Source organism: Dyella agri (assembly GCF_044904705.1).
Classification (GTDB): Bacteria; Pseudomonadota; Gammaproteobacteria; order Xanthomonadales; family Rhodanobacteraceae; genus Rhodanobacter_A; species Rhodanobacter_A agri.
Genome location: NZ_JADIKL010000010.1, coordinates 1 through 94,859, shown reverse-complemented (window position 1 = coordinate 94,859; position 94,859 = coordinate 1). Strand labels below are relative to the sequence as shown.

Sequence of the window (94,859 nt, the reverse complement as noted above, 5' to 3'; positions counted from 1 at the left end):
GGGCGTACCGTCCTCGGCTTGCTTGAGCACGGCGATGATCTGGCTATCGCTGAATCGGGACTTCTTCATGGAACCTCCTCGGGAAAGATTACGAGAAAATTCCACTTTCAGCGTCTGCTAATTTACGGGGGGATTACCCCAGCCCATCGCGCTGGCGGTGGCGTTCGATGGGGACGGCGTGCCGCGGGTGCAGGCGGCGCGCGAGGATGACGTCTGAAGCGGGTTCAGTCGTCGAGGCGGGCCAGGGCGATGCCTTGCGCCGCCAGCGCGGCGCGGGTGGGGTCGTCGCCGGCCGGTGTCACCGGGCGGCTCAGCTCCCACAGCAGGCCGGCTTTGAAGCCCGCGACCACGGCATCCTGCGCGGTCCACAGCACGCAGACGTTGCGTGCCAGGCCGCATACCAGCACGTCCTCCACCCCGCGTTCACGCAGCCAGCCGGCGAGGCCGGTGGCAGGACGGGTACCGCGCGGGCCGTGGTTCTCGCGGAAGCCGCTGTAGGAGTCCACCTGCGGATCGCTGCCCTTGCGCAGGATCAGGTCGGCCGCCGACCAGTCGATGCCGGGATGCAGCGCCGCGCCCGGCGTGCCCTGCACGCAGTGGTCCGGCCACAGTGTCTGCGGCTGGCCGTGCAGCGTGATCTGCTGGAACGGCTGCGTACCGGGATGCGCGCTGGCGAAGGAGGCGTGGCCTGGCGGATGCCAGTCCTGGGTGGCGACCACGTGGCGGAAACGGCGCATGCGCAGCAGGCGGTCGATACCGGGCACGATGGCGTCGCCCTCGTGGCAGGCCAGCGCGCCGCCGGGCATGAAATCCGGTTGCACGTCGACCACGATCAGGGCCGTGCGTTCACTGATGGCGGAAGACATGGCGGGCCTGCGCGCGATGGGAGGGCAGAAGTCTAGCGTGGGGGCATAATGCAGGTGGGTACGCGTGGAACAGGGTGCGATGAACTACGACCAATCGTGGATGGGCTATGGCTGGATCGGCGGCTTGGAGGCCGGTGCGATCAGTCTTGCGGTCGGCTTCGTGCTGTACCTGCTGTTCCACCGGCTGGGCCGCCGCAACGGCTGGAGCGACGCACGGCAGATGGGTTGGGCGTACTTCCTCGCGCTGGTGCTGACCGGGCGTGTCGACGTCGGGAACCTGTTCTATTTCAACTACGCGCAGCTGCAGTCGTTGCAGCTGCTGCAGGCCAAGCTGGCCGAGGTGCACGATCCCGACGGCATCGGCACCCGCGTGATGTGCGAGCTGCTTGGCGCGGCGGTCGGCGTGTTCCTGGCCTGGCTGCTGTGCGGCGTGCATTGGCGCAGGGATTGAACCGGCGGCGCGCCGTGCGGCCGTTCACTTGCGGTCGTGCCGGTGCCGGTGGTGAATGTCGGGAAAGTGCGGGTGGCTGTGGGTCAACGGTTCGTGTGTGTGCTCGTGCGTGTGCGGCTCGCTGCCGTCCCAGTCGAAATCGTGCGTGTGCTGGTGGTGCGCGTCATGCACGTGCCGGTGCGTGTGAGTGATCGCCTCGTGCGTATGCAGGTGGTCGTGGCGCTCGGTGAGGTGCAGCCACACGCCCGCGCCCATCAGGAGCGCCGCCAGCCAGAACACCGGGCCGGCATGTTCGCCTAGCGCGAGTATCGCGATCGCCGCGCCCATGAACGGCGCCGTCGAGAAATACGCGCCGGTGCGCGCCGAGCCCAGACCGCGCAGGGCGACGACGAACAGCACCAGGCTGAGTCCGTAGCCGAGCAGACCCACCGTCATCGCACCTGCCACGATGCCGGCGGCCGGCAGGCGCATGCCCAGCAGCAGCGCGATGCCGGTGTTGACGATGCCGGCCACGATGCCCTTGAGCCCCGCGACGAACAGCGCATCCGAGGCCGACACCTTGCGGGTGAAGTTGTTGTCCAGCGCCCAGCACAGGCAGGCGAGCGCGATCAGGGCGGCACCCCAGCCCAACCCGCCGGTGGCGCCGCCCGGCCAGGCCAGCAGCGCCGCGCCGGCCACGATCAGCGCCATGCCCAGCACCACGCGGTGGTCCGCGTTCTCGCGGAACACCAGCCATGCCAGCAACGCGGTCAGCACGGCTTCGAGGTTCAGCAGCAGAGAGGCCGAGGCGGCCGTCGCATGCGCCAGGCCCAGCATCAGCAGCACCGGCGCGAGCACGCCGCCGCAGGCGATGGCGAGCAGGTACCAGCCCCATTCGGCGCGCGTCATGGCGGGCACGCGCCAGCCGCGGTCGCGTGCCAGGCGCAGCAGGCCCAGGCCCAGTCCGCTGCCCAGATACAGCAGGCCCGCCAGCATGACCGGCGCGCTGCCGCCCAGCAGTTGCTTGGCGACCGGCGTGCTGGCGCCGAACAGCAGCGCCGCCAGCAACGCGCAGGCAATCGGGCGTGACCAGGTGGCGGGCAGGGCAGGCATGGGACGGTTGGCGGGATGGTATGCGGTGGCGCCGATGGGTGGCGCTTACAGCAAGGGGTCGAACAGGCGCGCCACGTGCATCGCCACGCGGCGCAGGTAGGGTGCGTCGAGGTATTCGCGTTCGTCCACTTCGCGGGCGCGGCCGAAGTCGTTTTGCAACATGGCGTCCACCTCGGCGGCGAAGCCGCGGTCCAGCACCAGCGCGCTGGCCTCGAAGTTGAGCCGGAACGACCGGCTGTCGAGGTTGATGCTGCCCACCGCGGCGCAGTCGTCGTCGACCAGCACCACCTTCTGGTGCACGAAGCCGGGCTGGTAGCGGAATAGGCGCACGCCGGCGCGCAGGGCGTGGTAGGCGTGCAGCGTGGAGGCGAGGAACACGGTGTGATGGTCCGGCCGCGACGGGATCAATACGCGCACGTCCACGCCACGCAGCACGGCCAGGCGCAGCGCAGCGCGTACCGCGCTGTCGGGCACGAAATACGGCGTGGTGAGCCAGATGCGCCGGCGCGCCGCGTTGATCGCGGTCACGAAGAACAGCGAGCCGGTTTCCTGCGCATCGGCCGGGCCGCTGGCGATGGCCAGCACGTGGGCCTCGCCGTCGGCGGCGGGCGCCGGATGCAGCGGCGGCGGCGCGCCGGTGATCCATTGCCAGTCGTTGGCGAACAGCTGTTGCAGGTCGGCCACCGCGGGGCCGCGGATTTCCAGGTGGGTATCGCGCCATGGCGCCAGCGGCGGTTTCAGGCCCAGGTATTCGTCGCCCACGTTGAGGCCGCCGATATAGGCGCGCTCGCCGTCCACCACCATGATTTTGCGGTGGTTGCGGAAGTTGAGCTGGAAGCGGTTGCGCCAGCGATGGGTGGCGAAGGGGTGAATCGCCACGCCGCCCGCGCGCAGCGTCTCCACGTAGTGGCGCGGCAAGTCGTGGCTGCCCACGCCGTCGTACAGCACGCATACGCGCACGCCGGCCGCCGCGCGTTCCAGCAAGGCCTGCTGCATGCGCCGGCCGAGGCCGTCGTCCTTGAAGATGAAGAACTGCACCAGCAAGGTGTGCCGCGCTTCGGCGATCGCGGCGAAGATGGCCTCGAAGGTGGCGTCGCCGTTGATCAGCAGGCGCAGCCGGTGACCGGCGCGGAACGGCCGGCCCTGCATCGCCACCAGTGCGGCGTAGCGCTCTTCGCCCGTGTTCGCCGATGCGGGATGCTGGCGCGGCGGCGCCCGATGGCGGATGTGGAGGTAGCCGCGAAAGCGGCTGGCGCCGAGGAACAGATAAGGCAGCAAGGTGAGCTCGGGCAGCATCAGCAGGCCCAGCACCCAGGCGATCGTGCCTTGTGGTGTGCGTGTGTGCATCAGCGCGTGCGCGGCGGCGAGGACGCCGAGCACGTGCAGCAGCAGGATGACGGAGCCGATCAGGCTGAGGGTCATGAAGGCCCGTTGTGCGCGCTTATTCCGCCAGCAACTGGTCGGCCACGACGCGCGCCTGCTGGCGGATTTCCGGCATCGCGGTGGATTCCCACAGCGTACCGCGCAACAGGCTGCCGATGGCGAACAGCCGCGACCAGGTGCCGCCCCCGTGCAGCAACCGCCCTTGCGGGGTGGCCTGGCAACCCAGGCCCAGCGGATCGGGCAGCACGTGCCGGTTGACCACCAGCTGGCGCATCAGCGGATGCGGCGTGCGCGCCACGTCGAAGTCCATGCCGACCGACTGCACCACCAGCCCGGCCTGCAGCCGCTGCGGCGCGCCGCCGCCGTGCGGGCGCAGTTCGAGGCGCAGGCCGCCTGCATCGACGTCGACGCCTTGCAGGTGGCCTCGCAGGCGATGCAGACGGCCTTCGCGTTCCAGCGCGGCAAGGCCTTCGTGCACCGGCGGCGGCATGCGGTGGCGCGCGCGTTCCCAGGCCCAGCGTGCATGGCGATGGAAGCGTGCGCGCTGCTCGATGGACAGCGCAGCCCATAGCGCCGGGGTGTGCGGACGCAAGCTGTCGATCACGCTGCGCCAGTCGTCTTCCTGCGCGATCGCCTCGCGCAGCAGGTGCAGCCAGCGGCGTATTTCGGGTGCGTCCTGCATCGCCTCGATCAGTTCCGCGCTGTCGCCGTTGGGCAGCGCCGCGGCGTGCAGATGCGGTTCGGGCAGCAGGCCGTGGCGCGAGATCGCGGTGAAGCGGGCGTCGGGCCAGCGTGCGGCCAGCTCCAGCAGTACGTCGGCGGCGGTGAGGCCCAGGCCGATCACGGCCACATGCTCGGGTGTCGTGGTGGGCGGCGTGGCCAGCAGCGGCCAGGGATCGACCACGTAGCGGCCGCTGGCCAGCGCGGCCGCGCTGATTCCGGCCATCGGCTGCGGCGGCAAGGCGCCAATCGCCAGTACCGCGGCGTCTACCCGGCGGGTTTCCTCGCCGCGGAACACGGTGACGCCGCCGGCTTCGGGCACCACGGCATCCGCGGCGAACGGCACGACCTGCACGTCGTGGCCCTGGGCTTTGCCCAGCGCCAGCGCGCGCGAGACCTCGGCCTCGAGGTAGTCGCCATAGCGGCGGCGCGGTAGGAAATCGGTACCGGCGACGGTGGGGTCCTGGCGTTGCACGAAATCGAGGAAACCCTGCGGCTTGCCGGCGAACATGCCCATCGAGGCCGCGCGCACGTTAAGCAGGTGGCGGTCGGAGCGGGTGGCGTAGGCGACGCCCCGCGCGGGCGCGGTGCCACCGGTGTACCAGTCCAGGTGCAAGGCCTGCGGCGGCTGGCGTTCCAGCAATTCGCCGAGCAGCGCGGCGGCCGCGGCGCCGCCGCCGATGATGGCGACACGTCGATGCATGCGTTGCTCCGAAACGGAATCAGGGCGTCAGCTGGCCGGCGAATGCGAGGCGCCGCGTCTGCGCGACCCAGGCGGACTCATCCTCGCATGGTTCGCTGGCGCGGTGCTGCGGCAGTTCGCCGCCATAGACGTGCAGCGTGTAAGCGATGTCGTGCCGCGACAGGTTGCGGCAACGGTGCGCCAGGTTCGCGTCGCGCTCGAACCAGCTGGCGTCGCCCGGCCCCAGCCAGTTGCGGCCCAGCGCATCCAGTTCGCCGTTGTGCGGATCGCGGCGGTAGGACTGCCATTCCAGCGCGCCTTGCAGGGGCAGCTCCAGCCCCCAGCGGTCGGTGTGGTCGAGCAGCGGCATGCGCTGACCGGGCGGCCACGCCCGCACCAGCACGTGCAGCGCTGGCTGCCGGCGCTCGGCCAGCAGCCAGCGCTCGCCATGGCGCCGGCGGCGGTGCATCGAGGCCAGCCGGGCGGGCAGCGCGGATGCGTCCTGATGCACCACGCGGCCGAGTTCGCGCGCCATCGAAGCCAGGTCGGGATGCTCGACGCGACCGTATTCGAGTGCGATGTCGCGCAGGGTCTTCAAGCTGTGCGCGTACTTGCCCATGCGTAGCTCGGCGTTTGGAACGGCGGCCAAGTGGAGCATGCACACCGTTAAACGTCCGTAAGGTTTTGGCATGACTTCCGCACCATGCGTGCCATGCCTGTACTTGCGAAGCTGTGGACTCGCCATGCTGCGCACGTTTGCCGTGGAAGGGCCCGGTCGACACCTGTGTCGCCGGGCCTTCCGCACCGCACCAGGCCTTTCGTTACAGGTTCTGCAGCACGAAATTCACCGGTACCCGTGCCCACGCGCGCACTGCGTGACCATTCACCATCGCGGGCTGGAAGCGCCAATGTGCGAGTACCTGCTCGCGCGCGCTGCGGTCGAGCACCACGTGGCCGCTGCCTTGCTCGATGTCCACCTGCACCGGCTTGCCGGTCTCGTCCACCAGCACGCGCAGCAGCACGGTGCCCTGCAAGTGTTGGCGCATTGCCTGCATGGGAAACTGCAGCGGCGCCGAGCGATAGGCGAGGGTGGCTTCGACCGGTGCTGAGGTATCGGCGTCGCTAGGTGCCGCAGTGGGCGGCGCCTGCGGCGGCATGGGCTGGGTGCCTTCGATGCTGGGCGTCGCCGGCGGCAGTACGACGTCGGGTCGGGGATGCACGTGCACTGGTGCGGGTGGCGGATGCGGCAGCGGTTTCAGGTTGATGGGCGGTGGCTGCGGCACGGGCGGCGGCGGTTCGATGAACACCACGTGCGTGGACGTGTCCAGCTTCTCCACCAGCGCCAATGCCTGTGGCGCCAGGGGACGGGTGAGTATGAGCAGGGCCGCGAGGTTGAGCGCGATGGCCGCACTGAGCGCGGCGACGCGCGCGGCATCGGGGTGGGGACGAGCAGCAACAGCCAGGCTAGCGGACGACATGAGCGACCTCCTGCTGACGGTTTTCAGGTTGTGGCGCCGGCGACGCTGCACGCGGTGCAGTGGGGACCGCCGCGGACGCGACTGCAGCGTATGCCTGCCTCTTCGCCTGCGCAAGTGGGGTGGTTGGACGTCTATTTGCGCGGCCCGGGGCCGGTGGCGCGGTGGTCGGGGAGGCGACTGCCGGGAAGGCGATCATAAAAAAAGCCCCGCGGGGAGGCGGGGCGGAACGCGGATGACAGGGGGATGGGAGGCATCCGCCCGTGCAGTCTCGGCGTATCGGCATGGAGGCGGCGTGCAGGCTCGGTGAAGGGCGGATTCACGCCGCGCCGGTCCGCCATGGGCGGATCGCGCCTGCGTGCTGCGGTAGGCAAGCGCCGGCGCGACCGCTATGGTGCGTAGTCGGTGTTCCCCCGCTTGCCGGAGCCGTCATGACCGCCGTCACCGTTGCCTTGCCGCGCTACCGCCGCGGCGACGAGTTCGCCAGCTGCCTGTTGCACGGTGTCGGCATCGTGCTGAGCATCGGCGGCCTCGCCATCCTGGTGGCGTTCGCGGCCCAGCGGGGCGATGCGCGCGCGGTGACGGCGAGCGCGGTATATGGCGTTACCTTGATCCTGCTGTACACCGCGTCCACGCTGTATCACGCGGTGCCCGCGCCTGCGGCCAAGCCGCTGTTGCGCACGCTGGACCACATCGCGATCTATTTGCTGATCGCGGGCACCTATACGCCGTTCACCCTGATCGCGCTGCCGGGCAGCTGGGGTTGGAGCCTGTTTGGCGCGGTGTGGGCGCTGGCGTTGCTGGGCAGCGTGCTGGAGCTGGGTTGGTTCCGCCGCTACCGCAAGCTCGCCGTGCTGCTGTACGTGGGCATGGGCTGGATCGGCATGCTCGCCTTCAAACCGCTGGCCGCGCACTTGCAGGCAGGCGGCATGGCGCTGCTGATCGGCGGTGGCGTGGCTTACACGCTGGGCGTGCCGTTCTACCTGTGGCGCAAGCTGCCGTACCAGCACACGCTGTGGCACGCCTTCGTACTCGCCGGCAGCGTGCTGCACTACTTCGCGGTGCTGCTGTACGTATTGCCCGTGGCCCGATAAGGCAGGCAGCGTCAGCGCACAAAACCCGCTTCGCGCTGGGCACGCAACGCCAGCACGAACACGGTATCGATGCGTTCCACGTAGCGGTACAGCGCGATGTAGCCATGCGAGCCGCGACCGATCACAAGCTCACGCTTGTCATTGATGGCCGGACGCCCGATCAGCGGGTTGGAGGCGAGCACGCCAATCGCTTCGATGATCTCCATCAGCCGGTCGGCGGCATGAGCGACTTCGTGCGATGCGAGGTGGTCGAGGATGCGTTCGAAGTCTTCGCCGACTTCGGGTGCCAGTTCGATCCGGCTCACCGCGGCTTTGCCAGCTTGCGCGGCGCAGGGCGCCGCGCAGTCCTGCCGGCGATCCGGTCTTCCAGATAGCTGCGCATCTTTTCCCACGGAATGGTCTCGCCCGTTTCGACAATTCGGGCGTAGCGCTGCTCGGCCACGGTATCGAATTCGGTACGGCGTTCGGCCAATTCGGCTTTTTCGGCAATCGCCTCAAGGATGAAGCCATGTGCCGTCGTGCCGGCGCGCTTCGCTGCGGCGGCGACGCGGTTCTTGAGTGCGTCGGGCAGGCGGATGGTAGTGGTGCTCATGGCGGGTCCTGCAAGAGTGCGTGCCTTCACTGTAGCACAATGGTGCTACCTGACCTGAAGTCAGCCGAGCAGCATCGCCAGGCCAAACAGGCCGACCATCACCAGCGAGATCACCAGCTTCACCAGCGTGCCGAACAGCAGGCCTAGCCAGGTGCCGATGCCCACGTGGGCCGATCGCAGCACGCTGGTGCCGGACGACAGTTCGCCGATCAATGCCCCCACGAACGGGCCGAGCAGGATGCCGGGGATGCTGAAGAACATGCCGATGAGAGTACCCAGCGACGCTCCCCACAGTGCACGCTTGCTGGCGCCCACGCGCTTCGCGCCCAGCGTGCCGGCGACGAAATCCACGATCACGCCCAGCGCGCCGAGTACACCGATCAGCAGCAGCCACCACAGGCCGAGGTGGCGGTAGTTGTCCACCGCGGCGACCAGCCAGATACCACCGAAGATCATCGGGATGCCGGGCAGGTTGGGCAGGATCGCGCCGACCAGGCCGCCCACGATCAGCACGGCGCCCAAGGTGCAGAACACGATATCGAACCACATGGTACTGGCCTCAGCCGCGCAGGCGTTGGGTGAGGCCGCGCAGGAAATGCCGCAGCAACTGGTCGCCGCAGGGGCGGTAGTTGGGGTGCTCGGGCTTGCGGAATAGCGCGGTGAGTTCCGATTTGGACAACGGGAAACCGGCGGCGGCGAGGATCGCGTGCAGATCGTCGTCGCGCAGCTCGAAGGCGACGCGCAGCTTTTTCAGCACCAGGTTGTTGCTGACGCGTTTCGCCACCGGCGGCATCGGTCGGCTCTCGTCGCGCCCGCGCAGGTGCAACACCAGGCCGTCGAGGAAATGCGCCATCACCTTGTCGGGGCAGTCGCGGTAGCAGGCCTCGTCGTCCTTCTTCAGGAACGCGTCGATATCGGCAGGCGCCACCTCCAGCCCGGCCAGCGCCACGATGGACGGAAGCCTGCCGTCGGGCAGGTCCAGCATGTAGCGCACGCTGCGCAGTACGTCGTTGTTGATCATGCGGGCATTCTATCGGGTGGCTGTGGGCACCGTTTGCGTCAAGTGACGATCCTTGCTCCTCCACGCGCTGGCGGCGGAGGGGCTTTTGCTTCTACGTGTTCGCAAGATTCAAAGCGGTTTCGTCCACCTGTCGGCGGCCGAGTTACTTTTCTCTTGCGTGGCCAAGAGAAAAGTAACCAAAAGAGAAGGCCACCCCGGTTGGCGCTTGCCGGGCGTCCTGCCCGGCAAGTCCGTGAGGCGTGGCCGGGCTTTTCGAGCGGGCTCCTGCCCGCGCGAAAAGGCGAGTCCATCCATGGCCTCGCCCGCTGCGCGGCCTTCTCGTCCCCGCCTCACCGCCGCCCAGGGGCCCCGGAAAAGCAGCGCGCTCCTGCGCGCAGAAGCAACGGCCAGAGCAAAGCGGGGCGCCGCAAGGCTTTTTCCTCGACTCCCGGATACGGTGCGGCATGGCCGTACCGTGTATCGCGTAGGCGGGAGTGGCTCCCCAGTCCTCGAAACATCCCTGCTTGTAATCCCGGCGTATTGAACCCGGCCATTTCTCTTGGTTACTTCTCTTCACTCCGGGCATCCTGCCCTCCGCCCTTCGGGCCAGCTTCGCTGTTCGCCGTCGCTCCTGCGGCGGCGTGGCCAGCAAAGAGAAGTGACTCGGGCGCCGGCAGGCGTCCGAAACCACTCTGCCCCTGTGAAAGCACACAAGCAAAAAAACGGAAGGCCAGAGGCACTCATCAACGGTCGCGCAAAAAAAAACGGAGCGCCTACGGGCGCTCCGTTTTCATGCCGCTGTGACGCGACTCAGTTCGGCATCGCCAGATCGTCCAGCAGCGCCTTGAGGAAGCGTGCGGCCTCGCCACCGGTGGCGGCGCGGTGGTCGAAGGTCAGCGAGATCGGCATGCGGCGATGCACCTCGATGCCGCCCATCACCGCCACCACGTCGTGGCACAGCTTGCCGGCGCCAATGATGGCGACGGTCGGCGGCACCACCACCGGCGTGGCGTAGCGGCCGGCGAACATGCCGAAGTTGGACAGGCTGATGGTGTAGCCCGAGAGCTCCGACGCCGGGATGGAACGGTCTTCCACCGAGGTGCGCAGGCGCTTGATCGCGGCGCGGATGCCGGCGCCGTCGAGTACGTCGGCGTTGCGCAGAGCCGGCACGAACAAGCCGTCCTCGGTATCCACGGCAATGCCGATGTCCACGTGCGGATGCAGGGTGCGGGTGAGGTTCTTGCCGTCGAACCAGGCGTTGAGCGCCGGCACGGCCTTGCAGGCGGCGACGATGGAGCGGATCAGGCGGGCGGTGATGTCCTGCTTGCCGATCCAGGCGTGCAGGTCGGCGTCGTCCACCAGGGTGGTCGGCACCACGTTGGCGTGGGCTTCGGCCATGACGCGCGCCATGTTGCGGCGCACGCCCTTGAGCTGCTCGGGCTGGCCGCTGGCCTGCACCGACGGCGGCGCAGTGCGCACCGCCTTGCCGGCCTGCGACACCGGCGTGCGCGAAGGCGCCGCACCGGGTTCGGGCAGTTCGGGGGCGAGGTGGCGGCCGGCGGAGGCCGGCACGGCGCGGGCCGGGGCGGCGCCCAGCGCGGCGCTGCCATTGGCGGCAGCGTCCTTCACGTCCTGCATGGTGACCACGCCGTCGGTGCCGGTGCCGCGCACGCGCGTGATGTCCACCTTGAGCTTCTTGGCGAGCGCGCGCACGGCGGGCACGGCCTTGACGCCGCCCACGCTGGAGGCCTGCTCCACGTGCACGTGGCTGCCGCTGACCATCGCGCCTACCACGGTGCCTTCGTCTTCGCGGTCGGCGGTGGCGGCCTTGGCCGCAGGTGCGGGGGCCGGTGCCGGAGCGGGCGCCTCGGCCTTCTTCGGGCCGTGGTGGTGGCCGGTGGCCTCGGCCTCGGCACGCTGTTTGGCGTTGGGATCGGGCTCGAAGTCGGCCAGCGCGGCGCCGGTCTCGATGATGTCGCCGGGGGCGCCGTGGAGCTTCTTCACGGTGCCGGTGTAGGGCGAGGGCACATCGACCACCGCCTTGGCGGTTTCCATCGAGCACAGCGGTGCGTCGAGCTTGATGTAGTCGCCTTCCTTCACGTGCCACTCGACGATGGTGGCGTCGGGCAGGCCTTCGCCGAGGTCGGGCAGGTGGAATGTCTTGATGTCGGCCATGGGTCGGTTTCCGTGCAAGGGTTAGCTGGCGGCAAGCGTGCGCTTGGCGGCGTCGACGATGCGTTCCACGCTGGGCAGGTACTTCATTTCCAGGCGGAACAGCGGAATGTGCGTGTCGGGGCCGGTGACGCGCTCGACCGGGGCGAGCAGGTCGTACAGGCACTCCTCGGCCACGCGTGCGGCGATCTCGGCGCCGAAGCCGGCGGTCTTCGGGGCTTCGTGCACGATCACGCAGCGGCCGGTCTTCTGCACCGACTCGGCGATGGTGTCGAAGTCCAGCGGGGTGAGCGTGGCGACGTCGATGACTTCGGCGCTGATGCCTTGCTTGGCGAGCTCGTCGGCGGCTTCCAGCGATTCCTTCACCTGTGCGCCCCAGGTCACCAGGGTCACGTCGGTGCCGTCGCGCAGCACGAAGCACACGTCCAGCGGCAGCGCTTCGCCGTCGTCCGGCACTTCTTCCTTGTACTGGCGGTAGATGCGCTTGGGTTCGAGGAAGATCACCGGATCGGGATCGCGGATCGCGGCCAGCAGCAGGCCGTAGGCGCGCGCGGGCGAGGAGGGCAGCACCACGCGCAGGCCCGGGATGTTGGTGAACAGGTGCTCGTTCGCTTCGGAGTGGTGCTCCGGCGCGCGGATACCGCCGCCCCAGGGCGCACGCCACACGGCCGGCACGGTGAGGCGGCCGCGGGTGCGGTTGCGCATGCGCGCGGCGTGGCAGGCGATCTGCTCCATCATCGGGTAGATAAAGCCTTCGAACTGCGCCTCGGCCACCGGCTTCATGCCTTGCACGGCCAGGCCCACGGTGACGCCGGCGATGGTGGTTTCGTCCAGCGGCGTGTCGAGCACGCGCAGTTCGCCGAACTTTTCCTGCAGACCCTGGGTAGCGCGGAACACGCCGCCGTTGACGCCGACGTCCTCGCCCAGCACCACGACGCTGTCGTCATGCTTCATCTCGTAGGCGAGCGCCTGGGTGACGGCTTCGATGAGTGTGATCTGTGCCATGACTCAGTGACCCTTGGTTTCGAGCGAAAGGACGTAATCACGCTGCTTGGCGAGATCGGCGGGGACTTCGGCGAAGGTGTAGTCGAACATCGCCGTCACCGGCTGCGTCTTGGTCTCGAGGTAGGCGTTCACCTCGTTGTCCATCCACTCGTCGCACTCGGCCTTCCAGGCTTCTTCCTTGGCGTCGTCCCACACACCCTTGTCCACCAGCCAGTTGCGCAGGCGCTTCATCGGCTCCTTCGCCCAGGCGTCCTTCACTTCCTGCTCGCCGCGGTAGCGGCGGGCGTCGTCGGCGGTGGTGTGGTCGCCGAGGCGGTAGGTGACCAGCTCCAGCACGCTGCCGCCCTCGCCGTTGCGGGCACGCTCCAGCGCGTCTTCCATCGCCTTGCGTACGGCGATGATGTCGTTGCCGTCGACCTGGATGCAGTACAGGCCCGCGGCGATGCCCTTCTGCGCCAGCGTGGGCGCGCCGGACTGGATCTTGCGCGGCACCGAGATGGCCCACTGGTTGTTCACGATCACCGCCACCAGCGGCAGGTTCTGCGCGCCGGCGATGTTGATGGCGCCGTAGAAGTCGCCCTTGGACGAACCGCCGTCGCCGATCGTGCACACGGCCACGCGCTTCTCGCCGCGGATCTTGAACGCCAGCGCGGAACCGGCTGCGTGCAGGCACTGCGTGGCGATCGGCACCGACCACGCGAAGTCGTGGCGCGCCGGCTCTTTCTGGTAGTCGTTGCCGCGCTCGTCGCCGCCCCAGTACATGTACACCTCGCGCGGCTGCACGCCGCGGTACAGCTGCGCGCCGTATTCGCGGTAGCTGGGGGCGAACACGTCCTCGGGCTTCATCGCGCTGCCGATGCCGACGTGGGCGGCCTCGTGGCCGAGGCAGCTGGCGTAGGTGCCGAGCTTGCCGGTACGCTGCAGCGCCACCGACTTGGCGTCGAACACGCGGGTCGACAACATCAGCTTGTACAGCTCGACCATGTGGTCGAGGTCCTTGGCGAAGGCGGGCAGATCCTTGCGAACCTGTTTGCCCTCGGCATCGAGGTATTGCAGGTATTCGATTTCGAACTTGGCGGCGATGGACACGACTCGCTCCCGTTTGGACGAATGGGGAAGTGGGGGCGGCGGCCCATCCAGTGGGGCCTGACGCGCTGGAGATCCCTGGCCGGGCGACCGCCGAGGCGATCAAAACGGCTGGGGAAAGCCGTACATAGATAGCAGGCGGGCATGTTGCGTCGCAAGGTACGCCGCAGCATGCGGGCGGGTACGGCGCGCCGCAAAAAATGACGCTATGGCGCCTCCTGTAGGCCGAACGTCATCAGCGGTTAACATGCTCGCTTTCGGCAGCCGCGATCGACCATGACGGACAACCAGCGCGAGCTCGAGGCGGGCATCGAGCGCGACCTTTCCGGACGCATGACCTACGCGGGCTACCTGCGCCTGGATACCTTGCTGTCCGCGCAGCGGCCCGTGTCCGACCCGCCGTACCACGACGAGATGCTGTTCATCGTGCAGCACCACGTGTCCGAGCTGTGGCTGAAGCTGATGATCCATGAGCTGCACGCTGCGATGGAGCTCATCCGTGGCGAGCGCATGGGCCCCGCGCTCAAGGTGCTGGCGCGGGTGAAGCAGATCCAGCGCCAGCTGTTCGAGCAGTGGGCGGTGCTGGAGACGATGACGCCACACGAATACCTGGCCTTCCGCGATGCGCTGGGGCCTTCGTCCGGCTTCCAGTCGGCGCAGTACCGCACGGTGGAGTTCCTGCTCGGCAACAAGAACGCCGACATGTTGGCGGTGTTTGCGCACGACGCGGCGATACAGGCAGGCCTGCGCGCCACGCTGGAGGCGCCGGGCCTGTACGACGAGGCGTTGCGCTGGCTGGCGCGGCATGGCCACGCGGTGCCGCAGGCATTGCTCGAGCGCGACGTGACGCAGCCGTGGCAGTTCTCCGAGGCCTTGCTGCCGGTGTTCCGGCGCATCTACGAGGCGCCGGAGAACTTCTGGACCGAGTTCCACCTGTGCGAGACGCTGGTGGACATCGAGGAGAGCTTCCAGCTCTGGCGTTTCCGCCACATGAAGGCGGTGGAGCGCATCATCGGCCACCGCCGCGGCACCGGCGGCTCCTCCGGCGTGGGCTTCCTCAAGAAAGCGCTGGACCTGACCTTCTTCCCCGAACTGCTCGACGTGCGCACGGTGCTGGGCACGTGAGGGCTCGACCTTTGCGATCATCCCTGATCGCGAGGATCAAACGGGCGGCCTCCACGGCCGCACAGCTTAAGCTTTTGCGATCATCCCTGATCACGAAGATCAAACGGGCGGCCTCCACGGCCGCACAGCTTAAGCTTTTGCGATCATCCCTGATCACGAAGATCAAACGGGCGGCCTCCACGGCCGCACAGCTTAAGCTTTTGCGATCATTCCTGATCGCGAAGATCAAACGGGCGGCCATCCATGGCCGCACTTTTCATTTCATCCACTCACGCGCCACTGACCACTGGGGAACGTCATGAGCCAGACCATCGAGGCCGGCACCGGCGCCGCGCCGGACTATCCACAGCTGCTCGGCCATCCGCGTCCGCTGTGGATGCTGTTCATGACCGAGTTCTGGGAGCGCTTCGCGTTCTACAGCGTGAGCTGGGCAGTGGCGCTGTACGTGGTGGCGCAGTTCTACCACGGCGATCCGTCGGGGCAGGGCTGGGCCGGGGCGATCTTCGGCACCTACACGGCGCTGATCTTCGGTACCGGCATCTTCGGCGGCTACGTGGCCGACAAGCTGATCGGCTACCAGCGCGCGATCCTGATCGGCGCGCTGGTGATGGCGGCGGGCTTGTTCACCCTGATCGTAGCCAGCAAGACGGTCTTCCTGCTGGGCTTGTCGATGGTCATCGTGGGCGACGGTTTGTTCAAGCCAAACATCTCTTCCATGGTGGGCCAGCTCTACGGCCGCGACGATCCGCGCCGAGATCGCGGCTTCACGCTGTTCTACATGGGCATCAACGCGGGTGCCTTCGTGGCGCCGCTGCTGACCGGCTGGCTGGCGGCGACCTTCACCGATACGCCGCTGCAGCAGAACTACAAACTGGTGTTCATCGCCGCCGGCGTGGGCATGGTGCTGAGCTTCCTCTGGTTCTGGTTCGGCCGCCGCCAGCTGCGCGGCGTGGGCCGGCCGTTGCCCGGCATGGAAGGGCGTGGGCGCTCGCTGCTGGTGCTGGTGGGGGCGCTGGTGGCGGTACCGCTGGTGTACCTGCTGCTGTCGCGCGTCGGCACCATCGGCCTGCAGTGGCTGATCGGCCTGCTGGCGGTGGGGGTGTCGGCGCTGCTGATCAACGAAGCGATGCGCCACGACCGCGTCCAGCTGGACCGCGTGTGGGCGATGCTGATCATCTTTGGCTTCAACGTGCTGTTCTGGATGTTCTATTACCAGCTCGGCAGCTCGTTCAACTTCCTCGCCGAAAACCTGGTCGACCGCAAGATGTTTGACTGGGTGTTCCCGGTGAGCTGGTTCCAGTCGGTCAGTCCGCTCACCATCATCGTGCTGGCGCCGGTGGTCAGCCTGGCCTGGGGCTTGCTGGGCAAGCGGCGGATGGAGCCTTCGATTCCGCGCAAGTTCGGTTTCGGCCTGATCTTCAACGGCCTGGGCTTCCTGGTGCTGATGTACGCGCTGCGCCACCTGATCGATCCGCAGGGCCTGATCCCGTTCTGGCCGCTGGCGGCCTGCTACGCGCTGCAGACCCTGGGCGAGCTGTGCCTGTCGCCGATCGGCTTGTCGATGGTGACCAAGCTGGCGCCGCCGCGCCTGGTCGGCCTGGCGATGGGCGGCTGGTTCCTCTCCACGGCTGCCGGCGGCAACCTGTCGGGCCTGCTGGCCAGCTACATCGCGGGCGAGCACGGCATGACCGCCGCCTCGGCGCTGTCCGGCTTCACCTTTGGTTTCTGGCTGCTGGCCATCTCCGGCGCCGTGCTGTTGCTGATCGCGCCGCTGATCAACCGCCTGATGCACGGCGTGAAATAAACCGGCCGTGGCTGGTCCGTCGTCGGGCGCGTGCGCCCGACGGAGCCCCGATCAGGCTGTGCCTGGTCGGGGCGAGTCCCGGCGGGCGAGAGCCCCGTTCGGGACATCGATAACGGCTCTCAGAGCCTGGAACAGGCTCTCAGCTCTCGTGCCCGTCCTGCGGCATCAGCTTGTCCAGTATCCGCCGCAGCCACGCCTGCTCATCCGGCCCCAACCGCGCCAGCAACTCCCTTTCCCGCTGCCGCGCCATCGGCGCCACTTCGTCGTGGATCTTCCAACCGGCCGCGGTAAGGCCCAGCACCGAGCGGCGCTTGTCGCTGGCATGGGTGTGGCGGCGCACGCGGCCGGCGGCGACCAGGCGCGCCAATGCACGGCTTACCGCCACCTTGTCCATCGCGGTGCGTTCGGCCACCTCGCGCGCGGAGAGGCCGTCGAAACGGGCCAGCACCGCCATTACGCGCCATTCGGTGACGCCCAGGTCGTGGCGCGCCTGATAGTCGTCGGCGATCGCCTGGCTGACCGTGTTCGACACGATCGATAACTGGTAGGGCAGGAAGCGCTCCAGTTCCAGCGGGGCGTGGTCGGGGGGATGGCGTCCAGCGGGCATGCTGCGGTGTTCCTTGCAAATGGTTTCAGATGAAACCATGATTAGTGCGGCTTGGTTTGTGCGGTCATCCGTGACCGCGAGAATCAAACGGGCGGCCATCCATGGCCGCACTTTTCACCAAGAGCAGGCATCAATTTAGCGCGCGGTATGCGAAAGCAAGCATGGCAGCGCGGTTTGCCACCATCGTAGCCCGTCGGAGAGATCCCATGAACGCCCAGCCCAACCTCGGCATGCAGGTCACCACCTTCGAGAACCCGATGGGGATCAACGGCTTCGAATTCGTCGAATTCGCCGCACCGGCCGGCCGTGCCGGCGAGCTGCACGCGCTGTTCAAGAGCATGGGCTTCAGCGCCGTGCTCAAGCACAAGAGCCGTCCGATCACCGTGTACCGCCAGGGCGAGGTGAACCTGCTGGTCAACGAGGATCCGGACTCGTACGCCGCCGAGTTCGCCCAGACACACGGCCCCTGCGCCGCCGGCTTCGCCATCCGCTTCCGCAAGCCCGCCGGTGAAGTGCGCACCACCGTGCTCGGCAATGGCGGCGAGGCGGTGAGCGAACTGGCCGAGCGCTCCAAAGCGGTCGACGCGCCGGCGGTGAAGGGCATCGGCGACTGCACGCTGTACCTAGTCGACCGCTATGGCGACAAGGGCAGCATCTACGGCGACGACTATGCGCCGATCCCGGGCGCCGACCAGCATCCGAAGGGTTTCGGCCTCACCTTCATCGACCACCTCACCCACAATCTCTACTTCGGCAACATGCAGAAGTGGTCGGACTACTACGAGCGCCTGTTCAACTTCCGCGAGATCCGCTACTTCGACATCAAGGGCGCCAAGACCGGCCTGGTGTCGAAGGCGATGACCGCGCCGGACGGCATCGTGCGCATTCCGCTCAACGAATCGAGCGATCCGAAGTCGCAGATCAACGAGTATCTCGACGCCTATCATGGCGAGGGCATCCAGCACATCGCGATGTTCACCGACAACATCTACGACACGGTAGAGGCGATGCGTGCGCAAGGCGTGGAGTTCCTCGATACGCCGGCTACGTATTTCGAAGTGATCGACCTGCGCATCCCGAACCACGGCGAAGACGTGCCGCGCCTGGCGAAGAACAAGATCCTGATCGACGCCGACGCCGAGACCAAGCAGCGCCTGCTGCTGCAGATCTTCACGCAGAACAACATCGGCCCGATTTTCTTCGAGATCATCCAGCGCAAGGGCAACGAGGGTTTCGGCGAAGGCAACTTCCAGGCGCTGTTCGAGTCGATCGAGCGCGACCAGATGAAGCGCGGCGTGCTTTGAGGCTTTGAAGCCCCTCCCCCTTCGGGGGAGGGGTTGGGGAGAGGGTACGGAAATGCCGGAACGCATCAATCCGCCACTGCCGACACGAACTCGCGAGCAGTCGCGTGGGTTGCGCAAGTCGGGTACGGATGCGGAACAAAAGCTCTGGTTCCACCTGCGTGCCGGCCGATTAAATGGCCTCAAGTTCCGTCGCCAACATCCCGTGCCGCCCTACATTGTGGATTTCTATTGCGAAGCGAAGAAACTGGTCGTGGAGCTGGACGGTTCACAGCATGATGAAGCCGTCGACCAGGCACGCACGAAGTTTCTGGAGTCCCGCAGATTGAAGGTCTTGCGATACTGGGACAACGAAGTTCTGCAACAGATGGAGGCGGTGCTCGAAGCGATCCTTCACGCCGCGGAAAACCGAACCCTCACCCCAACCCCTCTCCCGGAGGGAGAGGGGCTCTGAAAGCGGAAGGCATGCACATGTCTGTCGGCACCAACTACCAATCCGGCTTCGCCAACGAATTCGCCACCGAGGCCGTCCCCGGCGTGCTGCCGGAAGGGCAGAACTCGCCGCAGCGGGCGGCGCACGGCCTGTACGCCGAGCAGCTGTCGGGCACCGCGTTCACCGCGCCACGCCACAGCAACCGGCGCAGCTGGTTGTACCGCATCCGCCCGGCGGCGATGCACCAGCCGTTCGAGGCGATGGCGCCCGGTCGTTTCCACAATCGCTTCGACGAGGTGCCGGCCAGCCCCAACCAGCTGCGCTGGGATCCGCTGCCGCTGCCGACGGCGCCCACCGATTTCGTCGATGGCATCGTCACCATGGCCGGCAACGGCGGTGCGGCAGAGCAGTCGGGCATTGGCATCCACGTGTATGCGGCCAATCGCTCGATGCAGGGTCGCTTTTTCTATGATGCCGATGGCGAGTTGCTGATCGTGCCGCAGCAGGGGTGTCTGCGCCTGGCCACCGAGTTCGGCGTGATCGAGCTGGAGCCGCTGGAGATCGCGGTGATCCCGCGCGGCGTGCGCTTCCGGGTGGAGCTGCTGGACGACGTCGCCCGCGGCTATATCGCTGAGAACTTCGGTGCGCTGCTGCGCTTGCCGGACCTTGGCCCGATCGGCAGCAACGGCCTGGCCAATCCGCGCGATTTCCTTACCCCGGTGGCGGCCTACGAAGACGTCGAGGGCGACTTCGAGCTGGTGGCCAAGTTCCAAGGCAACCTGTGGCGCGCGGGTATCGACCATTCGCCGTTGGACGTGGTCGGCTGGCACGGCAACTATGCGCCGTACAAGTACGACCTGCGCCGCTTCAACACGATCGGCTCGATCAGTTACGACCACCCGGACCCGAGCATCTTCCTGGTGCTGCACTCGCCCAGCGACACCGCGGGCGTGAGCAACATGGATTTCGTGATCTTCCCGCCGCGCTGGCTGGTGGCGCAGCACACCTTCCGTCCGCCGTGGTTCCACCGCAATATCGCCAGCGAGTTCATGGGCCTGGTCACCGGCGCCTATGACGCCAAGGCCGAGGGCTTCGTGCCGGGCGGTGCCTCGTTGCACAATTGCATGAGCGGCCACGGTCCGGACGCGGCGACCTACGAGAAGGCTTCGACGCGCGACCTGTCGCAGCCCGACGTGATCACCGGCACCATGGCCTTCATGTTCGAAGCGCGCCGCGTGCTCCATCCGACCCGGCAGGCGCTGGAGTCGAAGGAGCTGCAGGGCAATTACCACGAGTGCTGGCAGGGCATCCGGAAGCATTTCGCCGGCAACAAGGAGCCTGTCGGACTTTGATTGGCCGGTCTGCGAATCCGGCTGTGTGGCCCATATTTCCGCCATTTCTTGCCCCATAGAACCACTATGGGGCGGCGAATTGTCGAAAATCTGTCCTCACACAGCCTGATTCTCGCCTTGACCATCAAAGCCCGACAGGCTCCTAGGCGCCGGGCATCGCATCAACCGAGAACGAAGGGACCGGCGCTATCGTCCGGGTCCGTGGAGCGAAACATGAAACTGGGTTCCCTGAAGGAAGGCGGCCGTGACGGCACGCTGATCGTGGTCAGCCGAGACCTCGGCATCGCGGTGAAGGCCACCGGCATCGCCGCCACCATGCAGGCTGCGCTGGACGACTGGTCGAACGTGGCGCCACGCCTCAACGCCTTGTCCGACGCGTTGAATGCGGGCAAGGCCGCCGGCGCGTTCGCGCTGGACATGACGGCGTTGGCTTCGCCCCTGCCGCGCGCGTATGAATTCGTCGACGGCAGCGCCTACCTGCCGCACGTGGAGCGCGTGCGCAAAGCGCGTGGCGCCGAAGTGCCGGCCTCGTTCTACACCGATCCACTCATGTATCAGGCCACCAGCGCCGGTTTCCTGGGCCCGCGCGACGCGGTGGTGGTGCCCAGCGAGGACTACGGCATCGATCTGGAAGCCGAAGTCGTGGTGGTCACCGACGATGTGCCGATGGCCGCCTCACCGGCCGATGCGGCCGGACACATCCAGCTGGTCGGCCTGGTCAACGACGTTTCGCTGCGCGGGCTGATCCCCGGCGAACTAGCCAAAGGCTTCGGCTTCCTGCAGAGCAAGCCGCGTTCCGCGCTGTCGCCGGTGCTGGTGACGCCCGACGAGCTGGGCGGGGCCTGGCAGGACGAGAAGCTCCATCTGCCGATGCGTACCTGGCTCAATGGCCAGTGGTTCGGCGAGGCCGAATGCGGCGTGGACATGCAGTTCAGCTTCGCCCAGCTGGTGGCGCACGCGGCGAAGACGCGCCCGCTTGCCGCCGGCACCATCGTCGGCTCCGGCACCATCGCCAACCAGGACACCTCCAAGGGTGCCTCCTGCCTCGCCGAGCAGCGCACGGTGGAGACGCTGCGCGACGGCGCGCCCAGCACGCCGTTCCTGAAGTACGGCGACACGCTGCGCATCGAGATCACCGACGCCGCCGGCGCCTCGATCTTCGGCGCGATCGAGCAGCGCATCGCACCGCTGGCGCGCTGATCGCAGCGACAGGTGCGCTGGCTCGCATGCCGGCGCACACTGGACACTCCGCCCCGCCGCGAGGTGCTCCATGCATCACAGCCGCCTGTGTGCCTTGGTATTGGACTGCAAGGTCGACGATCTGGGCGATGCCGCGAGGTTCTGGAGCGCGGCGCTGGGCAAGCCGATCGCCGCGCTCGACCAGGATGGCGACGGCCGCTACGCCGAACTGCGCACGGCCGACGACGAACCGCTGATCCTGCTGCAGAAAGTCGAGCACGAGAGCCGCGTGCATCTGGATATCGAGACCGACGACCTCGAAGCGGAGGCTGCGCGGCTGGAACGCCTGGGTGCGAAGCGCATCGCCTTCGTGCGGCAGCGCTGGTGGGTGATGGAGGCGCCCAGCGGCCAGCGCTTCTGCGTCGTGCGCAAGCAGCGCGACGCCTTCGGCCCGCACCTCAATCGTTGGGACTGAGCAGGCTCAGATCCCGAAACGGTAATCCAGCTTCACCAGCAGCTGCTCTTCGTCGCGCAGTGCGAAGCTGTTGTCGAACTGCGAGGTCACGTCGCGGCGGAAATCGTCCAGCGCGTAGCCGCCACGGCCGTACACCACGTACAGGTAGGACAGCGGCGCCAGCTCGTAGCGGTAGCGGATCTGCAGGCCGAGATTGCGTACGCCGAAACTGCTGATCGGCTCGTCGCTGGCCACTGCGCGGCCGTTGGCGGCCACCACGTAGCCGCTGCGCAGGTGTGCGTCGAGCCCGATCGCCTGCAGCTTCAGGCGCAACTCCTGGCGTCCGTCGATGCTCCAGTCGAAGCCGCTGTCCAGTTCCAGCGTGCGCTGGTTGTAACGTCCGACCAGGTTGTCGTGCTGCCACACCAGCCAGTCCGGCACGCGCTGGATGTACGGGCCGGCGTACACGCTGAAGCGGTCGCTGACGTAGTAGGTGGGCAGGAACTTGATGTCCCAGCCCACACTGCGGTTGCCGCCGAGGCCGCCACTGACGACCTCGACCGGCAGCTTGTACGACCAGTCGCCGTGGCGCGGGCTGTCGTGCTCGAACATGAGGTCGAAGGTGGGCGGCAGGTACAGTGCGCCATGGCCGCGGGTCAGCAGGTCGTCCCAAGCGGCGCTGTTGATGTTGAGTTCCACATCCTCGGTGGCGCCGTTGTGCAAGGTGCTGATCCGCTCGATGCGCAGCTGGCGGCGCAGTTCCAGACCATGCGTGTTGTCCAGAGCGTCGACGCGCACGCGCCAGTCGTGCGAGCTGTAGAGCGAGTCGTCGGGCAGGTCGGCGTTGCGCTTGCGCACCTCCCAGTGCGCGTAGTTCAGGTCGTTGCGCTCCAGGTAGCCGAAGTCGTTCACCTGCAGCCGGCCGCCGAAGTGCATGCCCGCCCATTCCTGGCGCCAGCCGTCGTCCATGTCGTAATCGACCAGAGTGGTCGCGCCCTCGCCCTGGCTGCGTGTGCCGTGCTGCAGGATGTCGCTGCCCAGCACGTTGGTCGCGATGGTCAACTGCGGCGTCGGATGCCAGTGATGGTCGACGCCGAACACAGTGGCGTCGCGGTCCAGCCACGGGCGGTCCACGCGGGTCAGCATCAGGCCCAGGCTCTGCGTGCCAAAGTCATGCACGATGCGCGCGGCGCCGAAGAAGCGGCCGGCTTCGCCGCCCTCGTCGGCGGCGAGCACGCCGTAGCTGGTGTTGCCGACGCTGCCGTTGAGTTTCACCGCTGCGTCGATCGGGCTGGCGCCATGGCCGTCATCGGCTGGGCCGCCTACGCGGCGCGTGTAGACCAGCTGGCTGTTGTCGTCGAGCAGGCTGAAGTCGAAGATGCCCTGGTTTTCGGTGAAGAACGGTCGCTTGTCGCTGATATAGGTTTCGGTGGCGCTGAAGTTCACGACCAGGTCGTCGCTCTCCACCTGGCCGAAGTCGGGGTTCAGCGCCGCGGTGAGCTGGAACTGGCCGTTCGGCTTCCAGAAGATGTCGGCGCCTTCGCTGAGGTGGCTGCGGCCGCGCACGTTGTCGTACAGGCCCGACACGTAGGGTGTGACGGCAAGCAGCGCCTGGCTGTACTGCGGCACCTCGATGCGCCGGAAATCGGAGAGGAAGCGGGCTTGCTGGAAGCTGGCCAACGGCCAGGAGTCGCGCTCGCCGCTGGCGGCCACCACGCGGTCCAGGTAGAGGCCGATGATGCGCTTGCCGCCGTCGGCGCGATGCATCGGCGCGGTGTACCAGGGCACCAGGATCTCCACCGTCCAGCCCTGCGCGTCGTGGCTTACCGCGGACTGCCAGATGCCGTCCCAGTCCTTGTTGAAGTTGCTCTCGTTGGTGACCACCGCGTCGTAGACACCGCCGCTGTAGCTCACCGTGAAGTTGTAGCCGGTACGGCCGTCGCCGTTGAAGTCGACGATCAGGTTCACCCGGTCCACCTGATCCTCGAAATCGCGCTGCACCTGCTGGGTGCTGCGCGGCACGCCCGGCGGCTGGGTGCAGCGGAACGCCACCGCCAGCCCCTGTGGCGTAGCCAGCACCCAGGCCTCGGTGGGCAGCGTGGCCGGCTTGCCGTTGAGCGGCTGGACCTGGCGGAAGTCGCTGACGTGCAGCGCACCTTGCCACTCTTCCGGGTGGATACGGCCATCCATCGTCACCGCGAAAACCGGCGGCGACAGCATGGCGAGGACGATCAGCAGCAGGCATGCCAGGCGCATGTCGGGGGGAGTCCGCATCGGTCGGGGCACGCCGGGGAATGCGTGCGCCGGGCAAGGGATTCGCCCGGCGATCAGATGCGCAGCTTGCGCCAGGGGTTTGGACGTCCGCGACAGCCGGAAGTCATGTTCCCGGCTGTTATGCCGGCGGCGGGCGGCGCCACAGCCACGCCCGCAGCGGCAGGGCCAGCACCAGCACCCCAGCGAAGGCGCCGTAGCCGCACAGCGCCGGCAGCACCTGCTGCCAGATCGCGCCACTGGCGCGCCGGCCGGTTTCGTCCGGCATGGGCAGTTGCACCATGTCGAAGCCGAGCAGCCCGGCATACACCGCGGCGGCAAACGCGAGCAGCAGCGCCAGCACGTCGAACAGCCGGCGCGCCGGCGTGCGCGGCAGCGACTTCGGGTAGCACGCATAGGCCCAGCCGAGGATCAGCAGCCAGGGCGCGAGCAGCAGCAGGGCGAGGTAGCGCATCGGCGGCTCCGGCGCGTGGCCGCTCAGTCCTGCGCGGCCAGCTGTTCCAGCGCGTCGCGCAGGCGGGCCAGCAGTTCGTCGTCGGACTGCGGGGTGCGGGCGACGGCCTCGCCGTCCAGCTCAAGCACCAGCACATCGCCGTCCTCGCGCAATACGGCAGCCTGACCCAGCTGGCGGATGCGCTGCTGCAGCGTGCCGGCGGCCTTGGGATCGGCGAACGGCATCGACAGCAGCAGCTCCTCGCCATCCGCAGCGAACAGGCGGAAACGGAAACCGGCATCGCCGTCGCGGAAGCTGGCGAAACGCGGCGCCTTGCCTGCCTTTGCGGCAGCCGGCTTGTCCGCCTTCGCCGCCGGTGCCACGCCCATCGCGCGCAGGCCGATCGCCTCGCGGATCGTGGCGAGCTTGGGCGTGGCGACCGCACGGGCTTTCGCCGCGCCCGCGCGCAGGATTTCCTCGATGGCGGCGGGCTTGGCGATCAGTGCGTCGTAACGCTCGCGCATCGGCGCCAGCTCGGCCTCGATGCGCTCGAACAGCCGCTGCTTGGCCTCACCCCAGCCGATGCCGTCGACCAGCGCCTGGCGGTAGGCGGCGCTTTCAGCGTCGTCGGCGAAGGCGCGGAAGATCGTGTACAGCGCGGAGCTGTCCGGGTCTTTCGGTTCGCCCGGCGCGCGCGAATCGGTGACGATGCGCATGATCGCCTCGCGCAGCCCCTTCGCGCCGCCCTCGAACAACGGAATGGTGTTGTCGTAGCTCTTCGACATCTTGCGGCCATCCAGCCCCGGCAAGGTAGCTACGTCCTCTTCGATGGCCACCTCGGGCAGCACGAAGAAATCCTGGCCGTACAGGTGGCTGAAGCGCTGCCCGATGTCGCGCGCCATCTCGATGTGCTGGATCTGGTCGCGCCCCACCGGCACCTTGTGCGCGTCGAAGGCGAGGATGTCCGCGGCCATCAGCACCGGGTACATGTACAGGCCCGCGGTGACGCCGGCGTCCGGGTCTTCACCGGTCTCGTTGTTGCGGTCGACCGCGGCCTTGTAGGCGTGTGCGCGGTTGAGCAGGCCTTTGGCGGTGACGCAGGTGAGGAACCAGGTCAGCTCAGGAATCTCCGGGATGTCCGACTGCCGGTAGAAGGTGACGCGCGCGGGATCGAGCCCCGCGGCCAGCCAGGTCGCCGCGATCTCCAGCCGCGAGCGCTCCACCCGCGCGGCATCGCCGCACTTGATCAGCGCGTGGTAGTCGGCAAGGAAGAAGAACGCATCCACGTCGGCGCGCCGGCTGGCCCCTATCGCCGGGCGGATCGCGCCCACGTAGTTGCCCAGGTGCGGGGTGCCGCTGGTGGTGATGCCGGTGAGGACTCGGGTCTGCATGTCGGGTGTGCTTGTGTCGTGGGCGCGCGGATCAGCGCAGCAGAGTGGACTTGCCGAACAGGCTTTCGACCAGGTCCACCGCCAGTTTCGCGGTCTGGTTGCGCTTGTCGAACGCGGGGTTCAGCTCGACGATGTCGAGCGAGCCGAGCCGGCCGCTGTCAGCGATCATTTCCATGCACAGCTGCGCTTCGCGGTAGTTCGGGCCGCCGCGCACCGTGGTGCCCACGCCGGGCGCGATGGCGGGGTCGAGGAAGTCCACGTCGAAGCTCACGTGCAGGTGGGTGTCGTCGTCCATGTCGGCCAGCGCCTCCTCCATGGCCCGGCGCATGCCCACCTCGTCGATGTGGCGCATGTCATGGACGGCCATCTTCGCCTCGCGCACCAGCTGCTTCTCGCCCTCGTCCACCGAGCGGATGCCGATCTGGCGGAACACGTCGGGCGTGGTCGCCGGAGTGGTCTCGCCGATCTCCACCAGCTCGGCCGGGCCATTGCCGCACAGGCAGGCCACCGGCATGCCGTGGATGTTGCCCGAGGGGGTGATCGCCGCGGTGTTGAAGTCGGCGTGCGCGTCCAGCCACAGCACACGCAGCTTTTTGTTCCGTTCGCGGCAGTGCCGCGCCACCGCGCTGATCGAGCCGATCGCCAGGCAGTGGTCGCCGCCCAGCATGATCGGCAGGCGGCCGGCTTGCAGCTCATGATGGATCGCGCCGTGCACCGCGGTATTCCACGCCACCACCTCGCCGAGGTGGCGGTAGCCATTCACCGGGGGCAGCCACGGGTTGTGCGGGCCGTGCAGGTTGCCGCGGTCGATCACGTCGAGCCCGCGCGCGCGCAGTTTCTCGGCGATCTGCGCCACGCGCAGCGCCTCCGGTCCCATCGAGGCGCCGCGATGCCCGGCGCCAATGTCGGTGGGCACGCCCACCAGGGCGATCGTCTGCTTGCTCATGTTGCTGGTGTCCACGTCGATTCCGGCAGCTTTCAAGTGTAGCGGGTCGGCTGCAACGTGGCCGCAACGGGCAGGCCGCGACCATGGGGATCGCGGCGGGCGGCGGGGAGGTGGTGCCGGCAGCAGGAATCGAACCCGCGACCTACTGATTACAAATCAGTTGCTCTACCAACTGAGCTATGCCGGCGTGGGGCGGGATTCTAGCAGGGGCAGCCTCAAAAACAGCTGGTGGTATGCGAGCCCACGTCGCCGCCGTGGACGCGGCTGCGCCAGTCGAAGCCGGCGCGGTCGGCCACCAGGTCGAGCCAGTATTGCGGCACGCTCTCGGTGCGTTCGGTGACGTGGGCGGGGAAGCCGGCTGCGGTCACGTCGGCGCGGCGCTTGCGCGCGTTGTCCTGGTCCTTGAACAGACCTAGCGAGATCGTGTTGGGCTGGTCACCGCCGCCGACCACGAAGTAGTCCTTGATGCCGCGGGCGGCGAGCTGGCGCGTCAGCGCCAGCGCCTGCGCGCGGCTGCCGGGCGCGGGCAGGTAGACCCACCAGCTGCGCGACTGGGAAACCTGTTCCTGGCGCGAGCGCATGCGCAGGGTCACCGGCGTCAAGGCACTGCGGGCCTGCTGCAGGTCGTGCGGCGTGGCGAATGGGCCGAGCGTGAGACAGCGGTAGTCGGCGGGCGTGTCCGCCGTCGCGGGCGAGGGCGAAGGGGCAGAGGCGGGTGGAGCGACGCTGGCTGCAGGTGTCGCCGTGGTTGCCTGCGCCGGCAACTCGGAGAGCAGGCGCAGCTCCGGCACGCCGGGGTCGGTGGCCGGCGGCACGTGGGCGTAGGGCTGGCCGAGCAGCAGCCAGGCGGCGGCCACGATGTTGAGCATGACCAGCAGCACGAACAGCAATCGCAGGAACATCGATCCCCCGTCATCCACGTCCGCGGCCGACGACATGTCGCGCCGCGCTTGTGTCTATTGTGCCGCGGCCCACACCGCCAGTCCGTGCAGCACGCTGTCGTGCGCGAACTGCGCCGGCAGGCCGAGCAGGGGCAGTAGCGCCTCTGCGTCGCCACCGCCGAGGCGCAGCGTGGGCGTGCCGCCCAGCGCGGGTGCCATGTGCGTGACGAAGCGTTCGATCAGCGCCGTCGCCGACAGCCAGCAGCCGGAGGCCACCGCATCGGCAGTGTTGTCCGCCGCCTCGACGATCGTGCCTGCCTGCGCGGGCCGCACCTGCGCGGTGGCGCCAAGCAGGGACTGCTGCATCAGTCGCGGCCCCGGCGCGATCAGTCCGCCGAGATGGCGGCCGTCGGCGGCCAGTGCGTCCAGCGTGAGCGCGGTGCCCACGCCGGCCAGCACGCAGGGTGCGAGGCCGTCGGCACGGGCGGCGACCATGGCAAGGAAGCGGTCCACGCCCAAGCGCTGCGGTTCGGCGTAGGCGTTGCGCACGCCGCAGGCTTCGGCGGGCGTGCGCAACCAGGCTACCTCGCGCCCGAATGCAGTGGCGACGCTGCGGGCGATGAGCTGTTCACGCGGGGCGTCGACGACCGAGGCGCCGAAGACGGCCTCCGGCGGCGGCAGCGCCGACCAGGCGCCGGCCAGTGCGTCCGCCACGCCTTCGCTCCACGCCACCGCACCGTTGGCGCGGTGGCCGCCATCGTGGCTCAGCGCCCACTTCAGCCGGGTGTTGCCCAGGTCGAGCAAGAGTCTGCTCATGCGCGGCGCACCGTGACGTCGGCGCTGTCGATGCGTTGCAGTTCCCCGTCCGGCAGATGCAGCAGCAGGGCGCCGCGGCTGTCCACGCCGGCGCCGATGCCGTCGCGCTCGCCGCCGGCGCCGCTGAGCCGCAGCGGCTGGTCGCGCAGCAGGTCGTGTCGGGCATAGTCGTCGGTGAAAGCAACGAAGCCCTCGCGCTCGAATTGGCGCAGACCCTCGGCCAGCGCGGCGATCAGCGCGGCGGCCACGCGGTTGCGGTCCGGCGCTGTGCCGCCGGCCAGCGTGGCGAGATCGCAGGCGGGCTGGCCAGCCTGTTCGCGCAGCGCATCGGTGAGCCGCAGGTTGAGGCCGATGCCGATCACGGCGGCGCACGGTCCCTGGTATTCGCCGCTGAGCTCGACCAGGATGCCGGCCAGCTTGCCGGGCGCCTGGCCGGGGGCGGCGGCCAGCACGTCGTTCGGCCATTTCAGGCCTGCGCCGGCGATGCCCAGCGATGCCAGCGTGCGCAGCACGATCACGCCGATCGCCAGCGACAGCCCCGACAGCGTGGCAAAGCCCCCATCGAAGCGCTTCAGGCAGGACAGGTAGAGATTCAGCCCCGGCGGCGACAGCCATTGGCGTCCGCGCCGGCCGCGTCCGGCGCTCTGTGTCTCGGCCAGCACCACACTTAAATCGGGTGCCGCGCTGCCGCGGCGCTGCAGTTCGCTGGAGGTGGAGTCGAGCTCCCAGTGCACTTCCAGCGCACCTAGCTGTCTGGCGGCCGCGGCGGGCAGCGCGGCGCGGATGCGTGCCGCGTCCAGCAGCTGCAATGGCCACGGTAGCCGGTAGCCGCGTGTGCCGCCGGCCTCGATCGGTACGCCGCGGGCGCGCAGCGCCTCGATCTGTTTCCACACGGCGGCGCGGGTCACGCCGGCCCTGGCGGCCAGTTCGACGCCGGAAAGCGGGGAGCCCGCGGCCAGCTCGGCCAGCAGATCGGCTGGCTGCATCAGCGGGCCGCCGGGAGACTTGCCGAGGCAGTGCGGCGGCAGGGGAGGAGGAGAGTCGCAGGCATCCGGCGGATTCTAGCCGGGCAAGGCGCGTCGGGGCACGATATCTCGGCTGCGGCACTGGCATCGTGCGCGCATTTCTGCGACGATCGGGAACCTCGCTTGTGGATCAAGGGGTTGCATGCCATGAGTGCCAGACATTGGATGATCGGTTGCCTGATCGGCTTGGCCGGCATGGGCAGCGCCATGGCAGCGGACATGGATACCCGCGACGTCACCACGAGCAGCCACAGCAGCACGGCCGACACCAGCGCGCATGATGCTGGCAGCAGCAACGGGGACACGTTGAGCCTCAATCGCGACTGCCCGCCGTCGCGGCACAGCGCCGACACCGACAGCAGCGATTCCGAAAGCCATGGCAGCGGCGCCGGTGGCGGCAGCGAACACGGCGGCCGCATTTCCGCGCCCACCAGCGCACGCCCGGCGACCCTGGGCTGGCAGTCGCTGCTGCCAGGCTCCATCCAGTAACCGCAAGTGTTGCCTTGAGCGACCGTCGTTCCGGCGGTCGCGTCCGCGTGTCCGTTTCCGCCGATCAGGTGCGCATCGCCCTGCGGTTCGCCGGTAGGACGAGCTCGCCCGACACAAGCCTGCCTGCCGCGTCGCGGCTTCTCATTCCGGCGGCAGCTTGACGCTGAAACGCGCGCCGCCCAGGTCGGGCGAGCGATCCACCGACAGTTCGCCGCGGTAGGCGCGCACGATGTCCTGCACGATGGACAAGCCGATGCCGTGGCCTTGCACGCGTTCGTCGCCGCGCACGCCGCGCTGCAGCACCTTCTCGATCTTGTCCGCGGCGATGCCGGGGCCGTCGTCTTCCACGCTGAGCAGCAGGCCGGGGCGGGCGCGGCCCACCTGGGGCTGCTTCTGCACCACCAGCAGCACGTGGTGGCGCGTCCACTTGAACGCGTTCTCCAGCAGGTTGCCCATCAGTTCGAGCAGGTCGTTGAGCTCGCCGTGGAAGGAGGCGCCGTCTTCGATGTCGAACTCGCACAGCACGTTCTTGGCGGCGTAGACCTTCTCCAGGCCCTGCACCAGGTCCTCGGCATGGCTGGCGATCGGGACGGCGGCAGCGAAGGTCTGGCGACCCGAGGTGGCGGCGCGCGCCAGCTGGTAGGCGACCAGTTCGTCCATGCGGCGCACCTGGTCGAGCACGCCGCGCCGGGTAGGTTCGTCGCTGGCCGACTCCAGCTGCGAGCGGATCACCGCCAGCGGTGTCTTCAGGCTGTGCGCGAGGTCGGCCAGGGTGTGGCGGTAGCGCGTGCGTTGCTCGCGCTCGCTGTTGATGAAGGCGTTGATGCGCTCGGTGAGGCCGGTCAGTTCCAGCGGATACTGGCTGTCCAGGTGGTCGCTGTCGCCGCGTTCGACCCGGCTCATGTCGCTGGCTACCTTGCGCAGCGGGGTGAGGCTCCAGCGCAGCAACAGCAGCTGCAGCACGATCAGCATCACGCCCAGCACCGACAGCCACACTGCCAGAGTGCGCCGGTAGACCGCGTTCTCACCTTCGAGCTGCTGCTCGGTCTGCGCCACCATGATGGTGGCGGGCGTCGACTTTCTGCCGTCCAGCGAGTCGAAGCTCACGCCCCTGGCGTAGTAGTAGAGCCGGCCCATGCGGGTGTCGACCGGACCGGCGAACTGGTCCTTGCCCACCGGCAACGGCTTGAGAAAACTGAAATCGTGGCCGACCGCCGAGGTGGATTCCCAGTGGTAGCCGCCCGGCCCGAGGATCACCGCGTAGAGTCCGGAGCCGGGCTGCGAGAACTTCTGCGGCGGCGAATCGGGCGGCAGCAGGCGGCCGTCGCGGTTGATGTCGATGTGGGTGACGATGTCGGTGACGGCGGCGTCGCGCAGCTGGTCCTGAAGGGTGTTCAGCGCGGTCTGTTGCTTGGCCACGGACATGACCACGCCGACCAGGCCGAGGAAGGCGGCCAGTACGAAGCCGGTGGTGACCGCCGAGCGCGCCGCCAGCGATAGCGGGCGGCGCGGCGCGGGTTCACTCGTCGTCGCCGTCGGTGCGGGGGATGGCAAAGCGGTATCCACGTCCACGCACGGTCTCGATGGGCTTGAGGGCGCCTTCCGGGTCCAGCTTGCGGCGCAGGCGGCCGATGAAGACTTCCAGCACGTTGGAGTCGCGGTCGAAGTCCTGCTGGTAGATGTGCTCGGTGAGGTCGGCCTTGGAGACCAGCTCGCCGGCATGCAGCATCAGGTATTCCAGCACTTTGTACTCGTAGCTGGTGAGGTCGACGATCTTGTCTTCCACCGTCACGGTCTGCGCGGTGGTGTCCAGCTTGATCGGGCCGCAGGCCAGCACCGGCTTGGACCAGCCGCTGGCGCGGCGCACCAGCGCGTTGATGCGGGCCAGCAGCTCCTCGACGTGAAACGGCTTGACCAGGTAGTCGTCGGCGCCTTGCTTGAGGCCCTCGACCTTGTCCTGCCAGCCGCCGCGCGCGGTGAGGATCAGCACCGGATAGCGCTGGCCGTGCTCGCGCAGTGCCTTGATCAGATCCATGCCGGACATCTTGGGCAGGCCCAGGTCGATGATGGCGAGGTCGAATGGCACTTCGCGGCCGAGGTAAAGCGCCTCCTCGCCGTCTTGTGCCGCGTCGACGGCGAAGCCGTCGCGCTTCAGCCGCGCCGCGAGCGTCTCGCGCAGCGGGGCCTCGTCTTCCACCAAGAGGATGCGCATCAGTGTCTCTCCTTGCCTCCGGCGCGCCGGCCGGGCGGGTTTCTGGGTGACGGGGAAGGTTGCCGCATAGTGTCGTTGCCGGTGGCGCGTATCGTCATCACCCGCACGTGGCCTTGCGGCGTGAGCACCTTGATGCGGTACTCGGTGCGGCGGTCAAAATGCCGCGATTCGGCCGACAGTACCTGGCCATTGGTTTCCTGCTGGGCCCGGGTCACCGCCTCGCCGAGGCTGAGATCGGTCGATTTGGCCTGCGCCGACGCCGCGGGGCTCGCGCCCAGCGCCAGCGTCAGCGACGCGAGCAACGGGAGGATTCGGCAGGCTTTCATCGGAATGCTTCGACCACGGTATGTCTCTGGTCGTTCAGTTTGGGCAAGCAGGGCTGAATAGTGACCGGACGGACCGCCGCTGTCACGCGGCCGCCGCCAGCGGCGCCATCGCCTGCTCGATCAGCGCCCAGCCCGCGCCCGGCAGGTGCGCGCCCTCGCTGAGCACGCGGCGGAAGCCGCGCGCGCCCGGCTCGCCCTGGTACAGGCCCAGCAGATGCCGGGTGATGTGCTTGAGCGCGGTGCCGCGTTTCAGCTCGGCTTCGATGTAGGGGCGCAGGCGCAGCAGCACCTCCCTGCGGCCGGGCAGGGGCGTGCCGTAGAGCGCGTGTTCAAGCCGGGCGAGGATGTACGGGTCGTGGTAAGCGGCGCGGCCCAGCATCACGCCGTCCAGTTCGGCCAGTTGGGCCTGCACTTGTTCCACCGTGGTGATGCCGCCGTTGATGGCGACCACCAGCTGCGGGAATTCGCGCTTCAGCCGGTGCACGCGCGGGTAGTCCAGCGGCGGGATCTCGCGGTTTTCCTTCGGCGACAGGCCCTTGAGCCAGGCCTTGCGCGCGTGCACCACCAGCACTTCGACGCCGGCTTCCAGCATGATCTCGGTGAAGCGCTGCAGGTCGGCGTATTCGTCCTGCTCGTCCACGCCGATGCGGCATTTCACGGTCACCGGCACGGTCACCGCGTCGCGCATCGCCTTCACGCAATCGGCCACCAGTGCCGGCTCGTACATCAGGCAGGCGCCGAAGCGGCCGGATTGCACGCGATCGGAAGGGCAGCCCACGTTGAGGTTGATCTCGTCGTAGCCTGCCACTGCGCCCAGCCGCGCCGCCTCGGCCAGCTCGGTGGGCTCGCTGCCGCCCAGCTGCAGTGCCACCGGGTGTTCCTCGTGGCTGTGTTCGAGCAGGCGCAGCTGGCGCCCGCGCACCAGCGCCGCGCTGGTCACCATTTCGGTGTACAGCCTCGCGTGCGGCGACAACAGGCGATGGAAGTAGCGGCAATGCCGGTCGGTCCAGTCCATCATCGGGGCGACGGACAGGCGCCAGGATTCGGCGGAGGCAAGGGGGGCAACGGTGTTCATCAGGCCGCCATTGTCCCGGATCGCGGCGCCTCTGTGGAGTTTCAGCCCGGAACGGGCTCGCGGCGGCCCAGGCGGGCAGAGGCGATGCGCGCGGCCAGCGCCAGTGCCGCCGCCAGCACCACCATCCACATGAGATGCAGGAACCAGCAGGCGATGGCCGCCCACACCAGCGCGACGAACAGGTTGTGCATCAGCCAGCTCCAGGCCTTCGGTCTCGGCATATCCGGCACCAGGTGGCCGATGAAGGCCGCGTAACCCCAGCCCGCCGCAAGGCAGAGATTGACCACCAGCAGCGAAAGCGCATAGATCACGAAGCCGCTGGTCGAATCCACGCCACTTTCGCCGGTGACCATGGTGCGGATCACCACGGGCATCAACGCGATCATGCTCAGCAAGACCATGGTGATCAGGGTCAGCGTATTGTCGGCGCGCCGCAGCTGCGCCAGCGCGCGGCGGTGCTGCAGCCACACCATGCCGATGATGAAGAAGGTGAGGAAATAGGTCGTCAAGGGCATGCCCCAGACCTGCAGCAGGGTCTGGCCCGGCTTCGCCTCCGGGCGCAGTTCCACCGCCGACAAGGTCATCGCGATGGCGAACACGCCGTCGGACAGCATCACCAGCCGGTCGAAATGACGCTGGTGGACATGGTGCTCGCGCACGGCTGGTGCGGCGTTCGGTTCCATCTTCGCTCCCCTCCTCAGGACTGCATGCATGATGCCGGAGAACGCCGTGGGCAGCGATGGCCGGGATCGCGTAAAATGACCGCCACGGCTGCGACCCCACGCGTGGCCACTCGCCAGGTTCACCGGCCTCTTGCCGTCCCACGCGAGTCCCGCGCCGCCGCGCCAGGCGGCGCGCTTCCCCGACCGGCATGCGAGACGACATCGATGGTAGCCATGGCGACCGAGCACGTGATCGACGTGCAGCACTGGAACGACACGCTGTTCTCCTTCCGCACTACGCGCGATCCCGGCTTCCGCTTCGACAGCGGGCAGTTCGTGATGATCGGGCTGGAGAGCGAGGGCCGGCCGCTGATGCGCGCCTACTCGATCGCCAGCGCAAGCTGGGAGGAGCACCTGGAATTCTTCTCGATCAAGGTGGCGAACGGCCCGCTCACCTCGCGCCTGCAGCACCTCAAGCCGGGCGACCCGCTGATCGTCACGCGCAAGCCCACTGGCACCCTGGTGCTCGCCGACCTCAAGCCCGGCAAGCATCTCTACCTGCTCGGCACCGGCACCGGCACCGGCCTGGCGCCGTTCATGAGCATCATCCGCGACCCGGACACCTACGAGCGCTACGAGAAGATCGTGCTGGCCCACGGCGTGCGCCACGTCGACGACCTTGCCTACGCGCATTACCTCGAACACGAACTGCCGCAGCACGAGTATCTGGGCGAGCTGGTGCGCGAGAAGCTGATTTACTACCCCACGGTGACGCGCGAACCGTTCCGCAACCGCGGCCGCATCACGGATGCGATCGCCGATGGCGCGATGAGCGAGGTCACTGGCCTGCCGCCGCTCAATCCGGAAACCGACCGCGTGATGCTGTGCGGCAGCCCGGCGATGCTGGACGACCTCTGCGCCCTGCTCGACGGCCGCGGCTTCCACGCCTCGCCGCGCACCCGCGAACCAGGCGACTACGTGATCGAGCGGGCTTTCGTGGAGAAATAGCCGGCAGCCCGCTGGCGGCGGCAGCGACGCATCGTCGCAGAAACCCGCGGCCAGCCGGAGCGGCGCGTATCATGCGGACATTCGCTACAGGCCGAATATCCGCGGTGCGACACGCCATGCCATCCAGCCATCCGACAGGACGTTTGCATCTGGTCGCCCGCCCGGTCGCCGATGACGGCGACACCACACGCTTCTGTTCCAGTTGCGCGTTCGCCGAGGCCTGCATCGCGGTCGGCTACGGCAAGCCGGAGCTGATGGAGCTGCACTGCCTGGTCGAGCACGTGGGAACGTTCCGCGCGGGCGAGCACGTGTTCCGCACCGGCGATCCGTTCCGTGCGATCTACGCGGTGCGCAACGGCTCGGTGAAGACGCGGCTGTTCGATCGCGACGGCAACGAGCAGGTATTGGGTTTCTACCTGCCAGGCGAGGTGGTGGGGCTCAACGCGATCTATCCCGAGCATTTCCCCTGCGATGCGGTGGCGCTGGAAGACACCCAGTTCTGCCGCTTCTCGTTCCCCGCGATGAGCGCGCTCGCTGCGCGCCAGCCGGCGGTGCAGCAGCATCTGTTCCGGCTGATCAGCAAGGAGCTCGGCGCGGTGTCGCTGCTGGCCGGGGATCACAGCGCGGACGAACGCATGGCCGCGTTCCTGGTCGACCTCTCCACGCGCTACGCGGTGCGCGGTCTGCCCGCCGCGCGCTTCCACCTCAGCATGTCGCGCGCCGATATCGCGAACTACCTGCGGCTGGCCGCTGAGACCGTGAGCCGCGTGTTGGGGCGTTTCCGCGGGCAGGGACTGATCGCGCTGGAAGGGCGCGAACTGGTACTGCTCGACATGGATGGGCTGCGCAAACTCGGCGCCAGTCTGCTGCCGGAGTAAGCCGGGAACTGATCCAGATCAGGGCCCTCGCGGCATCGCCCTGCCAGCATGGCGGACGGATACCGTGCCAGGTGCTTATGTCCACCGCGTCGACTTCACCCGCCATCGCCGACGATCCCGCCGCCCTGCTGGCGGCGGCGCCGCATCGGCCGCTGTTCCTCGCCGGCACCGTGGCGGTGCTGCTCGCCATGGCCTGGTGGACGCTGGAACTGGCCTCGCTGCGCTTCGGCTGGGTGCGCTGGCCGCAACCCACGGTGCCGCCGGTATGGGGACATGCCGTGCTGATCCAGTACGGGCTGTTCCCGCTCTTCATGTTCGGCTTCCTGATGACCACCTTTCCGCGCTGGATGAACGGGCCGGAAGTGTCGCCACGGCGCTACCTGCCGGTGGCCGGCGGTGTGCTGGGCGGCTACGTGCTGGGCACGCTGGGCCTGCTCGGCATGCCGGCGCTACTCAAGCTCGGCCTGGTGGCGATGCTGGCCGGTCATTTGCTGGGCACAGGCACATTGGCCGGGGTGCTCCGCACAGCGACGGACCGCAACTGGCATGGCTGGTCCTGTCTGGCGGCGCTCTGCATGGGCACGCTTGGGCTGGCGGTCTTCACTGCCTGGCTGTTCGCCCCCGGGCTACCGGTGGCGTTGGGCTGGCTGGCGGTGAAGCTGGGTACCTTCGGCTTCCTGCTGCCGGTGTACTTCACGGTGTGCCATCGCATGCTGCCGTTCTTCAGCAAGAACAGGGTGGCCGGTTACGCGATGTGGCGGCCGGCGTGGAGCCTGCCGGTGGCGTGGTCGCTGCTGCTGGCGCATCTGTGGCTGGACTGGACCGGCCTGCCGCAATGGCTGTGGCTGTGCGACCTGCCGCTGGCCGTGCTATTCGGTCTGCATGTGCTGATGTGGAAGCCGTGGCGTTGCCTGCAGCCAGGCCTGCTCGCCGTGCTGCATATCGCGTTCGCCTGGTTGCCGATGGCCTTCGTGCTGTTCTCCGTGCAGGACCTCGCGCTCGTCATCCGCGGCAAACAGGTGCTGGGGCTGGCGCCGCTGCACGCGTTGGCGATCGGCTTCTTCGGCTCGATGCTGGTGGCGATGGTGACGCGCGTCACCCATGGTCATTCCGGACGACCGTTGCAGATGCATCCGGTACCGTGGCTGTGCTTCGTGCTGTTGCAAGGGGTGGCGCTGCTGCGCATCCGCGCCGAACTGGGCGGCGACCGCTACCTGTGGCTGGTGATCGCGGGCGCGGCCTGGCTGCTGGCTTTCCTGCCGTGGGTGCTGCGTTCGGCGTGGATCTATCTCACGCCACGCGCAGACGGCAGGCCGGGCTGAGCACCCACCCGTGCAGGACCTGATCGCGCAGTATTACCCGTGGATCGTGCTGCTGCATCTGGCCTGCGCCATCGTGTTCGTGGGGGCGGTGGCATTCGAGGTGTTCGCGCTGGAGGCGCTGCACCGGCGCTTCGATGTCGCCACGATGCAACAGATCGAGGCTACGGTGATGACGCGGGTGCGTCGCTACATGCCGTTCGTGGTGCTGCTGCTGTTCCTCAGCGGCGGTCTGCTGTTCGACCTGCGTTGCGACGGCATCCGCTGCATCGGCGGTACGCGCTTCGGCGGGTTCCTGCTGGCCAAGGCGATCCTGGCGTTCGGCGTGCTGGGGGTGTTCGTCAATGCGGTGTGGGTTGGCGCGCGCGGGCGCATGAATGCCTGCCGCTTCCGCCATACGCACCGCATCGTGCTGGTGCTGATGGCAGCCATCGTCTTTCTGGCCAAGACCATGTTCTACTTGTAGGCCCTGTCTTTCCCCCATCGCGAGGTGCGCCATGTCCACAGTCCATTTCAAGGGTCAACCGGTACGCGTCGACGGCAGCTTCCCGGCGCCCGGCAGCCAGGCGCCGGCGTTCCGCCTGGTCGGCGGTGACCTGTCCGAAGCCACGCTGGCCAACCATGCCGGCAAGCGCAAGGTGCTGAACATCTTCCCCAGCGTGGACACCGGCGTGTGCGCCACCTCGGTGCGCCGCTTCAACGAGCTGGCGTCGACGCTCGACAACACCGTGGTGCTGTGCATCTCGGCCGACCTGCCGTTCGCGCAGGGCCGCTTCTGCGGCGCCGAGGGCATCCAGAACGTGCAGATGCTGTCGCTGATGCGCGGACGCGAGTTCCTGCGCGACTACGGCGTGGCGATCGCCGACGGTCCGCTGGCCGGACTGGCCGCCCGCTCCGTGGTGGTGCTGGATGCGCACGACAAAGTGATCCATGCCGAGCTGGTGGACGAGATCACCCACGAGCCGAACTACGACGCGGCGCTGAAGGCGCTGGGCTGATCGGCTAGCCACGCGAGCCATCTGACACAACAAAGCCCGCCGGCTGCCCGGCGGGCTTTGTTGTGTCTGGCGCTGCCAGGCGCGCGACTTAGCAGCGACCGACGCCGACTATGGGGATGCCCAGCGGCCGCACGTCCAGCCGTTCGGGCAGCCCCATGCCCATGCGCAAGCTGCGGCCGATACGGTCGGCGTAGTCCTGCATCCGTGCGGCATCGTCTTCGTCCAGCACCTCGTTCGTGGTTTCGTGCCACAGCTCCAGCCAGCGCGCGAAGTGCACGGCGCGGATCGAAGGCTGGCCGCGGTGCACGGCCATCGGGTTGCCGCGATAGCTTTGCGCGCCCAGCGCCACCGAGCACCAGAAGCGTGTGAGCAAGTCCTTGTGTTCCGGCCAGTCATGCACGGCGGCATTGAAGATCGGGCCGATGGAGGCGTCTGCGCGTACTTTGTCGTAGAAGCGTTCGACCAGGGTGGCGATGCGGGTTTCGTCGAGCGTACTCATGGCTTGCTTGTCTTGTCTTCGGCCGGGTCCGGCGTCGCATCCGGTGCGGGTTCGTCCAGCAGCGGCAGGACGCCGGGGGTGTCGAGGTCGTCGAACTGCTGGTGGTTCACTGCCCAGAAGAACAGCGCCACGCCCACCGCCACGACCAGGGCGGTGACCGGGATAAGCACCAGCAGGATGTTCATGCGCGCAGCTCCTGTCGCGGTCCGCCGTCGTCGCGACCGGCGCGCAGCGCGTTCAGTACCACGGCCAGCGAACTGAGCGACATGCCGATGCCGGCCAGCCATGGCGGCACGAAGCCGAGGGCGGCGAACGGTACTGCGCATAGATTGTAGACCAGCGACCCGTGCCGGCCCTGCGCCACGATGCGCCGCAGCTCGATCGCGACGGCGCGGGCGCGGGCGAGTCCGCCCAGGCGATCGTGCAGAAGCAGCAGGTCGGCCTGCGCCTGGGCCAGGCCGGCGCCACCGGCCAGCGCGGCGGAAACATCGGCGGCGGCGAGGATAGGGGCGTCGTTGCTGCCGTCACCCACCGCGAGCACCACGCGGCCCTCGGCGTGCAGTTGGTGCAGCCGGGTCAGCTTGTCATCCGGACTCTGGCGCGCGCGCCAGTCGGCGATGCCGAGCGTACTGGCCAGTGCCGCTACGCGTCCGGCCGCGTCGCCGCTGGCGATGCTCAGCGCGATGCCGTCGCGGCGCAGCGCCTCTAGGGTGGCTTGCGCGTCGTGGCGCGGTCGCTCGGTGAGGCGAAAGGCGGCGATGACACCATCGGCGTCGGCCAGCAGCAAGGCGTCGTGCTGCTGTTCGGGAGCCGGTGCGCGGTCCAGCGCGAAATCGGCGCGACCGAGTCGCAGCGCGTGTCCGGCGACCGTGCCGCGCAGGCCGGCGCCGGCGACGGCTTGCACCTGTTCGGCCTGCCGCATCGGGACATGCTGGTTGGCGGCATCGGCGAGTGCCCGGGCCAATGGATGCGAGCTTTCGCGAGCCAGCGCGGCAGCCAGCGCCAGGACTTCCTCGCGGGTATCGCCGCGCAGCGGTTCGATGCCGGCGAGTTCCAGCCGCGGCACGCCAAGCGTGCCGGTCTTGTCGAACAGTGCAGTATCGACACGCGCCAGCCGGTCCAGCGCGGCACTGTCGGTGACCAGCACACCGTGGCGCGCCAGCACGGCCAAGGCACGGGTGAAGGCCGCCGGTGCGGTGAGCGCGAAGGCGCAGGGGCAGGCCACCACCAGCACGGCGAGCGCGGCATCGAAGGCGCGCGCGGGATCGACCAGCAGCCAGCCGAGTGCGGTGAGCGTGGTGAGCAGCAACACGCGCGCCACGAAGCGGGCGATATCGCGGTCGCTGGCCGTCGCGAAGCTGCGTGCCTGGCGTGCCCGGGCGGCCAGCGACCCGATGCGTGCCATGGCGGTGGCTTCACCGCTGCATTCCACGCGTAGCGTGGCCGGGCCGTCCAGCAACACGCTGCCGGCCACCAGGCGTTCGCCGCGGTAGCGTTGCACCGGGCGCGATTCGCCGGTGAGCAGGGCTTCGTCCAGCCGCGCCGCATCGACCTCCAGCACGCCGTCGGCGGGCACGCTGGCACCTTCGGCGATGTGCACGCGGTCGCCGACGCGCAGCGCCAGCGCGGGCACGGTTTCCAGCGCGCCGCCGTCGCCGAGTCGCTGTGCGAGTAGCGGGGCCGCGTCGAGCACGGCGTCGCCCAGCGCATTGCCGTGCTGGCGCGCGCGCAGCTCAACGTAGCGCGCGGCCAACAGCAGGAACACGAACATGCTCACCGAATCGAAGTAGATCTCGCCGCTGCCGCGCAGCGTGTTGCAAGCGCTGGCGATGAACACCAGCGCCACCGCCAGCGCCACCGGCAAATGGATGCCGAGCCGGCGTTCGCGCAGCTCGCGCATGGCGCCGACGAAGAACGGCCGCGCGGAATAGGCCACCAGCGGGATCGTGGTGAGGAAGCCCAGCCAGCGGAACAGGCCGCGGGTGGTGAAATCCACGAAATCGACCGCGCCGATGTAGATCACCAGCGCATAGGCCATCACCTGCATCATGCACATGCCGGCGACGAGCAGGCGTTTCAGCACATCGTGCAGTTCGGCGGCACGCGTGTCGTCGGCATCGTCGTGCGGTAGTGGCTGGGCCGGGCATTGCAGCGCGGCGCAGCGCTCGACCAGGGTATCCAGCGAGAGCCGGCGCCCATCCCACACCACGCGCAGGCGGCGGGCGGCGGGGAGGATGGCTACGCGCTCGACGCCGGGCAGGGCGCGGATCGCCTGTTCCAGCGCGAGCGCGCGGCGCGGTTCGCCCAGCGCGTCGACGCGCAGCGCCACTTCGCTGCGGCCGTCGCGGCGTGGCCGCAGCACCTGGGCGAGCAGCAGCGGGTGGCCCCAGACGGCATCGGCGTTCATGGCGCGCTGGCGGCGTGGCTGCTGTGCGCGCTGGCGGGTACGCCGAACACCGTGTGCGCAGTTTCCAGTGGCGTGTCGGCGCTGCGCGCGCTGGCCACGATAATCCACGCGCAGCCGGCCAGCGAGGCGACGAACACGACGACGCCCAGCCACAGGATCGGCTGCTGGTACCAGCGGCCGTCGGCCTCGATCCGCGATGGTTCAGTCCGCGGCGCCGGCATCAGGATGCGACAGATGGTAGACATAGGCTGTCAGCACGTGGATCTGCTGCTCGCTGAGGCGCTTGTCCCACTCCGGCATGTGGCCTTGGCGACCATCGTGGATGCTGGTCTCGATATCGGCCAGCGTGCCGCCGTGCAGCCAGATGTGGTCGGTGAGGTTGGGGGCGCCCAGCGCCTGGTTGCCCTTGCCGTCGGGGCCGTGGCAAGCCGCGCAGGTGGTCTTGAAGATCGGTTCGGCGGCGGCCGCCATCTTCGCGTCGTGCGGCGAGCCGGACAGGCTCAGGACGTACTGGGCGAGGTTCTTCACGTTCTGCTCGCCGAGGCTCGCCCAGGGCGGCATCACGCCAGCGCGGCCGTCGTGGATCGAGGTGGCGATGTCCTTGCCGCTGCCGCCGTACAGCCAGTCCTGGTCGGTGAGGTCGGGTGCGCCGAGCTGCTGGTTGCCCTTGCCGCTGCGCTGGTGGCAGGCCGCGCAGTTGTCCTCGAACAGTACCTTGCCGAGCTGCTGCGCGGCGGGATCGCCGGCCAGCTGTTCGGGCGGGTACAGCGCGAAACGCTGCATCAGCGGCTCCAGCTTCGCCGTGTTGGCGGCCTGCTCGTTGGCCAGCTGGCCGTGCGAGGTCCAGCCCAGCACACCCTTGAAGCTGCCGAAGCCGGGGAACAGCGCCAGGTAGACGAAGCCGCTCAGGAACATCGCACCGGAGAGCAACACCCACCACAGCGGCAGCTTGCGTACACCTTCGCGCAGCACGCCATGCGCCCACACGTGGCCGCTGGTGCCGTCGGGCTGGGTAGGGATCTTCGCGCGCGGTCCCCACAGGAACAGGAAGAAGGTGATGCCGAGATTCAGCACCACCAGGAACATCACCCACAACGACCAGCCGGTGCTCATCGCGCCTTCTCCCCTGTCGCGCCGTCGGTGGGCAGGTCTTCATCCTGCATCGGCAACTGCGCCATCCGGTCGAACGCCGGCTTGTGGTATTTGCGCCAGGCCCAGATCCAGATGCCGATGAAGCTCAGCATCATCAGCACGATCATCACGCCGGCGAGGTGACCCCAGAACGGACTCATGGCGCACCTCCATCGCCGGCTGGCGCCGCGTCGGCGCTGCCGACGGGCTCGTTCCTGATGCCCAGGCCCTGCAGGTAGGCGATCAGCGCGTCCAGCTCGGTCTTGCCCTTTACCGCGTCGGGCGCGGCGGCGATATCGGTATCGCTGTACGGGTCGCCCAGCTTGCGCAGCACGCGCATGCGCGCCTGGATGTCGGCGCCGTCGATGCCGGCCTTCGCCAGCCACGGGTAGCCGGGCATGTTGGACTGCGGCACCACGCTGCGCGGGTTCATCAGGTGCATGCGCTGCCAGTCGTCGGAATACTTGCCGCCGACGCGGGCGAGGTCGGGGCCGGTGCGCTTGGAACCCCACTGGAACGGCCGGTCGTAGACCGACTCCTCGGTGGTGGAGTAGTGGCCGTAGCGCTGGGTCTCGAAGCGCAGCGCGCGGATCATCTGCGAGTGGCAGAGGTAGCAGCCCTCACGCACATAGACGTCTTTGCCGGCCAGCCGCAGCGGGTCGTAGGGATGCACGTTCGGTGGCGCCTTGAGCGAATGCGCCTCGACGAACAGCGGGGTGATCTCGGCGAGCCCGCCCAGCGAGACCATGATCGCGATGCCGATGCCGAGCAGGCCGGCGTGCTTCTCGATCGCTTCGAAATGCCTGTAGGTCATGGTCAGCCCCCCACCGGCAGCGGCGCCGGGATCTGGTGAGGCTCGGGCTCCGGGACCGGCACCGGGATCGGCTTGATGAGGCGGGCGCGGGCGTCGGCGGCGGTGTGCCACAGATTCCACGCCATCACCCACATGCCGGCCAGGATCAGCACGCCGCCCAGCCAGCGGATCAGGTACATCGGCTTGATCGCAATCAGGCTGTCCAGGAAGCCGTACTTCAGCGAGCCGTCGGGCAGGGTGGCGCGCCACATCTCGCCCTCGGTCACGCCGGCGGTCCACATCGCGCCGATGTACAGCAAGGTGCCGGTCATATGCAGCCAGAAGTGCACGTCCATGCCGCGCACGGAGTACATCGCCGGGCGGCCCAGCGCGCGCGGCGCCATCGCGTACAGCGAGCCGATGGTGATCATCGCCACCCAGCCCAGCGAGCCGGAATGCACGTGGGCGATCGTCCAGTCGGTGTAATGCGACAGCGAGTTCACCGTCTTGATCGCCATCATCGAGCCTTCGAAGGTGGCGGCGGCGTAGAACACCAGCGCCATCACCATGAATTTCACCGCCGGGTCGCTCTTCACCTTCTGCCAGGAACCGTTGAAGGTCAGCAGGCCGTTCGCCGCCGAGCCCCAGCTCGGCATCAGCAGCACCAGCGAGAACGCCATGCCCACCGACTGCACCCAGTCGGGCAGGGCGGTGTACATCAGGTGGTGCGAGCCGGCCCACATGTAGACCGAGATCAGCGCCCAGAAATTGACGATGGAGAAGCGATAGCTCCACAGCGGCTGCTGCGCCTGGCGCGGCACGAAGTAATACATCATCCCGAGGAAGCCGGCGGTGAGGAAGAACGCCACTGCGTTGTGGCCGTACCACCACTCCACCATCGCGTCGACCGTGCCCGAATAGATCGGGTAGGACTTGGTCCAGGACACCGGCAGCGACAGGTGGTTGACCACGTGCAGCAGTCCCACCGCGATGATGAAGGCGCCGTAGTACCAATTCGCCACGTAGATGTGCTTGATGCGCCGGCGCGCCAGCGAGCCGAAGAACACCACGCCGAAGCTCACCCACACTACCGCGGTGAACAGCGCGACCCACCATTCCGGCTCGGCGTACTCCTTGCTGGTGGTAAGGCCCAGCGGCATCGACACCATGGCCGCCACGCAGACGATCTGCCAGCCCCAGAAGGTGAAGCCGGCCAGCCGGTTGAAGGCCAGCCGCGCATGGCCGGTGCGCTGTACCACGTAGTAGCAGGTGCCCATCAGGGCCGAACCGCCGAAGGCGAAGATCACCCCGAAGGTGTGGTCGGGACGCAAGCGGCTGAAGGTGATCCAGGGCAGGTCGAAGTTGAGCGCGGGCCACATCAGCTCGGCGGCGATGTACACGCCGACCGACATGCCGATGATGCCCCAGACCGCAGCAGCCAGCAGGAACTGGCGGACGACCTTGTCGTTGTAGTACTCGGTGGCGGGCATGGGCGTCCCCAGGTTTGGTGCTGGCATTTTCGCGGGCGCGCGCATGCGCTGCGATGACCGCGGTCAGATGGCTGCGGCAATCTGTCCCCTGGCGGCGGCAGCCTGATCCAGGTCATGGCCGTCGCCGTCGCGAAGCATGATGCTGGTCGGGCGTGAAGAATCCGACTAGGCCGATATCCGATGGCGCACGTCGTCACCGAGAACTGCATCAACTGCAAGCACACCGATTGCGTCGAGGTGTGCCCGGTGGACTGCTTCCACGAAGGGCCGAATTTCCTGGTGATCGACCCGGACGAATGCATCGACTGCACGCTGTGCGTGGAGGAGTGCCCGGTGGGCGCGATCTTCCCCGAGCTCGACGTGCCGGCGGGGCAGGAAGGTTTCCTCGCGCTCAATGCTGAGCTCGCGCGGGAGTGGCCGGTGCTGGTGCGCAAGAGGCCGGCCATGGAAGACGCCGGCAAGTGGGATGGTGTGCCAGGCAAGCTGGCGCTGCTGAAACGCTAGGGGAGACGGGGGGACAAAAAAGCCCGCTTGCGCGGGCTTTTTTGTTTGAGCAGCGCGGCCAGGGATCGCCGCCTTACTTGGCTACCACGCGCACCATTTCCAGGCACTTGTTGGAATAGCCCCACTCGTTGTCGTACCAGCTCACCAGCTTCACGAAGGTGCTGTCCAGCGCGATGCCGGCTTCGGCATCGAACACCGAGGTGCAGGTCTCGCCGCGGAAATCGGTGGCGACCACCTTGTCCTCGGTATAGCCCAGCACGCCCTTCAGCGCACCCTCGCTCTGTGCCTTCATCTCGGCGCAGATTTCGGCGTAGGTGGCGGGCTTCTCCAGCTCGCAGGTGAGGTCGACCACCGAGACGTCCGAGGTCGGCACGCGGAAGCTCATGCCGGTGAGCTTCTTGTTGAGCTCGGGGATCACCACGCCGACTGCCTTCGCGGCGCCGGTGCTCGACGGGATGATGTTTTCCAGGATGCCGCGACCGCCGCGCCAGTCCTTGTTCGACGGACCGTCCACGGTCTTCTGGGTGGCGGTGGCGGCGTGCACGGTGGTCATCAGGCCGCGCTTGATGCCCCACTTGTCGTTCATCACCTTGGCGATGGGCGCCAGGCAGTTGGTGGTGCAGCTGGCGTTGGAGATGATCGCCTCGCCCTTGTAGCTCTTGTCGTTGACGCCGTAGACGAACATCGGCGTGTCGTCCTTGGACGGGGCGGACAGGATCACCTTTTTCGCGCCGGCATCGAGGTGCTTCTGCGCGCTGGCCTTGTCGAGGAACAGGCCGGTGGATTCGATCACCACGTCGGCGCCCACTGCGTCCCACTTCAGGTTGGCGGGGTCGCGCTCCTGGGTGAGGCGGATCGTGCTGCCGTTGACCACCAGCTGGCCGTTCTCGATCGACACTTCGCCCTTGAAACGGCCGTGCACCGAGTCGTAGCTCAGCATGTAGGCGAGATAGTCCGGCTCCAGCAGATCGTTGATCGCCACGATCTGGATGTCCTTGCCGAAGTTCTGCACCGCTGCACGCAGCACGTTGCGACCGATGCGGCCGAAGCCGTTGATGCCGACCTTGATGGTCATGGGACAGCGTCCTCCAATACGACGGGAAAGATAGCCGCGCGCGGCGGCCGGAAACCGCGATTTTAGCGGGAATGGGCCGCGGCTGCCTGCTTAGCGGGAGCCGTGCGCCGGTTTGCTGCAATAGATGTCGTGCAAGGTGGTCATCAGTGCCTGCACCGGTCCGGCAGCAAGGCGGTAATGCACCGCCTGCGCTTCGCGGCGAGTCTGCACCAGCGCGGCCTCACGCAGCCTGGCCAGATGCTGCGACAGTGCCGATTGCCCCAGTTCCAGCCGCTCCAGCAATTCGCCCACCGTCAGCTCGCCCTCGGCCAGATGGCACAGGATCAGCAGGCGCTGTTCGTTCGCCAGTGCTTTCAGCAGTTCACTGGCGTCGCCGGCATGCGCGCGCATGCGGGCCGGATCGGTGGCGGTCTTCATGGCGGCATTGTGTCATGACTTGCTAAATTAGCAATATCTAATATTATGCGTCGGATTCGACCCTGGGAGAACCGCCCGATGCCTGCCGAGATTGCTTCCTTCTTCCACGCGCCAACCTCCACCTGGACGCATGTGGTCGGCGATCCGGCGACCAGGGCGGCGGCGGTCATCGACCCAGTGCTGGACTTCGATCCGGTCAGTGGCCGCCTCGGTACCCAGGCGGCGCGCGGCGTGCTCGATCATCTTCATGCGCATGGGCTGGACCTCAAGTGGATCCTGGAAACCCACGCGCATGCCGACCATCTCACCGCTGCCGACTGGCTGCGCGGGCAGACGGGCGCTGCGGTAGCAGCGGGCGCCGGCATCGTCGAGGTGCAAGCGGCATTCAAGCAGCGCTTGGACCTGGATGCTTCGTTTGCGGCCGATGGCTCGGCATTCGATCGCTTGTTGCACGATGGCGACGTGCTGCCGCTGGGAGAGCTGGCGCTGGAGGTGCTGGCCACTCCGGGCCATACCGCCGACAGCGTGAGCTACCGGATCGGCGATGCGGTGTTCATCGGCGACACGCTGTTCTCGCCGTCCGCGGGCAGCGCGCGTTGCGATTTCCCCGGCGGAAGCGCTGCAGCGCTGCATGCCTCGGTGCGCCGGCTGTATGCCTTGCCGGACGAGGTGCGGCTGTATCTGTGCCACGACTATCCCGCCGAAGGCGCCGCGCCGCGCAGCATGGTGCCGCTGCCCGAGCAGCGTGAGCACAACGTGCATCTCGTTGCCGCCACCAGCGAAGCGGATTTCGTGGCACTGCGCCAGCGTCGGGATGCCACGCTGGCGACGCCGCGGCTGTTCTGGCCGGCGCTGCAGGTCAACATCCGCGCTGGCGGACTGCCGCCGGCCGATGGGGAAGGACGGCGCTTCCTGAAGCTGCCGCTGGATGCGGTCGCACTCGAGGCGCCGCGATGAGCACCGTGTTCACGCCGTGGAGCGCGCTGGGCGGAGGCGTCCTGATCGGCTTGGCGTCGCTGCTGCTGCTGGCTGCGCTGGGGCGCATCGCCGGCATCAGCGGCATCGCCGCCGCACTGTTGCCGCCGCGTCGCGGCGACATCGCATGGCGGCTCGCCTTCGTGCTCGGCCTGCCTTCGGGTGCGGCGTTGTGGATGCTGGGCGAGGGTGGAGCGCCGCTGGCCAGTCATGCGCCGCCATGGCAGCTCGCGCTGGCCGGCCTGCTGGTGGGCGTGGGTACGCGCATCGGCTCGGGCTGCACCAGCGGCCACGGTGTATGCGGGCTGGGGCGTTTCTCGCTGCGCTCGCTGGCGGCGGTACTCACCTTCATGCTGACCGCGATGCTGTGCGTCTACACATGGCGCCACCTGCTGCCGGGGTGGCAGGGATGAAATCGTGGATGGCGTATCTGGCGGGCTTGCTGTTCGGCGCAGGCCTGGCATGGTCGGGCATGGCGAATCCGCACAAGGTGCTGGGCTTCCTCGACATCGCCGGTGTGTGGGATCCAAGCCTGCTGCTGGTGATGGCCGGCGCGACACTGACTTATGCGTTCGGCCAGCGCCTGGTGACGCGAAAGGCGCGGCCGTGGCTGGACGATCGTTTCCACCTGCCTGCGAAGCGCCGCATCGATGCTCGCTTGCTGGCGGGTGCTGCCGTGTTCGGCATCGGCTGGGGCTTGGCTGGCTACTGCCCCGGCCCGGCATTGGCTGGCATGGGCCTGGGCAACACCGATCTTGTCTGGCTGCTGCCGGCGCTGCTGTTGGGCTGGTGGCTGGCAGGGCGCGTCCGGCGCGAATGAGGATCCCGGCGCGCTATGGCACACTGCCGGGCCATCTGCCGCTCGCGATCCCCAGCCATGCCGTCTGCCCGCCGTCTGCTTGCCGCTTCGCTGGCCATGCTCGTCGCCATTCCCGTCGCGCAGGCCTGGGGGCCGCTGGGCCACAGCGTCGTTGCCGCGCTGGCGCAGCGCCACTTGAGTCCTGCTGCCGAGGCTGAGGTGGAACACCTGCTGGCAGCGGACCACACGACCCGACTGGCCGATGTCGCCAGCTGGCCTGACCAGATCCAGGACAACCCCGCGCAGGCGACGTTGTGGCAGCAGACGCGCAAGCTGCACTACATCAATTTCCGCGGTGGTCCGGCCTGCGATTACGTACCGCCGCGCGACTGTCGCGATGGCGAGTGCATCGTGGCGGGTCTGCAGCATTACGTGGCGATCCTCGGCGACCGTTCGCAGCCGGACAGCGCGCGTCGCGATGCGCTGGTTTTCGTGGTGCATTTCATGGGTGACCTCCACCAGCCGCTGCACGACGGTTACCGCGACGATCTCGGCGGCAACAAGTACCAGGTGCAGTTCGACGGCAAGGGCAGCAACCTGCACAAGGTGTGGGACTCGGGCATGTTGAAGACGCGCGGCCTCGACTGGCAGGCCTATACGCAGAAGCTCGACGCCGAAGGCCCGGCGGCGCTGCCGCTGCCGGTGGCGCCGCTGGACGATCCCTACGCGCAGTGGGCGGAGGAATCCTGCCGCATCACCGCCGCGCCCGCTTTCTATCCGGACGGCCACAAGGTCGGCCAGGACTATGTCGACGCCGAGTTGCCGGTGGCCGAAAACCAGTTGCGCATCGCCGGGCGCCGGCTGGCCGAAGTACTGAACCTCGCGCTGACCCCGCAGTGAGCGTCGCCTGCGTGACGCGTTGCATACGAATGCAGGCTGGCACGGAGCCGCGCATCTGTTAGCCTCGGCAGCATGACTGACACTCCTCTGCGCCGCACCAAGATCGTTGCCACCCTGGGCCCCGCCACCGACGCGCCGGGCATGCTCGAACAGATCATCGCCAATGGCGTCGATGTCGTTCGCCTCAACCTTTCGCACGGCCAGCCGGACGACCACCGCGCCCGCGCCGCTGCAGTAAAAGCCGCAGCGACGGCGGCGGGCCGCGAGGTGGGCGTGCTCGCCGATCTGCAGGGCCCGAAGATTCGCGTGGAAAAATTCGCGAACGGTCCGATCCAGCTCGAAGTCGGCCAGCCTTTCGTGCTGGATTGCCGCGCCGATGCGCCGCCCGGCGACATCAGCCGCGTGGGCGTGAGTTATCTCGGCTTGCCGCGCGATGTGCATCCCGGTGACGTGCTTCTGCTGGACGACGGCCTGGTGGCGCTCACCGTGAACGAGGTGGCCGGCACCGAGATCCGCTGCACCGTGCTGGTGGGCGGCAAGCTTTCCGACCGCAAGGGCCTCAATCGCCAGGGTGGCGGACTTTCCGTCTCCGCGCTGTCGGACAAGGACAAGGCCGACATCAAGCTCGCTGCCGAGATCGGCGCGGATTTCCTCGCGGTTTCCTTTGTGCGCTCGGCCGAAGACATGCACCTGGCGCGCCGCTTGCTGCACGAAGCCGGTGGCAACGCCGCGCTGGTCTCCAAGATCGAGCGCGCCGACGCGATCCCCGTGCTGGGCGAGATCATCGACGCCTCCGACGTGGTGATGGTGGCGCGCGGCGATCTCGGCGTGGAGATCGGCGACGCCGAGCTGCCGGGCCTGCAGAAGAAGATCATCCGCGAGACCGTGCAGCGCAACCGCGCGGTGATCACCGCCACGCAGATGCTGCAATCGATGGTGCGCTCGCCGATCCCCACCCGCGCCGAAGTGCTGGACGTGGCGAACGCGGTGATCGACGGTACCGACGCGGTGATGCTGTCGGAGGAGACCGCCGCGGGCGCGCACCCGGACAAGGCGGTGGCTGCGATGGCGCGCATCTGCCTCGGCGCCGAGCGCCAGTTCGAGCCGAAGGAAGATCTGGCCAACGCCGGCCACCGGCTCAATCGCGCCGACCAGGCGATCGCGCTGGCCGCGATGGTGCTGGCCGGCCAGCTCGGCGTGCGCGCGATCGTGTCGCTCACCGAGTCCGGCGCCACCGCGCAGTGGCTGTCGCGTTACCGCAGCGCGGTGCCGATCTACGGCCTGTCGCCGTTCGCGGCGTCTCGGCGTCGCATGCAGGTGCTGCGCGACGTGCGGCCGGTGGAATTCAGCCATGGCGAGAACCAGAGCATGGCCGCCTCTACCCGTGCTGCGGTGAATCTGCTGTTCGCACAGGGCAAGCTGGCCGAGGGCGACAGCGTGGTCATCACCTACGGCGACCGCGTGGGCCATGTCGGCGGCACCAATACGCTCAAACTGCTGCAGGTGGGCGCGGACGGTATGGTGGACAGTTTGCGCGACCTTTGACCATCACGGGCATGGTGTTCCAGGAAGGGAGATGAAGACCACGCTCTATACCGTGCTTTGCGTTGCGATCAGGCTTGGTGCGGTCTTGATGGCGGTGGGGCTGTTTGAGCGATTGCCCGTGTTTCTTTGGGAGTCGCCATCCGGCGGCTTCGCTCTGGATGCCGTGCTGCTGGCTGTATTCGGTCTGCTCGTCGCGGGCGCGCTATGGCTTTGGCCGGGCATACTTGCGGGTTGGACGATTGGCCGGCGTGGGCACGAAACGCTTGAAACCCAGCTGGATGCCGATGGCCTGATGCGCGTGGCGCTGACCGTGACCGGCGCCCTGCTCAGTGTGTCGGGTCTGGCGGGCTGTCTTGGACACGTGCTCACCATGTTTCTTTTCCAGAGCCGCATGGCGGATGCAACGACCGGGCAATTGCCGGTGTCGGAGTGGCACTGGGTGATTTACTACATCGTGCAGACGGGTGCCGGCGTGGCTTTGATGTTGGGCTCGCGCGGGTTGGCGAACGTCCTGCAGCATGTACGCGGTCGTCAACCGCAGGTCCTGGCGGATACTGACGACGAGATCGTGCCACGCGGCTAGACTGAGACCGTCCCCAACCCCACCGGAGCGTCCGCCATGAATTCGCGTGCCCCTCGCCTGATGCGTTCCCTGCTGCTGGTACCGGCGCTGGTTTGTGCCGCCACGGCGTGGGCGCAGTCGTCCCACCGGATCGATCCGCAGAACCTGTACCACTACTGGATCCGCCTCAATACCAAGGTGAACACCGACCTGCCCAATTCGGGCCTCAACCTGAGCAAGCCAGGCTGCGCGGCGGTGACCTATACCATCGGCTCCGACGGCGTGCCGATGAACGTGCAACTGGTCAAACTGGTGCCCAAGAGCGATCTGGGCAATACCGCGGTGACCGCGGTGAAGAACTTCCGCTACGGCCCCTCGCTGACCAATCGCGTCGGCCAGCCCATCGACACCTACTACATCGTGCCGTTCAACGCGCCGGAAGGCGCCGACGGCATGCAGAAGGTGATGGCGCCCTGCAAACTGGCCGGCTACGGCGGCTGAGCCGGGGGCTCGCCGGAGCCCCGCCGGACCCAGGTCCTGCGGGGCGGGGCGGTTCCGTTATAATCTGCGGCTTTAATCACGCCGTCCCGGTCCGGGGCGGTGTCCACCCTTGAGCGGGCTGGTATCACCTCGCTGTACGGAGCCGTCATGAGTATTGAAGATCTCGAAAGCGTCGCCTTGGCCATGGTCGCCCCGGGCAAGGGCATCATTGCCATCGACGAGTCGACCAACACCATCAAGAAGCGTTTCGAGGCCGTCGGCATCGAAAACACCGAAGAGAACCGCCGTGCCTACCGTGAGCTGCTGCTCACCACGCCGGGCCTCAGCGAGCACATCTCCGGCGCGATCCTGTACGACGAGACGATCCGCCAGTCGACCAAGGACGGCGTGCCGTTCACTCAGGTGATGAAGAAGGCCGGCATCATCCCCGGCATCAAGGTGGACAAGGGCCCGGTGCCGCTGGCCGGCTTCCCCGGCGACGTGGTCACCGAGGGTCTGGACGGGCTGCGTGAGCGCCTCGCCGAATACGTGAAGCTGGGCGCCCAGTTCGCCAAGTGGCGTGCGGTGATCAACATCTCCGAGGACAATCCCAGCTCGACCGCGATCGAGGCGAACTGCCATGCGCTGGCCCGCTATGCCGCGCTGTGCCAGGAAGCTGGCCTGGTGCCGATGGTCGAGCCGGAAGTGATCATGGACGGCGATCACAGCATCGAGGTGAGCTACGAAGTGCACGAAGCCGTGCTGCGCAGCCTGTTCAACGCGCTGTACGAGCAGAACGTGATGCTGGAAGGCACCATCCTGAAGGTCAGCATGGTGATCCCGGGCAAGGATTCGTCCGAGCAGGCCGACGTCGAGGACGTCGCCGAAGCCACCGTGCGCGTGCTCAAGACCTGCGTGCCGGCTTCGCTGCCGGGCATCGTGTTCCTCTCCGGCGGCCAGACTGACGAGCAGTCGACCGCGCACCTCAACGCGATGAACCGCATCGGCCCGCACCCGTGGCCGCTGTCGTTCTCCTATGGTCGCGCCATGCAGCAGGCCGCGCTGAAGCTGTGGGCCAAGGACATGAAGGCCAACTACGCCGATGCGCAGAAGACCGTGCACGCCCGCGCCAAGGACAACGGCCTGGCCGCGCTGGGTCGCTGGAACGGCTGAGGGCCGCGTTCCTGCGGATATTCCTGATCGCGGGAACCGGCGGGCTGCCATCTGGCGGCACCGCGCAAAGAAACGGGCGCCTCGCGGCGCCCGTTTCGTTTTTCACCGTGATCAACGATCTGGTCAGAAGCGGAATTCTGCGCTGGCCGAAATCATGTCGGTGCTGAGGTCGACGCTGTGCTTCTTGGCGTCGAAGTAGTCGTAGTTCAGGCCGACGCTCACGTTCTGCGTGATGTTGTAGCCCACGCCGGCACCGGCGTACCAGCTGTTGTCGCTCAGGCCCTTGTTGATCGGGTTCACGTCGTTGCTCATGCCGTGGCCGGTCCAGCTATAGAGGCCGGCGCGGCCGCTGAGGTACCAGCTCGGGCTCAGGTCGACATGGGCGTTCGCGCCCGCGGTCCAGCCGTGCAGCTGGGACTTGCCCGGAGCGATCACCGGGGAGCTGTTGAAGATGTTCTTCGCGCGGATGTTGCCCAAGTCGTTGTAGCCCACTTCGGCGCCCAGCGAGAAGTTCGGCGTGAACGACCAGCGATAGCCACCGTTCAACGCGTAACCGGTGTCGTGGCCGTTGTTGTAGGGGCCATGGTCGATCGCGGTGCGACCCACGTTGCCGTTGATGAACCAGCCGCCGTTGTCGGTCGGCGCGCTCTGCGCGAAGGCGGCGGGGATGGCCAGCATGCCAGCGGAGGCGAGGGCAAAGGCGAGCAAGGTCTTTTTCATGGAGAGTCTCCTGTTATGAGGAAGCGGTCGCCGGCCATCGGGGAAAAGGGCGGCGCCGCATGCCTGACGCTTGGGGAATTCGCCGGGCACGTCACTTGGATGGTTGCCGGGCCGGAAAGATTCAATACCGGTTAGTTCAGTATTAAGTAGCGATTAATTTTTCCGGTGGGAATCGTTCAGAAAAAAGAACGGGCGCCGTTGGCGCCCGTTCTCTGGTTACGCGTCGTGGTCTGACGACTTAGAAGCGGTATTCCGCGCTCAGTGAGTACTTGCTGGTGGCCAGCTGCACGCGCTGATCGCCGTTGTCGGAACCGGCGTAGTAGTCGTAGTTCAGACCCAGGCTCCAGTTCTGGCTGAGGTTGTAGCCCACGCCGGCACCGGCGTAGTACTTGGTGCGCTCGTACTGGCGGAACTCTGGGTTCGGCCCGTTGGTGATGCCTTCGCCCTGGGCGTAGAACAGGCCGCCGCGCACTTCGCCGTACCAATTGGGAGCGAAGCTGTAGCGCAGATCCAGGCCGGCGGTGCTGCCGCGCAGCTTGGACTTGCTGTTGCCGGCGATCTGGTCGGCATACTGGCTCTGGGCGGACAGGCGGCCCAGGTACTGGTAGCCCACTTCCACGCCCAGCGCCGTCTCCGGATTGATCGCGAAGCGGTAGCCACCCTTCACGCCGCCGGCAAACTTGCCGTCGTCGTACGGGCCTTTGCTGACGTTGGCATAGCCGGCGTCGGCGCTGACGTACCAACCCTGCTGGGTGGCGGAGGGAGCCTGGTCCTGGGCGAAGGCGGCCGGGACGGCGACGAAGCCGGCGGCGGCGATGGTGAGAGCGAGCAAAGTCTTCTTCATGGGGAATTCCTCTTGTTCTGGTCAGTCCGCGGCACCTTGGGGAAAGGCTCCGCCGCGGCTCGGCATCCGCTCGTGGGCGGTGCCGGACCATTAGATGGCGACCCAGCTGAAGGAATTCAATACCGGTAAGTTCAGAATTAAGTGAAGGTTAATGTCAAGGCGCATGACGGGTCGTTCGTGCTGTCGGCGCGACAGCCCCGGCCGGATCGGCGACAATGCGCGTTTTTCGCCGTCGCCAGCCCCGGAGAACGTCATGACCACCCGCCGCCAACTCGCCAACGCCGTGCGCGCCCTCGCCATGGACGCTGTGCAGAAGGCCAATTCCGGCCATCCGGGCATGCCGATGGGCATGGCCGACATCGCCGAGGTGCTGTGGAACGACTTCCACCGCCACAACCCGGCCAACCCCCACTGGTTCAACCGCGACCGCTTCCTGCTCTCCAACGGCCACGGTTCGATGCTGCAGTACGCGCTGCTGCACCTCACCGGCTACGACCTGCCGATGAGCGAGCTGGAGCGTTTCCGCCAGTTGCACTCCAAGACCCCGGGTCATCCCGAGGCACACGAGACGGTGGGCGTGGAAACCACCACCGGCCCGCTGGGCCAGGGCATCGCCAACGGCGTGGGCTTCGCGCTGGCCGAGAAGGTGCTGGCCGAGCGTTTCAACCGCCCCGGTTTCGACGTGGTCGACCACCACACCTGGGTGTTCTGCGGCGATGGCTGCCTGATGGAAGGCATCTCGCAGGAAGCGATCTCGCTGGCCGGTACCTGGAAGCTGGGCAAGCTCACCCTGATCTACGACGACAACAACATCTCCATCGACGGCGAGGTGCCGGGCTGGTTCACCGATGACACCGCCGCCCGCTTCGAGGCCTGCGGCTGGCATGTGGTCCGCGACGTGGACGGTCATGACGCGGAGAAGGTCAAGGTCGCGCTGGCGGCCGCCAAGGCCGAAACCGGCAAGCCTTCGCTGGTGATGTGCAAGACCATCATCGGCTTCGGCGCGCCGCACAAGGAAGGCAAGGAATCCAGCCACGGCGCACCGCTGGGCAAGGACGAGGTCGCCGCCGCGCGTGACATGCTGGATTGGCGCTACGCTCCGTTCGAGATTCCCGCCGAGATCTACGCCGGCTGGGATGCGAAGCCGGCTGGCGCGAAGCGCGAGGCCGAGTGGAATGCGCTGTTCGCCGATTACGCCAAGGCGCATCCGGAGCAGGCCGCCGAACTGCAGCGCCGCCTTGCCGCGAAACTGCCGGAGAACTGGGCCGCTGCATCGCAGGCCTGGGTCGAGAAACTGCAGGCCGACGGTCCGGACGTGGCCAGCCGCAAGGCCTCGCAGATGACGCTGGATGCCTACGGTCCGCTGCTGCCGGAGCTGATCGGCGGTTCGGCCGACCTCGCCGGCTCTAACCTCACGATCTGGAAGGGCTCGGTCAGCGTCACCGAGGCCAGCCCGAACGCCAACTACATCCACTCCGGCGTGCGCGAGTTCGGTATGACCGCGATCGGCACCGGCCTGGCGCTGCATGGTGGTTTCATCCCCTATGACGCCACCTTCCTGGTGTTCTCCGATTACGCGCGCAACGCGGTGCGCATGAGTGCGCTGATCCCCGCGCACTCCATCCACGTCTACACCCACGATTCGATCGGTCTGGGCGAGGACGGCCCGACCCACCAGCCGGTGGAGCACCTGGCCAGCCTGCGCTACATCCCGAACAACCGCGTGTGGCGCCCCTGCGATGCGGTGGAGTCGGCGGTGTCGTGGAAGGTGGCGATCGAGCGCAAGGACGGCCCCTCCTGCCTGGTGTTCTCGCGCCAGACGCTGAAGCACCAGCAGCGCGATGCGCAGCAGCTGGCCGACATCGCGCGCGGCGCCTATGTGTTGTCCGACCCGGCGGATACCAAGTTCAAGGCCATCCTGATCGCCACCGGCTCCGAGGTGGAGCTGGCGATGGAGGCAGCGCGCACGCTGGCCCAGCAAGGTCTGCCGGTGCGCGTGGTGTCGATGCCGTGCACCGAAACCTTCGACGCCCAGCCGCTGGAATACCGCGAAGGCGTGCTGCCCGGCTGGTGCCGAGCGCGCGTGGCGGTGGAAGCCGGCATCAGCGACTTCTGGCGCAAGTACGTGGGCCTGGATGGCGAGGTGATCGGCATGACCACCTTCGGTGCTTCGGCACCGGCCGAGCAGTTGTTCGAGTACTTCGGCTTCACCGTGACGAACGTGGTCGATGCAGTGAAGCGCGTCACCGGCTGATTGCCGCGTCCCCGAACAAAAACGCCGCGGAAACCCCGCGGCGTTTTTGTTTGTGGCGCAAGTGTCAGGCCGCCAGCAGGTCTGCGAGATGCTCGGGATCGCGCGCCAGTTCATGCGCGCCGGCCCGCTCCAGTTCCTCGCGGCTGCCGAAGCCCCACAGCACGCCGATGCCGCGCACGCGGTTGGCCACCGCACCTTCGATGTCGAAACAGCGGTCGCCGATCATGGCGGTCTGCCCGGGCGAAGCGGCGAAATCGGCCAGTGCGGCGGCGATCATCGAGGCTTTCTCGCTGTGCGGGCTGGACGGATCCGGGCCGTAGAGGCGCGTGAACGCCTCGCCGAACGGCAGGTGCTCGATGATCGGCCGCGCGTGGCGCTCGGGTTTGCTGGTGACCACGGCCAGGGTGTGGCCGCCCGCCTGCAGTCGTTCGATGGCCGTCGCGATACCGGGATAGACCAGGTGTTCGCGCCAGCCCAACGTGGCGAAGCGCTCGTGGTAGTAGTCCACCGCTGCCTCGACGCGCTCGGCGTCATGGTCGAGCAGCGGCGCGAAGCTATGCCGCAGCGGCGGGCCAATCCATGGACGCAGCTCCGTCGGCGCCGGCACGCCCAGTTTGTCGAAGGCGTACCGGATACAGGCGGTGATGCCCGGCTCGGAATCGATCAGCGTGCCGTCGAGATCGAACAGGCAGAGCATTACTTCGCGGTCCGCGCCTTGAGCGCTGCCACCGCGGGAAGCTCCTTGCCTTCGAGGAACTCGAGGAAGGCGCCGCCGCCGGTGGAGATGTAGGAAACATCGTGCTCGATGCCGTACTTGTCCACCGCGGCCAGGGTGTCGCCACCGCCGGCGATGGAGAATGCGGGCGAGGCGGCGATCGCCCGCGCCAGCGTCTCGGTGCCCCTGCCGAAGGCGTCGAACTCGAACACGCCGACCGGGCCGTTCCACACCACGGTGCCGGCCTTGGCGATCAGGGCGGCGTAGCGCTGCGCGGTCTCGGGGCCGATGTCGAGGATCATCTCGCCGTCGCGCACCTGGTCCACCGGCTTCACCGTGGCCGGCGCGTTGGCGGAAAACTCCGGCGCCACCACCACGTCGACCGGCAGCGGCACTTCGGCGCCGCGGCGCTTGGCGTCGGCGAGCACCTTCTTCGCGGCGTCGACCAGGTCGGGTTCGACCAGCGAGTTGCCCACCGAGTAGCCGAGTGCGGCGATGAACGTGTTGGCGATGCCGCCGCCCACGATCAGCTGGTCCACCTTGCCGATCAGGTTTTCCAGCAAGGTGAGCTTGCTGGAGACTTTGGAGCCGGCCACGATCGCCAGCAGCGGATGCGCCGGGTTCTCCAGCGCCTTGCCCAGCGCGTCCAGCTCGGCCGAAAGCAGCGGGCCCGCGGCGGCGACCGGTGCGTAGCGGATCACGCCGTGGGTTGAGGCCTGGGCGCGGTGCGCGGTGCCGAAGGCGTCCATCACGAAGATGTCGCACAGTGCGGCGTACTTCTTCGACAGCACCTCGTCGTCCTTGCCCTCGCCGACGTTCATGCGGCAGTTTTCCAGCACCACCACCTCGCCGTCGGCGACGTCCACGCCATCGAGATAATCGCGCACCAGGCGCACCGGCTTGCCGAGCTTGTCGCCCAGCCACGCGGCCACCGGCGCCAGCGAGGAGGCTTCGTCGAACTGGCCTTCCTTGGGCCGGCCCAGGTGCGATAGCACCATCACCTTCGCGCCGGCGTCGCGCGCCGCCTTGATGGTCGGCAGGGCCGCGTCGAGGCGCTGGGTGGAGGTGATCCGGCCGTGGTCGTCGATCGGCACGTTCAGGTCTTCGCGGATCAGCACGCGCTGGCCGTGCAGGTCGAGGTCGCTCATGCGGGTGACGGACACGTGGGAACTCCCGGGGTTCGAAAAGGGCTGCCGGCATGGCAGGAACCCCATATTGTCCGGCCCGCCCGGGGGCGATGCAAATTACACTGCAGGTTTCGTATCCCAGGAGCGGGCGCATGTCTTCCAGTCTCGTGCTGTACGGCTACTGGCGCTCCAGCGCCGCCTATCGCGTGCGCATCGCGCTGAACCTGAAGGGCCTGGCCTGGGAGAACCATCCCGTGCACCTGGTGAAGGATGGCGGGCAGCAGCATGCGGCGGACTACGTGGCGATGAATCCGCAGCAGCTGGTGCCCAGCCTGCGCGACGGCGAACAGGTGCTGACGCAGTCGCTGGCGATCGTGGAGTACCTGGAGGAAACCCGCCCCGAACCGCCGCTGCTGCCGGCCGATACGCATGGCCGCGCTCGGGTAAGGGCTTTGGCGCAGCTGGTCGCCTGCGATATTCACCCGCTGGGCAACCTGCGCGTGCTGCAGTACCTGGAGCGCGAGCTCGGCGTCGGCGAGGCGCACCGCGGCGCCTGGTCGCGGCACTGGATCGCCACCGGCTTCGCGGCGCTGGAGACGATGCTGGCCGGCGATGCGGCCACCGGCCGCTACTGCCACGGTGATGCGCCGGGGCTGGCTGATGCCTGCCTGGTGCCGCAGGTGTACAACGCGCGGCGCTGGAAACTGCCAATGGACGACTATCCGACGATTCGGCGGATCGATGCGGCCTGCGCTGAGCTGGAGGCGTTTCGTGTGGCGGCGCCTGAGGCGCAGGCGGATGCGCCTGCGCCGTGACTGGCTGCCGTGTCGGTGGGTAGCAGAGCAAAGCGGCTCAGCTGATGTCGAGAGCGTGCAATCTTGCACGCTCTCGACTCGCAGGCTTCGGCGGATAGCCGAAGCCTGCTCCACCCGCCAATCGCCAGCGATTGGCGGGTGTGCGGGCCGTCCATGGCCCGCTTCTGACAGGCTGCCAGCGGCAGCCTGTCAGAACCCCATGCCGTAAGGGTCGTTGCTACCGCCCATCAGCACGTTGCTGTCCGAATTGCCGCCGCCTTCGGAGAGGCGGATTTTCAGCGCCAGGCCGTCGCGGGAGTCAGCCTTGTTGAGCGCTTCCTCCAGTTCGATGCGGCCTTCCTTGTAGAGCCGGTACAACGACTGGTCGAAGGTCTGCATGCCGTCCTGCAGGCTGCGGTCCATCGCCTCTTTCACCTCGTGGATCTGGCCGCGGCGGATCATGTCGCGGATCAGCGGCGTGTTCAGCAGCACCTCCACCGCGGGTAGACGACGGCCGTCCTTGCCCACCACCAGGCGCTGGCTGATCACCGCACGCAGATTGAGCGCGAGGTTCATCAGCACATTCTTGTGCGCCGACTCAGGGAAGAAGTTGAGGATGCGCTCCAGCGTCTGGTCGGCGTTGTTGGAGTGCAAGGTGGCCAGGCAGAGGTGGCCGGTCTCGGAGAACGAGATCGCCGCTTCCATCGTGTCGGTGTCGCGGATCTCGCCGATCATGATCACGTCCGGCGCCTCGCGCATCGCATTCTTCAGCGCCTCGTGGTAGGTGTGGGTGTCCAGCCCCACCTCGCGCTGGTTGACGATCGACCGCTTGTGCCGGTGCAGGTACTCGATCGGGTCCTCGATGGTGAGGATGTGGCCGGCCGAATGGGTGTTGCGGTGGTCGATCATCGAGGCCAGCGTGGTCGACTTGCCCGAGCCGGTGGCACCAACCACCAGGATCAGTCCGCGCGGCTCCATGATCAGATCACGGAAGATCGACGGCAGCTGCAGCTGCTCGACGTTGGGGATCTCGCTCTTGATCGCGCGGATCACCATGCCCACTTCGCCGCGTTGCTTGAACACGTTGATGCGGAAGCGTCCGGCTTCCTTCACCGCCAGCGCCATGTTCAGCTCCAGGTCGCGCTCGAATTGCGGTACCTGGCCCTCGTCCATGAGCGAGTAGGCGATCTTTTTCACCATGCCGCCGGGCAGTCCGGTATTGCCCAGCGGGTAGAGCTTGCCCTCGACCTTGATGTTCACGGGAGCGCCAGTGGACAGGAACATGTCCGAGGCACCCTTGTCGACCATCAGCTTGAGGAAGTAACCGATATCCACGCCAAATCCCCTGATTGTGCTCATTGCAATGAGCGATTGTGCACGCCCACAATACGCGCAGAAGCTTAATCAGGAATGCGTGATGGTGCACATCTCATCTTCGTCGCCCCGTCGTCCTGCGCCTCCCCGCAGGTCGGTGCGGCAGCCTGCGCTGGCCGGTTTGCTGGCTGGCGCGTTGATTTTGGCCGGCTGCGCCAGCGTGCCGCCGCCGAACGGCGCGATGAACCTGGCGCAATCGCAGCTGCAAGCCGCACGCGACGCCGGGGCGGCCGACTACGACCCGGTGGATCTGGGTTTTGCCCAGGAGAAGTTCCAGCAGGCGCAGGCTGCGATGGCCGACCGCAAGTACGACCTGGCGGCCGATCTGGCGGAGGAGTCGCGGGCCGACGCCGAGCTGGCGCGGGTCAAGGCCAACCTTGGCGCGGCGCGGGCCAAGATCCAGTCCAAGATGAACGCCAACGCTGATCTGCGCGAACAGGGGGCGCAGGCCGCCGCCGCGGCTGCGGCGGAGTTCGCCAAGCCGTTGCCGATGCCGGCCACGGCAGGGTCGGCCCCGACTCCGGCCGGCTCGGGAGCGCTGCCGCCCGCCGCGCCGGTGGAGGACATGCCGGCGCCGTCGGCCACGGTGCTGGCGCCGCCGTCGTCGGGGCAGGGCTTCGAGACGGTGCCTGCGCAAAACCCGCCGTCGAACAACGGTGGCCAGAATTCGAATGAAACGCAGGGCTTCCAGCCTGCGGGAGGCCAGCCATGAAGCGCGTTGTCACCGTGGTTGCGGCCATCGCGATGGCGCTGGGCGTTGCCGTTACCGCCCAGGCGAAGCGCGACGACATCGATGTCAGCCGGCTGACCGGCAATCTTGACCAGCTTGCCAGCGACCCGGTGCTGGGCAATTACGCCCAGGCGGAGCAATCGCTGGCGCGTAACGCGATCGCCCAGCTGGCGCAGGCCAGTTCGCACGAGCGGCCGCATGCGCTGTACGTCGCGGAGCGGCGGGTAGACGTGGCCAGGGCTTCCGCACAGCTGCAGGACGCCCAGGTGAAACTGGCCCAGCTCGATCGCGAGCACGACCAGATCCAGCTGGAAAATACCCAGCGCGAGGCCGAGACGGCCCGTCGCGAGCTGGAACGCCAGCGCCTGCAGTACCAGATGGCCCAGGAAGAAGCGCAACGCCTGCAGGCACAGGGCGAAGCCTATTCGCAGGCCGCCGAGCAGGCCCAGGCCGAAGCGGCCAAGGCGAAGAAGCTGGCCGAGGCGCAGAGCCGGGTGGCCCGCTCCGCCAAGCGCGAGGCTGAACTGGCGGCCAAGGCCGCCAAGGCGATGCGCGCGCAGATGCAGCAGCAGGACAGCGGCGGCAAGCCGTAGCCTTTGCGGTCGCCACCGATCGTGAGAATGAAATGGGCAGCCATGAATGGCTGCCCATTTCATTCAGAGGCTGCTACCGAACCACTTTAAGCACGGCGTCGCGGGAGCGGCGCCGTGCTGTTTCGCGACCACTATCCCGGTGTCTGCTTCGAGGCCATTACCGGTGCAGTGTCGTGGTGCTCCAGCCGATTTTTCGGGGCGGCACAACAAACTGTTTCGACAGCTTTTATACGGATTTCACAACGCTTCGGCAGCCCGCCGCGATCGTCGTCGCGAAGGCTTGCGGCACTTTTCCGGGCGGAGTAGGGTCAACCCCAATGGAGCCGTTTCGCTCCATGACCGCCGGCCCGAACCATGCACCACTTCCCCGCCAGTTTTTCGCCCGCCAACCGGTTTGCCGGCGCGGGCGGGCGAGAGTGTGCGCGTGTGTCCGGGCGGCGCGGGCGCGCCCGTGCGCCCGCATGCTCACTCACGAGGAGGTTGGATCATGTTCGAAAACCAGCAGCGTGATGACGTCGAGGCATTGATGAAGGCCGATGCAGAGTTCCGCCGCCTTTATCAGCACCACCGGGAACTCGACAGCAAAGTGCACGACGCCGAGATCGGCGTGCTCCCGCTCGACGACATCACCCTCGCCAGCATGAAGAAAGAAAAATTGCACGCCAAGACGCGCCTGGAGCGCATGTGGGAGGGGCGCCGCCAGCTTTCCAGTTGAGCGCCCGCTGAACCCCGCAACCACGACGGCCCCGGCAGCTTCCATCCTGGAAGGTGGCCGGGGCCGAGACGTTTCTGCGCGGCCCGTTTGCGGCGCTCGGCTATCATGAGCCCCTTTCCGGTGGTGCTGGCGCGCCACCGGCCTGCCACGCGACGGAGCCCCCATGACAGTTCAGCAGAATGTCCTCGATCTGATCGGACATACCCCGATGCTGCGCGCGCAGCGCCTCGACACCGGCCCGTGCGAGCTGTTCCTGAAGCTGGAGAGCGCGAATCCGGGCGGCTCGATCAAGGACCGCATCGGCTTGTCGATGATCGAGGGCGCGGAGAAGGCCGGCAAGATCAAACCCGGCGCGATCCTGGTCGAAGGCACTGCCGGCAACACAGGCCTGGGACTGGCGCTGGTGGCGCAGGCCAAGGGCTACCGGCTGATCCTCGTGGTGCCGGACAAGATGAGCCGCGAGAAGATCTTCAACCTCAAGGCGATGGGCGCCGAGGTGGTGCTCACCCGTTCGGATGTGGCCAAGGGTCATCCCGAGTACTACCAGGACATGGCCGAGCGCATCGCCCGCGAGACGCCAGGGGCCTACTTCATCAACCAGTTCGGCAATCCGGACAACCCCCGCGCGCACATCGAGAGCACCGGGCCGGAAATCCTCGAGCAGATGGATGGCCGGATCGACGCGGTGGTGGTGGGCTGCGGTTCGTCCGGCACCATGACCGGTCTGTCGCAATACTTCGCCAAGACCTCGCCGCACACCGAGATCGTGCTGGCCGATCCGGTGGGCTCGATCCTCGCCCAATACATCAATGAAGGCACGCTCTCCACCAAATCGGCCAGCTGGCTGGTGGAAGGCATCGGCGAGGATTTCCTGCCGAGCATCAGCGATTTCTCCCGCGTGAAGAAGGCCTACGCGATCACCGACAAGGAGAGCTTCCTCGCCGCGCGCGAGCTGCTGGCGAAAGAGGGCGTGCTGGGCGGTTCCTCCACCGGCACCTTGTTGGCCGCGGCGCTGAAGTATTGCCGCGAGCAGACCCGTCCGAAGCGGGTGGTGACCCTGGTCTGCGACACCGGCAACAAGTACCTGTCCAAGCTCTATAACGATTACTGGATGCTGGACAATGGCTTCCTCGAGCGCGAGCAGCACGGCGACTTGCGCGACCTGTTGCTGCGTCCGTTCGCCAAGCGCGACACCGTGGTGATCGGTCCAAACGAGCTGCTGATCACTGCCTACACCCGCATGAAGCTGTACGACGTCTCGCAGCTACCGGTAATGGACGGCAACAAGCTGGTGGGCATCGTCGACGAGTCGGACGTGCTGCTGCACGTGCATGCCGACGAGTCGCGCTTCCGCGACCCGGTGTCGGTGGCGATGATCAGCGACCTGCAGATGCTCGACGTGCGTTCGCCGATCGAATCGTTGCTGCCGGTGTTCGAGAGCGGCCGCGTGGCGATCGTGATGGACGGCGAGCAGTTCCTCGGCCTGATCACCCGCATTGACTTGCTGAACTGGCTGCGTCGCAAAGTGAACTGAGCCCGGGGTGAACCTGAGCCTGGGGTCGAAAGCCGGTTGAAATGCACGGGCGGCACAGTCGCCGCCTGCGCCCATTCGGGCCGGCATGTATCAAACGACCAGGAGCCTTGCCATGTGTGGAATCGTCGCCGCTGCCGCCCAGCGTGATGTTGCTCCGCTGCTGATCGCAGGTCTCAAGGCGCTGGAATACCGCGGTTACGATTCGGCGGGCCTGGCCGTGCTGCAGGACGGCGAGATCCACCGCGTGCGCGCCAAGGGCAAAGTGCGCGAGATGGAGGCGGAGTACCTGGCCGCGCCGTTCCCCGGTGGTACCGGCATCGCGCACACGCGCTGGGCCACCCACGGCGTGCCGAACGAAGCCAATGCGCACCCGCACGTCGCCGGTCGCGTCGCCATCGTGCACAACGGCATCATCGAGAACTACGCCAGCCTGCGCGAGGAGCTCAAGGCGCGCGGCCACGTGTTCACCTCCGAGACCGATACCGAGGTGATCGCGGCGTTGATCGAGGAACGCATCGCCGGTGGCCTGGGCCTGCGCGAGGCGGTGTTGGCCGTGGTGCACGGGCTGGAAGGCGCTTACGCGATCGCCGTGGTCAGCCGCGACGAGCCTGGCCGCGTGGTGGGTGCGCGGCGCGGTGCGCCACTGCTGGTGGGCGTGGGCATCGGCGAGCATTTCCTGGGCTCGGACGCGCAGGCGCTGATCCAGGTCACCAACCGGATGATCTACCTCGACGAGGGTGACGTCGTCGAGATCACTCGCGAGCGCGCGCAGGTGTTCGGTCTTGACGGCCGCCCGGTCGAGCGTGCGGTGCGCGAGAGCGAGCTATCCGCCGATGCAGTGGAGCGCGGCGAATACCGCCACTACATGCAGAAGGAGATCTTCGAGCAGCCGCGCGCGGTGGCCGACACGTTGGAGTCGCGCCTGGGCGCGAACGGCGTGTTGCCTAATGTGTTTGGCGTAGGTGGCGACGAATTGCTGGCCAAGGTGCGCGGCGTGCACATCATCGCCTGCGGCACCAGCTACCACGCCGGCATGGTGGCGAAATACTGGATCGAGGAATACGCGCACCTGCCGGTGGCGGTGGAAGTGGCCAGCGAGTACCGCTATCGCGAAGCCGTGGTGCCGGAAGGAACGTTGTTCGTGGCCATCTCGCAGTCCGGCGAAACCGCCGACACGCTGGCCGCGATGCGCGAATCGCGCCGCCGCGGCTACCTCGGCACGCTGGCGATCTGCAACGTGCCCGAGTCGTCGGTGGTGCGCGAGGCGGACCTCAAGCTGATGACCCGCGCTGGCCCCGAGATCGGCGTGGCCTCCACCAAGGCCTTTACCACCCAGCTGGCCGCGCTGGCGCTGCTGTCCCTGCAGTTGGCGCGGCAGCGCGGGCTGGACGATGCGCGCTACGCAGACCTGTGTGCGCAACTACAGGCGCTGCCGGGCGCGATCGAACGGGCGTTGGCGCTGGAACCGCAGATTGTGGAACTGGCCGAGCATTTCATCCCGCGCCACCATGCGTTGTTCCTTGGCCGCGGCGCACAATTCCCGGTGGCGCTGGAGGGTTCGCTCAAGCTCAAGGAGATCTCCTACATCCATGCCGAGGCCTATCCGGCGGGTGAGCTGAAGCACGGTCCGCTGGCGTTGGTGGACGAGGACATGCCGGTGGTGGCGGTGGCGCCGAACGGCCCACTGCTGGACAAGCTGAAGTCCAACCTGCAGGAAGTGCGCGCCCGCGGCGGCGAGCTGATCGTGTTCGCCGACAATGCGGCGCCGATGGACGGCAATGCCGCGCGCGGTCACCTGCTGCGTATCGACGCCGGTGGCGAGTTCATCGCCCCGGCGGTGTTCACCGTGCCGCTGCAGCTCCTGGCCTACCACGTGGCCGTGCTGCGCGGCACCGACGTGGACCAGCCGCGCAACCTCGCGAAGTCGGTGACGGTGGAGTAAGTCGCCGGCATCGCGGTGTGCAGATGTTTACCGACAATAAAGTTCGACCCCCCGACAATAAAGTTGAATCTTGGACAATAAAGTTGCGAACTGGCGGCCGCTACCAGTTCGCAACTGGCTTAAGGGCGGCCTTGTACGCTCGGTGGCAACGGTAGCGTCCGCTACCCAAAGCAGACATTCCCTGGACGAAGGCTAATCAGTAGTGCCCTCGCCCCTGGCGGCGTTAGGGCGGGCCCGGATCGGCGTGCGCTATGCTTCTCCGCATCAACAAGCGTCACAGAAGTCATCCGGGTCATGCGCGCTCTAGTTGTCGAGGATCAGGTCCTTGTCAGGGACGCCATCGCGAAACGTCTGCGCGCCTCAGGGCACGCGGTTGACGAAGCCATCGATGGCGCGACTGCCGAATCCTTTGTTCGTTCGTATATCTATGATGTATGGGTCCTGGATCGGCAGCTGCCTGACGGCGATGCGCTTCTCCGTCTAAAGGCATGGCGCGAGCAAGGGCTGACTACACCCGCGCTGTTCCTGACTGCCTTCGACCGCGTGTCTGATCGACTGAGCGGCTTCGAAGTGGGTGGGGACGACTATCTGATCAAGCCGTTCGACATGGATGAGTTGCTGGCGCGTATTGCGGCGATAGCGCGCCGCGGATCGACCATCAGGCCAAGCATTATTCGCATTGCCGACCTCGAGATTGATATCGGTCGCCGCGAAGTCCGACGTTCCGGTATGTCGCTTCCCCTGAGGAACAAGGAATTTGTTGCCCTTCAATTGTTGGCGGAACGTGCGGGTACGGTCGTTTCGCGCGGTGAGTTGATCGCTGGATGCTGGGGCGAGGAGAATCAACCGGCGTCCAATGCCGAAGAGGTGATCATCGCCTCGTTGCGTAGGAAACTTGGTGTACCTCCACTGCTTCGCACGGTGCGTGGCGCTGGATATATCCTCGATGCAGCCGATGGCAAAGCGACCTTATAACGCCGTTTACCAGCGCTTGTACTTGAAGCTCACCCTGAGCTGGGCCCTGGCGTGGATAGTGGGCGTTGCGTCTCTCGGCGTACTGGCCATCCATACGAACCATCGGCTGGGTCAGGCCGCACTCGAAGACATGCTGCGATTGCGGGCGATGGCTGTCTACGGGTTGACCTGGTTCGACGCGCAAGGACGTTTCCATGATGAGCTTCTTCGAAAGGAGCCAGGCATCCTCACGGGTGGCGTGGATATATATGTCATCTCACAGCCTCCCTCCGACCAAGTCCTGCTAAGACCCAAGCGGGCGATCTTCAACTTCAGCTCTCCGGCAGAGTTGGCGAATGCCAATGTGGACGGCGAGGATGGCGTGATCCACGAGGGGCGGGACAACTCGGGCGCTGCCTTCCTGTTCTTGACCACGCCCACCTACGATGACGCCGATCGCGTTGTGGCGACTATCCTGGTGTTGGGTGACCCACGGGCGACCGAAGCGGCGCAGGCGGTATTTACGCGCAATCTGCTGCTTGCCATGACCGGACTTGCTTTGCTGGGTCTCGTGGTTGGCAACCTTCTGGCTCGCCAGGCCCTTCGGCCTGTCGCCGAGACCATGGATATGCGTGAGCGCTTTATCGCGGCGGCCGCTCACGAGCTTCGCGCACCGGTCGCCAATCTGCTCGCCATCTGCGATTCGACGACTTACGGGGACACGTCACTAGAAGACGGCTTTGTGCAGGTTCGCCATGTCGCCAAAGCCAGCGCGGCCATGACTGACAAGTTGCTGTTGCTGGCACAGCTGGAGTCATCAGCCACAGGAATCACGAAGGAGAAAGTCCGACTCGACCTGTTGGTGGAAGCGGCTCTTCCGGAAGAACATGCCATCGTCACGGATCTGGAAGCGTCCGTTGTCGTCGCGGATAAGCGCCTCTTGCAGATCGCGGCGCGGAATCTGATCGAGAACGCGTTGACACATGGGAGCCCCCACGACGACACCGGTGCGTCGGTACGCATAACGGTGCGCCAAGGCACCATCACGATCGAGGATGGCGGTACGGGCTTTTCCGCGGATCAATGGGCGACCGTAAGGGAGCCGTTCCAGAAGTCTCCAGGAAGCCCTGGTTATGGCCTTGGCCTGGCGATAGTGCAGCACATTGCCGAACTTCATGGCGGGCAACTGACCCTGGAAAACCTCGTGCCCCATGGCGCCAAGGCGCGCCTCCGGATCGGCTGAAGGGCGAGCGGACCGCCGATTCGCGGCAACCGGTATTGGGCCAATTATCCCCAGGTGGGCGTCGATCACCGGGCATGAAAGTGGATGCCGCCAGCGCCAGGTTTAAGGATGGCGCGCGTCAGCTCGATATCAGGTTGGCTCCGTAAGGTGCCGGGCGAACCCATCATCTTTTCGGCGCCCACATCGAGGTCCAGCCATGTCACATAACACTACGAGAAGCACACCTGCCCGACGCTCGGTCCTGCTGCTGGCCGCCGTGGTACTTCTGGGCACCGCGTGCGCGAACGCTCAAACCAGGATGCCGCACGAGAACGTCCGGCACGAAGGTACATGGCTGCAGTGGCCACACTCCTACACCTATGGAACCACCTACAGGAACCGCATCGAGTCGACCTGGATCGAGATGACACGGTCCCTCGTAGGCGGCGAAAAGGTTCATATCGTTGCCTACAACGCACGCGAGCAGGACCGCATCGAGCGCTTGCTCATGGATGCCGGCGTATCGCTCGACAAGGTGACCTTCGTCGTTCAACCCACCGACGATGTCTGGGTTCGCGACAATGGCCCGATCTTCGTTGTCGGCCCGGATCAGGCTTTGGCCGTGGAAAACTGGGGCTTCAATGGCTGGGGGCAGAAGGAGCCGTATCAGTTGAGCGCGGAAGTCCCCGCTGTGGTCGCCAGCGAACTGAGGATGCCGACGATCGACCTCCGTGACTATGTGGTTGAAGGAGGCGCGGTAGAAACCGATGGGCGCGGCACCTTCCTGGCGACGCGCAGCTCCATCCTCAATCCAAACCGAAATCCGGACGTGACCGAAGATCAGATGGATGCTGCGCTTTCCGCCAATCTCGGTGTTTCAAACTTCATCTGGCTGGATGGCGTTAAGAATGCTGACATCACCGACATGCATGTCGACGGCTTCGCGCGATTTGCAACCAGCGACACCATTGTCACGATGAGCCAGGGCGATCTTGCTAACTGGGGTCTTTCTGCCCCGGACATCCAGCGTCTTTACTCGGCCACGGACGTCAACAGTGTGCCGTACAAGCTCGTACAACTCCCGCTTACGTCGAAGAACGTAGTCACCACTTACGGGAAGGATCTCGGATATCAGGGGTCGTATGTGAATTTCTATGTGGGCAATGACGTCGTACTGATGCCAACGTACAACGACGCGAACGACGCCGTTGCGAAGGCCATCCTTCAGCAGCTCTTTCCCGATCGCACTGTCGTTGGCATCGACGTGCGAAATCTCTACGCCAACGGCGGCATGATCCACTGCGTCACTCAGCAGCAGCCGGAAGCGGCCTCCCCTTGAGGCACTCGGGGTCCGGTCGCGTGCCAGGTCACCACCTTGAAGGCAGACGATCGCTCGATCACGCACTCTACTTTGGGCAGGCAAGGGGGGGGCGGGCGGGGCTTGATGATCGACGAAGATCTCGACTGGGCTAGCGCTGGCCATGACGTTGGGCGGGCGTGGGAATGGCCAGAGAAGCCATACGTAGACAAGGCTTACGACCGCGCCCGTAGCGACGCGATCGATCAACCGAAAGCTAGCACCTGCATCTTCCGGCGTATGACCAAAGAGCAGTGGCTTCCAGCCCAACGTCCGTTGCAGGTGCCCGGGCTGCCTACGGGCACCACGTTCATCTCCTGAACGGATGCATCCAGGTAAACGGAGCGCTCGTACAGGTTTGAAGTGGTCATGTGACTTTGCATCAACGTGGTTATTCAGATTGACCACTGGGTAACCTAGATTCCACGCATCTCAGCCCATCCACGCAACGACGCGTGAGGATTGCCATATGCATCGCAATGCCAAAACTGGTGTTCGCGCCTTGACCTTTGCCTTGCTATGCGGCGCGTTGGGCTCAACGCTTGCGAAAGATGCGACAGTGAACCAATTGCCACCGGGCTATTCGCTTGCTGGCACTGGCGGCAGGCAGGACTTCGACTTCCTCGCTGGCGCCTGGACCACGCATCAGCGTCGACTCAAGACACGCGGCGAAGGCAGTACCGAATGGGTCGACGCGCCATCCAATGTCCACTGCGCAAGGCAGTATCTGGATGGTCTGACGACGGCGGAAGAAAGCTACTCGCCGGCGAAATCGATCACCGGGCTTTTTCTTTATCTGTTCGATCTGCAGAAGCGCCAGTGGTCCCTGTACTGGATTGATCCCAAGAGCGGCAATCTGGGGTCGCCCCTGGTTGGAGGCTTTGCAGGAAATCGTGGCACGTTCTACGGGCAGGACGTGGATGACGGACGCCCGGTAAAGGTGCGCTACGCCTGGACCAAGGTCGACAACGACCATGCGCGCTGGGAACAGGCGTTCTCTTTTGACGGCCGTACTTGGGAGACAAACTGGACCGCCGAATTCACGCGCGCGAATTCGGTCGAGGTCTGCACGAGGAAATAGCATGTCCGCTGACACCGCTTGACGCTGCTGCCGGCACCAGCGAGCAGGGCCTTATCCAGCGGCACTACTGAGGCGTGGGCACGTGAGCGGCATCGGCATTCGCGGCAAGCGCGGGCCCGGCTAGCGCCAGGAGCAGGGCGGGAGACTGGCGATTGCTACCCCCGCCGATTGGAGCGGCAGCCGCTCATCCAGCGGAGCTTTTGTGATCTAACCGAAGCTCCGCCTATCTCACAGTAAGCCGGTTGAACCAACTATTACTTACTACGCATCGAGGATGCCAACGACTTTCGATGGCCTCTTTTGGACTAATTTGCAGCCAAGATGCCGGTCCGGTTGGATTGTAAGTCTCAGATATATAGGCGAAAGACTTGAGCCATCTTTTAGTAATCACCAGCAGATCAGAGTCGAAGAAACGAAAAAGCCGGCAGTCGCCGGCTTTTTCTTGGATGTGCCGCCATGGCGGCAGGCTGTTCGATCATGGCGATCGGGCATGACCGCAACGTTACTCGCTGCGCTGGTACTGCGGCGACATCGGCATCATGTTGGCGTTCTCGTTGTACATGACCCAGATGGACGCGCCCAGCACGATCACGACCAGCACGATGGTGAAGATGAAGGCCATCATGTTCCAGCCGCCTTCAGAGTGCGTGTCGAGGTGCAGGAAGTAGATGATGTGCACGAAGATCTGCACCACGGCCAGCAACAGCACGATGGTGATGGTCAGCCAGTGGCTCTCGAAAACGCGCCCCATCACCAGCCAGAACGGGATGATGGTAAGGACCGCCGCCAGCACGAAGCCGGTCAGATAGCCGCGGAGGCTGCCGTGGTGCACATGCAGGCCGTCGTCGGCATGGCCGGATGAAGATGGATGGCTCATCGCAACACTCCCGCCAGATAGACGAAGCTGAAGACGCCGACCCACACCAGGTCCAGGAAGTGCCAGAACATGCTCAGGCACTGCAGGCGCCGGATGTTGGCCTCGTTCAGGCCGAACTTGCCCAGCTGCACCATCAGCACGATCAGCCACAGGATGCCCACGGACACATGCAGACCGTGCGTGCCGACCAGGGTGAAGAACGAAGACAGGAAAGCGCTGCGGCCGGGACCGGCGCCGTCGGCGATCATGCCGAGGAACTCGTGGATCTCCAGCGTCACGAAGCCGACGGCCAGCAGGCCGGAAATGGCCAGCCAGCCGAGCATGGCGCGCTGTTTGCGCCGTGCCATTTCCAGCATGGCGAAGCCGAAGGTGACCGACGACACCAGCAGCAGAGCGGTGTTCACCGCCAGCCCGGGTAGGTCGAGCACCTCGGCAGCCGATGGACCGCCGGCGGTATTGGTGCCGAGCACGGCATAGCAGGCGAAGAGCGATGCGAAGATGAAGCAATCGCTCATCAGGTAGATCCAGAACCCGAGCAGAGTTCCGTTGTGCGCGTGCGGCTCTTCGTGACAGAGGAACCGCGACGGCGCAGTATCGGCAACCGTGGTGTTCATGCGCTTGCCCCCTGGGCTTCAGGCTGCCAGTTGCCGGTGTGTTCGAACGTGTGCACTTCGTCCGCGGGGATGTGGTAATCGCGGTGGTAATTGAAGGTGTGGACGATGGATGCGGCGACGATGCCGACGAACGACACCACGGCCAGCCACCAGATGTACCAGACCAGGCCGAAGCAGCAGATAAAGGACAAGGTGCCGATGACCAAGCCCGCGGCCGTGTTCTTAGGCATGTGGATGGAGTGGAAACCTTCCAGCGGACGGCGGAAGCCGTGCTTCTTCATGTCCGTCCAGGCGTCGCGCGCATGCACGTTGGGGACGAACGCGAAGTTGTAGTCCGGCGGCGGCGACGAGGTGGACCACTCCAGGGTGCGGCCGTTCCACGGGTCGCCGCCCACGGCGTAAGCCTTGCGCCGCACCACACTGACGTAGATCTGGATGACGAAGGACAGGATACCGAGCGCGATCAGCGCGGCGCCGAACGCGGCGACGATGAAATACGGCTGCAAGGTGGCGTTGTCGAAATGGCTCAGGCGCCGGGTCACGCCCATCAGGCCCATGACATACAGCGGCGTGAAGGCCACCCAGAAACCGATCAGCCAAAACCAGAAGCTGGCCTTGCCCCAGAACTCGTCGAGCTTGAAGCCGAACGCCTTGGGGAACCAGTAGTTGACCGCCGCGAACACGCCGAACACCACGCCGCCGATGATCACGTTGTGGAAGTGCGCGATCAGGAACAAGCTGTTGTGCAGCAGGAAGTCGGCCGGCGCCACCGACAGCATCACGCCGGTCATGCCACCGATGGTGAAGGTGAACAGGAAGCCCATCGTCCACAGCATCGGCACGGTGAAATGCACCCGCCCCCGGTACATGGTGAACAGCCAGTTGAAGATCTTCACCCCGGTAGGGATGGAAATCATCATGGTGGTCAGCGAGAAGAACGAGTTGACGTCGGCGCCCGAGCCCATGGTGAAGAAGTGGTGCAGCCAGACCAGGTACGACAGAATCATGATCGCGACGGTGGCGTAGACCATCGACGAATAACCGAACAGCGGCTTGCCCGAGAACGTTGGCACGATCTCCGAATACACACCGAAGATCGGCAGGATCAGGATGTACACCTCCGGGTGGCCCCATACCCAGATCAGGTTGATGTACATCATCACGTTGCCACCGAGGTCGGTGGTGAAGAAGTGGGTGCCGAGGTAACGGTCCAGCGAGAGCAGCAGCAAGGTGGCGGTGAGCACCGGGAACGTCGCGATGATCAGGCCGCTGGTGCACAGCGTGGTCCAGCTGAACACCGGCATCTTCATCATCGTCATGCCGGGCGCGCGCATCTTCAGGATGGTGGTCACGAAGTTGACGCCGGTCAGCAAGGTACCCACGCCTGAGAGCTGCAGGCCCCAGATGTAGTAGTCGACGCCGGGGCCTTGCTGCAGTTCCGAGACCGGCGGATAGCCCAGCCATCCGGCCGTCGAGAAGTCGCCGATGAACAGCGACACCATGAACATGATCGCGCCCCAGAACGTGAACCAGAAGCTCAGGTTGTTGAGGAACGGGAACGCCACGTCGCGCGCGCCGATCTGCAGCGGCATGACGTAGTTCATGAGGCCGACGATGTAGGCCATCGCCACGAAGAAGATCATGATCGCGCCGTGCGCGGTGAAGATCTGGTCGTAGTGCTCCGGCGGCAGATAACCCATCTGCGGGCCGAAGGCGTAGGCCTGCTGCGCGCGCATCATGATGGCGTCGGAGAAGCCGCGCAGCAGCATCACCGTGCCGAGGATCATGTACATGATGCCGAGCTTCTTGTGGTCCACGCTGGTGAACCATTCATGCCACAGGTAGCCCCACAGGCGCTTCTTGGTGATGAGGCCGAGGATGGCCAGGCCACCGATGGCGACCACGGCGAGGGTGGCAAGGACGATGTGGCCTTCGAGATCGGGCTTCAGGAAAGGCAGTGAATCGAGCGTCAGCCTCCCGAACAGGAAATCCCAGATGGCGGCGCGATGAGGCATGGGTTCGGGCATGGCTTGAATCTCCGCAAGCAGATCAGTGCGCCTCCGCAGCCTGCGCGGGGACTGGTTTTCCGGCATCCACCAGCGCGCCGGGGCTGGTGTGCATCGAGGCATCGTGCATGCCTTGCATGGCATCGCCGGCCGACATCATGTGGTCCTCGCACTCCTGGCCGGGATCGGCGCAGCGATTGAGGATGCGGGTGTAGAGGTCGGGCTCGAAGCGCGCGTAGTACTGCACCGGCGCATTGCGCTCGGGCTGGCGCAGCTGGTCGTAGGCTTTGCGGTCGAGGTCGCCGCTCCCGGCCCGGACCTTGGCGATCCAGTCGTCGAAATCCCGCTGGCTCATGCCGTCGAAGCTGAAGCGCATGTCGGTGAAGCCCGAGCCGCTGTAGTTGGCCGAGAAGCCCTGGTATTGGCCGGGCTTGTTGATGACCGCATGCAACACCGTCTGCATGCCGGGCATGGTGTAGATCATGCCGGCCAGGTCCGGTACGGAGAAGGCGTCCATCATGGCGTCGGAGGTGAGCTTGAACCGGATGGGCACATCTACCGGCGCAGCAAGCTGGTTCACCGTGGCAACGCCGTACTGCGGGTAGAAGAACAGCCATTTCCAGCGCAGCGACACGACATCCACCTCGAGCGGCTGGGTGTCTGCGGCGACGGGCTGCCCCTTGGCCACCCGGTCGAGCGGGCGATAAGGGTCGAGCTGGTGGGTGCCGATCCAGCTGATCGCGCCGATGGCGATGATGATGAGCAGCGGCGCGGCCCATACCACCAGTTCCAGTTGGGGCGAATGATCCCATTCGGCGTCGTAGACGGCCTTTTTGTTGGAGGCCCGGTAGCGCCATGCGATGACACCGATCGCGACGAGCACCGGCACGACGATCAGCGCGATGATCAGCGTGGTGACGATCATGACGTCGCTTTGCTGGCGGGCAATGTCGCCGGACGGATCAAGCAACGCCAGATGGCAGCCGCCCAGCAGTGCAAGCGGGGACAGCAGCAGGCCGCGCAGACGTTTCACTGTCATGGGCATGTGTGCATCGGGCAACGAGGTGTTGCCTACACTACACTCCAAGGGCGGGTCTATACTACTCCCGCAACACGTGTTTCCCGGCCGGCTCGATGCGTCCAAGCCTGGCCGGGGCTGCAATGGGATCTCGTGGTGGCTTTGTGAAATCGGCTGCCCCGTTGCGCGATACCGCAGCCGGTCTGTCCAGCAAATCTCGCACGATCGTCGCCAGGGAATTGCCATGCCAACCAGCAGTACCCAGTCGCTCCCCGATTCGGTCCTTGATGCGCACGGCGCGAGCTCCCATGCGGAGCAGATGACGCCGGGAGACCTGGCCGTCGGTGTGATGGTCGGGCGCGCCTGCCAGTCCTTCGATTTCTTCGTGTTCGGCATCGGCTGCGTGCTGGCGTTTCCCGCGGTGTTTTTTCCCTTCGCCAGCGAGATCGACGGGATCTTTTACTCGTTTGCGATTTTCGCGCTGGCCTTCATCGCGCGGCCGCTGGGTTCCATGTTCTTCCTGGTGCTGCAGCGCCATCTCGGCCTCCCCACCAAGCTGACCATCGCGCTGTTCCTGCTCGGTATGGCGACTGCCGGCACAGCGTTCCTGCCTGGATACGCGACGCTGGGGTGGTCCGCCATCCTGGCGCTGGCGGTGCTGCGTTTCGGGCAGGGTTTCGCGCTCGGCGGCAGCTGGAACGGCCTGGCCTCGCTGATGGCGCTCAAGGCGCCCAAGAGCCGGCGCGGTTGGTACGGCATGTTGCCGCAGTTGAGCGACCCGATAGGCTTCATCATGGCGGCGGCGCTGTTTGCCTACATATGGTCGAGCCTGTCGCACCAGGAGTTCATCGACTGGGGCTGGCGCTATCCCTTCTTTGCGGCATTTGCGATCAACGTGGTGGCCCTGTTTGCCAGCCTGCGCATGGTGGTGGCGCCGCGCTACGCGGAGCAGCTCAAGGAGCGCGACCTGGAGCCGTCGTCGATGCGCGAGCTGACCCGTTCGCAGGGCCACAACATCGCGCTGGGCGCCTTCGCCCCGCTGGCAAGCTACGCGATGTTCCACCTGGTGACGATTTTTGCGCTGTCGTGGGCCTTGCTCTTCACGCAGCAGTCGGTGGTCAGCTTCCTCGTGGTGCAGATCGTCGGCGCCTTCGTGGCCTTGCCCTGCATGCTCTTGTCCGGCGTGGTGGCGAACCATTTTGGCCGTCGTACCACGCTGGCTGCGGGCGCCGTGTTGATCGCGGTCTATAGCGGATGGACCGCGCTGCTGCTCTCGGGCGGTAGCGTGAACAGTTTTCTGTTCATCATCCTCGGCTACGCCCTGCTTGGGTTTACCCACGCGCAGGCGGCCGGTGCGGTGAGTTCGAACTTCCTGCCGGAGTTCCGCTTCAGCGGCGCCATGATCACTTCGGATCTGGGCTGGCTGATCGGCGCGGGCTTTGCGCCACTGGTAGCCTTGGCGCTCGCCCGATATGCCGGGGTTCCCTACGTGGGCCTGTACCTGCTTTCGGGCGCGGTCGGCACGCTTGCCGCTTTGTGGATCAGCCGGCGCTCCGGCGGCCTTCCCGACGACTGACGTATTCGCGTGTAGCGACAAGACGACAAGGCCCGCATCGCGCGGGCCTTGTCGTTTTCGATGGAGACGCAAAGGCACTCGCCGTGCGCCAGCGCCTGCGCGGCTTCCGTCGTTCTGTGCTTGATGCGATCATGCGCGGCCATGCCAGACACAGACATTCCAGCAGATCCGAATGAGCGCAATATGCGTGGCCCGCTGGCGCTGGGCCTGCTGGCCTTGCTGGGGCTGGTGCTGTTTGCCGGCTTCGTGGCGCTGGGCACCTGGCAGGTGCATCGACTGGCGTGGAAGGCAGCGCTGATCGCCCATGTCAACGAGCGCGTGCATGCACCGCCGGTGCCGGCGCCCGTCCAGGCGGACTGGACAAGCATCACCGCGGCCGACGCGGAATATCGCCATGTGCAACTCTCGGGCACCTGGCTCAGTGATAGCCAGACGCGGGTATGGACGGCAACCGATGCCGGCAGTGGCTACTGGATACTCACGCCCTTGCGTCGCGACGACGGCAGCATCGTGCTGGTGAACCGCGGCTTTGCGCCGGACGGCTGGTGTGATCTCAAGGGGCATTGTCCGGCTGCGCCAGACGGCCAGGTCACGGTGACTGGCCTGTTGCGGATCAGCGAACCCTCCGGTTTGTTCCGCCACAACGACCCCACCGGCAACACTTGGTATACGCGCGACGTGGCGGCGATCGCTAAGGCGCGCGGCTTGGTCGACGTGGCTCCTTATTTCGTGGATGCCGATGCCGCGTCAGGCGCGACCGCATCCGAATGGCCGCGCGGCGGCATGACGGTGATCCATTTCCCGAACAGCCATCTCAACTACCTGATCACCTGGTACCTGCTGGCGCTGATGGTGCTGGGTGCGGGGGTCTACGTGGCACGGGACGAGTATCGGCTGCGCAAGCGCCGGCGCCGTTCGCCATGAAAAACGCCAGCCGGTTGCGGCTGGCGTCGTGATACGAAACCTCTAGCAGCTGCTTGCTCAGGCGCGACCGTATACGTCGTCGTAGCGCACGATGTCGTCCTCGCCGAGGTAGCTGCCGGACTGCACCTCGATCAGCTCCAGCGCCACCTTGCCGGGATTGCGCAGGCGGTGCTTGCTGCCCAGCGGGATGTAGGTGCTCTGGTTTTCGCCGAGCAGGAATACCTGGTCGTCGCAGGTGACCTCGGCAGTGCCGGAGACCACGATCCAGTGCTCGGCGCGATGGTGGTGCTTCTGCAGGCTGAGGCTGGCGCCGGGCTTCACCACGATGCGCTTCACCTGGAAGCGCTCGCCGGCTTCCAGCGAGTCATAGCTGCCCCAGGGGCGATGCACCACCCGGTGGAAAGAGTGTTCGCTGCGGTTGGCGGACTTGAGTTGTTCGACGACCTTTTTCACGTCCTGCGCCGCGTCGCGGTGCGCCACCAGAGTGGCATCGGGCGTGGAGACCACGATGAGATCGTTCACGCCCACGGTGGCGATAAGGTGGCGGTCGTGCGAGCGCAGCAGCGAGTTGCGCGTATCGACGGCGAGCGTGTCGCCCTCGCGCAGGTTGCCCTCGGCATCGCGTTCGCCGGCCAGCCACAGCGCCGACCAGGAGCCGATGTCGCTCCAGCTGCAGCTCACCGGGATAACCGCGGCGCGTGCGGTCTTTTCCATCACCGCGTAGTCGATGGAATCTTCCGGTACCTTGGCGAAGAGCTCCTTGTCCACGCGCACGAAGTCGAGGTCGGCGTGCGCGGCGGCGTGCGCAGCGCGCACGGCGGCCAACATGGCCGGTGCGTGCATGCCAAGCTCTTCCAGATAGCGGTCGGCACGGAACAGGAACATGCCGGAGTTCCAGTCGTAGCCGCCATCGGCAAGGTAACCCTCGGCGGTGGCGAGGTCGGGCTTCTCCACGAAGCGCTCGACGCGGAATGCGCCTTCATCGAGGGCTGCGCCGCGGCGGATGTAGCCGAAGCCGGTCTCGGCGCGGTCCGGGCGGATGCCGAAGGTCGCCAGCCAGCCTTGCCGAGCCGCCGGCAGAGCGCGCTGCACCGCGTCGACGAAACCATGGGTGTCGCCGATCAGATGGTCGGCTGGCAGCACCAGCAGCAGCGCGTCGGGATCGTGCTTCAGCGCTTCCAGTGCGCCAAGCGCGATCGCCGGGGCGGTATTGCGCGCCAACGGCTCCAGCACCACGGCGCCGCCATCGATACCGGCTTCGCGCAACTGTTCGGCGGCGAGGAAGCGGTGATCCTCGCTGGCGACCACGATGGGCGCCGCCACATCGGGAAGCTCCCGCGTGCGTGCAACGGTCTGCTGGAACAGCGTGCCGTGGCCGGCCAGCGAGAGGAATTGCTTGGGCAGGTTCCTGCGCGAGACGGGCCACAGGCGGGTGCCACTGCCGCCGCTGAGGATCAGGGGAATGAGCATGATTCAGTGTGCCTGACGGGTAAGCGCATCGAGCACGCCGTGCAAGCCGGCTTGCCAATCGGGCAGAGCATAGCCGAAGCGTTGCTGGAAGCCCGTATTGTCCAGCACCGACCAGGCGGGACGCCTGGCTGGCGTGGGATAGTCGGCCGTGGTGATCGCGGTGACGCGCGGCACGCGCGGGAGCAAGCCGCGGGCGTGTGCTTCATCGAAGATCGCTGCGGCGAAACCGTGCCAGCTGGTGTGGCCGCTGGCGACCAGGTGATGGGTGCCGATCAGTGCGTCGCGTTGCGCTGTGTCGGCCGCCCTCCAGGCATCCAGCGCGGCCAGTGTGCCGGCGACGATCAGCGCCGTGCTGGTAGGCGCGCCGATCTGGTCGGCCACCACGCGCAGTTCGTCGCGCTCGGCGCCCACGCGCAGCATGGTGCGCATGAAGTTGTTGCCGTGCGGTGCGTACACCCAGGCGGTACGGAAGATGAAATGAGCCGCTCCGCTGTCGCGCAGCGCCTGTTCGCCGGCTAGCTTGCTGCGGCCGTAGGCGCCCAGCGGCGCGGTGGGCGCGTCGATGGGGTAGGGTGCGTTGGCCGCGCCGTCGAACACATAGTCGGTGGAGTAGTGCGCCACCAGCGCGCCGTGCGAGGCAGCCCAACGACCCAGTACGCCCACGGCCTCGCCGTTGACGCGGGTGGCCAGCGACTCTTCCTGTTCGGCGCGATCCACCGCGGTGTAGGCGGCGGCGTTGACGATCACGTCGGGGTGCAGCCGGTCGAGCAGGGCGGGCAGGGATTCCGGCATGGCCAGATCGGCGATTTCGATGGTGGCACCGTCGAAACGCTGGCCATCGCGACTGGCGGTGACGAGTTCGCCGCGCGCGGCCAAGTTGCCATCCTCGATAAAGCTGCGGCCGAGCTGGCCGTTGGCACCGATCAGCAGGATCTTCATGCGGCGTATGTCGGCAGGCGATCGGCAGGCACCTCGGCGAGCAGCGGCGTCTTGCCATCCTTGTCCGACAGCAGGGGCTCGCTGATCGGCCAGTCGATACCCAGCGCGGCATCGTTCCAGCGGATGCCGGCATCGGCCTTCGGGTCATACAGCGCGGTGCACTGGTAACTGAAGGTGGCGAATTCGGACAGCACACAGAAACCGTGCGCGAAACCTTCCGGCACCCAGAAGTGGCGATGGTTGTCGGCGGTGAGCATCACCCCCACCGACTGGCCGAACGTGGGCGAACCGCGGCGGATATCCACCGCCACGTCGTACACCTCGCCTTCCAGCACGCTGACCAGCTTGCCCTGCGGGTGCGGCCACTGGTAGTGCAGGCCGCGCAGCACGCCACGTGCCGAGCGCGACACGTTGGACTGCACGAAGCGGCGGTCGATGCCGGCCTCGCGGTACTTCGCCTCGTTGTAGCTCTCGTAGAAGAAGCCGCGGGCGTCGCCGAAGACTTGTGGTTCGATCACCACGGCGCCGGGCAAGCGTGTCTCGATTACCTTCATCGGGCCACGCCCTCCTTTGCGAGTTGTTGCAGATATTGGCCGTAGCCGGTTTTGGCCATCGGTGCGGCCAGCGCCAGAAGGTGTTGCGCGTTGATCCAGCCGTTGAGATAGGCGATCTCCTCGGGGCAGCAGACCTTGAGACCTTGGCGGTTTTCGATGGTCTCGATGTAGTTGCCCGCTTCCATCAGCGACTCGTGCGTTCCGGTATCCAGCCAGGCGAAGCCGCGGCCGAGCTGCTCCAAATGCAGCGAGCCGTCGTCGAGATAGCAGCGATTGAGATCGGTGATTTCCAGCTCGCCGCGTGGCGAGGGTTTGAGCGAGGCGGCGTAGTCGCAGACCCTGCTGTCGTAGAAGTACAAACCGGTAACGGCGTAGTGCGACTTCGGTTGCGTCGGTTTTTCTTCCAGTCCGACGACCTTGCCCGCGGCGTCGAACTCGGCCACACCGTAGCGCTCCGGGTCCTTCACCCAGTAGCCGAACACGGTGGCGCCATGCTCCCGCGTTGCGGCGCGCTGCAATCGCTTGGTAAAGCCGTGGCCGTAGAAGATGTTGTCGCCCAGCACCAGGCAACTGGGTTTGCCGGCGACGAAATCGCGGCCGATGGTGAAGGCCTGGGCCAGGCCGTCGGGCGACGGCTGCACTGCGTAGTGGATGTCCAGGCCCCACTGCGAGCCATCGCCCAGCAGGCGCTGGAACATCGCCTGTTCGTGCGGGGTGTTGATCACCAGCACTTCGCGGATGCCGGCCAGCATCAAGGTGGCCAGCGGGTAGTAGATCATCGGTTTGTCGTAGACCGGCAGCAACTGCTTGCTTACCGCGCGGGTGATCGGGTGCAGGCGGGTGCCGGAACCGCCGGCGAGAATGATGCCCTTGGTCGTCATGCGCCCAGCCTCTCCATGCGATAGCTGCCATCGAGCACGCGCTGCACCCACGGTTGGTTGGCGAGGTACCAATCGACTGTGGCGGCGATACCGCTCTCGAAAGTCTGCGCGGGCTTCCAGCCCAGCGCGCGCTGCAGCTTGGAAGAATCGATCGCATAGCGGCGGTCGTGGCCGGGGCGATCCTTCACGTAGGTGATCAGCGACTCGCGCTTGCGGCCATCCACCAGCGGGCGACGCTCGTCCAGCAGCGTGCAGATCGTCTTCACCACGGTGATGTTGGTGCGCTCGGCGTTGCCGCCCACATTGTAGGTCTCACCAACGCGGCCGGCTTCCAGCACGCGGCGGATCGCGCTGCAGTGGTCGCCCACGAACAGCCAGTCGCGGATGTTCAGACCATCGCCGTATACCGGCAGCGATTCGCCCGCCAGCGCCTTGGCGGTGACCAGCGGAATCAGCTTCTCGGGGAACTGGAACGGCCCGTAATTGTTCGAGCAGTTGGTGGTGAGTACTGGCAGGCCATAGGTGTGGTGGAAGGCGCGGACCAGATGGTCGGACGCGGCCTTCGACGCGGAGTAGGGCGAGTTCGGCGCGTACGGTGTGGTCTCCGTGAACATGCCGGTCTCGCCTAGCGAGCCGTAGACCTCGTCGGTGGAGACATGCAGGAAGCGGAAAGCTTCGCGTGCGGCATCGTCCAGACCGCGCCAGTAGTCGCGGGCGCATTCCAGCAGGCCAAGCGTACCCACGACATTGGTCTGCACGAACTCGGCGGGGCCGTCGATGGAGCGGTCCACGTGAGACTCGGCGGCGAAGTTCACGATTGCGTCGGGCCGATGTTCGGCCAGCAGCCTGGCCACCAGAGCGCGGTCACCGATATCGCCCTGCACGAACACGTGACGGTGGTTGCCATTCAACGTAGCGAGGGTGTCGAGGTTTCCGGCGTAGGTGAGCTTGTCGAGGTTCACCACGGTAAGGCCGTCGGCCATCGCCTGCAGCACGAAATTCGCACCAATGAAGCCGGCGCCGCCGGTGACGAGGAGGGTTTGCATGGGGCGCGCGATCCGTGTGGCGACAAAGCTCCATTTTTGCATGCTCTCCCCGTGACTCAAATACGCCAGCATGCGGCGTTCGGGGCTTGGTTAAGGCAAATGTCGGTCCCGCGGGTACAATGCACGATCCTTTCACGCGGCAGCCGGCCACCGGCGGCTGCCGCCCAGCCCGGTTGCCTGCCCATGCCCAAGAAGAACGCCGCCAGCCACGGACTCGGAACGCGCGCGATCCATGCCGGCCAGCATCCCGATCCCTCGACCGGCGCGATCATGACGCCGATCTACGCCACCTCCACCTACGTGCAGGAGAGCCCCGGCAGGCACAAGGGCTACGAGTATTCGCGCACGCAAAATCCTACACGCATGGCCTACGAGCGCTGCGTGGCGGATCTGGAAGGCGGTGTGGCCGGCTTCGCGTTCGCCTCCGGCCTGGCGGCTGCCGCCACCACGCTGGACCTGCTGGATTCAGGCAGCCACGTGATCGCGATGGACGATCTCTACGGCGGCAGCTACCGTCTGTTCGAGCGGGTGCGCCGCCGCTCCGCGGGGCTGGATTTCAGTTTCATAGACCTGAACGACATGGCTGCGCTCAAAGCGGCGCTGAAGCCGAATACCCGGATGATCTGGGCAGAAACGCCTACCAACCCGATGCTGAAGCTGGTCGACCTCGCCAAGGTCGCCGCCTTCGCGAAGAAGCACGGCCTGATCCTGGTGGTCGACAACACCTTCTGTTCGCCGATGGTGCAGCGTCCGCTGGAGTTCGGCGCCGACCTGGTCCTGCATTCCGCCACCAAGTACCTTAACGGCCATTCCGACATGGTCGGCGGCATCGTCGTCGCCAACAGCAAGGAACTGGCCGAGCAGATGGGTTTCCTGCAGAACTCTGTGGGTGCCGTTGCCGGTCCGTTCGATGCCTTCCTCGCGATGCGTGGCCTGAAGACTCTGCATCTGCGCATGCGCCAGCACTGTGCCAGCGCTCTGGAACTGGCGGCGTGGCTGCAGAAACACCCGGCCGTGGAACGCGTGATCTACCCGGGCCTGAAGAGCCACCCGCAGCACGCGCTGGCGAAGCGACAGATGCACGGCTTCGGCGGCATCGTCACCATCGAGGTGAAGGGCGGGCTGAAGAAGGCACGTCGCATGCTTGAGCGCTGCGAATTGTTCGCGCTGGCCGAATCGCTGGGCGGAGTGGAAAGCCTGATCGAGCATCCGGGCATCATGACTCATGCTTCGGTGCCTGCGGCCAACCGCAAGCGGCTGGGCATTAGCGATGGATTGGTGCGGTTGTCTGTGGGGGTGGAAGATGTGAGTGATTTACTTTCCGAGCTTGCCGAAGCACTTGCGTGAAAGAAGTTGAAAATGACAATTGGCAGGAAGGGTAAATCGACTATGGCCGAAAATTTGAATGGCAATGTGAGAGTGTCGGGAACAAGCAGACTCATGGCGCCATTCTCATTCTTAACGACCTATAGATCGTTAACGATGGAGCTGGCTAAGCGGGATGTATTGGGAAGGTATCGAGGAGCAAGCTTTGGGCTTCTGTGGTCCCTGATAAGCCCTTTTATGATGCTGATGGTCTATACGTTCGCTTTTGGCAATATCTATAGAGGGCGCTGGCAGGAGACGGCGGGGCAGCATGACAGTTATACCATAATTCTTTTTATTGGATTGATTGTGCATGGATATTTTGCCGAATGCCTGAATCGTTCCCCGCAACTAGTTACCGGGAATGTTAACTTCGTGAAGAGGGTGGTTTTTCCGCTCGAGATACTTCCGTGGCCAATGATGCTTTCGGCTTTGTTCCATATGGCCATGAATATTGTTGTCTTTGTTCTTCTAAGGCTTGTCATGGATCATGAATTCTCATGGACCATAGTTTTCTTGCCGGTCGTTGTTTTGCCTCTTGTGATGCTTACGGCGGGATTGGCTTGGTCTTTGGCGGCACTTGGAGTTTATTTTCGCGATATAGGGCAAGTCACCGGCGTCATGTCGATGGCAGCTCTCTTTATGTCGTCCGCAATGATTCCGTTGTCCAGTTTGCCGCCTATGTATCAAAAGCTCCTATACCTAAACCCTTTGACCTTCATAATTAATGAGGCGCGACTCGTTACGCTTTGGAACGAAAGCCCGAACTGGTTTGGCCTTTTCATTTATTTCTGCGGGGCGACGGTATTTGCATATGCTGGCTATGGATGGTTCCGCGCAACGAGGCGAGGGTTTGCGGATGTCTTGTAACGAAGTTGCCATTCAGATTAATCGGGCGAGTAAGGTATATCCAGTCTATGATCGGCCGCATCATAGGCTATTCCAGATGCTGTCTCGTCGTGAGAAAAGCCGCTGGTTTCGCGAATTCTGGGCGGTTAGGGATGTAACTTTCTCGGTGTCTCGCGGCGAAACGCTCGGTATTGTTGGTCGCAATGGATCTGGTAAATCCACGCTGCTTCAGATGATTTGTGGAACGCTTGCGCCGTCGAGTGGGGACATAGATGTACGCGGTCGTGTGGCTGCGTTGCTTGAGCTGGGGTCAGGATTCAATCCTGATTTTACCGGGCGCGAAAATGTCTTCTTGAATGGCACGGTGCTTGGGCTTACCCGGCAAGAGATCGAGGACAGGTTTGACGATATCGCTGCTTTCGCAGATATCGGCGACTTCATCGATCAACCGGTTAAAAGCTATTCAAGCGGCATGTACGTCCGCTTGGCCTTTGCGGTAGCGATCAATGTGATGCCGGATATTCTCGTGGTCGATGAGGCGTTGTCGGTCGGTGATGAGGCTTTCCAGCGCAAATGCTTTGCCCGCATCAATGCGATCCGCGAAAATGGGGCAACGATTCTATTTGTTTCCCATTCGGCTAGCGTGGTCACGGAGCTCTGCAACAGAGCTGTCCTGCTCGACCGTGGCGAGCTGCTCGGCATCGGTGCGCCCAAGGCTATCGTCTCCCGTTATCAGAAGATGCTTTACGCACCCGCCGATCGCCTCGAAGCCATTCGGGCGGAAATTCGTGCGGAATGCGGAGTATCCGGTGCGCCAGTCAAGCAGGACCCGGTGTCCGTGGAAGTGCGGCAGATGGCTCCGTCCGCCTCAAGCGGAGAGCTGGAAGAACAGGACGAGTTGTTCTTCGACGAAAGCATGGTGCCGCAAAGCACGCTCCACTACGAGTCGCTAGGCGCCGAAATTACGGGCGTTCGGCTGGAGACGCCTGGCGGGAAGCGCGTCAACGTAGTCAAGGCGGATAGGGAATACGTTTACATTTACAATGTTGTGTTTCGCCAGTCGGCTTCGGCGGTGCGTTTCGGCATGATGATCAAGACGGTCACCGGCCTTGAGTTGGGCGGGGGGGCATCTTCCACTTTGACCGACTCAATCGTAGTCGTGGAGAGTGGCCAGGAATTCGAGGTGCGCTTTCGCTTCCGCGCGCATCTCGCCGCGGGCACCTATTTCCTGAATGCGGGCGTCGTAGGTCGAGTTGGTGAGGAGGAAGGGTATCTGGGCCGCTGCATCGATGTTGCGATGTTTCGTGTCATTTACGACCCAGAGCGCCTCGCCACCGGCTTGATCAATTTTGACATTCAACCGTCGTTCCGCAGTGCGAAGGCATGAGATTAGTCACCATGAGTGAAAATTCGCGTTCCCGGAAAAAGGGTATTTTTATACTCGGCATGCACCGTAGTGGCACCTCTGCCACGACACGCGTCGTCAATCTGCTCGGGGCGAACCTAGGCCCGGCCTTGGTTGATCCCGCGCCGGATAACAGGAAGGGATTCTGGGAACATTTCGAAGCCAATCAGCTCGATGATCTCTTGCTCACCGAGCTTGGCCGCACATGGCATGACATTCGCGAGATGCCTTCCGGCTGGGAGAGCTCGCCGGTTGCGCGACAAGCCGTGGCAACGTTTGCAAGCCTGATTGAGCGCGACTTTGGCGATAGTCCGGTTTGGGCGATCAAGGATCCACGGATGTGCCGACTTGCGCCGCTCTGGCTGGAAGCGGCCCAACGGTGCGATATCGACGTTTCGGTATTGCTAGTGGTGCGCAATCCGCTCGAAGTAGCGGAATCGCTGCGCGTACGCGATCGCTGGGTACCGGGACACTCGTACCTGCTTTGGATGCAGCACTTGCTAGAAGCCGAGTGCGCCACCGGCGATCGTCCTAGGAGCGTTCTACTTTATGACCAGTTGCTCGAAGACTGGCGTGGATCCATGGCGCGCGTGGCCGGCGAGCTGCAGGTTGATTGGCCGCGTGGATTTGATGAAGCCGGTGCGGAGATCGACGACTTCCTTGAAACAAGCGAGCGGCATTTCAGTGCTGCCGACAGTAGCTCCCCTGCGGTTGATGGACCGCAATTGCCAGGGTTGGTCGAGAAGCTATATGAAATCTGCAGCCGCATCTCGCGCGGTGAGGGCGAGTGGCGCGAGGTACATGAGCTGTATGCTGAATACCTAGCGGCCTCGCAGATATATGCCGAGCCCATCATCGATCTGGTCTCCCGTAAGGCTCAGGCCGAAGAGAGGGCGCAGCACGCGGAATCGATCGTCAATGCGGTTGATACGGTTGCAAGCTCGATACGCGGTCAAGTGGCAGATTCTGTGGAAGCTGCCAATGCCGCACGCGAGGCGGCAAGTGCCGCACAAACGCTCATCGTGAACCAGGACGAAAAGCTTAAACAGTTGACTGCACTGATCGAAACGGCCAGCACGCAGCTTGCCGCCCAGGGGGAGATGATCGGCAGGCTGGTCGAACGCGCTGACAGCGAGCTCTTGGACAGTGAACGCCGCGCGGAAGAGCTGCTCAACTCGGCCGATATTCGCAGCGAGACGCTCGAGAAGGCGCTACTGGCGAGTGACAAGTACATCGACGAGTTGCTGAATTCGACCAGTTGGCGCATCACTGCGCCGCTGCGCTGGGCCCGCAAGAAGACGCTCCCCAATCAGGTGCGTGCGGCACTGGGTCGTGGCGTCAAGGCGACCTACAACAGTCTTCCTCTCTCGGTGGACGCGAAGCTGGCAGTGAAGGGGGCGGTATTTCGCGGGCTTTCGCCCGTTCTGCGAAACACGAACGCGTACAAGTCATGGAAGAATTTCAAGCGCAAGCCGGCTGCCCGGCCCATAGCTGCAAAGAACAACACAACCAGCAATCCGCTCGCCAAAGCGCCCCAGCCTCGGCCCCGACCTCCGGTGCGGCCCGTTCCTTTCGACGGTGCGGGGCGGCTGGCATTCTTCACGATCTGCTCGCGGAATTTCACGGCCTATGCGCGAACGCTCGCGGACTCGGTACGCGCCCAGCATCCGGACGCAGCTTTGTTTGTCGCTCTGTGCGACGAGCGCGGCGAGGGCTATGACGTCAGCGGCCTGCCGTTCGAGCTGGTGGAGCTGGACCAGCTGGACATCGTCGACTATCAGGAAATGGGGCGTCGGTACAACATCACGGAATTCAATACCGCGATAAAGCCTTTCGTATTCACGTACCTGTTCGAAAGAAGGGGCTTCGAGAAGGTCGTTTACCTCGACCCCGACATCCTCGTCGTCAGCCCCCTGGAGGAAGTGACGGATGCCCTTTCAAAGGGGGCCGAGGCGGTGCTCACCCCGCATATCCTGCATCCAGCGGAGAACACCGAGCGTACGGACATCCATATGCTTCAGCTCGGGATCTACAACCTGGGCTTTGTGGCGCTGCGCAACACCGCCCGCGTGCGCGAGATCGTCAGATGGTGGGAGCGCAGGCTGGAATTCGAATGTGTGATTCGTCCCGAGGAGGGGTTGTTCGTCGATCAAAAGTGGGCGGACCTTCTGCCGTCTTTCATCGAGAACACGCACATCCTCCATCATCCCGGCTACAACGTGGCGTACTGGAACCTGCCACAACGAGAGGTGACGCTGCGGGACGATACGTGGCTGGTGAATGGACAGCGCCTGCGATTCGTCCATTTCTCCGGCAACAAGCTGGAGGACACGGCCGTGTTTTCGAGGCACAGCTGGCAGCTGAACACAGACAACATCGGCGACCTCAAGCTGCTGCTTGATGAGTACCGCAACCGCGTCTTCGGCAACGATCATCTGGCATACGCGAAGTTCCCCTATTCGTTCAGCTGGAATGGCGCGAGCGGCAGGAACGAACACACGCCACAGGGCGCGACGCTCACGGCTCAGCAGGTCGGCAACGAACCGGTACAGGTCGCGGGGACGGTGGCGGCGGGGGAGGCCCTGGAGTCAGGCTATACGGCTCGCCGGTTTGCGACTGATGTCATTCGCGACGCCGGAGGGCCAGCTCAGGTGGCCAGGAAAGCTTGGCGCATTTACCGCGAGCGTGGCCTGAAGGGCGTGCGTGAAAAGGTTTCTACGCTGTCCATGACGTATTCGGACAACGTCGCCCGCGAGGAGGAGTGGACTCCCAAGCCTCACGCTTCTCATGTTGTCAAGCGTGCGATGTTTGTGGATTGGTCGACGCCACGTCCCGACCAGGATGCGGGTTCGGTGACCACGTTCGGGTTTCTGAAGATTTTTGTCGAACTCGGTTATGACGTGACTTTCGTTCCTAGCGATCTGGAGTACTTGGGCAAATACAGTGATCGACTTGAAGCGCTGGGCATTCGCTGCCTGGACCGCTCGGTCGTGGGAAGCATGGCATCGCATCTGCGCCAGTACGGTTGTGATTACGATTTGGTGATGGTGTTCCGCGCTCCCGTGGCGGCCCTCTACATGTCCGACATCAAGCGCTACGCACCTTACGCCAAGTTTGTTCTGGAGACGGCGGACCTCCACTATCTCCGCGATACCCGACATGCCGAGCACGAAGATTCGGATGAGCTTCGCGCAAAGGCGCTGGCGGCCAAGGAATTTGAGCTCAACATCATCAATACGGCCGATGTGACCATCGTGGTCAGTCCGGTGGAGAAGGAGATCCTTTCGCTGGATGCGCCAGGGGCCGACATCAGATACCTGCCGGTACCGCTCGTCACCTCCGGCAAGCCGGAGAAGATCGCTGGCTTTGATGAACGCAGCGGCATCATGTTTGTGGGCGGGTATCGCCACCTTCCCAATGTCGACGCCATGGAATACTTCTGCCGCGAAATCTGGCCGCTGGTCAGCCCGCGGTTGCCCGGCGTCGAGTTCCTTATCGTCGGCAGCTTCCCGCCTCCGGAAGTCGTGGCCTTGGGGGATATCCCCGGCGTCAGGGTGGTCGGCTTCGTGGAAGACCTCGATAGCCTGCTCGCGAAGGTCCGCTTGTCCGTGGCTCCCCTCCGGTTCGGCGCGGGCGTGAAGGGCAAGGTAGCCACGGCGATGATCGCGGGTGTGCCTGTGGTAGGTACGACCATCGCCTTCGAGGGCATGGGGTTCGAAGCCGGCACCGAGGTGCTGGTATCGGATGCTGTGTCCGAATTCGCCGATCTCGTCGTGCAGGCCTATTCAGATCGACAGTGTTGGTCCGGGCTTTCGGTGAATGGCATGCAAAAGGTCGACATGCTGTACACGGAGGAGGCCGGCAAGGAACATCTCGGCCGCCTGCTCAAACAGACCGGCTTGCGCACCAACGACTATGGCTTCGAGCGCATCGGGTCCTATTCGGCCTACCTGCGGCACCTGCAGCGCACAGAGAATGAAAGGGCACGCCGCGCCGAACTTGAGCTGGGCCTCATCCCTGTCGACGAGGAGAGCTTCCTTGTCGATGGCCACTGCATCAATTGCGACGATGCGAGCCAGTTCAGGGTGAGCTTCATGTACTCCTGCCAGACCACGCCGACCGGAAGACCGATCCCCAACTGGCGCGAACACCTCGATTGCGTCAAGTGCGGTTTCATCAATCGGGCCCGCGGCATCATGCAGCTGGTGAATCATGTCCTGCATGTGCCACAGACCTCGCGCATCTACCTTACGGAGCGGACGACCCGGCAGTACCAGTGGTTCGAAGAGAACTTCAGCAACGTCACCGGCACCGAGTTTTTTGGCCCTGAGCATGCCCGAGGAAGCTTGGTCAACGGCATTCGGCATGAGGACCTGACGTCGCTGACTTTTGCGGACGCTTCGTTCGATCTGATTGTTTCGCTTGACGTGCTCGAGCATGTGCCCGATGCCGAAGCGGCGTTCCGCGAGTGCTGCCGGACCCTGGCGCCGGGCGGTGTCCTGCTGTTTACCGCACCCTTCTCGTCGATCAGCCCGACGGAGATCACGCGGGCGATCCTGCGCGAGGATGGCGCGATCGAGCACCTGATGGAGCCGGAATACCATGGAAATCCGGTGGATCCTGAAAATGGTGCCCTGTGCTTCCGCTACTTCGGTTGGGACATGCTGGAGCAACTGAAGCGGGTCGGCTTCGAAGAGGCCGAGGCGATCTGCTACTGGTCGCGTGATCTCGCCTACCTGGGAGGAGAGCAGTTCGCCTTCGTGGCGCGGAAGCCACGGTGATCCCTTGTCGTCAGCGTTCGCTGGACTCCTGGGCTGTGGGTGACGTATTGCCAGGAACCACTGCCGAAGCTGTGTGGAGATTGAATCGATGAGCGTGTTGGTTAGGGCTAGAGCACCGCTTAGGCTCGGTTTGGCGGGTGGCGGGACGGACGTGTCACCGTACTGCGACGTGTACGGCGGACAGGTCATGAACGTGACCATCGACAAGTATGCCTACGCAGTCGTCAAGGACGGGCAGAAGGACCAGGTGACGTTCCAGGGTATCGACGTCGATATCTCGGAGTCCCATCACTGCGACGACCTGAAGCTCGACGGTGGCATGCGCTTGGCGAAAGGCGTCTATGCACGGATCGTCCGTGACTTCCTGGGGGGGCGCGGACGGCCAGTAGACGTCAAGACGTTCTCTCATGCGCCGCCGGGGTCCGGTCTCGGCTCATCGTCGACCATGGTGGTGGCGCTGGTGCAGGCGTTCGCGGAGTTCTTCCAGCTTCCGCTCGGGGAGTACGAGGTTGCCCACCTGGCGTATGAAATCGAGCGCAAGGACCTCGGGCTGGCGGGCGGCAAGCAGGATCAATACGCGGCGGCATTCGGCGGCTTCAATTTCATGGAGTTCTACGCCGAAGAGCGGGTGATCGTGAATCCGTTGCGAGTGAAGGACTGGGTATGGGCGGAGCTCGAAGCCTCGCTGGTGCTTTACTTCACCGGGGTCTCCAGGGCTTCCGCGGACATCATCGACCAGCAGTCGCGCAATATCGGCGAGCAGAAGCAGTCGTCGATTGACGCGATGCACCGGCTCAAGACCGAGGCGGTGCAAATGAAGGAGTCCGTGCTCAGGGGCGACCTCACGGCCTTCGGAAAGACCCTGATGGCGGGGTGGGAAGCTAAGAAGCAGACAGCCGATTGCATCACCAATCCGCTCATCGAGTCGGTCGAGCAACTTGCGTACGCCAACGGCGCCCGCGCTGCCAAGGTGTCCGGTGCCGGTGGCGGCGGTTTCATCATGTTCGTCTGCGATCCAGAACACCGAATTCCGCTCGTCCGCGCACTGACCAGCCAGGGCGGGAGCGTCATGGACTTCCACTTCACTCAACACGGAGCCACATCATGGCGAATCAGCTAAACGACCACGTTGACTCCGAGTTCTCGAAATCGATAGACCTGCTCAAGGCCATGTCGATTGACCTGGCTCTTCGCGCGCAGATCGCCGAGGTGGTGGGAATATCGGTCAATGCGCTGAGGCAGGGGCGCAAGCTGATGTTCGCCGGGAATGGGGGAAGCGCGGCGGATGCTCAGCACTGGGCAGGCGAATTGGTCAGCCGCTTTTACTTCGATCGGCCGGGCCTTCCTGCCATCGCGCTGACGACTGACACCAGCATTCTTACCGCCATCGGCAACGATTACGGCTACGACTACGTGTTCGCTCGGCAGGTCGAGGCGATTGGCCAGCAAGGGGACGTGCTGTTCGCCATCTCCACGTCGGGCAAGTCGAAGAACATCCTGCGCGCCGTGCACGCCGCCCGGGAGCGCGGGGTCGTTTCGATCGGCTTTACCGGCGCCGGCGGCGGCGACATGGCGAACGAGTGCGACCACTGCATACGCGTGCCGTCGGGCGAGACTCCGAAGATCCAGGAAGGGCATGAATTCCTGGGACACCTGATCTGCGGACTCATCGAGAGCGAGATGTTCGAACATGGCCGTGCCTGAGGAAATCGTGGTCCTGGCCGGAGGATTCGGAACCCGGCTGCGCGACGTGGTCAGCGATGTCCCCAAGCCGTTGGCCCCCGTGCGGGGGCGGCCGTTCCTCGCATACCTGCTGGACGTATTCGCCCAGCAGGACCTGCGACGCGTGATCTTCGCGACGGGTTACATGGGTGAAATACTGCCCGAAGCGCTGGGGCGCACCTGGCGTGGGATGGAACTGGTCTACGTGCAAGAGAGCGAGCCTCTCGGCACCGGCGGGGCCATCGTCCATGCGGCGGCGTCGGTCATGGGCGACGCGTTCTTCGTGGCGAACGGAGACACCTTTCTTTCCCTCGACTACGCGGCATTCGCCGGATTCTCGGCAGCGCAATCGGCCGAGATCGGTGTCGCTCTGGCCAAGGTTCCCGATGTCGGGCGCTATGGCACCGTCGAGACGGACGGAGCGCGCATCGAGCGTTTCACGGAGAAAGGCGGCTCGGGTCCGGGCTTCATCAACGCGGGAACATACTATGTGCGGCGCACGGCACTGAGCGCATTTCCGCAGGCACGGAAGTTCTCATTCGAGACGGACGTCCTCGCGCTCATGACGGGCTCCAGCCGGATGGCGGCCTTTACAGGAACGCATGATTTCATCGACATCGGGGTGCCGGAAGATTATCGGCTGGCCCAGTCGTGCCTCGGTGCGGAAAGTGCCTGACTGGATATGACGGACGCAAGCAAGAAGGCACTTTTCCTCGATCGGGACGGTGTGATTAACGTCGACTACGGTTATGTCTGCAGCGCCGAGCGCACCGTATTCATCGACGGGATCTTTGATCTCTGTCGCACCGCCGAGTCGCGCGGATTCATCATCGTCATCGTGACGAACCAGGCCGGCATCGCCAGGGGCTATTACTCCGAGGAGGAGTTCCATGCGTACATGGCGTGGATGTCCGCCGAGTTCGCGAAGCGCGGAGTGAGCCTGTCGCGCGTCTACCATTGCCCGCACCATCCTTCCGAAGGCATCGGTCAATACCGGGTCGATTGCGATTGCCGCAAGCCTATGCCGGGCATGATTCTCAGGGCTGCCGAAGACGAGGGGATCGATCTCGCTGCCTCGATATTCATTGGCGACAAGATGTCCGACATGCAAGCCGGGCGCTCCGCAGGCATCGGCAACCTATGGCTTTATGGCCGGGACGATAGCGTCGACAAACGGGGCGATGTCGTTCCCCTCGACGCGCTGGAGCAGGCCCGGCGGCGGCTGGAAGATCTGTGACCATGGCGCGGGCCGGCGGCGGCTCCGCGCAACGATGAGCTCATACTCTCGGACAGGTCGCGGATCTCGAATCCGCGAACCCCACCGCCGGCGGACCGGCTCAGCTGCCGAGCGCCTGTTCCAGTTGCGGCAGCAGCGTGAACAAATCACCCACCAGGCCGATGTCGGCCACCTCGAAGATCGGCGCCTCGCCATCCTTGTTGATCGCCACGATGGTACCTGCGTCCTTGATCCCGGTGAGGTGCTGGATGGCGCCGGAGATGCCGATGGCCATGTACAGTTCGGG

At 65.9% G+C, this 94,859-nt stretch carries 96 protein-coding genes and 1 tRNA gene; 45 read left to right on the top strand and 52 right to left on the bottom strand.

Translation table 11 applies throughout. From position 1 onward, the window contains the following. Positions 1-224: 224 nt before the first annotated feature. Positions 225-866, bottom strand: coding sequence for a bifunctional nicotinamidase/pyrazinamidase (gene pncA / locus ISP14_RS16025; RefSeq protein WP_404541724.1), 642 nt, complete (start codon positions 864-866; stop codon positions 225-227). A 79-nt stretch (positions 867-945) separates the two neighbouring features. Here pncA and ISP14_RS16020 point away from each other — a divergent pair, with 79 nt between their 5' ends. Then, positions 946-1,317 (top strand): hypothetical protein, encoded by a 372-nt coding sequence (locus ISP14_RS16020; protein ID WP_404541721.1) that lies wholly within the window; start codon positions 946-948, stop codon positions 1,315-1,317. A 24-nt stretch (positions 1,318-1,341) separates the two neighbouring features. On the opposite strand, the gene ISP14_RS16015 is transcribed toward ISP14_RS16020, so the two are convergent. The 5 genes from ISP14_RS16015 to ISP14_RS15995 all read right to left on the bottom strand — a co-directional run bounded on the left by ISP14_RS16015 (position 1,342) and on the right by ISP14_RS15995 (position 6,672). Further along, positions 1,342-2,409, bottom strand: coding sequence for a DMT family transporter (locus tag ISP14_RS16015; RefSeq protein ID WP_404541719.1), 1,068 nt, complete (start codon positions 2,407-2,409; stop codon positions 1,342-1,344). Positions 2,410-2,454: 45 nt separating this feature from the next. Then, on the bottom strand, positions 2,455-3,831 hold the full coding sequence (cls, locus tag ISP14_RS16010) for a cardiolipin synthase (RefSeq protein ID WP_404541716.1): 1,377 nt from the start codon (positions 3,829-3,831) through the stop codon (positions 2,455-2,457). 19 nt (positions 3,832-3,850) lie between these two features. After that, positions 3,851-5,215, bottom strand: a complete 1,365-nt coding sequence (locus ISP14_RS16005) for an FAD/NAD(P)-binding protein (RefSeq protein WP_404541714.1) — start codon at positions 5,213-5,215, stop codon at positions 3,851-3,853. 19 nt (positions 5,216-5,234) lie between these two features. Beyond that, positions 5,235-5,843, bottom strand: a complete 609-nt coding sequence (locus ISP14_RS16000; protein WP_404541712.1) for a cysteine dioxygenase — start codon at positions 5,841-5,843, stop codon at positions 5,235-5,237. A 172-nt stretch (positions 5,844-6,015) separates the two neighbouring features. After that, entirely contained in the window at positions 6,016-6,672 is a 657-nt protein-coding gene (locus ISP14_RS15995) for an energy transducer TonB (RefSeq protein ID WP_404541709.1), read from the bottom strand. A gap of 428 nt (positions 6,673-7,100) precedes the next feature. Between ISP14_RS15995 and trhA the strand changes: the two genes are divergently transcribed. Then, positions 7,101-7,763 carry a PAQR family membrane homeostasis protein TrhA gene (gene trhA / locus ISP14_RS15990; RefSeq protein WP_404541707.1) on the top strand — a complete coding sequence of 221 codons (663 nt, stop codon included), beginning with the start codon at positions 7,101-7,103 and terminating at the stop codon, positions 7,761-7,763. Positions 7,764-7,774: 11 nt separating this feature from the next. Here the strand turns inward: trhA and ISP14_RS15985 are convergent, their stop codons facing one another. The 7 genes from ISP14_RS15985 to pdhA all read right to left on the bottom strand — a co-directional run bounded on the left by ISP14_RS15985 (position 7,775) and on the right by pdhA (position 13,621). Beyond that, on the bottom strand, positions 7,775-8,068 hold the full coding sequence (locus ISP14_RS15985; RefSeq protein WP_404541704.1) for a type II toxin-antitoxin system RelE/ParE family toxin: 294 nt from the start codon (positions 8,066-8,068) through the stop codon (positions 7,775-7,777). Next, positions 8,065-8,355 (bottom strand): CopG family transcriptional regulator, encoded by a 291-nt coding sequence (locus ISP14_RS15980; RefSeq protein ID WP_404541703.1) that lies wholly within the window; start codon positions 8,353-8,355, stop codon positions 8,065-8,067. The genes ISP14_RS15985 and ISP14_RS15980 overlap by 4 nt, the downstream gene beginning before the upstream one ends. Before the next feature lie 60 nt (positions 8,356-8,415). Then, entirely contained in the window at positions 8,416-8,904 is a 489-nt protein-coding gene (locus ISP14_RS15975) for a DUF456 domain-containing protein (RefSeq protein WP_404541701.1), read from the bottom strand. Positions 8,905-8,914: 10 nt separating this feature from the next. Then, entirely contained in the window at positions 8,915-9,376 is a 462-nt protein-coding gene (locus tag ISP14_RS15970; protein ID WP_404541699.1) for a YehS family protein, read from the bottom strand. Positions 9,377-10,165: 789 nt separating this feature from the next. Continuing rightward, complete coding sequence (locus ISP14_RS15965) at positions 10,166-11,530, bottom strand: dihydrolipoamide acetyltransferase family protein (protein WP_404541697.1); 1,365 nt, start codon at positions 11,528-11,530, stop codon at positions 10,166-10,168. A gap of 21 nt (positions 11,531-11,551) precedes the next feature. Continuing rightward, positions 11,552-12,532: an alpha-ketoacid dehydrogenase subunit beta gene (locus tag ISP14_RS15960; protein ID WP_404541694.1), complete on the bottom strand. Its 981-nt coding sequence runs from the start codon at positions 12,530-12,532 to the stop codon at positions 11,552-11,554. A gap of 3 nt (positions 12,533-12,535) precedes the next feature. Continuing rightward, entirely contained in the window at positions 12,536-13,621 is a 1,086-nt protein-coding gene (pdhA, locus tag ISP14_RS15955; RefSeq protein WP_404541692.1) for a pyruvate dehydrogenase (acetyl-transferring) E1 component subunit alpha, read from the bottom strand. Positions 13,622-13,894: 273 nt separating this feature from the next. On the opposite strand from pdhA, the gene ISP14_RS15950 reads away from it, so the two are divergent. Together ISP14_RS15950 and ISP14_RS15945 are read left to right on the top strand one after the other, a co-directional pair. Continuing rightward, on the top strand, positions 13,895-14,743 hold the full coding sequence (locus ISP14_RS15950) for a tryptophan 2,3-dioxygenase (protein ID WP_404541690.1): 849 nt from the start codon (positions 13,895-13,897) through the stop codon (positions 14,741-14,743). 298 nt (positions 14,744-15,041) lie between these two features. Continuing rightward, on the top strand, positions 15,042-16,547 hold the full coding sequence (locus tag ISP14_RS15945) for a peptide MFS transporter (protein ID WP_404541688.1): 1,506 nt from the start codon (positions 15,042-15,044) through the stop codon (positions 16,545-16,547). A 139-nt stretch (positions 16,548-16,686) separates the two neighbouring features. Here ISP14_RS15945 and ISP14_RS15940 read toward each other — a convergent pair whose 3' ends face one another. Next, a complete protein-coding gene (locus ISP14_RS15940; protein ID WP_404541685.1) occupies positions 16,687-17,154 on the bottom strand; it encodes a MarR family winged helix-turn-helix transcriptional regulator in 468 nt (155 codons plus the stop codon). Positions 17,155-17,360: 206 nt separating this feature from the next. Between ISP14_RS15940 and hppD the strand changes: the two genes are divergently transcribed. From hppD to ISP14_RS15915, 5 genes are all read left to right on the top strand, one after another. Next, positions 17,361-18,458, top strand: coding sequence for a 4-hydroxyphenylpyruvate dioxygenase (gene hppD, locus ISP14_RS15935; RefSeq protein WP_404541683.1), 1,098 nt, complete (start codon positions 17,361-17,363; stop codon positions 18,456-18,458). Between the two features lie 52 nt (positions 18,459-18,510). After that, positions 18,511-18,909, top strand: a complete 399-nt coding sequence (locus ISP14_RS15930; protein WP_404541681.1) for an endonuclease domain-containing protein — start codon at positions 18,511-18,513, stop codon at positions 18,907-18,909. A 17-nt stretch (positions 18,910-18,926) separates the two neighbouring features. Next, on the top strand, positions 18,927-20,240 hold the full coding sequence (hmgA, locus tag ISP14_RS15925) for a homogentisate 1,2-dioxygenase (RefSeq protein ID WP_404541678.1): 1,314 nt from the start codon (positions 18,927-18,929) through the stop codon (positions 20,238-20,240). A gap of 213 nt (positions 20,241-20,453) precedes the next feature. Beyond that, positions 20,454-21,440 (top strand): fumarylacetoacetate hydrolase family protein, encoded by a 987-nt coding sequence (locus ISP14_RS15920; protein ID WP_404541676.1) that lies wholly within the window; start codon positions 20,454-20,456, stop codon positions 21,438-21,440. 70 nt (positions 21,441-21,510) lie between these two features. After that, a complete protein-coding gene (locus ISP14_RS15915) occupies positions 21,511-21,894 on the top strand; it encodes a VOC family protein (protein WP_404541674.1) in 384 nt (127 codons plus the stop codon). A 6-nt stretch (positions 21,895-21,900) separates the two neighbouring features. Here the strand turns inward: ISP14_RS15915 and ISP14_RS15910 are convergent, their stop codons facing one another. From ISP14_RS15910 to ISP14_RS15875, 8 genes are all read right to left on the bottom strand, one after another. Next, positions 21,901-24,129, bottom strand: coding sequence for a DUF5916 domain-containing protein (locus ISP14_RS15910; RefSeq protein WP_404541671.1), 2,229 nt, complete (start codon positions 24,127-24,129; stop codon positions 21,901-21,903). 136 nt (positions 24,130-24,265) lie between these two features. Beyond that, on the bottom strand, positions 24,266-24,598 hold the full coding sequence (locus ISP14_RS15905) for a hypothetical protein (RefSeq protein ID WP_404541669.1): 333 nt from the start codon (positions 24,596-24,598) through the stop codon (positions 24,266-24,268). 23 nt (positions 24,599-24,621) lie between these two features. Continuing rightward, on the bottom strand, positions 24,622-25,968 hold the full coding sequence (locus ISP14_RS15900) for a tryptophan--tRNA ligase (RefSeq protein ID WP_404541667.1): 1,347 nt from the start codon (positions 25,966-25,968) through the stop codon (positions 24,622-24,624). Positions 25,969-25,999: 31 nt separating this feature from the next. Continuing rightward, positions 26,000-26,914 carry an arginase gene (gene rocF / locus ISP14_RS15895; protein WP_404541733.1) on the bottom strand — a complete coding sequence of 305 codons (915 nt, stop codon included), beginning with the start codon at positions 26,912-26,914 and terminating at the stop codon, positions 26,000-26,002. Between the two features lie 111 nt (positions 26,915-27,025). Continuing rightward, positions 27,026-27,101: transfer RNA gene (locus ISP14_RS15890), tRNA-Thr, on the bottom strand. 28 nt (positions 27,102-27,129) lie between these two features. Beyond that, positions 27,130-27,816, bottom strand: coding sequence for an SPOR domain-containing protein (locus ISP14_RS15885; RefSeq protein WP_404541665.1), 687 nt, complete (start codon positions 27,814-27,816; stop codon positions 27,130-27,132). Between the two features lie 54 nt (positions 27,817-27,870). Further along, positions 27,871-28,611, bottom strand: coding sequence for a type III pantothenate kinase (locus ISP14_RS15880; protein WP_404541662.1), 741 nt, complete (start codon positions 28,609-28,611; stop codon positions 27,871-27,873). Next, positions 28,608-29,597 (bottom strand): biotin--[acetyl-CoA-carboxylase] ligase, encoded by a 990-nt coding sequence (locus ISP14_RS15875; protein ID WP_404541660.1) that lies wholly within the window; start codon positions 29,595-29,597, stop codon positions 28,608-28,610. The genes ISP14_RS15880 and ISP14_RS15875 overlap by 4 nt, the downstream gene beginning before the upstream one ends. Before the next feature lie 186 nt (positions 29,598-29,783). Here ISP14_RS15875 and ISP14_RS15870 point away from each other — a divergent pair, with 186 nt between their 5' ends. Continuing rightward, the gene (locus ISP14_RS15870) at positions 29,784-30,125 is read left to right on the top strand and encodes a hypothetical protein (RefSeq protein WP_404541657.1); all 342 of its coding nucleotides are present in this window, start codon (positions 29,784-29,786) and stop codon (positions 30,123-30,125) included. A gap of 141 nt (positions 30,126-30,266) precedes the next feature. Here ISP14_RS15870 and ISP14_RS15865 read toward each other — a convergent pair whose 3' ends face one another. The 5 genes from ISP14_RS15865 to ISP14_RS15845 all read right to left on the bottom strand — a co-directional run bounded on the left by ISP14_RS15865 (position 30,267) and on the right by ISP14_RS15845 (position 34,421). Continuing rightward, entirely contained in the window at positions 30,267-31,679 is a 1,413-nt protein-coding gene (locus ISP14_RS15865) for an ATP-binding protein (protein ID WP_404541731.1), read from the bottom strand. Beyond that, positions 31,645-32,337, bottom strand: a complete 693-nt coding sequence (locus ISP14_RS15860) for a response regulator transcription factor (RefSeq protein ID WP_367845376.1) — start codon at positions 32,335-32,337, stop codon at positions 31,645-31,647. Before ISP14_RS15860 ends, ISP14_RS15865 begins: the two co-directional genes overlap by 35 nt. Next, positions 32,337-32,663 carry a PepSY domain-containing protein gene (locus tag ISP14_RS15855; RefSeq protein WP_404541654.1) on the bottom strand — a complete coding sequence of 109 codons (327 nt, stop codon included), beginning with the start codon at positions 32,661-32,663 and terminating at the stop codon, positions 32,337-32,339. The genes ISP14_RS15860 and ISP14_RS15855 overlap by 1 nt, the downstream gene beginning before the upstream one ends. 82 nt (positions 32,664-32,745) lie before the next feature. After that, complete coding sequence (gene dusA, locus ISP14_RS15850) at positions 32,746-33,738, bottom strand: tRNA dihydrouridine(20/20a) synthase DusA (protein ID WP_404541652.1); 993 nt, start codon at positions 33,736-33,738, stop codon at positions 32,746-32,748. A gap of 41 nt (positions 33,739-33,779) precedes the next feature. Next, the gene (locus ISP14_RS15845; protein ID WP_404541649.1) at positions 33,780-34,421 is read right to left on the bottom strand and encodes a TMEM175 family protein; all 642 of its coding nucleotides are present in this window, start codon (positions 34,419-34,421) and stop codon (positions 33,780-33,782) included. A gap of 204 nt (positions 34,422-34,625) precedes the next feature. Between ISP14_RS15845 and ISP14_RS15840 the strand changes: the two genes are divergently transcribed. From ISP14_RS15840 to tpx, 5 genes are all read left to right on the top strand, one after another. Further along, complete coding sequence (locus tag ISP14_RS15840; protein WP_404541648.1) at positions 34,626-35,408, top strand: ferredoxin--NADP reductase; 783 nt, start codon at positions 34,626-34,628, stop codon at positions 35,406-35,408. Between the two features lie 116 nt (positions 35,409-35,524). Then, positions 35,525-36,286: a helix-turn-helix domain-containing protein gene (locus tag ISP14_RS15835; RefSeq protein ID WP_404541645.1), complete on the top strand. Its 762-nt coding sequence runs from the start codon at positions 35,525-35,527 to the stop codon at positions 36,284-36,286. 77 nt (positions 36,287-36,363) lie between these two features. Then, positions 36,364-37,608: an NnrS family protein gene (locus ISP14_RS15830; RefSeq protein ID WP_404541643.1), complete on the top strand. Its 1,245-nt coding sequence runs from the start codon at positions 36,364-36,366 to the stop codon at positions 37,606-37,608. A gap of 10 nt (positions 37,609-37,618) precedes the next feature. Beyond that, positions 37,619-38,071 carry a hypothetical protein gene (locus ISP14_RS15825; RefSeq protein WP_404541641.1) on the top strand — a complete coding sequence of 151 codons (453 nt, stop codon included), beginning with the start codon at positions 37,619-37,621 and terminating at the stop codon, positions 38,069-38,071. Between the two features lie 31 nt (positions 38,072-38,102). After that, positions 38,103-38,603, top strand: a complete 501-nt coding sequence (gene tpx / locus ISP14_RS15820; protein ID WP_404541639.1) for a thiol peroxidase — start codon at positions 38,103-38,105, stop codon at positions 38,601-38,603. Between the two features lie 88 nt (positions 38,604-38,691). Here tpx and ISP14_RS15815 read toward each other — a convergent pair whose 3' ends face one another. Genes ISP14_RS15815 through ccoN form a run of 8 tightly spaced genes read right to left on the bottom strand, consistent with a single transcriptional unit; the run spans position 38,692 to position 44,923 of the window. Further along, the gene (locus ISP14_RS15815) at positions 38,692-39,102 is read right to left on the bottom strand and encodes a group III truncated hemoglobin (RefSeq protein ID WP_404541637.1); all 411 of its coding nucleotides are present in this window, start codon (positions 39,100-39,102) and stop codon (positions 38,692-38,694) included. Next, positions 39,099-39,287, bottom strand: a complete 189-nt coding sequence (ccoS, locus tag ISP14_RS15810; protein ID WP_404541636.1) for a cbb3-type cytochrome oxidase assembly protein CcoS — start codon at positions 39,285-39,287, stop codon at positions 39,099-39,101. The genes ISP14_RS15815 and ccoS overlap by 4 nt, the downstream gene beginning before the upstream one ends. Further along, positions 39,284-41,509 carry a heavy metal translocating P-type ATPase gene (locus ISP14_RS15805; RefSeq protein ID WP_404541634.1) on the bottom strand — a complete coding sequence of 742 codons (2,226 nt, stop codon included), beginning with the start codon at positions 41,507-41,509 and terminating at the stop codon, positions 39,284-39,286. Before ISP14_RS15805 ends, ccoS begins: the two co-directional genes overlap by 4 nt. After that, entirely contained in the window at positions 41,506-41,754 is a 249-nt protein-coding gene (locus tag ISP14_RS15800) for a hypothetical protein (protein ID WP_404541632.1), read from the bottom strand. The genes ISP14_RS15805 and ISP14_RS15800 overlap by 4 nt, the downstream gene beginning before the upstream one ends. Further along, complete coding sequence (gene ccoP, locus ISP14_RS15795) at positions 41,711-42,622, bottom strand: cytochrome-c oxidase, cbb3-type subunit III (protein WP_404541630.1); 912 nt, start codon at positions 42,620-42,622, stop codon at positions 41,711-41,713. The genes ISP14_RS15800 and ccoP overlap by 44 nt, the downstream gene beginning before the upstream one ends. After that, complete coding sequence (locus tag ISP14_RS15790; RefSeq protein WP_404541627.1) at positions 42,619-42,801, bottom strand: cbb3-type cytochrome oxidase subunit 3; 183 nt, start codon at positions 42,799-42,801, stop codon at positions 42,619-42,621. The genes ccoP and ISP14_RS15790 overlap by 4 nt, the downstream gene beginning before the upstream one ends. After that, positions 42,798-43,454 (bottom strand): cytochrome-c oxidase, cbb3-type subunit II, encoded by a 657-nt coding sequence (gene ccoO, locus ISP14_RS15785; RefSeq protein ID WP_404541625.1) that lies wholly within the window; start codon positions 43,452-43,454, stop codon positions 42,798-42,800. The genes ISP14_RS15790 and ccoO overlap by 4 nt, the downstream gene beginning before the upstream one ends. 2 nt (positions 43,455-43,456) lie before the next feature. Further along, on the bottom strand, positions 43,457-44,923 hold the full coding sequence (ccoN, locus tag ISP14_RS15780) for a cytochrome-c oxidase, cbb3-type subunit I (protein ID WP_404541623.1): 1,467 nt from the start codon (positions 44,921-44,923) through the stop codon (positions 43,457-43,459). 180 nt (positions 44,924-45,103) lie between these two features. Here ccoN and fdxA point away from each other — a divergent pair, with 180 nt between their 5' ends. Further along, the gene (gene fdxA / locus ISP14_RS15775; protein ID WP_404541622.1) at positions 45,104-45,427 is read left to right on the top strand and encodes a ferredoxin FdxA; all 324 of its coding nucleotides are present in this window, start codon (positions 45,104-45,106) and stop codon (positions 45,425-45,427) included. Between the two features lie 73 nt (positions 45,428-45,500). Here the strand turns inward: fdxA and gap are convergent, their stop codons facing one another. Together gap and ISP14_RS15765 are read right to left on the bottom strand one after the other, a co-directional pair. Next, a complete protein-coding gene (gap, locus tag ISP14_RS15770) occupies positions 45,501-46,502 on the bottom strand; it encodes a type I glyceraldehyde-3-phosphate dehydrogenase (protein WP_404541620.1) in 1,002 nt (333 codons plus the stop codon). A gap of 90 nt (positions 46,503-46,592) precedes the next feature. After that, positions 46,593-46,919, bottom strand: a complete 327-nt coding sequence (locus ISP14_RS15765; protein ID WP_404541618.1) for an ArsR/SmtB family transcription factor — start codon at positions 46,917-46,919, stop codon at positions 46,593-46,595. 78 nt (positions 46,920-46,997) lie between these two features. Between ISP14_RS15765 and ISP14_RS15760 the strand changes: the two genes are divergently transcribed. The 8 genes from ISP14_RS15760 (at position 46,998) to ISP14_RS15725 (ending at position 53,353) form a co-directional block, all read left to right on the top strand. Beyond that, positions 46,998-47,876: an MBL fold metallo-hydrolase gene (locus tag ISP14_RS15760; protein ID WP_404541617.1), complete on the top strand. Its 879-nt coding sequence runs from the start codon at positions 46,998-47,000 to the stop codon at positions 47,874-47,876. A 5-nt stretch (positions 47,877-47,881) separates the two neighbouring features. After that, positions 47,882-48,307 (top strand): YeeE/YedE family protein, encoded by a 426-nt coding sequence (locus ISP14_RS15755; protein ID WP_404541729.1) that lies wholly within the window; start codon positions 47,882-47,884, stop codon positions 48,305-48,307. Then, positions 48,304-48,714 (top strand): DUF6691 family protein, encoded by a 411-nt coding sequence (locus ISP14_RS15750; RefSeq protein WP_404541616.1) that lies wholly within the window; start codon positions 48,304-48,306, stop codon positions 48,712-48,714. Before ISP14_RS15755 ends, ISP14_RS15750 begins: the two co-directional genes overlap by 4 nt. A gap of 57 nt (positions 48,715-48,771) precedes the next feature. Continuing rightward, a complete protein-coding gene (locus tag ISP14_RS15745; protein ID WP_404541614.1) occupies positions 48,772-49,593 on the top strand; it encodes a S1/P1 nuclease in 822 nt (273 codons plus the stop codon). Positions 49,594-49,665: 72 nt separating this feature from the next. Further along, positions 49,666-51,138 (top strand): pyruvate kinase, encoded by a 1,473-nt coding sequence (gene pyk, locus ISP14_RS15740; RefSeq protein ID WP_404541612.1) that lies wholly within the window; start codon positions 49,666-49,668, stop codon positions 51,136-51,138. 31 nt (positions 51,139-51,169) lie between these two features. Next, positions 51,170-51,721: a hypothetical protein gene (locus ISP14_RS15735; RefSeq protein ID WP_404541611.1), complete on the top strand. Its 552-nt coding sequence runs from the start codon at positions 51,170-51,172 to the stop codon at positions 51,719-51,721. 36 nt (positions 51,722-51,757) lie between these two features. After that, entirely contained in the window at positions 51,758-52,201 is a 444-nt protein-coding gene (locus tag ISP14_RS15730) for an energy transducer TonB (RefSeq protein ID WP_404541610.1), read from the top strand. A gap of 147 nt (positions 52,202-52,348) precedes the next feature. Beyond that, on the top strand, positions 52,349-53,353 hold the full coding sequence (locus tag ISP14_RS15725; protein ID WP_404541608.1) for a class I fructose-bisphosphate aldolase: 1,005 nt from the start codon (positions 52,349-52,351) through the stop codon (positions 53,351-53,353). Between the two features lie 123 nt (positions 53,354-53,476). Here ISP14_RS15725 and ISP14_RS15720 read toward each other — a convergent pair whose 3' ends face one another. Then, complete coding sequence (locus ISP14_RS15720) at positions 53,477-54,073, bottom strand: porin family protein (RefSeq protein ID WP_404541606.1); 597 nt, start codon at positions 54,071-54,073, stop codon at positions 53,477-53,479. A gap of 238 nt (positions 54,074-54,311) precedes the next feature. After that, positions 54,312-54,917, bottom strand: a complete 606-nt coding sequence (locus tag ISP14_RS15715; protein WP_404541605.1) for a porin family protein — start codon at positions 54,915-54,917, stop codon at positions 54,312-54,314. Between the two features lie 253 nt (positions 54,918-55,170). Between ISP14_RS15715 and tkt the strand changes: the two genes are divergently transcribed. Further along, the gene (gene tkt / locus ISP14_RS15710; protein WP_404541603.1) at positions 55,171-57,171 is read left to right on the top strand and encodes a transketolase; all 2,001 of its coding nucleotides are present in this window, start codon (positions 55,171-55,173) and stop codon (positions 57,169-57,171) included. A gap of 64 nt (positions 57,172-57,235) precedes the next feature. On the opposite strand, the gene ISP14_RS15705 is transcribed toward tkt, so the two are convergent. Together ISP14_RS15705 and ISP14_RS15700 are read right to left on the bottom strand one after the other, a co-directional pair. After that, the gene (locus tag ISP14_RS15705; RefSeq protein ID WP_404541600.1) at positions 57,236-57,868 is read right to left on the bottom strand and encodes an HAD hydrolase-like protein; all 633 of its coding nucleotides are present in this window, start codon (positions 57,866-57,868) and stop codon (positions 57,236-57,238) included. Continuing rightward, on the bottom strand, positions 57,868-59,049 hold the full coding sequence (locus ISP14_RS15700) for a phosphoglycerate kinase (protein WP_404541598.1): 1,182 nt from the start codon (positions 59,047-59,049) through the stop codon (positions 57,868-57,870). Before ISP14_RS15700 ends, ISP14_RS15705 begins: the two co-directional genes overlap by 1 nt. Before the next feature lie 116 nt (positions 59,050-59,165). Here ISP14_RS15700 and maiA point away from each other — a divergent pair, with 116 nt between their 5' ends. Next, positions 59,166-59,828, top strand: a complete 663-nt coding sequence (gene maiA, locus ISP14_RS15695; RefSeq protein WP_404541595.1) for a maleylacetoacetate isomerase — start codon at positions 59,166-59,168, stop codon at positions 59,826-59,828. A 189-nt stretch (positions 59,829-60,017) separates the two neighbouring features. Here maiA and ISP14_RS15690 read toward each other — a convergent pair whose 3' ends face one another. Next, complete coding sequence (locus ISP14_RS15690; protein ID WP_404541593.1) at positions 60,018-61,142, bottom strand: PilT/PilU family type 4a pilus ATPase; 1,125 nt, start codon at positions 61,140-61,142, stop codon at positions 60,018-60,020. An 82-nt stretch (positions 61,143-61,224) separates the two neighbouring features. On the opposite strand from ISP14_RS15690, the gene ISP14_RS15685 reads away from it, so the two are divergent. The 9 genes from ISP14_RS15685 to ISP14_RS15645 all read left to right on the top strand — a co-directional run bounded on the left by ISP14_RS15685 (position 61,225) and on the right by ISP14_RS15645 (position 71,309). Beyond that, positions 61,225-61,893: a DUF4398 domain-containing protein gene (locus ISP14_RS15685; protein WP_404541591.1), complete on the top strand. Its 669-nt coding sequence runs from the start codon at positions 61,225-61,227 to the stop codon at positions 61,891-61,893. Continuing rightward, positions 61,890-62,504: a hypothetical protein gene (locus ISP14_RS15680; protein ID WP_404541589.1), complete on the top strand. Its 615-nt coding sequence runs from the start codon at positions 61,890-61,892 to the stop codon at positions 62,502-62,504. The genes ISP14_RS15685 and ISP14_RS15680 overlap by 4 nt, the downstream gene beginning before the upstream one ends. A gap of 487 nt (positions 62,505-62,991) precedes the next feature. Next, positions 62,992-63,219: a YdcH family protein gene (locus ISP14_RS15675; protein ID WP_330915234.1), complete on the top strand. Its 228-nt coding sequence runs from the start codon at positions 62,992-62,994 to the stop codon at positions 63,217-63,219. Between the two features lie 163 nt (positions 63,220-63,382). Next, positions 63,383-64,753, top strand: coding sequence for a pyridoxal-phosphate dependent enzyme (locus ISP14_RS15670; protein WP_404541587.1), 1,371 nt, complete (start codon positions 63,383-63,385; stop codon positions 64,751-64,753). Positions 64,754-64,865: 112 nt separating this feature from the next. After that, positions 64,866-66,695 carry a glutamine--fructose-6-phosphate transaminase (isomerizing) gene (gene glmS, locus ISP14_RS15665; protein ID WP_404541584.1) on the top strand — a complete coding sequence of 610 codons (1,830 nt, stop codon included), beginning with the start codon at positions 64,866-64,868 and terminating at the stop codon, positions 66,693-66,695. A 294-nt stretch (positions 66,696-66,989) separates the two neighbouring features. Next, positions 66,990-67,670, top strand: a complete 681-nt coding sequence (locus tag ISP14_RS15660; protein WP_404541583.1) for a response regulator — start codon at positions 66,990-66,992, stop codon at positions 67,668-67,670. Further along, the gene (locus ISP14_RS15655; RefSeq protein ID WP_404541581.1) at positions 67,642-68,892 is read left to right on the top strand and encodes a sensor histidine kinase; all 1,251 of its coding nucleotides are present in this window, start codon (positions 67,642-67,644) and stop codon (positions 68,890-68,892) included. Before ISP14_RS15660 ends, ISP14_RS15655 begins: the two co-directional genes overlap by 29 nt. Positions 68,893-69,088: 196 nt before the next feature. Beyond that, positions 69,089-70,210, top strand: a complete 1,122-nt coding sequence (locus tag ISP14_RS15650) for an agmatine deiminase family protein (protein WP_404541579.1) — start codon at positions 69,089-69,091, stop codon at positions 70,208-70,210. Positions 70,211-70,697: 487 nt separating this feature from the next. Further along, the gene (locus tag ISP14_RS15645) at positions 70,698-71,309 is read left to right on the top strand and encodes a hypothetical protein (protein WP_404541577.1); all 612 of its coding nucleotides are present in this window, start codon (positions 70,698-70,700) and stop codon (positions 71,307-71,309) included. Positions 71,310-71,811: 502 nt separating this feature from the next. Here the strand turns inward: ISP14_RS15645 and cyoD are convergent. The 4 genes from cyoD to cyoA all read right to left on the bottom strand — a co-directional run bounded on the left by cyoD (position 71,812) and on the right by cyoA (position 75,851). Beyond that, a complete protein-coding gene (cyoD, locus tag ISP14_RS15640; protein ID WP_404541575.1) occupies positions 71,812-72,186 on the bottom strand; it encodes a cytochrome o ubiquinol oxidase subunit IV in 375 nt (124 codons plus the stop codon). Further along, entirely contained in the window at positions 72,183-72,800 is a 618-nt protein-coding gene (gene cyoC / locus ISP14_RS15635; RefSeq protein ID WP_404541573.1) for a cytochrome o ubiquinol oxidase subunit III, read from the bottom strand. The genes cyoD and cyoC overlap by 4 nt, the downstream gene beginning before the upstream one ends. Then, positions 72,797-74,785, bottom strand: a complete 1,989-nt coding sequence (gene cyoB / locus ISP14_RS15630; protein WP_404541727.1) for a cytochrome o ubiquinol oxidase subunit I — start codon at positions 74,783-74,785, stop codon at positions 72,797-72,799. Before cyoB ends, cyoC begins: the two co-directional genes overlap by 4 nt. A 64-nt stretch (positions 74,786-74,849) precedes the next feature. Beyond that, positions 74,850-75,851 (bottom strand): ubiquinol oxidase subunit II, encoded by a 1,002-nt coding sequence (cyoA, locus tag ISP14_RS15625; RefSeq protein ID WP_404541571.1) that lies wholly within the window; start codon positions 75,849-75,851, stop codon positions 74,850-74,852. A 217-nt stretch (positions 75,852-76,068) separates the two neighbouring features. Here cyoA and ISP14_RS15620 point away from each other — a divergent pair, with 217 nt between their 5' ends. Both ISP14_RS15620 and ISP14_RS15615 read left to right on the top strand, forming a co-directional pair. Then, positions 76,069-77,400, top strand: coding sequence for an MFS transporter (locus tag ISP14_RS15620; RefSeq protein WP_404541568.1), 1,332 nt, complete (start codon positions 76,069-76,071; stop codon positions 77,398-77,400). 183 nt (positions 77,401-77,583) lie between these two features. Beyond that, entirely contained in the window at positions 77,584-78,324 is a 741-nt protein-coding gene (locus tag ISP14_RS15615; RefSeq protein WP_404541564.1) for an SURF1 family protein, read from the top strand. A 57-nt stretch (positions 78,325-78,381) separates the two neighbouring features. Here the strand turns inward: ISP14_RS15615 and ISP14_RS15610 are convergent, their stop codons facing one another. From ISP14_RS15610 to rfbB, 5 genes are read right to left on the bottom strand one after another with little or no spacing between them, the layout of a single operon-like run. Next, positions 78,382-79,794, bottom strand: coding sequence for a mannose-1-phosphate guanylyltransferase/mannose-6-phosphate isomerase (locus tag ISP14_RS15610; protein WP_404541563.1), 1,413 nt, complete (start codon positions 79,792-79,794; stop codon positions 78,382-78,384). 3 nt (positions 79,795-79,797) lie between these two features. After that, a complete protein-coding gene (gene rfbD / locus ISP14_RS15605) occupies positions 79,798-80,733 on the bottom strand; it encodes a dTDP-4-dehydrorhamnose reductase (RefSeq protein ID WP_404541560.1) in 936 nt (311 codons plus the stop codon). Then, positions 80,730-81,287, bottom strand: a complete 558-nt coding sequence (rfbC, locus tag ISP14_RS15600) for a dTDP-4-dehydrorhamnose 3,5-epimerase (RefSeq protein WP_404541557.1) — start codon at positions 81,285-81,287, stop codon at positions 80,730-80,732. Before rfbC ends, rfbD begins: the two co-directional genes overlap by 4 nt. Continuing rightward, on the bottom strand, positions 81,284-82,168 hold the full coding sequence (gene rfbA / locus ISP14_RS15595; protein ID WP_404541555.1) for a glucose-1-phosphate thymidylyltransferase RfbA: 885 nt from the start codon (positions 82,166-82,168) through the stop codon (positions 81,284-81,286). The genes rfbC and rfbA overlap by 4 nt, the downstream gene beginning before the upstream one ends. Continuing rightward, a complete protein-coding gene (gene rfbB, locus ISP14_RS15590; protein WP_404541552.1) occupies positions 82,165-83,214 on the bottom strand; it encodes a dTDP-glucose 4,6-dehydratase in 1,050 nt (349 codons plus the stop codon). Before rfbB ends, rfbA begins: the two co-directional genes overlap by 4 nt. A gap of 183 nt (positions 83,215-83,397) precedes the next feature. Between rfbB and ISP14_RS15585 the strand changes: the two genes are divergently transcribed. The 8 genes from ISP14_RS15585 (at position 83,398) to ISP14_RS15550 (ending at position 94,573) form a co-directional block, all read left to right on the top strand. Continuing rightward, on the top strand, positions 83,398-84,561 hold the full coding sequence (locus ISP14_RS15585) for a cystathionine gamma-synthase (RefSeq protein ID WP_404541550.1): 1,164 nt from the start codon (positions 83,398-83,400) through the stop codon (positions 84,559-84,561). Positions 84,562-84,654: 93 nt separating this feature from the next. Further along, positions 84,655-85,449, top strand: a complete 795-nt coding sequence (locus ISP14_RS15580) for an ABC transporter permease (protein ID WP_404541725.1) — start codon at positions 84,655-84,657, stop codon at positions 85,447-85,449. A gap of 76 nt (positions 85,450-85,525) precedes the next feature. Further along, positions 85,526-86,815, top strand: a complete 1,290-nt coding sequence (locus tag ISP14_RS15575; protein WP_404541548.1) for an ABC transporter ATP-binding protein — start codon at positions 85,526-85,528, stop codon at positions 86,813-86,815. 11 nt (positions 86,816-86,826) lie between these two features. Next, positions 86,827-91,614 (top strand): glycosyltransferase, encoded by a 4,788-nt coding sequence (locus ISP14_RS15570; protein WP_404541545.1) that lies wholly within the window; start codon positions 86,827-86,829, stop codon positions 91,612-91,614. A 187-nt stretch (positions 91,615-91,801) separates the two neighbouring features. Next, complete coding sequence (locus tag ISP14_RS15565; RefSeq protein WP_404541543.1) at positions 91,802-92,734, top strand: GHMP family kinase ATP-binding protein; 933 nt, start codon at positions 91,802-91,804, stop codon at positions 92,732-92,734. Further along, the gene (locus ISP14_RS15560) at positions 92,719-93,318 is read left to right on the top strand and encodes a D-sedoheptulose-7-phosphate isomerase (RefSeq protein WP_404541540.1); all 600 of its coding nucleotides are present in this window, start codon (positions 92,719-92,721) and stop codon (positions 93,316-93,318) included. Before ISP14_RS15565 ends, ISP14_RS15560 begins: the two co-directional genes overlap by 16 nt. After that, a complete protein-coding gene (locus ISP14_RS15555) occupies positions 93,305-94,012 on the top strand; it encodes a nucleotidyltransferase family protein (protein ID WP_404541538.1) in 708 nt (235 codons plus the stop codon). Before ISP14_RS15560 ends, ISP14_RS15555 begins: the two co-directional genes overlap by 14 nt. A gap of 6 nt (positions 94,013-94,018) precedes the next feature. Next, positions 94,019-94,573, top strand: a complete 555-nt coding sequence (locus tag ISP14_RS15550) for a D-glycero-alpha-D-manno-heptose-1,7-bisphosphate 7-phosphatase (RefSeq protein WP_404541534.1) — start codon at positions 94,019-94,021, stop codon at positions 94,571-94,573. Between the two features lie 100 nt (positions 94,574-94,673). On the opposite strand, the gene ISP14_RS15545 is transcribed toward ISP14_RS15550, so the two are convergent. After that, positions 94,674-94,859, bottom strand: a 186-nt coding sequence (locus tag ISP14_RS15545) for an FAD-binding protein (protein WP_404541533.1), incomplete at its 5' end; no start/stop codon positions are given.

Bases quoted from the DNA above. Each gene is read 5' to 3' on its own strand.
- pncA (WP_404541724.1), bottom strand. From the start codon at position 866: ATGTCTTCCGCCATCAGTGAACGCACGGCCCTGATCGTGGTCGACGTG.
- ISP14_RS16020 (WP_404541721.1), top strand. From the start codon at position 946: ATGAACTACGACCAATCGTGGATGGGCTATGGCTGGATCGGCGGCTTG.
- ISP14_RS16015 (WP_404541719.1), bottom strand. From the start codon at position 2,409: ATGCCTGCCCTGCCCGCCACCTGGTCACGCCCGATTGCCTGCGCGTTG.
- cls (WP_404541716.1), bottom strand. From the start codon at position 3,831: ATGACCCTCAGCCTGATCGGCTCCGTCATCCTGCTGCTGCACGTGCTC.
- ISP14_RS16005 (WP_404541714.1), bottom strand. From the start codon at position 5,215: ATGCATCGACGTGTCGCCATCATCGGCGGCGGCGCCGCGGCCGCCGCG.
- ISP14_RS15995 (WP_404541709.1), bottom strand. From the start codon at position 6,672: ATGTCGTCCGCTAGCCTGGCTGTTGCTGCTCGTCCCCACCCCGATGCC.
- trhA (WP_404541707.1), top strand. From the start codon at position 7,101: ATGACCGCCGTCACCGTTGCCTTGCCGCGCTACCGCCGCGGCGACGAG.
- ISP14_RS15980 (WP_404541703.1), bottom strand. From the start codon at position 8,355: ATGAGCACCACTACCATCCGCCTGCCCGACGCACTCAAGAACCGCGTC.
- ISP14_RS15975 (WP_404541701.1), bottom strand. From the start codon at position 8,904: ATGTGGTTCGATATCGTGTTCTGCACCTTGGGCGCCGTGCTGATCGTG.
- ISP14_RS15970 (WP_404541699.1), bottom strand. From the start codon at position 9,376: ATGATCAACAACGACGTACTGCGCAGCGTGCGCTACATGCTGGACCTG.
- ISP14_RS15965 (WP_404541697.1), bottom strand. From the start codon at position 11,530: ATGGCCGACATCAAGACATTCCACCTGCCCGACCTCGGCGAAGGCCTG.
- ISP14_RS15960 (WP_404541694.1), bottom strand. From the start codon at position 12,532: ATGGCACAGATCACACTCATCGAAGCCGTCACCCAGGCGCTCGCCTAC.
- ISP14_RS15950 (WP_404541690.1), top strand. From the start codon at position 13,895: ATGACGGACAACCAGCGCGAGCTCGAGGCGGGCATCGAGCGCGACCTT.
- ISP14_RS15945 (WP_404541688.1), top strand. From the start codon at position 15,042: ATGAGCCAGACCATCGAGGCCGGCACCGGCGCCGCGCCGGACTATCCA.
- ISP14_RS15940 (WP_404541685.1), bottom strand. From the start codon at position 17,154: ATGCCCGCTGGACGCCATCCCCCCGACCACGCCCCGCTGGAACTGGAG.
- hppD (WP_404541683.1), top strand. From the start codon at position 17,361: ATGAACGCCCAGCCCAACCTCGGCATGCAGGTCACCACCTTCGAGAAC.
- ISP14_RS15930 (WP_404541681.1), top strand. From the start codon at position 18,511: ATGCCGGAACGCATCAATCCGCCACTGCCGACACGAACTCGCGAGCAG.
- hmgA (WP_404541678.1), top strand. From the start codon at position 18,927: ATGTCTGTCGGCACCAACTACCAATCCGGCTTCGCCAACGAATTCGCC.
- ISP14_RS15920 (WP_404541676.1), top strand. From the start codon at position 20,454: ATGAAACTGGGTTCCCTGAAGGAAGGCGGCCGTGACGGCACGCTGATC.
- ISP14_RS15915 (WP_404541674.1), top strand. From the start codon at position 21,511: ATGCATCACAGCCGCCTGTGTGCCTTGGTATTGGACTGCAAGGTCGAC.
- ISP14_RS15910 (WP_404541671.1), bottom strand. From the start codon at position 24,129: ATGCGCCTGGCATGCCTGCTGCTGATCGTCCTCGCCATGCTGTCGCCG.
- ISP14_RS15905 (WP_404541669.1), bottom strand. From the start codon at position 24,598: ATGCGCTACCTCGCCCTGCTGCTGCTCGCGCCCTGGCTGCTGATCCTC.
- ISP14_RS15900 (WP_404541667.1), bottom strand. From the start codon at position 25,968: ATGCAGACCCGAGTCCTCACCGGCATCACCACCAGCGGCACCCCGCAC.
- rocF (WP_404541733.1), bottom strand. From the start codon at position 26,914: ATGAGCAAGCAGACGATCGCCCTGGTGGGCGTGCCCACCGACATTGGC.
- ISP14_RS15885 (WP_404541665.1), bottom strand. From the start codon at position 27,816: ATGTTCCTGCGATTGCTGTTCGTGCTGCTGGTCATGCTCAACATCGTG.
- ISP14_RS15880 (WP_404541662.1), bottom strand. From the start codon at position 28,611: ATGAGCAGACTCTTGCTCGACCTGGGCAACACCCGGCTGAAGTGGGCG.
- ISP14_RS15875 (WP_404541660.1), bottom strand. From the start codon at position 29,597: ATGCAGCCAGCCGATCTGCTGGCCGAGCTGGCCGCGGGCTCCCCGCTT.
- ISP14_RS15870 (WP_404541657.1), top strand. From the start codon at position 29,784: ATGAGTGCCAGACATTGGATGATCGGTTGCCTGATCGGCTTGGCCGGC.
- ISP14_RS15860 (WP_367845376.1), bottom strand. From the start codon at position 32,337: ATGCGCATCCTCTTGGTGGAAGACGAGGCCCCGCTGCGCGAGACGCTC.
- ISP14_RS15855 (WP_404541654.1), bottom strand. From the start codon at position 32,663: ATGAAAGCCTGCCGAATCCTCCCGTTGCTCGCGTCGCTGACGCTGGCG.
- dusA (WP_404541652.1), bottom strand. From the start codon at position 33,738: ATGAACACCGTTGCCCCCCTTGCCTCCGCCGAATCCTGGCGCCTGTCC.
- ISP14_RS15845 (WP_404541649.1), bottom strand. From the start codon at position 34,421: ATGGAACCGAACGCCGCACCAGCCGTGCGCGAGCACCATGTCCACCAG.
- ISP14_RS15840 (WP_404541648.1), top strand. From the start codon at position 34,626: ATGGTAGCCATGGCGACCGAGCACGTGATCGACGTGCAGCACTGGAAC.
- ISP14_RS15835 (WP_404541645.1), top strand. From the start codon at position 35,525: ATGCCATCCAGCCATCCGACAGGACGTTTGCATCTGGTCGCCCGCCCG.
- ISP14_RS15830 (WP_404541643.1), top strand. From the start codon at position 36,364: ATGTCCACCGCGTCGACTTCACCCGCCATCGCCGACGATCCCGCCGCC.
- tpx (WP_404541639.1), top strand. From the start codon at position 38,103: ATGTCCACAGTCCATTTCAAGGGTCAACCGGTACGCGTCGACGGCAGC.
- ISP14_RS15815 (WP_404541637.1), bottom strand. From the start codon at position 39,102: ATGAGTACGCTCGACGAAACCCGCATCGCCACCCTGGTCGAACGCTTC.
- ccoS (WP_404541636.1), bottom strand. From the start codon at position 39,287: ATGAACATCCTGCTGGTGCTTATCCCGGTCACCGCCCTGGTCGTGGCG.
- ISP14_RS15805 (WP_404541634.1), bottom strand. From the start codon at position 41,509: ATGAACGCCGATGCCGTCTGGGGCCACCCGCTGCTGCTCGCCCAGGTG.
- ISP14_RS15800 (WP_404541632.1), bottom strand. From the start codon at position 41,754: ATGTCTACCATCTGTCGCATCCTGATGCCGGCGCCGCGGACTGAACCA.
- ccoP (WP_404541630.1), bottom strand. From the start codon at position 42,622: ATGAGCACCGGCTGGTCGTTGTGGGTGATGTTCCTGGTGGTGCTGAAT.
- ISP14_RS15790 (WP_404541627.1), bottom strand. From the start codon at position 42,801: ATGAGTCCGTTCTGGGGTCACCTCGCCGGCGTGATGATCGTGCTGATG.
- ccoO (WP_404541625.1), bottom strand. From the start codon at position 43,454: ATGACCTACAGGCATTTCGAAGCGATCGAGAAGCACGCCGGCCTGCTC.
- ccoN (WP_404541623.1), bottom strand. From the start codon at position 44,923: ATGCCCGCCACCGAGTACTACAACGACAAGGTCGTCCGCCAGTTCCTG.
- fdxA (WP_404541622.1), top strand. From the start codon at position 45,104: ATGGCGCACGTCGTCACCGAGAACTGCATCAACTGCAAGCACACCGAT.
- gap (WP_404541620.1), bottom strand. From the start codon at position 46,502: ATGACCATCAAGGTCGGCATCAACGGCTTCGGCCGCATCGGTCGCAAC.
- ISP14_RS15765 (WP_404541618.1), bottom strand. From the start codon at position 46,919: ATGAAGACCGCCACCGATCCGGCCCGCATGCGCGCGCATGCCGGCGAC.
- ISP14_RS15760 (WP_404541617.1), top strand. From the start codon at position 46,998: ATGCCTGCCGAGATTGCTTCCTTCTTCCACGCGCCAACCTCCACCTGG.
- ISP14_RS15750 (WP_404541616.1), top strand. From the start codon at position 48,304: ATGAAATCGTGGATGGCGTATCTGGCGGGCTTGCTGTTCGGCGCAGGC.
- ISP14_RS15745 (WP_404541614.1), top strand. From the start codon at position 48,772: ATGCCGTCTGCCCGCCGTCTGCTTGCCGCTTCGCTGGCCATGCTCGTC.
- pyk (WP_404541612.1), top strand. From the start codon at position 49,666: ATGACTGACACTCCTCTGCGCCGCACCAAGATCGTTGCCACCCTGGGC.
- ISP14_RS15735 (WP_404541611.1), top strand. From the start codon at position 51,170: ATGAAGACCACGCTCTATACCGTGCTTTGCGTTGCGATCAGGCTTGGT.
- ISP14_RS15730 (WP_404541610.1), top strand. From the start codon at position 51,758: ATGAATTCGCGTGCCCCTCGCCTGATGCGTTCCCTGCTGCTGGTACCG.
- ISP14_RS15725 (WP_404541608.1), top strand. From the start codon at position 52,349: ATGAGTATTGAAGATCTCGAAAGCGTCGCCTTGGCCATGGTCGCCCCG.
- ISP14_RS15720 (WP_404541606.1), bottom strand. From the start codon at position 54,073: ATGAAAAAGACCTTGCTCGCCTTTGCCCTCGCCTCCGCTGGCATGCTG.
- ISP14_RS15715 (WP_404541605.1), bottom strand. From the start codon at position 54,917: ATGAAGAAGACTTTGCTCGCTCTCACCATCGCCGCCGCCGGCTTCGTC.
- tkt (WP_404541603.1), top strand. From the start codon at position 55,171: ATGACCACCCGCCGCCAACTCGCCAACGCCGTGCGCGCCCTCGCCATG.
- ISP14_RS15705 (WP_404541600.1), bottom strand. From the start codon at position 57,868: ATGCTCTGCCTGTTCGATCTCGACGGCACGCTGATCGATTCCGAGCCG.
- maiA (WP_404541595.1), top strand. From the start codon at position 59,166: ATGTCTTCCAGTCTCGTGCTGTACGGCTACTGGCGCTCCAGCGCCGCC.
- ISP14_RS15685 (WP_404541591.1), top strand. From the start codon at position 61,225: ATGGTGCACATCTCATCTTCGTCGCCCCGTCGTCCTGCGCCTCCCCGC.
- ISP14_RS15680 (WP_404541589.1), top strand. From the start codon at position 61,890: ATGAAGCGCGTTGTCACCGTGGTTGCGGCCATCGCGATGGCGCTGGGC.
- ISP14_RS15675 (WP_330915234.1), top strand. From the start codon at position 62,992: ATGTTCGAAAACCAGCAGCGTGATGACGTCGAGGCATTGATGAAGGCC.
- ISP14_RS15670 (WP_404541587.1), top strand. From the start codon at position 63,383: ATGACAGTTCAGCAGAATGTCCTCGATCTGATCGGACATACCCCGATG.
- glmS (WP_404541584.1), top strand. From the start codon at position 64,866: ATGTGTGGAATCGTCGCCGCTGCCGCCCAGCGTGATGTTGCTCCGCTG.
- ISP14_RS15660 (WP_404541583.1), top strand. From the start codon at position 66,990: ATGCGCGCTCTAGTTGTCGAGGATCAGGTCCTTGTCAGGGACGCCATC.
- ISP14_RS15655 (WP_404541581.1), top strand. From the start codon at position 67,642: ATGCAGCCGATGGCAAAGCGACCTTATAACGCCGTTTACCAGCGCTTG.
- ISP14_RS15650 (WP_404541579.1), top strand. From the start codon at position 69,089: ATGTCACATAACACTACGAGAAGCACACCTGCCCGACGCTCGGTCCTG.
- ISP14_RS15645 (WP_404541577.1), top strand. From the start codon at position 70,698: ATGCATCGCAATGCCAAAACTGGTGTTCGCGCCTTGACCTTTGCCTTG.
- cyoD (WP_404541575.1), bottom strand. From the start codon at position 72,186: ATGAGCCATCCATCTTCATCCGGCCATGCCGACGACGGCCTGCATGTG.
- cyoC (WP_404541573.1), bottom strand. From the start codon at position 72,800: ATGAACACCACGGTTGCCGATACTGCGCCGTCGCGGTTCCTCTGTCAC.
- cyoA (WP_404541571.1), bottom strand. From the start codon at position 75,851: ATGCCCATGACAGTGAAACGTCTGCGCGGCCTGCTGCTGTCCCCGCTT.
- ISP14_RS15620 (WP_404541568.1), top strand. From the start codon at position 76,069: ATGCCAACCAGCAGTACCCAGTCGCTCCCCGATTCGGTCCTTGATGCG.
- ISP14_RS15615 (WP_404541564.1), top strand. From the start codon at position 77,584: ATGCGTGGCCCGCTGGCGCTGGGCCTGCTGGCCTTGCTGGGGCTGGTG.
- ISP14_RS15610 (WP_404541563.1), bottom strand. From the start codon at position 79,794: ATGCTCATTCCCCTGATCCTCAGCGGCGGCAGTGGCACCCGCCTGTGG.
- rfbD (WP_404541560.1), bottom strand. From the start codon at position 80,733: ATGAAGATCCTGCTGATCGGTGCCAACGGCCAGCTCGGCCGCAGCTTT.
- rfbC (WP_404541557.1), bottom strand. From the start codon at position 81,287: ATGAAGGTAATCGAGACACGCTTGCCCGGCGCCGTGGTGATCGAACCA.
- rfbA (WP_404541555.1), bottom strand. From the start codon at position 82,168: ATGACGACCAAGGGCATCATTCTCGCCGGCGGTTCCGGCACCCGCCTG.
- rfbB (WP_404541552.1), bottom strand. From the start codon at position 83,214: ATGCAAACCCTCCTCGTCACCGGCGGCGCCGGCTTCATTGGTGCGAAT.
- ISP14_RS15585 (WP_404541550.1), top strand. From the start codon at position 83,398: ATGCCCAAGAAGAACGCCGCCAGCCACGGACTCGGAACGCGCGCGATC.
- ISP14_RS15580 (WP_404541725.1), top strand. From the start codon at position 84,655: ATGGCGCCATTCTCATTCTTAACGACCTATAGATCGTTAACGATGGAG.
- ISP14_RS15575 (WP_404541548.1), top strand. From the start codon at position 85,526: ATGCTGTCTCGTCGTGAGAAAAGCCGCTGGTTTCGCGAATTCTGGGCG.
- ISP14_RS15570 (WP_404541545.1), top strand. From the start codon at position 86,827: ATGAGTGAAAATTCGCGTTCCCGGAAAAAGGGTATTTTTATACTCGGC.
- ISP14_RS15565 (WP_404541543.1), top strand. From the start codon at position 91,802: ATGAACGTGACCATCGACAAGTATGCCTACGCAGTCGTCAAGGACGGG.
- ISP14_RS15560 (WP_404541540.1), top strand. From the start codon at position 92,719: ATGGCGAATCAGCTAAACGACCACGTTGACTCCGAGTTCTCGAAATCG.
- ISP14_RS15555 (WP_404541538.1), top strand. From the start codon at position 93,305: ATGGCCGTGCCTGAGGAAATCGTGGTCCTGGCCGGAGGATTCGGAACC.
- ISP14_RS15550 (WP_404541534.1), top strand. From the start codon at position 94,019: ATGACGGACGCAAGCAAGAAGGCACTTTTCCTCGATCGGGACGGTGTG.